The organism is Pseudomonas sp. MF09150 (genome assembly GCF_059862355.1).
Window position 1 is genome coordinate 398,827 of record NZ_JCBCUS010000005.1, and the last position, 110,715, is coordinate 509,541.

General features: G+C 62.3%; 113 protein-coding genes and 1 pseudogene (2 of these 114 cut by a window edge). 47 read left to right on the forward strand and 67 right to left on the reverse strand.

What is annotated here, in order from left to right:
* From AC19YX_RS20745 to AC19YX_RS20770, 6 genes are all read right to left on the reverse strand, one after another.
* Positions 1 to 394: the start of a TonB-dependent siderophore receptor gene (locus AC19YX_RS20745; protein WP_500606895.1), read on the reverse strand. 2,042 nt of this gene lie to the left of the window's left edge; the window shows 394 of its 2,436 coding nt (coding positions 1-394); the start codon lies at positions 392 to 394; the stop codon falls past the left edge of the window.
* Between the two features lie 167 nt (positions 395 to 561).
* A complete protein-coding gene (locus tag AC19YX_RS20750) occupies positions 562 to 1,551 on the reverse strand; it encodes a FecR family protein (RefSeq protein WP_500606896.1) in 990 nt (329 codons plus the stop codon).
* A complete protein-coding gene (locus AC19YX_RS20755; RefSeq protein WP_078469893.1) occupies positions 1,548 to 2,126 on the reverse strand; it encodes an RNA polymerase sigma factor in 579 nt (192 codons plus the stop codon). The genes AC19YX_RS20750 and AC19YX_RS20755 overlap by 4 nt, the downstream gene beginning before the upstream one ends.
* A 12-nt stretch (positions 2,127 to 2,138) precedes the next feature.
* Positions 2,139 to 2,465, reverse strand: coding sequence for a DUF3325 domain-containing protein (locus AC19YX_RS20760; RefSeq protein ID WP_078469892.1), 327 nt, complete (start codon positions 2,463 to 2,465; stop codon positions 2,139 to 2,141).
* Positions 2,466 to 4,040 (reverse strand): PepSY-associated TM helix domain-containing protein, encoded by a 1,575-nt coding sequence (locus tag AC19YX_RS20765; protein WP_500606897.1) that lies wholly within the window; start codon positions 4,038 to 4,040, stop codon positions 2,466 to 2,468.
* Positions 4,037 to 4,342: a DUF3649 domain-containing protein gene (locus AC19YX_RS20770; protein WP_078469890.1), complete on the reverse strand. Its 306-nt coding sequence runs from the start codon at positions 4,340 to 4,342 to the stop codon at positions 4,037 to 4,039. Before AC19YX_RS20770 ends, AC19YX_RS20765 begins: the two co-directional genes overlap by 4 nt.
* A gap of 217 nt (positions 4,343 to 4,559) precedes the next feature.
* Here AC19YX_RS20770 and AC19YX_RS20775 point away from each other — a divergent pair, with 217 nt between their 5' ends.
* From AC19YX_RS20775 to fecA, 3 genes are all read left to right on the forward strand, one after another.
* Positions 4,560 to 5,048 (forward strand): sigma-70 family RNA polymerase sigma factor, encoded by a 489-nt coding sequence (locus AC19YX_RS20775; protein ID WP_500606898.1) that lies wholly within the window; start codon positions 4,560 to 4,562, stop codon positions 5,046 to 5,048.
* Between the two features lie 22 nt (positions 5,049 to 5,070).
* Positions 5,071 to 6,036, forward strand: a complete 966-nt coding sequence (locus AC19YX_RS20780) for a FecR domain-containing protein (RefSeq protein WP_500606899.1) — start codon at positions 5,071 to 5,073, stop codon at positions 6,034 to 6,036.
* Positions 6,037 to 6,162: 126 nt separating this feature from the next.
* A complete protein-coding gene (fecA, locus tag AC19YX_RS20785) occupies positions 6,163 to 8,520 on the forward strand; it encodes a TonB-dependent Fe(3+) dicitrate receptor FecA (protein WP_500606900.1) in 2,358 nt (785 codons plus the stop codon).
* A gap of 84 nt (positions 8,521 to 8,604) precedes the next feature.
* Here the strand turns inward: fecA and AC19YX_RS20790 are convergent, their stop codons facing one another.
* Positions 8,605 to 9,012: an HPF/RaiA family ribosome-associated protein gene (locus tag AC19YX_RS20790; RefSeq protein WP_201129520.1), complete on the reverse strand. Its 408-nt coding sequence runs from the start codon at positions 9,010 to 9,012 to the stop codon at positions 8,605 to 8,607.
* Between the two features lie 212 nt (positions 9,013 to 9,224).
* Positions 9,225 to 10,172 carry a LysR substrate-binding domain-containing protein gene (locus AC19YX_RS20795; protein WP_020298363.1) on the reverse strand — a complete coding sequence of 316 codons (948 nt, stop codon included), beginning with the start codon at positions 10,170 to 10,172 and terminating at the stop codon, positions 9,225 to 9,227.
* Between the two features lie 135 nt (positions 10,173 to 10,307).
* Here AC19YX_RS20795 and AC19YX_RS20800 point away from each other — a divergent pair, with 135 nt between their 5' ends.
* The 3 genes from AC19YX_RS20800 (at position 10,308) to AC19YX_RS20810 (ending at position 13,598) form a co-directional block, all read left to right on the forward strand.
* Positions 10,308 to 11,684 (forward strand): L-serine ammonia-lyase, encoded by a 1,377-nt coding sequence (locus AC19YX_RS20800; RefSeq protein WP_500606901.1) that lies wholly within the window; start codon positions 10,308 to 10,310, stop codon positions 11,682 to 11,684.
* Between the two features lie 63 nt (positions 11,685 to 11,747).
* On the forward strand, positions 11,748 to 13,061 hold the full coding sequence (locus tag AC19YX_RS20805) for a serine/threonine transporter (RefSeq protein WP_078469883.1): 1,314 nt from the start codon (positions 11,748 to 11,750) through the stop codon (positions 13,059 to 13,061).
* Positions 13,062 to 13,280: 219 nt separating this feature from the next.
* Positions 13,281 to 13,598: a DUF3509 domain-containing protein gene (locus AC19YX_RS20810; protein WP_020298360.1), complete on the forward strand. Its 318-nt coding sequence runs from the start codon at positions 13,281 to 13,283 to the stop codon at positions 13,596 to 13,598.
* Here AC19YX_RS20810 and AC19YX_RS20815 read toward each other — a convergent pair.
* A complete protein-coding gene (locus AC19YX_RS20815; protein WP_020298359.1) occupies positions 13,595 to 14,095 on the reverse strand; it encodes a phosphate-starvation-inducible protein PsiE in 501 nt (166 codons plus the stop codon). The two genes, AC19YX_RS20810 and AC19YX_RS20815, sit on opposite strands and share 4 nt — an antisense overlap.
* 295 nt (positions 14,096 to 14,390) lie before the next feature.
* Between AC19YX_RS20815 and AC19YX_RS20820 the strand changes: the two are divergent.
* Positions 14,391 to 14,645 (forward strand): annotated as a pseudogene (locus AC19YX_RS20820) (YebG family protein); the annotation flags it as partial.
* Between the two features lie 176 nt (positions 14,646 to 14,821).
* On the opposite strand, the gene AC19YX_RS20825 reads toward AC19YX_RS20820, so the two are convergent.
* The 3 genes from AC19YX_RS20825 to AC19YX_RS20835 all read right to left on the reverse strand — a co-directional run bounded on the left by AC19YX_RS20825 (position 14,822) and on the right by AC19YX_RS20835 (position 16,628).
* Positions 14,822 to 15,247, reverse strand: coding sequence for a hypothetical protein (locus AC19YX_RS20825; protein ID WP_500606902.1), 426 nt, complete (start codon positions 15,245 to 15,247; stop codon positions 14,822 to 14,824).
* A complete protein-coding gene (locus AC19YX_RS20830) occupies positions 15,244 to 15,498 on the reverse strand; it encodes a hypothetical protein (protein WP_201129510.1) in 255 nt (84 codons plus the stop codon). The genes AC19YX_RS20825 and AC19YX_RS20830 overlap by 4 nt, the downstream gene beginning before the upstream one ends.
* Positions 15,499 to 15,602: 104 nt before the next feature.
* On the reverse strand, positions 15,603 to 16,628 hold the full coding sequence (locus AC19YX_RS20835) for a Leu/Phe/Val dehydrogenase (RefSeq protein WP_500606903.1): 1,026 nt from the start codon (positions 16,626 to 16,628) through the stop codon (positions 15,603 to 15,605).
* A 184-nt stretch (positions 16,629 to 16,812) separates the two neighbouring features.
* Here AC19YX_RS20835 and AC19YX_RS20840 point away from each other — a divergent pair, with 184 nt between their 5' ends.
* Positions 16,813 to 17,616 carry a SirB1 family protein gene (locus tag AC19YX_RS20840; protein WP_078469879.1) on the forward strand — a complete coding sequence of 268 codons (804 nt, stop codon included), beginning with the start codon at positions 16,813 to 16,815 and terminating at the stop codon, positions 17,614 to 17,616.
* Positions 17,617 to 17,717: 101 nt separating this feature from the next.
* On the forward strand, positions 17,718 to 18,539 hold the full coding sequence (locus AC19YX_RS20845) for a class I SAM-dependent methyltransferase (RefSeq protein WP_421548025.1): 822 nt from the start codon (positions 17,718 to 17,720) through the stop codon (positions 18,537 to 18,539).
* Between the two features lie 12 nt (positions 18,540 to 18,551).
* Here the strand turns inward: AC19YX_RS20845 and AC19YX_RS20850 are convergent, their stop codons facing one another.
* The 4 genes from AC19YX_RS20850 to hmgA all read right to left on the reverse strand — a co-directional run bounded on the left by AC19YX_RS20850 (position 18,552) and on the right by hmgA (position 23,317).
* Positions 18,552 to 19,910 carry an MFS transporter gene (locus AC19YX_RS20850; RefSeq protein WP_500606904.1) on the reverse strand — a complete coding sequence of 453 codons (1,359 nt, stop codon included), beginning with the start codon at positions 19,908 to 19,910 and terminating at the stop codon, positions 18,552 to 18,554.
* Between the two features lie 143 nt (positions 19,911 to 20,053).
* The gene (gene maiA / locus AC19YX_RS20855; protein ID WP_078469876.1) at positions 20,054 to 20,692 is read right to left on the reverse strand and encodes a maleylacetoacetate isomerase; all 639 of its coding nucleotides are present in this window, start codon (positions 20,690 to 20,692) and stop codon (positions 20,054 to 20,056) included.
* A gap of 12 nt (positions 20,693 to 20,704) precedes the next feature.
* Positions 20,705 to 22,009, reverse strand: a complete 1,305-nt coding sequence (gene fahA / locus AC19YX_RS20860; RefSeq protein ID WP_500606905.1) for a fumarylacetoacetase — start codon at positions 22,007 to 22,009, stop codon at positions 20,705 to 20,707.
* 3 nt (positions 22,010 to 22,012) lie between these two features.
* A complete protein-coding gene (hmgA, locus tag AC19YX_RS20865; RefSeq protein ID WP_500606906.1) occupies positions 22,013 to 23,317 on the reverse strand; it encodes a homogentisate 1,2-dioxygenase in 1,305 nt (434 codons plus the stop codon).
* A 165-nt stretch (positions 23,318 to 23,482) separates the two neighbouring features.
* Here hmgA and AC19YX_RS20870 point away from each other — a divergent pair, with 165 nt between their 5' ends.
* On the forward strand, positions 23,483 to 24,274 hold the full coding sequence (locus AC19YX_RS20870) for an IclR family transcriptional regulator (protein WP_201129498.1): 792 nt from the start codon (positions 23,483 to 23,485) through the stop codon (positions 24,272 to 24,274).
* Between the two features lie 42 nt (positions 24,275 to 24,316).
* Here AC19YX_RS20870 and AC19YX_RS20875 read toward each other — a convergent pair whose 3' ends face one another.
* The 9 genes from AC19YX_RS20875 to AC19YX_RS20915 all read right to left on the reverse strand — a co-directional run bounded on the left by AC19YX_RS20875 (position 24,317) and on the right by AC19YX_RS20915 (position 35,137).
* Positions 24,317 to 26,866 (reverse strand): LuxR C-terminal-related transcriptional regulator, encoded by a 2,550-nt coding sequence (locus AC19YX_RS20875; protein ID WP_500606907.1) that lies wholly within the window; start codon positions 26,864 to 26,866, stop codon positions 24,317 to 24,319.
* A 150-nt stretch (positions 26,867 to 27,016) separates the two neighbouring features.
* Positions 27,017 to 28,384, reverse strand: coding sequence for a DUF1329 domain-containing protein (locus AC19YX_RS20880; protein ID WP_201129494.1), 1,368 nt, complete (start codon positions 28,382 to 28,384; stop codon positions 27,017 to 27,019).
* A gap of 23 nt (positions 28,385 to 28,407) precedes the next feature.
* Positions 28,408 to 30,207 carry a DUF1302 domain-containing protein gene (locus tag AC19YX_RS20885; RefSeq protein WP_201129492.1) on the reverse strand — a complete coding sequence of 600 codons (1,800 nt, stop codon included), beginning with the start codon at positions 30,205 to 30,207 and terminating at the stop codon, positions 28,408 to 28,410.
* A gap of 498 nt (positions 30,208 to 30,705) precedes the next feature.
* Entirely contained in the window at positions 30,706 to 31,059 is a 354-nt protein-coding gene (locus AC19YX_RS20890; protein ID WP_421548030.1) for a hypothetical protein, read from the reverse strand.
* A 117-nt stretch (positions 31,060 to 31,176) separates the two neighbouring features.
* Positions 31,177 to 32,088 carry an SDR family oxidoreductase gene (locus AC19YX_RS20895; RefSeq protein WP_500606908.1) on the reverse strand — a complete coding sequence of 304 codons (912 nt, stop codon included), beginning with the start codon at positions 32,086 to 32,088 and terminating at the stop codon, positions 31,177 to 31,179.
* Positions 32,089 to 32,241: 153 nt separating this feature from the next.
* On the reverse strand, positions 32,242 to 33,144 hold the full coding sequence (locus AC19YX_RS20900) for an alpha/beta fold hydrolase (RefSeq protein ID WP_078469869.1): 903 nt from the start codon (positions 33,142 to 33,144) through the stop codon (positions 32,242 to 32,244).
* Positions 33,144 to 33,926 (reverse strand): class II aldolase/adducin family protein, encoded by a 783-nt coding sequence (locus tag AC19YX_RS20905; protein ID WP_500606909.1) that lies wholly within the window; start codon positions 33,924 to 33,926, stop codon positions 33,144 to 33,146. Before AC19YX_RS20905 ends, AC19YX_RS20900 begins: the two co-directional genes overlap by 1 nt.
* A 148-nt stretch (positions 33,927 to 34,074) precedes the next feature.
* On the reverse strand, positions 34,075 to 34,761 hold the full coding sequence (locus AC19YX_RS20910; protein WP_078469867.1) for an LrgB family protein: 687 nt from the start codon (positions 34,759 to 34,761) through the stop codon (positions 34,075 to 34,077).
* Positions 34,751 to 35,137, reverse strand: coding sequence for a CidA/LrgA family protein (locus tag AC19YX_RS20915; protein WP_078469866.1), 387 nt, complete (start codon positions 35,135 to 35,137; stop codon positions 34,751 to 34,753). Before AC19YX_RS20915 ends, AC19YX_RS20910 begins: the two co-directional genes overlap by 11 nt.
* A 97-nt stretch (positions 35,138 to 35,234) precedes the next feature.
* Between AC19YX_RS20915 and AC19YX_RS20920 the strand changes: the two genes are divergently transcribed.
* Positions 35,235 to 36,131 (forward strand): LysR family transcriptional regulator, encoded by an 897-nt coding sequence (locus AC19YX_RS20920; RefSeq protein WP_201129490.1) that lies wholly within the window; start codon positions 35,235 to 35,237, stop codon positions 36,129 to 36,131.
* On the opposite strand, the gene AC19YX_RS20925 is transcribed toward AC19YX_RS20920, so the two are convergent.
* Positions 36,112 to 36,567 (reverse strand): flavodoxin, encoded by a 456-nt coding sequence (locus AC19YX_RS20925; protein ID WP_078469864.1) that lies wholly within the window; start codon positions 36,565 to 36,567, stop codon positions 36,112 to 36,114. The two genes, AC19YX_RS20920 and AC19YX_RS20925, sit on opposite strands and share 20 nt — an antisense overlap.
* Positions 36,568 to 36,709: 142 nt before the next feature.
* On the opposite strand from AC19YX_RS20925, the gene AC19YX_RS20930 reads away from it, so the two are divergent.
* Together AC19YX_RS20930 and AC19YX_RS20935 are read left to right on the forward strand one after the other, a co-directional pair.
* Positions 36,710 to 37,183: a PAS domain-containing protein gene (locus tag AC19YX_RS20930; protein WP_078469863.1), complete on the forward strand. Its 474-nt coding sequence runs from the start codon at positions 36,710 to 36,712 to the stop codon at positions 37,181 to 37,183.
* Positions 37,184 to 37,240: 57 nt separating this feature from the next.
* Positions 37,241 to 37,846 carry a hypothetical protein gene (locus AC19YX_RS20935; RefSeq protein ID WP_078469862.1) on the forward strand — a complete coding sequence of 202 codons (606 nt, stop codon included), beginning with the start codon at positions 37,241 to 37,243 and terminating at the stop codon, positions 37,844 to 37,846.
* 16 nt (positions 37,847 to 37,862) lie between these two features.
* Here AC19YX_RS20935 and AC19YX_RS20940 read toward each other — a convergent pair whose 3' ends face one another.
* Positions 37,863 to 38,822 (reverse strand): MerR family transcriptional regulator, encoded by a 960-nt coding sequence (locus tag AC19YX_RS20940; protein ID WP_201132105.1) that lies wholly within the window; start codon positions 38,820 to 38,822, stop codon positions 37,863 to 37,865.
* Positions 38,823 to 39,040: 218 nt separating this feature from the next.
* Here AC19YX_RS20940 and AC19YX_RS20945 point away from each other — a divergent pair, with 218 nt between their 5' ends.
* The 6 genes from AC19YX_RS20945 to AC19YX_RS20970 all read left to right on the forward strand — a co-directional run bounded on the left by AC19YX_RS20945 (position 39,041) and on the right by AC19YX_RS20970 (position 42,077).
* On the forward strand, positions 39,041 to 39,610 hold the full coding sequence (locus AC19YX_RS20945; RefSeq protein ID WP_078469861.1) for an antibiotic biosynthesis monooxygenase: 570 nt from the start codon (positions 39,041 to 39,043) through the stop codon (positions 39,608 to 39,610).
* An 82-nt stretch (positions 39,611 to 39,692) separates the two neighbouring features.
* On the forward strand, positions 39,693 to 40,403 hold the full coding sequence (gene folM / locus AC19YX_RS20950) for a dihydromonapterin reductase (protein WP_201129487.1): 711 nt from the start codon (positions 39,693 to 39,695) through the stop codon (positions 40,401 to 40,403).
* A gap of 21 nt (positions 40,404 to 40,424) precedes the next feature.
* Complete coding sequence (folE, locus tag AC19YX_RS20955) at positions 40,425 to 40,985, forward strand: GTP cyclohydrolase I FolE (protein ID WP_078469859.1); 561 nt, start codon at positions 40,425 to 40,427, stop codon at positions 40,983 to 40,985.
* Positions 40,986 to 40,987: 2 nt separating this feature from the next.
* The gene (folX, locus tag AC19YX_RS20960; protein WP_020297174.1) at positions 40,988 to 41,359 is read left to right on the forward strand and encodes a dihydroneopterin triphosphate 2'-epimerase; all 372 of its coding nucleotides are present in this window, start codon (positions 40,988 to 40,990) and stop codon (positions 41,357 to 41,359) included.
* An 87-nt stretch (positions 41,360 to 41,446) separates the two neighbouring features.
* Complete coding sequence (locus AC19YX_RS20965; protein WP_020297173.1) at positions 41,447 to 41,743, forward strand: DUF1244 domain-containing protein; 297 nt, start codon at positions 41,447 to 41,449, stop codon at positions 41,741 to 41,743.
* The gene (locus AC19YX_RS20970) at positions 41,736 to 42,077 is read left to right on the forward strand and encodes a HopJ type III effector protein (protein ID WP_078469858.1); all 342 of its coding nucleotides are present in this window, start codon (positions 41,736 to 41,738) and stop codon (positions 42,075 to 42,077) included. The genes AC19YX_RS20965 and AC19YX_RS20970 overlap by 8 nt, the downstream gene beginning before the upstream one ends.
* A 68-nt stretch (positions 42,078 to 42,145) precedes the next feature.
* Here the strand turns inward: AC19YX_RS20970 and trxB are convergent, their stop codons facing one another.
* Positions 42,146 to 43,108 carry a thioredoxin-disulfide reductase gene (gene trxB / locus AC19YX_RS20975; RefSeq protein WP_078469857.1) on the reverse strand — a complete coding sequence of 321 codons (963 nt, stop codon included), beginning with the start codon at positions 43,106 to 43,108 and terminating at the stop codon, positions 42,146 to 42,148.
* Between the two features lie 312 nt (positions 43,109 to 43,420).
* Between trxB and cysZ the strand changes: the two genes are divergently transcribed.
* From cysZ to AC19YX_RS20990, 3 genes are all read left to right on the forward strand, one after another.
* Positions 43,421 to 44,170: a sulfate transporter CysZ gene (gene cysZ / locus AC19YX_RS20980; protein ID WP_500606910.1), complete on the forward strand. Its 750-nt coding sequence runs from the start codon at positions 43,421 to 43,423 to the stop codon at positions 44,168 to 44,170.
* A gap of 72 nt (positions 44,171 to 44,242) precedes the next feature.
* Entirely contained in the window at positions 44,243 to 45,109 is an 867-nt protein-coding gene (locus AC19YX_RS20985) for a DUF6602 domain-containing protein (RefSeq protein ID WP_500606911.1), read from the forward strand.
* 68 nt (positions 45,110 to 45,177) lie between these two features.
* Positions 45,178 to 46,377, forward strand: a complete 1,200-nt coding sequence (locus AC19YX_RS20990; RefSeq protein ID WP_500606912.1) for a glycosyltransferase family 4 protein — start codon at positions 45,178 to 45,180, stop codon at positions 46,375 to 46,377.
* A gap of 45 nt (positions 46,378 to 46,422) precedes the next feature.
* Here the strand turns inward: AC19YX_RS20990 and AC19YX_RS20995 are convergent, their stop codons facing one another.
* From AC19YX_RS20995 to AC19YX_RS21005, 3 genes are all read right to left on the reverse strand, one after another.
* The gene (locus AC19YX_RS20995; protein WP_201129483.1) at positions 46,423 to 47,526 is read right to left on the reverse strand and encodes an NADH:flavin oxidoreductase; all 1,104 of its coding nucleotides are present in this window, start codon (positions 47,524 to 47,526) and stop codon (positions 46,423 to 46,425) included.
* A 218-nt stretch (positions 47,527 to 47,744) separates the two neighbouring features.
* Positions 47,745 to 48,227: a glutathione peroxidase gene (locus AC19YX_RS21000; protein WP_078469853.1), complete on the reverse strand. Its 483-nt coding sequence runs from the start codon at positions 48,225 to 48,227 to the stop codon at positions 47,745 to 47,747.
* Positions 48,228 to 48,362: 135 nt separating this feature from the next.
* Positions 48,363 to 48,848 (reverse strand): FKBP-type peptidyl-prolyl cis-trans isomerase, encoded by a 486-nt coding sequence (locus AC19YX_RS21005; RefSeq protein ID WP_020297166.1) that lies wholly within the window; start codon positions 48,846 to 48,848, stop codon positions 48,363 to 48,365.
* A 53-nt stretch (positions 48,849 to 48,901) separates the two neighbouring features.
* On the opposite strand from AC19YX_RS21005, the gene AC19YX_RS21010 reads away from it, so the two are divergent.
* From AC19YX_RS21010 to yihG, 3 genes are all read left to right on the forward strand, one after another.
* A complete protein-coding gene (locus tag AC19YX_RS21010) occupies positions 48,902 to 49,156 on the forward strand; it encodes a DUF3565 domain-containing protein (RefSeq protein ID WP_421548033.1) in 255 nt (84 codons plus the stop codon).
* A 61-nt stretch (positions 49,157 to 49,217) separates the two neighbouring features.
* Positions 49,218 to 51,317 (forward strand): phosphate acetyltransferase, encoded by a 2,100-nt coding sequence (pta, locus tag AC19YX_RS21015; RefSeq protein ID WP_078469851.1) that lies wholly within the window; start codon positions 49,218 to 49,220, stop codon positions 51,315 to 51,317.
* Entirely contained in the window at positions 51,318 to 52,223 is a 906-nt protein-coding gene (gene yihG / locus AC19YX_RS21020) for a 1-acylglycerol-3-phosphate O-acyltransferase, YihG family (protein WP_078469850.1), read from the forward strand. It begins immediately after the preceding gene.
* Between the two features lie 90 nt (positions 52,224 to 52,313).
* On the opposite strand, the gene cysN is transcribed toward yihG, so the two are convergent.
* From cysN to AC19YX_RS21035, 3 genes are all read right to left on the reverse strand, one after another.
* Entirely contained in the window at positions 52,314 to 54,212 is a 1,899-nt protein-coding gene (cysN, locus tag AC19YX_RS21025) for a sulfate adenylyltransferase subunit CysN (RefSeq protein ID WP_500606913.1), read from the reverse strand.
* Between the two features lie 9 nt (positions 54,213 to 54,221).
* Complete coding sequence (gene cysD / locus AC19YX_RS21030) at positions 54,222 to 55,139, reverse strand: sulfate adenylyltransferase subunit CysD (protein ID WP_020297160.1); 918 nt, start codon at positions 55,137 to 55,139, stop codon at positions 54,222 to 54,224.
* A 159-nt stretch (positions 55,140 to 55,298) separates the two neighbouring features.
* The gene (locus AC19YX_RS21035; protein ID WP_078469849.1) at positions 55,299 to 56,057 is read right to left on the reverse strand and encodes a Nif3-like dinuclear metal center hexameric protein; all 759 of its coding nucleotides are present in this window, start codon (positions 56,055 to 56,057) and stop codon (positions 55,299 to 55,301) included.
* 102 nt (positions 56,058 to 56,159) lie between these two features.
* On the opposite strand from AC19YX_RS21035, the gene algW reads away from it, so the two are divergent.
* The 3 genes from algW (at position 56,160) to AC19YX_RS21050 (ending at position 60,247) form a co-directional block, all read left to right on the forward strand.
* Positions 56,160 to 57,314 carry a Do family serine endopeptidase AlgW gene (algW, locus tag AC19YX_RS21040; protein ID WP_020297158.1) on the forward strand — a complete coding sequence of 385 codons (1,155 nt, stop codon included), beginning with the start codon at positions 56,160 to 56,162 and terminating at the stop codon, positions 57,312 to 57,314.
* Between the two features lie 86 nt (positions 57,315 to 57,400).
* Positions 57,401 to 59,506 carry a TonB-dependent siderophore receptor gene (locus AC19YX_RS21045; protein ID WP_500606914.1) on the forward strand — a complete coding sequence of 702 codons (2,106 nt, stop codon included), beginning with the start codon at positions 57,401 to 57,403 and terminating at the stop codon, positions 59,504 to 59,506.
* Positions 59,507 to 59,518: 12 nt separating this feature from the next.
* Positions 59,519 to 60,247 (forward strand): DUF4198 domain-containing protein, encoded by a 729-nt coding sequence (locus tag AC19YX_RS21050; protein WP_201129471.1) that lies wholly within the window; start codon positions 59,519 to 59,521, stop codon positions 60,245 to 60,247.
* A 57-nt stretch (positions 60,248 to 60,304) separates the two neighbouring features.
* On the opposite strand, the gene hisC is transcribed toward AC19YX_RS21050, so the two are convergent.
* The 10 genes from hisC to AC19YX_RS21100 form a co-directional block, all read right to left on the reverse strand.
* The gene (hisC, locus tag AC19YX_RS21055) at positions 60,305 to 61,357 is read right to left on the reverse strand and encodes a histidinol-phosphate transaminase (RefSeq protein ID WP_500606915.1); all 1,053 of its coding nucleotides are present in this window, start codon (positions 61,355 to 61,357) and stop codon (positions 60,305 to 60,307) included.
* Between the two features lie 2 nt (positions 61,358 to 61,359).
* Positions 61,360 to 62,688, reverse strand: coding sequence for a histidinol dehydrogenase (gene hisD / locus AC19YX_RS21060; protein ID WP_020297154.1), 1,329 nt, complete (start codon positions 62,686 to 62,688; stop codon positions 61,360 to 61,362).
* A gap of 125 nt (positions 62,689 to 62,813) precedes the next feature.
* A complete protein-coding gene (gene hisG / locus AC19YX_RS21065) occupies positions 62,814 to 63,449 on the reverse strand; it encodes an ATP phosphoribosyltransferase (protein ID WP_007901570.1) in 636 nt (211 codons plus the stop codon).
* Positions 63,450 to 63,660: 211 nt separating this feature from the next.
* Positions 63,661 to 64,926: a UDP-N-acetylglucosamine 1-carboxyvinyltransferase gene (gene murA, locus AC19YX_RS21070; protein WP_020297153.1), complete on the reverse strand. Its 1,266-nt coding sequence runs from the start codon at positions 64,924 to 64,926 to the stop codon at positions 63,661 to 63,663.
* 22 nt (positions 64,927 to 64,948) lie between these two features.
* Positions 64,949 to 65,200: a BolA family protein gene (locus tag AC19YX_RS21075; protein ID WP_020297152.1), complete on the reverse strand. Its 252-nt coding sequence runs from the start codon at positions 65,198 to 65,200 to the stop codon at positions 64,949 to 64,951.
* Positions 65,201 to 65,315: 115 nt separating this feature from the next.
* Positions 65,316 to 65,621, reverse strand: a complete 306-nt coding sequence (locus AC19YX_RS21080) for an STAS domain-containing protein (protein WP_421548036.1) — start codon at positions 65,619 to 65,621, stop codon at positions 65,316 to 65,318.
* Positions 65,618 to 66,271, reverse strand: coding sequence for an MlaC/ttg2D family ABC transporter substrate-binding protein (locus AC19YX_RS21085; protein WP_500606916.1), 654 nt, complete (start codon positions 66,269 to 66,271; stop codon positions 65,618 to 65,620). Before AC19YX_RS21085 ends, AC19YX_RS21080 begins: the two co-directional genes overlap by 4 nt.
* Before the next feature lie 11 nt (positions 66,272 to 66,282).
* Positions 66,283 to 66,750 carry an outer membrane lipid asymmetry maintenance protein MlaD gene (gene mlaD / locus AC19YX_RS21090; protein ID WP_020297149.1) on the reverse strand — a complete coding sequence of 156 codons (468 nt, stop codon included), beginning with the start codon at positions 66,748 to 66,750 and terminating at the stop codon, positions 66,283 to 66,285.
* Positions 66,750 to 67,547: a lipid asymmetry maintenance ABC transporter permease subunit MlaE gene (gene mlaE / locus AC19YX_RS21095; protein ID WP_020297148.1), complete on the reverse strand. Its 798-nt coding sequence runs from the start codon at positions 67,545 to 67,547 to the stop codon at positions 66,750 to 66,752. Before mlaE ends, mlaD begins: the two co-directional genes overlap by 1 nt.
* Complete coding sequence (locus AC19YX_RS21100; RefSeq protein ID WP_020297147.1) at positions 67,547 to 68,356, reverse strand: ATP-binding cassette domain-containing protein; 810 nt, start codon at positions 68,354 to 68,356, stop codon at positions 67,547 to 67,549. The genes mlaE and AC19YX_RS21100 overlap by 1 nt, the downstream gene beginning before the upstream one ends.
* Positions 68,357 to 68,623: 267 nt before the next feature.
* On the opposite strand from AC19YX_RS21100, the gene AC19YX_RS21105 reads away from it, so the two are divergent.
* From AC19YX_RS21105 to AC19YX_RS21150, 10 genes are all read left to right on the forward strand, one after another.
* Positions 68,624 to 69,598, forward strand: a complete 975-nt coding sequence (locus AC19YX_RS21105; RefSeq protein ID WP_500606917.1) for a KpsF/GutQ family sugar-phosphate isomerase — start codon at positions 68,624 to 68,626, stop codon at positions 69,596 to 69,598.
* Complete coding sequence (locus tag AC19YX_RS21110) at positions 69,598 to 70,122, forward strand: KdsC family phosphatase (protein WP_020297145.1); 525 nt, start codon at positions 69,598 to 69,600, stop codon at positions 70,120 to 70,122. Before AC19YX_RS21105 ends, AC19YX_RS21110 begins: the two co-directional genes overlap by 1 nt.
* 8 nt (positions 70,123 to 70,130) lie before the next feature.
* Entirely contained in the window at positions 70,131 to 70,703 is a 573-nt protein-coding gene (lptC, locus tag AC19YX_RS21115; RefSeq protein ID WP_078469844.1) for an LPS export ABC transporter periplasmic protein LptC, read from the forward strand.
* Positions 70,690 to 71,235, forward strand: a complete 546-nt coding sequence (gene lptA, locus AC19YX_RS21120; RefSeq protein WP_043229373.1) for a lipopolysaccharide transport periplasmic protein LptA — start codon at positions 70,690 to 70,692, stop codon at positions 71,233 to 71,235. The genes lptC and lptA overlap by 14 nt, the downstream gene beginning before the upstream one ends.
* Positions 71,235 to 71,960, forward strand: a complete 726-nt coding sequence (gene lptB / locus AC19YX_RS21125) for an LPS export ABC transporter ATP-binding protein (RefSeq protein WP_078469843.1) — start codon at positions 71,235 to 71,237, stop codon at positions 71,958 to 71,960. Before lptA ends, lptB begins: the two co-directional genes overlap by 1 nt.
* A 182-nt stretch (positions 71,961 to 72,142) precedes the next feature.
* Positions 72,143 to 73,636 (forward strand): RNA polymerase factor sigma-54, encoded by a 1,494-nt coding sequence (locus AC19YX_RS21130; RefSeq protein ID WP_020297141.1) that lies wholly within the window; start codon positions 72,143 to 72,145, stop codon positions 73,634 to 73,636.
* A 79-nt stretch (positions 73,637 to 73,715) separates the two neighbouring features.
* Positions 73,716 to 74,021, forward strand: a complete 306-nt coding sequence (gene hpf, locus AC19YX_RS21135) for a ribosome hibernation-promoting factor, HPF/YfiA family (protein ID WP_016966642.1) — start codon at positions 73,716 to 73,718, stop codon at positions 74,019 to 74,021.
* 12 nt (positions 74,022 to 74,033) lie between these two features.
* Positions 74,034 to 74,498 carry a PTS IIA-like nitrogen regulatory protein PtsN gene (gene ptsN, locus AC19YX_RS21140; RefSeq protein ID WP_020297140.1) on the forward strand — a complete coding sequence of 155 codons (465 nt, stop codon included), beginning with the start codon at positions 74,034 to 74,036 and terminating at the stop codon, positions 74,496 to 74,498.
* Positions 74,499 to 74,500: 2 nt separating this feature from the next.
* The gene (gene rapZ / locus AC19YX_RS21145) at positions 74,501 to 75,358 is read left to right on the forward strand and encodes an RNase adapter RapZ (protein ID WP_020297139.1); all 858 of its coding nucleotides are present in this window, start codon (positions 74,501 to 74,503) and stop codon (positions 75,356 to 75,358) included.
* Between the two features lie 16 nt (positions 75,359 to 75,374).
* Positions 75,375 to 75,647, forward strand: a complete 273-nt coding sequence (locus tag AC19YX_RS21150; protein WP_201129467.1) for an HPr family phosphocarrier protein — start codon at positions 75,375 to 75,377, stop codon at positions 75,645 to 75,647.
* A 64-nt stretch (positions 75,648 to 75,711) separates the two neighbouring features.
* On the opposite strand, the gene AC19YX_RS21155 is transcribed toward AC19YX_RS21150, so the two are convergent.
* The 6 genes from AC19YX_RS21155 to pmbA all read right to left on the reverse strand — a co-directional run bounded on the left by AC19YX_RS21155 (position 75,712) and on the right by pmbA (position 81,045).
* Positions 75,712 to 76,605 carry a ZIP family metal transporter gene (locus AC19YX_RS21155; RefSeq protein ID WP_500606918.1) on the reverse strand — a complete coding sequence of 298 codons (894 nt, stop codon included), beginning with the start codon at positions 76,603 to 76,605 and terminating at the stop codon, positions 75,712 to 75,714.
* A 31-nt stretch (positions 76,606 to 76,636) separates the two neighbouring features.
* The gene (locus tag AC19YX_RS21160) at positions 76,637 to 77,248 is read right to left on the reverse strand and encodes a superoxide dismutase (protein WP_020297136.1); all 612 of its coding nucleotides are present in this window, start codon (positions 77,246 to 77,248) and stop codon (positions 76,637 to 76,639) included.
* Position 77,249: 1 nt separating this feature from the next.
* On the reverse strand, positions 77,250 to 77,699 hold the full coding sequence (locus AC19YX_RS21165; RefSeq protein WP_500606919.1) for a DUF2753 family protein: 450 nt from the start codon (positions 77,697 to 77,699) through the stop codon (positions 77,250 to 77,252).
* 30 nt (positions 77,700 to 77,729) lie between these two features.
* Positions 77,730 to 79,106 carry a class II fumarate hydratase gene (locus tag AC19YX_RS21170; RefSeq protein ID WP_500606920.1) on the reverse strand — a complete coding sequence of 459 codons (1,377 nt, stop codon included), beginning with the start codon at positions 79,104 to 79,106 and terminating at the stop codon, positions 77,730 to 77,732.
* Complete coding sequence (locus tag AC19YX_RS21175) at positions 79,099 to 79,494, reverse strand: hypothetical protein (RefSeq protein WP_020297133.1); 396 nt, start codon at positions 79,492 to 79,494, stop codon at positions 79,099 to 79,101. The genes AC19YX_RS21170 and AC19YX_RS21175 overlap by 8 nt, the downstream gene beginning before the upstream one ends.
* Positions 79,495 to 79,698: 204 nt before the next feature.
* Entirely contained in the window at positions 79,699 to 81,045 is a 1,347-nt protein-coding gene (pmbA, locus tag AC19YX_RS21180; RefSeq protein WP_500606921.1) for a metalloprotease PmbA, read from the reverse strand.
* 108 nt (positions 81,046 to 81,153) lie between these two features.
* Between pmbA and yjgA the strand changes: the two genes are divergently transcribed.
* Complete coding sequence (yjgA, locus tag AC19YX_RS21185; protein WP_020297131.1) at positions 81,154 to 81,675, forward strand: ribosome biogenesis factor YjgA; 522 nt, start codon at positions 81,154 to 81,156, stop codon at positions 81,673 to 81,675.
* Between the two features lie 63 nt (positions 81,676 to 81,738).
* Here yjgA and tldD read toward each other — a convergent pair whose 3' ends face one another.
* The 8 genes from tldD to mreB all read right to left on the reverse strand — a co-directional run bounded on the left by tldD (position 81,739) and on the right by mreB (position 92,871).
* Entirely contained in the window at positions 81,739 to 83,181 is a 1,443-nt protein-coding gene (tldD, locus tag AC19YX_RS21190; protein WP_020297130.1) for a metalloprotease TldD, read from the reverse strand.
* A gap of 26 nt (positions 83,182 to 83,207) precedes the next feature.
* Positions 83,208 to 84,047: a carbon-nitrogen hydrolase family protein gene (locus AC19YX_RS21195; protein WP_078469838.1), complete on the reverse strand. Its 840-nt coding sequence runs from the start codon at positions 84,045 to 84,047 to the stop codon at positions 83,208 to 83,210.
* A 58-nt stretch (positions 84,048 to 84,105) separates the two neighbouring features.
* Entirely contained in the window at positions 84,106 to 87,909 is a 3,804-nt protein-coding gene (locus tag AC19YX_RS21200) for a YhdP family protein (protein WP_500606922.1), read from the reverse strand.
* A 75-nt stretch (positions 87,910 to 87,984) separates the two neighbouring features.
* Entirely contained in the window at positions 87,985 to 89,442 is a 1,458-nt protein-coding gene (gene rng / locus AC19YX_RS21205; protein ID WP_020297127.1) for a ribonuclease G, read from the reverse strand.
* 58 nt (positions 89,443 to 89,500) lie between these two features.
* Positions 89,501 to 90,106 carry a Maf family protein gene (locus tag AC19YX_RS21210; protein ID WP_201129459.1) on the reverse strand — a complete coding sequence of 202 codons (606 nt, stop codon included), beginning with the start codon at positions 90,104 to 90,106 and terminating at the stop codon, positions 89,501 to 89,503.
* A gap of 43 nt (positions 90,107 to 90,149) precedes the next feature.
* On the reverse strand, positions 90,150 to 90,632 hold the full coding sequence (gene mreD / locus AC19YX_RS21215) for a rod shape-determining protein MreD (RefSeq protein WP_020297125.1): 483 nt from the start codon (positions 90,630 to 90,632) through the stop codon (positions 90,150 to 90,152).
* On the reverse strand, positions 90,632 to 91,690 hold the full coding sequence (mreC, locus tag AC19YX_RS21220) for a rod shape-determining protein MreC (RefSeq protein ID WP_500606948.1): 1,059 nt from the start codon (positions 91,688 to 91,690) through the stop codon (positions 90,632 to 90,634). The genes mreD and mreC overlap by 1 nt, the downstream gene beginning before the upstream one ends.
* A 143-nt stretch (positions 91,691 to 91,833) precedes the next feature.
* Positions 91,834 to 92,871, reverse strand: coding sequence for a rod shape-determining protein MreB (gene mreB / locus AC19YX_RS21225; protein ID WP_002555108.1), 1,038 nt, complete (start codon positions 92,869 to 92,871; stop codon positions 91,834 to 91,836).
* 210 nt (positions 92,872 to 93,081) lie between these two features.
* Here mreB and gatC point away from each other — a divergent pair, with 210 nt between their 5' ends.
* From gatC to AC19YX_RS21255, 6 genes are all read left to right on the forward strand, one after another.
* Positions 93,082 to 93,369, forward strand: coding sequence for an Asp-tRNA(Asn)/Glu-tRNA(Gln) amidotransferase subunit GatC (gene gatC / locus AC19YX_RS21230; RefSeq protein ID WP_020297123.1), 288 nt, complete (start codon positions 93,082 to 93,084; stop codon positions 93,367 to 93,369).
* 16 nt (positions 93,370 to 93,385) lie between these two features.
* Entirely contained in the window at positions 93,386 to 94,837 is a 1,452-nt protein-coding gene (gatA, locus tag AC19YX_RS21235; protein ID WP_421548042.1) for an Asp-tRNA(Asn)/Glu-tRNA(Gln) amidotransferase subunit GatA, read from the forward strand.
* 10 nt (positions 94,838 to 94,847) lie between these two features.
* A complete protein-coding gene (gatB, locus tag AC19YX_RS21240) occupies positions 94,848 to 96,293 on the forward strand; it encodes an Asp-tRNA(Asn)/Glu-tRNA(Gln) amidotransferase subunit GatB (protein WP_500606923.1) in 1,446 nt (481 codons plus the stop codon).
* A gap of 99 nt (positions 96,294 to 96,392) precedes the next feature.
* Positions 96,393 to 96,767: a septal ring lytic transglycosylase RlpA family protein gene (locus tag AC19YX_RS21245; protein WP_500606924.1), complete on the forward strand. Its 375-nt coding sequence runs from the start codon at positions 96,393 to 96,395 to the stop codon at positions 96,765 to 96,767.
* 50 nt (positions 96,768 to 96,817) lie between these two features.
* Positions 96,818 to 97,903, forward strand: a complete 1,086-nt coding sequence (locus AC19YX_RS21250; protein ID WP_078469831.1) for a calcium/sodium antiporter — start codon at positions 96,818 to 96,820, stop codon at positions 97,901 to 97,903.
* The gene (locus tag AC19YX_RS21255) at positions 97,900 to 98,280 is read left to right on the forward strand and encodes a carboxymuconolactone decarboxylase family protein (protein ID WP_078469830.1); all 381 of its coding nucleotides are present in this window, start codon (positions 97,900 to 97,902) and stop codon (positions 98,278 to 98,280) included. Before AC19YX_RS21250 ends, AC19YX_RS21255 begins: the two co-directional genes overlap by 4 nt.
* Positions 98,281 to 98,328: 48 nt before the next feature.
* Here AC19YX_RS21255 and AC19YX_RS21260 read toward each other — a convergent pair whose 3' ends face one another.
* The 7 genes from AC19YX_RS21260 to kdgD form a co-directional block, all read right to left on the reverse strand.
* Positions 98,329 to 99,270, reverse strand: coding sequence for an AEC family transporter (locus tag AC19YX_RS21260; protein ID WP_078469829.1), 942 nt, complete (start codon positions 99,268 to 99,270; stop codon positions 98,329 to 98,331).
* A gap of 112 nt (positions 99,271 to 99,382) precedes the next feature.
* On the reverse strand, positions 99,383 to 100,660 hold the full coding sequence (locus AC19YX_RS21265) for an MFS transporter (protein WP_020297116.1): 1,278 nt from the start codon (positions 100,658 to 100,660) through the stop codon (positions 99,383 to 99,385).
* 21 nt (positions 100,661 to 100,681) lie between these two features.
* Entirely contained in the window at positions 100,682 to 101,827 is a 1,146-nt protein-coding gene (locus tag AC19YX_RS21270; RefSeq protein ID WP_238596134.1) for a mandelate racemase/muconate lactonizing enzyme family protein, read from the reverse strand.
* Between the two features lie 82 nt (positions 101,828 to 101,909).
* On the reverse strand, positions 101,910 to 103,463 hold the full coding sequence (gene garD / locus AC19YX_RS21275) for a galactarate dehydratase (protein ID WP_078469828.1): 1,554 nt from the start codon (positions 103,461 to 103,463) through the stop codon (positions 101,910 to 101,912).
* Positions 103,464 to 103,475: 12 nt separating this feature from the next.
* Positions 103,476 to 104,840 (reverse strand): MFS transporter, encoded by a 1,365-nt coding sequence (locus AC19YX_RS21280; RefSeq protein ID WP_078469827.1) that lies wholly within the window; start codon positions 104,838 to 104,840, stop codon positions 103,476 to 103,478.
* A gap of 86 nt (positions 104,841 to 104,926) precedes the next feature.
* Positions 104,927 to 106,372: an aldehyde dehydrogenase family protein gene (locus AC19YX_RS21285; protein WP_500606925.1), complete on the reverse strand. Its 1,446-nt coding sequence runs from the start codon at positions 106,370 to 106,372 to the stop codon at positions 104,927 to 104,929.
* A 66-nt stretch (positions 106,373 to 106,438) separates the two neighbouring features.
* The gene (gene kdgD, locus AC19YX_RS21290; RefSeq protein ID WP_020297111.1) at positions 106,439 to 107,350 is read right to left on the reverse strand and encodes a 5-dehydro-4-deoxyglucarate dehydratase; all 912 of its coding nucleotides are present in this window, start codon (positions 107,348 to 107,350) and stop codon (positions 106,439 to 106,441) included.
* 233 nt (positions 107,351 to 107,583) lie between these two features.
* Between kdgD and AC19YX_RS21295 the strand changes: the two genes are divergently transcribed.
* Positions 107,584 to 109,224, forward strand: coding sequence for a phospholipase (locus AC19YX_RS21295; RefSeq protein ID WP_500606926.1), 1,641 nt, complete (start codon positions 107,584 to 107,586; stop codon positions 109,222 to 109,224).
* A 13-nt stretch (positions 109,225 to 109,237) separates the two neighbouring features.
* Positions 109,238 to 109,429 carry a hypothetical protein gene (locus AC19YX_RS21300; RefSeq protein ID WP_500606927.1) on the forward strand — a complete coding sequence of 64 codons (192 nt, stop codon included), beginning with the start codon at positions 109,238 to 109,240 and terminating at the stop codon, positions 109,427 to 109,429.
* Between the two features lie 113 nt (positions 109,430 to 109,542).
* Here AC19YX_RS21300 and AC19YX_RS21305 read toward each other — a convergent pair whose 3' ends face one another.
* Both AC19YX_RS21305 and AC19YX_RS21310 read right to left on the reverse strand, forming a co-directional pair.
* Entirely contained in the window at positions 109,543 to 110,292 is a 750-nt protein-coding gene (locus tag AC19YX_RS21305) for a FadR/GntR family transcriptional regulator (protein ID WP_078469823.1), read from the reverse strand.
* Positions 110,293 to 110,450: 158 nt separating this feature from the next.
* Positions 110,451 to 110,715, reverse strand: partial view of an ABC transporter ATP-binding protein/permease gene (locus AC19YX_RS21310; RefSeq protein WP_201129446.1) — the 3' end only. Its footprint extends 1,463 nt past the window's final position; only the last 265 of its 1,728 coding nucleotides appear in the window; the start codon falls outside the window, past its right edge; its stop codon occupies positions 110,451 to 110,453.

Sequence of the window (110,715 nt, forward strand, 5' to 3'; positions counted from 1 at the left end):
CCCCCAGGTTCAGCGCACCGGCGGTAGGCTGCGGTTCCAGGGCCAGGGTGTGGGCGTCGGTGCGACGGAAGCTCAGCCCGGAATTGCCCAGCAGGCGCTGCATGGCCTGCTCGGCGCTCAATGAACCGCTGACGGCCGGGGCCTGGAGGCCATAGGGGGCCTCATCGGTGTACACCACGCTGATCCCGGTGACCCGGCTGAAATCGCTCAGGGCCTGGGGCAGCGGCTTGGCGGCGATGGCGAAATTGAACACTGCACTGTGTTGCGCGCTGCCGGCATCGGCCGCCAGGGCCACGCTCAACGGCAGCATGGCCAAGCCCGAAACCGCCAGCGCCGACGCGCCGAACCACCCTTTAACCGAACCGCTTGCCGCCATGTGTGCCCTGGACTTCATGCTCGAGACCTGTGTGTAGAACCGCTACGGATGCGAATGACTCGCACTTTCAAGCACTACACGAATGCCGCCCGGGTTTACCTCAGCAAAAAAATGAAAATATTTTCGAGCCGGTGCGTTTGGGCTACTGAACGCCCTTCATCTACCTGACACCCAACGACCCGGCATCAGCGCAGGATAATCACGCGGCCCAGCAGTTGATGCTGTTGAAAGCCAAGCACGCCTTGCAGGGAGTCGAGCACCGCCTGCGGGTCCTGGCTGGGGAAGTTGCCGCTGACTCGGCGGGCGCCCAGTTCATCGTTGAGCAGCAGGATCCGTCCCGGGTAGTAGCGCCCCAGGTCCTTGATCACCTCGGCCAGGGGTTGCTTGTAGAAGTTCAGCCAACCCTGGCGCCAGGCCAGGTGCGCCTCACTGTCGACACCATGCAGCGCCTGGCTGACGCCATCGGCATACGCCAACTGCTGGCCCGCGCCCAGCACCTCCTGGTTCGCGCCCTGTTGCGGGGTCACGCCCACGCGTCCGGAGAGCACGGTCACCTGGGCCCCGGCCGGTTGCAGCCGCACTTCGAACTGGGTGCCCAGCACCTGCACCCGGCCGCTGTCGGCCTCGACCACAAACGGCTGGCCGGTGTGGGTCACGCTGAAAAAACCGGCCCCCCGGCGCAGTTGCACATGGCGCTCGCCCTGGGTGAAGTCCACGGCAATCGCGCTGTCGGCATCCAGGGTCACCTGGGACTGATCGGCCAGGGTCACGGTGCGCACCTGCCCCGGGGCCGAGACATAGTCGGCACCAAAATCGTCGACCCAGCGCTGTGGCTGCCAGCCGCCCCCCATGCTGATCGTCAGCAGCAAACAGGCGGCCATCGCCAACCCGGCAGCCCAACGGCGCCGCGAACGGCCCTGGGCCCGATCCATCTCCCGCAAGTAACCCTGCAGGGCAAATTCATCTTCCCGAGCCAGGGTCCGCGCCGGCACTTCGCTGAGTTCCCACAGCACCTGGGCCTGGGCATAGGCTTCGATATGCGCCGGATCAGCCTGCAGCCATTGGCTGAATGTGGCCTGATCGCCACTGCTGGGCTGGTCATGCAACAGGCTGAGCCAGGCCAGGGCAGCCTGCTCCTGGGCCGGCGTCGGGGTGACGCGAGCAATACTGTTCACGGTGCTTTCCCTGGCGTTCGCGTGGTCGAGGGTTCCCGCAGGCTGGCCTTGCAGGCTTCGAGGGCGCGCATCATATGTTTTTCCACGGCGCTTTGGGACAAACCCATGGCCTTGGCGATTTGTGCGTACTTGCGGCCATGGATGCGGTTGAGCAAAAAGATCTGCCGCGTACGCTCCGGCAGGCTGCGCAGCGCCGCCTCGACATGGCGCAGATCATTGCCCGCCTCCAGCGCTGCTTGCGGCTCGGCGCTGTAGTGATCCTGCTGCTCCGGCAGCCAGCTTTCATTGACCCGGACCCGCGCGCCCTCGCTGCGCAAATGGTCGATAGCAATGTTGCCGGCGCACCGCAGCAGGTAGGTGCTGAGCTCTTCGACCTGCACCAGCGGCCGGCGCCAGAAGCGCAGGAACAAATCCTGCACCAGGTCGGCCGCCGTCGCCCGGCAGCCTACGCGACGGCTGACCAAGGCCTCCATCTGCGGGCGCTGGGACAAAAACACCTGCAGAAAATGCGCACGACTGCCCGAGGCTTCCGGGCGGTCGGGGTCAGGGTGTTCCGGAGGGGGACTGATGATCATCGGCCGGTCCGCTTAAAGCTGCGCAACAGCGGCGAGCGGGCTGGCCAGCAAGCCCAGGGCAGCCAGCCACAAGGCCAGGCGCGGGCGATAGGGCAACAGCAGCACCAGCAGCAAGGCACTGAGCATCAACACTGCGCACCACTGCACCAACCCCAGGCCCCAACCGGCAGCGGCCACCGCCGCCCACAACGAAAGCCCCAGTAGTGACCAGCCGCCCAGCCTCAAACCCTGGCGGCGCCCTGCCGAGGCCTTGCGCCCCAGCAGATCGCTGTGATGACGATCCATCGACAGGCACAAAGCGGCAAACCCGGCGTAGCACAGCAGCACGGCGAGCAGCATTCAGTTCACCTCGTTCTTGAGCGTCAGCGGCCGTGGCCGTTCGGCTCGCGGCTGTGGGCTGGGCTTGGAGTGGGACGAGCGCTGCATTTTCCAGGCGGCCCAGGCCAGGAATACACCGCTGCCCAGGCAGGTCAGGTCGAATCCGGCGAGCATCCAGTCACTGCCGGCCAGGCCGGCGGGTGCGGTCAACAGGTCGAGCAGCGGCACCGCGGCGAACAGCAGCGCGGCCAGGCCCAATTGCTCGACCCAGGCCCGCCGCCCACGGCGCACGGCGGCATGCACCAGGCTCAAGCCCCAGACCATGAAGAAGCTATTGACCTCCCAGTCCGCCCGTTCGGCAAAACCTGCCGGCAACAGGCGATTGGCCCAGAAAAACGCCGCGACCGCCAACACCAGGCCCGACATGCTGGCGATATTCAGCACCTCCACCAGCCGCAGCTCAAACGGCATGACCCCACTCTTGGCGTGCTTCAGCTGGCGCTTGCCGAGCCAGATCACCAGCCCGGTGCCGATCATCGCCGTACCGGCCAGACCGCAGATAAAGTACAGCCAGCGCAACACCGGCCCGGCAAACACCCCCATGTGCAGCCCATAGAAACTGCCGGCGATGGCCGTCGGCAACGACTGTTCGGGGGATACCCTGAGCAGTTCGCCGGTCACGCCGTTGAACGAGATCACGCTGCCAAAGTCGTGCACCACCTGATCGGCACTGTGGCGGAACACGTTCACCGACGCGTTTTCGTCCCCGGGATTGTTCACCGCGATCCGCCCAATGTGCCCGCCCGACCACTGCTGCCGCGCCTGCTCCACCATCGGCCCCATAGGCATCAGCACCCCCGGTTTGCCCGAGGCCGGCGCATTGTTGGTGCCTGGAAACGCCTCATTGAAAAACGCCCGGGTGTCACCGTTATAAGCCGTGAGAATGCTGGCCGGCATGACCATGGTCATAAAGATCACCAGGCTGCTGTAGGTGATCATCAGGTGAAACGGCAACACCAGGACACCCACCGCGTTATGCCCGTCGAGCCATGAGCGCTGGCCCTTGCGCGGGCGGAAGGTGAAGAAGTCCTTGAAGATTTTCTTGTGGGTGATGATCCCGCTGATCAAGGCGACGAACATCACCATCGCGGCGCTGGTCGCCAGCCAGCGACCCCAGGGGTGGGGCATTTGCAGCTGGAAGTGGAAGCGGTAGAAAAACTCGCCGCCCCGGGTATCCCGGGCCTGGATTTCGCTGCCGGTGGCCGGATCGAGGAGTTTTTCCGTGAAGGCGCCGCGCTCGCCGGGCTTGACCGGGCCCTGCCACATCACCGACAGCGCCGGTTCACGGGCATCCGGCAGGTTGATGAACCAGCGCCCGGCGCCATTGGCATGTTGCTGCAGGTAGCCCTGGGCCAGGGCCAGGCTGCTGTCGGTGCTGACTGCCCGGGCCGGGACTTCCGGTTGCATCCAGTGGCTGATTTCCGCCTTGAAATACGACAGGGTCCCGGTGAAGAAAATCGCAAACAGCAGCCAGCCAAACACCAACCCGCTCCAGGTGTGCAGCCAGGCCATGGACTGACGAAAACCCTCTTTCATGGGCGCGCCATCCAGTAGGCCAGGCCGGCGATCAGCGCCAGCACCAGGCAGGCGCCCGCGACCCCGGCCCAGGCCCGCCAGGCGCTGCGACAGGCGAAACACCAGAGTACCGCCAGCAGGTAGAACACAAACGAGGCCGTCATCCCGCTGACCGTCGCATCGATCCTGGGCATGGGTAACAGCAAGGTCAGGCAGACACTGCCCAACGCCGCCAGCAGGTAACCGCCGAGCACCGCCGCCAGCACCCGCGAGGCCACGGCCAGGCGATAGGAAACGGGAGTCGCGCCAACTTTGCTTTTCATGTTCCGCCCTGGAAACGTTAAAAAACCTGCACCGCACAGCACCGGGGGCAAGCTTAAAGAGCGGCAATATTAATGATAAATATTCTCATACGCAAAAAGTGCCGATAAACCGATGCCTTGCCGTCGGTCCGCACTGATTGCCGAATGCCATATCCCGCCCCTACAATGCGAACAATTCTTGTTCTCTTAAGCATCCGTATGCTGCCGGAGCGTTCGCTTGGCCCACGCCTCAACCCTCGAAGTGCTCTATCTCGCGCATCACAACTGGCTCAACGGCTGGTTGCGGCGCCGCCTTGGCTGCCCCCACAACGCCGCCGACCTGGCACAAGACACCTTCATGCGGGTGCTGACAGCCCGCGAAACACCGCAGATCAACGAACCCCGGGCGTTCCTCACCACCATCGCCAAGCGCGTGTTGTGCAACCACTACCGGCGCCAGGACCTGGAACGCGCCTACTACGAAACCCTGGCGCAGATGCCGGAGCTGGTGGCGCCCTCCGAGGAAGACCGGGCGATCATCCTGCAAACCCTGGTTGAACTTGACGAGTTGCTCGACGGCTTGCCACGTCCGGTCAAGCGCGCCTTTCTGCTGGCCCAGGTCGACGGCCTGAGCTACGGCGAAATTGCCCAGGCGCTGGGCATTTCCATCGCCACAGTCAAACGTCACTTGAACAAGGCCGCCCTGCGCTGCTATTTCGCCCTGTGAATCACTCAATGCCCTCCCCCTTATGAACAACCCTTTCAATGGTGCGCCGGGCTTCTCGACCCAGGTCGCCGAGCAGGCCGTGCACTGGCTGATCGAAATCCAGAGCGGGGCCCTCAGTCCGCGCCAGCAGCAGGCCTGGCAGCAATGGCACGATGCCCACAGCGAACATCAGCGGGCTTGGGAGCATATTCAGCGGGTCAACCAGCGGCTGCGGGGCATGGGTTCGCCCCTGGCCCATGCCGCGCTCAATGCGCCAAAGTCCTCCAGCCGGCGCCAGGCTCTGAAGCTGCTACTGATTCTTGGAGCCGGTTCTGCCGCGGCCTGGGGCCTGCGCGAGCACAACCCGCTGCCGCCGCTGCTGGCCGACTACCGCAGCCCGCTGGGCCAGCGGCGCAAGCTGACCCTGGACGATGGCAGCCTGCTGCAACTCAATACCAACAGCGCGGTGGACCTGCACTTCGACGGCCAGCAGCGGCTGATCCGCCTGCTCGAAGGCGAAATCATGCTCAGCAGCGCCGACGACAACCGCCCGCTGCGGGTGCAGACCGCCGAAGGCCTGGTGCAGGCCGAGGGCGCGCGCCTGAACCTGCGCCAGTTCAAACAGCGCAGCCACTTGGTGGTGTTCAGCGGTCGGGTCAGCCTGAGCCCGAACGCCTTCAACAGTGCCCCCCTGCTGGTGCCGCCGGCGCGGCAACTGAGCTTCAGCGCCCAGGCCTGGGACACCCCGACGGCGCTGGACGCCAACAGCGGGGCCTGGAGCGAAGGGATGCTGGTGGCGGCCCATATGCGCCTGGCGGATTTTCTCGATGAACTGGGCCGTTATCGACGTGGCCAGGTCAACTGCGATCCCAGGGTCGCCGACCTGCTGCTCTCGGGCAGTTATCCACTGGACGACAGCGAACGGATCCTCGAGCTGCTGGAAATCAGCCTGCCGGTCAAAGTGCGCCGCTTCACCCGCTATTGGGTCACGGTCCAGGCCCGCGCTTGAGGCCGCGGCGACACGTCGATGGTTAACGACGCATATTTTTTTGCTGGCGGGTGAGCCGTTTTGCACAGATCGAGTGACAGACAAGGAAAGCCACCTTGATTCCCCCCCTTCTCTGGACAGTCAGCCATGCCCCAGCACACCCCTCGCCTTACCCCACTAGCCCGCACGCTGCGCAACTGGATGCTGGGCGCCAGCCTGAGTTTCGGCGCCCTGCCCATGGCCCATGCGGACGCCGCCCAGGCCAAGGCTTATCACATTGCCCCCGCGTCCCTGGAAAGTGCGCTCAACCAGTTCGGCCGTGAAGCCGGGGTGCTGATTTCCTTTGGCTCGCAGGTCACCAACGGCGTGCAGAGCCCCGGCCTGGACGGCCACTACAGCACCGAACAAGGCTTGAAGCTGCTGCTCGAAGGCACCGGCCTGCAAGCCCGGGCCGAAGGCAACAACGCCTACAGCCTGCAACCGCTGAGCAACGACAACACCCCGGCGCCCCTGGAGCTGGGGACGTCGAGCGTGGTCGGGGACTGGCTGGGCGATGCGGCGCAGAGCAACGTGTTCGAGCATCCCGGCGCTCGGGACGTGATCCGCCGTGAAGAATTCGAACGCCAGGGCGCGACCCAGGCCCGGGATGTGCTCAACCGCATTCCCGGGGTCAACGCACCGGAAAACAACGGCACCGGCAGCCACGACATGGCGCTGAACTTCGGTATCCGTGGGCTCAATCCGCGCCTGGCATCGCGCTCGACGGTGTTGATGGATGGGATCCCGGTACCGTTCGCACCCTATGGCCAGCCGCAGCTGTCGTTCGCTCCCATCAGCATGGGCAACATGGACGCCGTGGACGTGGTGCGCGGCGGCGGCGCGGTGCGCTACGGGCCGCAGAACGTCGGCGGGATCGTCAACTTCGTGACCCGGGCGATTCCCGATGAACCGACGCTCAAGGGCGGGGTGCAGACCGAGACCAGTCCGTCGTCCAGCCATGACGGCTTCAAGACCACCGGCAACCTGCTGGCCGGCGGCACCGCCGACAATGGCCTGGGCGGCGCGCTGCTGTACTCCGGCACCCGCGGCGGCGACTGGCGCGAACACAGCGACACGCAGATCGACGACCTGATTTTCAAGGGCAAGTATCAACTCGACGAGGCCAACAGCTTCAACGCCATGGCTCAGTACTACGAGGGCCAGGCCGATATGCCAGGCGGCTTGAGCACTGCGGCGTACAAGGCTGACCCGTATCAGTCGACCCGGCCGTTCGACAAATTCTGGGGCCGGCGCACGATGTTCAATGTCGGCTACCGCTACCAGGAAGATCGCCGGGAATTCACCGTCAACAGCTTCTTCACCAAGACCCTGCGCAGCGGTTATCTGGATCAGCGCACCGTTATTTCACTGTCGCCACGCGAGTACTGGGTGCGCGGGCTGGAAAGCCGTTTCGCCCAAGGTTTCGACCTCGGCCCCACCAGCCACGAACTGGGCCTGGGCTACCGCTACATCAACGAAGCGGGCCACGAACAGCGCTTCATCACACCGATTGCCGCCCAGCAGTTGCCCACCACGGCTGATGCCAGGGACCGCAACACCCGGGGCAGCACCGAAGCCCATGCGATTTTCCTCGACGATCGCATCGATATCGGCAAATGGACCATCACCCCTGGCATTCGCTACGAGATGATCGAGTCGGAGCAGACCGACAAGCGCCTCAATGCCCAGTACAAGGGCGACTACAACACCGCGTTGCCGGCATTGAACGTGCTCTATCACCTCAACGACAGCTGGAACCTGTACGCCAACACCGAAGGTTCATTCGGCAGCGTGCAATACAGCCAGATGCGCAACCGCGTCGACAAAGGCGCGATCAAGCCGGAAAAAGCCCGAACCTGGGAATTGGGCACCCGCTATGAGAACGGCGGCCTGCGCGCCGAAGTCGGGGCGTTCCTGATCAATTTCGACAACCAATATGAAAGCAACCAGACCAACGACACCGTGATCGCCCGCGGTGAAACCCGCCATCAGGGGATCGAGAGCAGCATTAACTATGCCCTCGACGGCCTGAGCCCGGCCCTGACCGGCTTCGACCTGTACGCGACCTATGCCTATGTCGACGCCACCATCCGCGAGGACGGGCCGAACAAGGGCAATCGCGTACCGTTTTCATCCCGGCATAAAGGCACCCTGGGCCTGGGCTACACCCAAGGTGCATGGAAGCTCAACCTCGACAGCAGTTACCAGAGCAGCCAATTCGCCGACAACGCCAATACCTCGGAGGAAAACGCGATGGGCAACGTCGGCAATATCCCGGGCTACATGCTGTTCAGCAGTCGCGCAGCCTACGATTTCGGCCCGCGGCTGTCTGACCTGAACGTGGCGGTGGGGGTGAAAAACATCCTCAACCACCAGTACTTCACCCGCTCCTTCGACGACAACAACATGGGCAAATACGTCGGCGAACCACGCACCCTGTACGTGCAGACTTCGGTCGCCTTCTGATCGCCGACAACCTGTGCCATTCTTGCCCACAAAACAAAACGGGCCTGCAAATGCAGGCCCGTTGGTGGGGGACTTTCTCAGGCGTCAGCTATTGAGTGCAGCCTGTTCGTTTTCCAGAAATTCTTCTTCAAGCAGTGCGTCGGCCTCGCCGCTATCGGCTGTAGGCGTGGCGGCAGCGCGTTTGCTGCGCAACTTGCCGAACATGTGCTCCAGGGCGCTTTCGAGCTTGATGGCAGCTCCGTCGATCGCCTGCTCCAGTGTGTCGGCCTTGTGCGTCACAGAAATCGGTTGATGGCCTTTTGGCCGCGCCTCCAGTTGGCAGCGCAAATCGTGGGGACCGGGCTTGTCGCCGTTCTCGTCCCGCAGGTGAACCACAACCCGGGTCAAATCTTCTTCGTAGCGTTCCAGGGTGCTCTCAACAGTATTTTTTACCCACTCCTCCAGACGGATGCTGCTTTGAATATGGTTATCGCTATGGACTTGGATTTGCATAGTTCTTCCCTTATTTCAGCTAGCTCGCGAGAGACCCGGTAACACCTTGCGGTGTCGTTTTCGTTGCCTCTTGTTTACTAGAGTTGGGCAGAGCGGCGAACAATTCAACCCCCAAAAAAAGATAAATATTCATTCGCAAATAAACCCGGACAAGCAGCAAAAGCGCTGTTAATGTCGGGAGTTGGGTCGCCCTCGTACTCTGTCATCTTTGCTCATAATTGCCCCTCGCCCAGCGGGTGCATGCCGCGAAAAATCTCCGCTTCCTCCACCAGCCAGTCATGCACCGCACGCACGCCTGGGTGGCTCAGCGCACCCGGTGCATACATCAATACATAACGTTTGTGGTTGGGCACGGCGAGGCCGAACGGCACGATCAAGGTGCCACGCTCCAGCTCATCGTTGAGCAAGGTTCGCCGGGCGATGGCCACGCCCATCCCGGCAATGGCCGCCTCGATCGTCAGGTGATTGCGGTTGAAGGTGTGCCCACGCCGCACGTCCGCGCCTTCGAAACCGATGGCATTCAGGTAGAACTCCCACTCCGCATACTCATAGCTGCCACGCCAGGCGGTGATGTCGTGCAGCAACGGAAAGTGCACCAGGTCCGCCGGCCCATGCAGCGGCGGACGCCCACGCAGCAGGCTCGGGGCACAGACCGGAAAGATCTGCTCGTCCAGCAGGGCTGTGGATAACAACCCCGGGTAACTGCCGTCGTTGAGGTCGATGGCCAGGTCAAAGTCGCCCTCGTGCAGGGCCACGCTGCTGTCTTCCGCCACCAGCCGCAACTGGATATCCGGAAAACGCTGCTGCAAGCGCGGCAAGCGCGGTGTCAGCCATTTGCCGAGAAAAGACGGGATCGAACGCAAGCGCAGGATTCCGCTGATCATCCCCGCATCCAACCGCCGCAGTTCGGCGTCGATGCTGCCGTAGGCCTCGTTCACCGTGACCGCCAGGCGCTGGCCTTCGGCGCTCAACTCCACGCCACGGGCACGGCGATGAAACAGGCGAAAGCCCAGGCGCTCCTCCAACTGCCGGATCTGCTGGCTGACCGCCCCGGGGGTGATATGCAACTCCTCCGCGCAGCGGGTGAACGACAAGTGCCGTGCGGCACAGGAAAACACATGCAGCCAGACGTAAGTCTGGGCATGAAACTGACGGCTCATCGTTTAGTCCTGCTAAAGGCTGTCTTAGGAAGTTTCGTTGGTCAGTGCTGACCGAGGCAGGCAGTATCGCCGACATTGCGCTCGGCCTACAAAAAATGGCAGCGATTCCTCCTCCATTGCTTGTAAGGCTTTAGCATGGCTATCAGTGTTTTCGATCTCTTCAAAGTCGGCATCGGCCCTTCCAGCTCCCACACCGTGGGCCCGATGCGCGCCGCCGCGACCTTCGCCCAATCGCTGTTCGACCAGGGCCTGCACGCCCAGGTACAACGGGTCGAAATCCGCCTGTACGGCTCGCTTTCCGCCACCGGTGTCGGTCACGCCACCGACCGTGCCAGCGTCATGGGGCTGATGGGCGAATGGCCCGACAGCATCGACCCAAGCAGCATCGGCCCACGCATCCAGCACCTGCGCGAATCAGGCGAACTCAGCCTGGGCGGCCGCTCCACCATCGCCTTCGACTGGCACCGTGACTTACTGCTGCTCGACGAAAGCCTGCCCTACCACCCGAACGCCATGGCCCTGACCGCCTTTGATGCCAACGGCCTGCTGTGGGAGCAGACCTACTACTCGGTCGGTGGCGGATTTATCGTCGAAGCCGCCGAAGTCGCCGCCGGCACCGCCGCGGGCCACAGCGTCGAACTGCCTTACGACTTCAACAGCGCCGCCCAGTTGCTGGCGCTGTGCAAGCAGCACGGCCTGAGCGTTGGCGAGCTGATGATGGCCAACGAACGGGCCTGGCGCAGCGAGGCCGAGATCCGCAGCGGCCTGCTGCATATCTGGTCGGTGATGCGCGAGTGTGTCGAGCAGGGCCTGCGCCACGAAGGCACCCTGCCCGGCGGCCTAGACGTGCCACGGCGCGCGGCCAAATTGCACCGCAGCCTGCTGGAAATCGGCAAGCCGAATGTCATCAGCTCAACCTTGTCGGCCATGGAGTGGGTCAACCTGTTCGCCCTCGCGGTGAACGAGGAAAACGCCGCCGGCGGGCGCATGGTCACCGCCCCGACCAACGGCGCTGCAGGGATCATTCCGGCGGTGCTGCATTACTACATGAAGTTCAACGCCGACGCCTGCGAGGACGACGTCATCAACTTTTTCCTCGGCGCGGCGGCGGTGGGCATCCTCTGCAAGAAAAACGCCTCGATCTCCGGCGCCGAAGTCGGCTGCCAGGGTGAGGTTGGCTCCGCCTGCGCCATGGCCGCCGCCGGCCTGGCACAGATCCTCGGCGCGACCCCGGAGCAGCTGGAAAACGCCGCCGAAATCGGCCTGGAGCACAACCTCGGCCTGACCTGCGACCCGGTCGGCGGCCTGGTACAGGTGCCCTGCATCGAGCGCAACGCAATCGCCGCGGTCAAGGCGATCAACGCCACGCAAATGGCCCTGCGCGGGGATGGCAAACACTTTATTTCCCTGGACCGGGTGATCCGCACCATGCGCGATACCGGCGCCGATATGCATGACAAATACAAAGAAACTTCACGGGGCGGCCTGGCCGTGAGTTGGGTCGAATGCTGAGGAACATGGCCTGACTGTCCGCCCCACGTGAGCCCGAGCAAAAATAATAACGAGGCGATACCGATGACCGATGCACGAACACCTGCTGCCGAAAATCCCGCTGCACCACCCGTTTCCACGGCGACCACCCGCGACACCACCACCCGCAAGGGCTGGAGCAAGCACGACACCACCTGGATGCTCGGCCTGTACGGCACCGCCATCGGTGCCGGCACCCTGTTTTTGCCGATCAACGCCGGCGTCGGCGGCTTCTGGCCGCTGATCGTGCTGGCATTGCTGGCGTTTCCGATGACCTTCTTTGCCCATCGCGGGCTGACCCGTTTCGTGCTCTCGGGGCGCTCCGGTGACATCACTGAAGTGGTGGAGGAACACTTCGGAGTAGGCGCGGGCAAGCTGATCACCCTGCTGTATTTCTTCGCCATCTTCCCGATTCTGTTGATGTACAGCGTGGCGCTGACCAACACCCTCACCAACTTCCTGGAACACCAGCTGCACATTGCCCCGCCGCCCCGGGCGGTTCTGTCCCTGGCACTGATCCTCGGCCTGATGGCCATCGTGCGATGCGGCCAGGGCGTGATCGTCAAAGCCATGAGCGTGCTGGTCTATCCCTTCGTCGCCGCCTTGCTGCTGCTGGCGCTGAGCCTGATCCCGAACTGGAACGGCGCCTTCCTCGCCTCGGCCAGCGAAAGCATGCCGCTGTCGCTGTTCTTCAAGACCCTGTGGCTGGCGATCCCGGTGATGGTGTTTTCCTTCAACCACTCGCCGATCATTTCCGCGTTCGCGGTCGATCAGAAGCGTCAGTACGGTGCCCAGGCCGAACCCAGAAGCAGCGCGATCCTGGCCATGTCCCACGCGATGATGGTGCTGACGGTGATGTTCTTCTGCTTCAGCTGCGTATTGGCCCTGTCACCGGCCGACCTGGTGGCGGCCAAGGCGCAGAACATCTCGATCCTGTCGTACCTGGCCAATCACTTCCAGACCCCGGTCATCGCCTACGCCGCGCCCCTGATCGCCCTGGTGGCAATCACCAAGTCCTTCCTCGGCCACTACCTGGGTGCCAGCGAAGGCTTCCAGGGCCTGATCGTGAAAAGCCTGCGCAGCCGTGGCCGGGTGATTTCCGCGAGCTGGCTGGAGCGCCTGACTGCGCTGTTCATGATCGTCACCTGCTGGGCTGTGGCCACCCTCAACCCGAGCATCCTGCGCCTGATCGAAACCATGGGCGGTCCGGTGATCGCCTGCCTGTTGTTCCTGATGCCGATGTACGCGATCCGGCGCGTGCCTTCACTGCGCCAGTATTCAGGCCGGCTGTCGAATGTGTTCGTGGTGCTGATCGGCCTGATCGCACTGTCAGCGATCATTTATTCGGTCGTGCCCTGAAACGGGCGTCGATAAAAAAAGCGGACCTCATGGTCCGCTTTTTTATGCCTGCGTTTACTGGGTTTCGTGGTTAGCGGCATGCCCCTTGCTTTGTCAGCCCTTGAGGAATACGGACGTTATCAAACCTCAGCGAACGGCCTGCCAGTGGTCTGGTATCGCGAACTAATCTCGATCACTGCCGGTCAATGACTGCACGATCCAATCAAGCGGTGACGCATCATGGATAACCCATTTCAACTGATTACCGACACCTTCACCCCGGAGTACCAGGTCAACCTGAGCATCCAGGGCCTGGACGGCAGCATCATGCTGACCCTGTCCAAGGCCGGGCGGGTGGTGGCCAAGCGCATGATCAGCGCCCATCAGCGTAATGATCCGCAACGCCTCAAGCGTCTGGTGCAAAGCATCCAGTTCGGCATCGCCATCGAGCAAGGCCACAGCGCCATGGCGATCCTTGAAGCCATGACCAACAGCGACAGCCTGAAGCTGCCGCCACCGGCCGGCAGCGGCCCTTCACCCTTGGGCATGGTGGTTTAAAGTTCGCCCTTCTCCACTTCCGGATGCTCGCTGGAGCCCGCACCGAGCTTGCGCTGCGGGTTCTCGATCTTCACCGAAGGGAACTGCGAGGAGGCGTAGCGCACCACCAGGATCGCGAAGGCCAGCAGCAGGATCCCGCCGCACAGGTAAATGATCCCCACGTCCGGCGGATTGTGGTGCGAGACGTTGGAGATCAGCAGCCGAGTCAGGGCCGTGATCGCCACGTAGATCAGGAAGCGCACCGGCATGTGGTTGGTCTTGAAGTAGATCCCGACCATGGCGCCCAGCTCGAGATAGATGAACAGCAGCAGAATGTCGTCGATCTTGATGTGACCCGCCTCGATCATCTGCAAAAACTCCATCACCGCGGCCCAGGCGGTCACGGCACCGATGGCGAACAGCGCCAGGTAATGGAACGACTCGACAAACAGATTGCCCAGGGACTCGGCCAGTTGATGAACGTTCTGCCGCAGGTTCTCGGCCCAATTGATTTTCACGATGGTTTTTCCTTAGGTCGCTTCGACCGGATGATGCGGGTTGGACGTGACGGTTGTTCTGCATGCAGAAAAAAGGCCAGAGGCCCGTCAGTAAGATGATGGCGGCGTGACATGAGGCACGTTCAACCTTTTATCGAACCCGAGCCGACCACGGATTTGTCCCGCGACAAAACAAAAATCCCGGCTACATTAAAAAGCCACTATCCAAGGGACAGAGATTCGCCTATCCTCTGACCTGTATATAAATACAGTAGTCGCAAAAGACCAATTATCGTGAAGGCATGTGAGGTGGTAAATGGCCGTCGAAGTGGTATACCGCAGCAGCCGAGATCTGGAGCGCTTGTTCATGGATAAAGCCGAAGCTGATCGTCATGACAAAATGCTCGAACTGGCTGAATTGCTCGCCGAAGTGCTGCAAAAAGCCGTGCCGTCGCTGAGCGAGCAGCAAGTGGAAGAAGCCGGGATCTACATGGCGAAAAACCGCGATGTGTTCGCCAAGGCATTCAAGAGCCAGCCGGACGCCCTGTCCGAGTTGCTCAGCGCTCCCGCTCCCGTAGTGGAGACTGTCGAAGCGGAGCAGCCCGCTGAAGTCGAGGCGCCGACCAAACCGGCGAAAGCGGCCAAGGCTGCGAAATAAGCGTCACCCGAATTGAATAAGCCCTGTGCCCCTGGCACAGGGCTTTTTTCATGCATGGGGCAGAGCCACGGCCTTTTTGCAGCGGTCCATCAGGCTGAGATCGTCTCTTTCATACCAGGTACATCGATCCCATTGCGACGCAGCATGGACCTGATGTTTCGCACAAAGCTGGCAGGCACGTCCGTTGAGTCTCCATACAGATCGACAATTCCGACTTCGACCGCGCTATCGACAATGCTGGAGAACGCCTCGATATCTTGAGACGACATCAAGGCGACAAGCTCCTGCGGCAAATCATCGCCCCGACCATTCAATGCCAGTAACGCCCCCGCCCTCTCCCACGCCAGTAGATGATCGTGTTCCGGATAGGCATTGAGGTGTTTCAGCAAGTCATCGATGGACGGGTGAGCCAGGCCCTTGCCCGTGCAGTAGGCCGCCAGGCACCCGGCAGCATAGAGCTGCAAGTCCCTGACAGAGCAACCGGCCAACGCCCGATCCGTATCTGCTTCTGTCATTGCGCGACGTCCCACACCCTGCACCCTGCCGAACAGTACCCGGATGCTATATCCATGGCTTCCAGGATGCGGTCTTCAACGTCTTCAGGCGCTGCAAGCCTGATGAATTGCAGATGGTTGTACACCGCCTGCGCTGTAAAGCCCTTGTCCCGGTACTGCACCAGAACAACACGTATTGCCTCAATGTCCGCGCCGCCGCGCAATCGATACGCCAACTGCTGATCCAGCCCAGTGTCCAGTGCTTCAAGCATCGTCGAATACATTCCGTGTCAGTTGAGCAGTCGGGGGTTGGGCTCACGCCTGCAACCGTTGTGGGCGCTGATGTTACAGCGAGCACGCGCAACGGTTAAGACGCCTATGCCTGGCGATACAACGCCCGCTCCGCCAACTCATCCGCCACCCGTGCCGGGGAGCGCTTTTCGGCTTGGGCGTGGGCGAAGACTTCGGTCAACCGCGAGCTGATTTTCGAGAGATGGGCGGTGATGGTCGACAACTCTTCACCGCGGTGCTTGAGCGAGACATAGATCAGCCCACCGGCATTGATCACGTAGTCCGGTGCGTAGAGGATGCCGCGGCGCTCCAGTTGATCTGCAACCTGCAGGTTGGTCAGCTGGTTGTTGGCCGATCCCGCCACCGCCGAACAGCGCAATTGCGCCACGCTGTGGCTGGTGAGCACGGCGCCCAGGCCGCACGGCGCGAGGATGTCGCATGGGGTGCTGAGCAGTGCATCGTTGGCAATCGGATGGGCGCCCAGTTGCTCCATGGCCAGTTGCACCTTGCCCGGGTCGATGTCACTGACCAGCAACTCGGCCCCGGCGGCGTGCAACTGCTCGGCGAGGGCGAAGCCGACATTGCCCAGGCCCTGGATCGCCACGCGCAGGCCTTCCAGGTTGTCGCTGCCCAGGCGCGCCATGGCCGTGCTGCGAATCCCGGCGAACACGCCAAGAGCGGCATAGGGCGAGGGGTCGCCGGCGGCACTGGTACTGGTGACGTGCTGGGTCTGTTGCGCGATGCAATCCATGTCGGCCACCGAGGTCCCGCTGTCGATGGCGGTGATGTAGCGCCCGTCGAGCTGCTCGATACAGCGACCGAAGGCTTCGAACAGTGCGGCGCGACTTTCCACATGCGGCGGACGAATGATCACCGCCTTGCCGCCGCCCTGGGACAGCCCGGCCAGTGCGGCCTTGTAGCTCATGCCCTGGGCCAGGCGCGCAGCATCTGCCACGGCACTTTCATCGTCGGGGTAGGCAAGGTAACGACAGCCGCCCAGGGCGGGGCCCAGGCGGCTGCAATGAATGGCAATCACCGCCTTCAATCCGGTGACCGGATCAACGCTCAGGTGCAGCGATTCAAGGCGAGTGCTTTGCATGAGAGCGAACATCGTCGGGCTCCCCGAATCACTTCTTGTAGTCGCCAGTATAGGCTTGCGCCTGGAATTTGCTGGAGCGCTCGGGAATAAGCCCAAGGGCTATGCGGGCTTTAGGAAATAACCTGCTACGGCGTGTGTGCAGTACTGGACGAACGAGCGTCAGCGGGCTAAAACGGGGCATCCGTCGGAGATCGAGATGAACCCGCGCCAAGCTTTTTTCGCCTGCCTGCACCGCTCCCCGCCCGCACTGTTCGAAGCGGCGCTGTGGATTGCCGCCGAGCACGACACCACTGTCGCCCCCGAAGAACTGCTGCACGACTTCAAGGATTTGCAGCAGCGGATCAGCTCGGGCTTGCCCATGTTGCCGGTCAGCGAGCTGGGCCAGCCGTTGTTGCGGCGCATGAACGACCTGGGCTTCCAGCAGGACGAAGCCACACCGCTGCGCGCCCAGGCGGCCTTGCTGGACAAGGTCTTGCAACGTCGGCGCGGGCAGCCCCTGGCCCTCGGGCTGATTGCCCTGGAGCTGGCGCGGCGCCTGGAAATCCCCCTGGTGGGGGTCAACTTCCCCGGGCATTTCCTGTTGCGCGTGCCCGGCGCCGACCACCTGCTGGACCCGTGTGGCGGCCGACGCCTGTACCCCGCCGACTGCCGTGAACTGCTGCAACGCCAGTACGGCAACAACATCAAGCTCGTCGCCGAACACATGCTCACCGCGCAGCCGGTGCAGATTCTCCAGCGCCTGTCGCGCAACCTGCGCCAGTTGCACTTGGCCAACGATGATAACCTCGGCGCCCTGATCGATGCCGAGCGGGTGCTGGAACTGGGCAACGCCAGCGCCGCCGACTACCTGGCCCGCGCCAGTCTCTACCAGCGCCTGGACTGCCCGAACGCCGAACGCTTCGACCTGGAGCACGCCCTACTGCTCAGCGAGGACCCGATCCAGCGCCTGCGCCTGACCGAACGCCTGGGCCACTTGCCGCCCAATACCATCGTGCATTGAGCCTGCCGCTGCTCCCGCCTGGCATCGCCCGCCGCCACCCGCCCGAACCTGCCAGCATTTGAGCGATCACGCTCCTGGCCCTGACTCATGGATGACCCTTGATGCACGCACTGTCCGATACCGAGCTGTTCCTGCAGGATTTTCACCAGCGCCGCCCCGGCACCACCAGCGTCGCCTTCGCTCCCCTGAACATTGCCGGACGCGGCTCTTCCTACGCGGTACTGGCCTCGACCGTGAAATGCACAGCGCTGGCGCAGACGGTGCTGGATATCGCCTGTGGCGATGGTTACCTGCTGCAACTGCTGGCCGAACAGGACCCGGAGCTGGCGCTGATCGGCGTCGACATGAGCCACAGCGAACTCGCAGCCGCGCGCCAGCGCCTGGGGACGCGCGGACAACTGCTGCACGAACGCGCCCAGGCCCTGTCACTGCCTGCGGCCAGCGTCGACGTGGCGCTGTCGCACCTGGCCTTGATGTTGATGGATGACCTGCAACAGGTACTCGACGAGACTCACCGGGTGCTGCGCCCGGGCGGACAATTCGCGGCGATTGTCGGCCGGGGGTTTCTCCTGGGGGAAATCGGCGAGCTCTACCTGCAGGCCTTTCGCAGCGTGGCCCGGGAGCACGCCCTGCCTGCCTTGCCCATGGGCGATCCGCGCACCCGTTCGGAAGCGGGCTGGCGCGAGCTGCTCGGCGCCCGCTTCAGTGGCATCGAGTTCGACGAGCTGGACGTGGAGTGGGCCCCACACTTCGACGAACTCTGGACCGCGCTCAACGACACCTATGACCTGGATCGGCTATCAGCCGCCGGCCAGGCGTTGTTGAAGCAACGCCTGGAAACCTCGGTCACTGCGCTGCAACGCGCAGATGGCACAATCGCCACCGGCTGGGGCCTGCGCCTGATCCGCGCGACAGCGGCCTGACCTGCCCTGCAATCAACGGGTCGCGGCCTGGGGCTGGTCCGCTGGCGTCGGCGAAACGTCCAGCGGCGAACGCACCTGGATAATCAGCAGCGCCGCGATCACTGCCGGAATCGCGCAGAAGAAGAAAATCTGCTGCACCGGCACATGCATCGCCAGCAGCATGCTGCCGAACAGCGGCCCGAGAATCGAGCCGAAGCGACCGACGCCCAGGGCCCAGCCGGTGCCCGTGGCCCGCACATGGGCCGGGTAGAAGTTACTGGCGAAGGCGTTGAGGGTCAGTTGCCCGCCGATGATGCAAAACCCGGCGGCGAACACAAAAGCCACCAGATAACGCGGGCTGTCGTGGTTGAGGCCCAGCAGAATGGTGCAGACCGCAGCCGCAGCCAGGACGCCCGAGAGCAGGCGCACCTTGCGCTTCAGACGGTCGGCGAACCAGGCCATGCAGATGGCGCCGAGGGTGCCGGCGAACAGGAACATCGATGTCACCAGGTTCGCCTGATTGAGGCCCAGCCCGCTTTCCAGCAACAGCGAAGGCAACCAGCTGATCATGAAATACAGCAGGATCAGGCTGACGAAAAACGTCGACCAGATCAGCAGGGTCGGCCGCGCATAGCCGTGGCGGAACAGTTCGATCACCGTCAGTTGGCTGCCCTGCTCCTGCGCGTTCTGCTCGGCCGATGCGGCCGGTGGCGTCCACTCGGGCAGCATTCGCGCACTGACTTTACGCAGGCGCGCATAGGGCGGCGCGTCACGCAGCAGGCGTGGCAGGGATTCGGGCAGGCACCAGGCGAGAAACGGAAACAGCAGCAAGGGCGTGACGCCGCCGGCCAGGAACACCGCCTCCCAGCCGAAGCGATCAATAAACCCGGCCGCGACAAAACCACCCGCCGCACCACCAAAGGAAAACCCGCAGGCGGCCAAGGTCACCATCAGGGTGCGCAGGCGCGGCGGCGAATAATCGGACATCAGCGCCATGGCACTGGGCATCGCCCCTCCCATGCCGATGCCGCAGATAAAGCGCGCAGCCATCAGGGTGTTCAGGGAGTTGGCGAAGATCATCAACACCGTGAGGCTGGCGTAGATCAGTACGCAGCAGAGCAGAATCCGCCGCACACCAAAACGGTCCGCCAAGGGCGTCACGGCCAGCGAGCCCAGGGTCAGGCCCAACAGGTTGGCGCTGAACACCGGGCCGAAGGCGGCTTTTTCCAGGCCCCAGTCCCGGGCCAGGGCCGGCACCACGTACCCCAGAACCTGAGCGTCATAGCCGTCGGTGACCAACAGCAACGCCAATAGCAGCAAGAGTAACCACTGATAACGCGACACCGGACGGGCGTCGAGCGCCGCCCGAAAGCTGGCAATCTGATTGTGCATCGCAAGGTACCTGTTCTGTTTTTATCGTTATGTACAGCAGGGTTGCAGGTGGGGATGGAGCAGGCTCCGTTGCGGAGCCCTCGAAACCTTGAGTGACCCAGAGGTCTGCCGCCCCCAGGTCTGGCTGGGGACGTGCAGGCGCCTCAGGCCGGGGTGTCGGGCTGGTTGGCGGGGTGCGCCGCGCGGAATGCCGGGTGCTCTGCGGCCAGCGCCGCAACCCGGAGAATCCGTGGGTAGGCTGCCAGCGACACCTTGAAGCGCTCGGCCGCATACAACTGTGGAATCAGGAACACATCGGCCAGCCCCGGCTGCTCGCCAAAGCAATAGCCGTGATCGCCGATCAGTTGCTCCACGGCCGCCAGGCCCTGGCTGATCCAGTGCTCGATCCACACCTGCAACTGCGCTTCCTCGTGGCCCCATTCACGCAACAGGTTCTGGGTGCTGGAGTTGTGCAGCGGGTGGATGTCGCAGGCGATCATCGCCGCCACCGCACGCTCATGGGCACGGGTTGCCAGCTCCCGGGACAGCAGCGGCACCTGTGGATAACGTTCGTCGAGGTATTCGACGATCGCCAGTGACTGGACCAGCACCTCACCGTCATCGGTGCGCAGCGCCGGCACCCGCCCCTGGGGGTTGATCGCCAGGTACTGCGGCTGACGGTTGGCGCCGCCCTTGGGCACCAGCAAATTGACCGGGATGGCCTGGAAGTCCAGGCCCTTGAGCCCCAGGGCAATGCGCACCCGGTACGACGCCGTCGAACGGTAGTAGGTATAGAGCTCCATGGCGCACACCTCTTAGCGGGCCGGCAGGACGGTGCCCCGGCATTCGCCGAAGCCGATGGAGGCGAAACCTTCACGCCGGCAACGCCCGCGCAGGATGATTTCGTCGCCATCTTCGAGGAACTTGCGCACCTCGCCGCTGGGCAACTCGATGGGCTTTTTGCCGCCCTCGGTGATTTCCAGCAGGCTGCCGAACTGGCCGTTTTCCGGGCCGGACAACGTGCCCGAACCGAACAGGTCGCCGGCCTGCAACTGGCAGCCGTTGACGCTGTGGTGCGCGACCATCTGCGCCACGGTCCAGTACATGTACCCGGTGTTGCTCAAGGTCAGGCGGTGGGCCGGCAGGCCCTGCTCGCGCATGGCGGCGGTGGTCAGCAGCACCTCGAGTTCGATATCGAAGCCACCCGCAGCCTGGTCCCGGGAATCGAGCAGGTACGGCAGCGGCTGTGGATCACCCTCGGGGCGCGCGGGTTGAGCGCGACGGAATGGCTCCAGGGCTTCGGCCGTCACCACCCAGGGCGAGATGCTGGTGATAAAGCTTTTCGACAGGAACGGGCCCAGGGGCTGGTATTCCCAGGCCTGGATATCCCGCGCCGACCAGTCGTTGAGCAGGCAGAAGCCGGCGATATGCTCGGCGGCATCGGCGATGGCAATGCAGTCCCCCATCGGGTTGCCCTGGCCAATCCAGATTCCCAGTTCCAGCTCGTAGTCGAGCCGCGCGCACGGGCCGAAATTCGGCTCGGTCTGGCCGGCAGGCAGGGTCTGGCCCTTGGGCCGGCGAACCTCGGCGCCCGAGGGGCGGATGGTCGACGCGCGCCCGTGGTAGCCGATGGGCACGTATTTGTAGTTGGGCAGCAGCGGGTTGTCGGGGCGGAACAGCTTGCCGACGTTTTGCGCGTGTTCGATACCGACATAAAAGTCGGTGTAGTCGTTGATCTTCGCCGGCAGGTGCATCTGGCAGTCGGCCGCCAGGGGCAACAGCTTGGCGCCCTGGGCCTGGATCTTGCCATGCAGGGTGCTGCCTTCGCCCAGCAGTTCCAGCAGGCGTTCGCGCAGGGCCACCCGTGGGCCACGCCCCAGCTCGAAGAAGGCATTCAACTGCCCGCCACGTGCGGCCTCGACGGCGCTGCGGGCGGCGCCTTCAAGCAGGCCCGCCTCCAGCGCGGCGTCCAGATCGAATATGTGCTCGCCGATTGCCACGCCAAAGCGCGGTGCCGAACCGTTGCGACTGAAAACGCCCAGGGGCAGGTTCTGCAAAGGGAAATCGGCATGCCCGTTGGCGGAGGCAACCCAACTGCGGGTGATGGTTGGCTGGCTCATGGGTTATCTCCGATTGGGGGTGAAGGTGGCGGGCAGCGAGGCCCAGCAAGCGTCGTAATTGTTCTGCAACTGCGGGCACTCCAGGGCGAACTGGCTCGGGCGCAGCACTTGGCTGGTCTCGAACATGAAGGCCATGGTGTTGTCGATCTTGGCCGGTTGCAGTTCGACATTGATCGCCTTGGTGCAGGTTTCGCCGTCCGGGCCGTGGGCGCTCATGCAGCTGTGCAGGGACGCGCCGCCGGGCAGGAAACCTTCGGCCTTGGCATCGTAGGCGCCCTGGATCAGGCCCATGAATTCGTTCATCAGGTTGCGGTGGAACCACGGCGGACGGAAGGTGTTTTCGGCCACCATCCAGCGCGGCGGGAAGATCACGAAATCGAGGTTGGCCAGGCCGTGCACGCTGGTGGGCGAGGTCAGCACGGTGAAGATCGATGGGTCCGGGTGGTCGAAACTCACGGTGCCGATGGTGTTGAAACGGCGCAGGTCATATTTGTACGGCACGTTGTTGCCGTGCCAGGCCACCACGTTCAGCGGCGAGTGGTCGAGTTCGCAGCCCCAGAGTTCGCCGAGGAACTTCTGCACCAGAGGGGTGGGCTGCTTGAGGTCTTCGTAATGGGCGACCGGGGTCAGGAAATCCCGCGGGTTGGCCAGGCCATTGCTGCCGATGGGGCCCAGGTCCGGCAGGCGCAGCGGCGCGCCGTGGTTCTCGGCGACATAGCCACGCGCCTCGGGGTCCAGCAGTTCGACACGAAACTTCAGGCCGCGGGGCAACACGGCGATTTCCAGCGGCCCAAGCTCCAACACGCCGAGCTCCGTGGCGATGCGCAGGCGACCCTGCTCGGGCACCAGCAGCAGCTCGCCATCGGCACTGAAGAACACCCGCTCCATGGAGCGGTTGGCGCGGTAGTGATAGACGCTGATGCCGGCGGGTTTCTGTGCCGGTGCGTTGGCCGCCATGCTCACCAGACCGTCGATGAAATCGGTCGGCTCGGCAGGCATATCCAGTGGGTTCCAGCGCAGCCGATTGGGCGTCACCTCACCCAGCGGACCGCCCGCCATCTGACGCGCCAACTTGGCAAAGGCCGGGTGATTGGCCGAGGGCTGGATGCGGTACATCCAGGTCCGTCGCGCTTCGCTGCGGACCATGGTGAAGGCGGTTCCGGAAAAGAGTTCGGTGTACAAGCCGTAAGGGGCTTTTTGCGGGGAGTTCTGGCCGACGGGCAACGCGCCTGGCAATGCTTCGCTGGCGAATTCGTTGCCGAAGCCCGACTGATAGGCCAGGCCGGACGGCGTGGAATCGAGGTTCATGGAGCCTCCTGTGAATGGAGTGGGCAGCGATGCCCTGCTCCATTGCTGGAAGTCTCGGCACGCGGCGTTATTTTTATCGTAATCCAATTACGCATAACGTAATTTGATTGGTATTGACCGTCAAGCTATAAAGACGCCCATTCGTCTCGGGATCACACCGCCTCCATGGAAAAGCCGCGCAGCACCAGCGACAGCAACGGTAAACAGAAAGTCCGCTCGGCCGAGGTCGGCACCGACATTCTCAAGGCCCTGGCGCAGTTGGCACCGTCCACTTCGCTGTCGCGCCTGGCCGAACACGTGCAGATGCCGGCAAGCAAGGTCCACCGCTACCTGCAAGCCTTGATCGCCAGCGGTTTTGCCGAACAGAACAGCACCACCAACCACTACGGACTGGGCCGCGAAGCCCTGCGCGTGGGGCTGGCGGCGTTGAGCAGCATGGATGTACTGAAGGTCGCCGCCCTGCCCCTGGCGGAACTGCGCGACGAACTGAATGAAACCTGCTTCCTCGCGGTCTGGGGCAATCAGGGCGCGACCGTGGTTCATATCGAACCGGCGGTGCGTGCGGTGACGGTGGTGACGCAGCTGGGCTCGGTGCTGCCCTTGCTCAGTTCATCCACCGGCCTGGTGTTTGGCGCCTATTTGCCCAACCGGGAAAGCGTCGACCTGCGCCAGCAGGAACTTCAGGCCGGCAGTCCCCATGCCCTGGCGGACGAGCAGGTGTACGCCGAGGTCTGCGAGCAGATCCGCCATCGCGGCCTGCACCATGTGCATGGGCTGTTGATGCCGGGGGTCGACGCCCTGTCGGCGCCGGTGTTCGACGCCATGGGCAAGATCGCCGCCGTGCTGACGGTGGTCGGGCCGACCTCGCTGTTCCACGCCGACGAAGACGGCCCCGCCGCCCGCCGCCTGCTGGCCGCAAGCCAGGCCGTCAGTTGGCGCATGGGTTATCAACCCTGAACGTCGCCGCTGACTATCGGCAGCGGCTACCGGTGAGGCCATTCAATTCATCAGGCCCAGTGCCTTGGCCTTGGCCACGGCCTGGGTGCGTCGCTCTACCCCGAGTTTGCTGTGGATCCGGCGCGCATGGGTTTTCACGGTGTGCAGGGAGATGAATAGCTGTTCGGCAATCTGCTGGTTGGAGCTGCCGAGGGCGATCAGTTGCAGCACTTCCAGCTCACGCAGGCTCAGAGGATTGTCGCTGGCCAGGGGCTGGTCGGCGTCGGGCAACGGCACTTCGCGGACCAGCAGCATATCCGGCTGACGCAAGCGCAATTCGTGCAGCGCCTGGGGCAGTTGGCAACGGGCGGCCAGGGCCATGCCGGCCTGCAGCGCCTGCCCGGACAACTCAACGTCCCCCAGCAGGTAGGCGGTTTCGGCGAGGGCCAGTTGCAGTTCGGCCTGTAAACCCAGCATGCCCTGCTGTCGGGCCTGCTCCAGCAAACGCTGCAGCGTGGCCAGCGGCGCCTCGGCTTGCCCCAGGTGAACCTGGGCCAGCACCAGCAGGTATTCGATCCGCGGGATCAGTTCGATCGTGGCGGGTGGCGCCTGTACCGCGCCTGCGCCCTGATAGTGGCGCAGCACCCGGCTCAAGGCTTCATGAGCAAGCTCCGGACGCCCTTGCTGCAACCAGAAATGGCTGCTGATCTGCAACAGCACCCCGCGGTACACCGTGTCCGGGATCTGCCGCTGCTGCATCAGCCGCTCGGCGTCGCGCAGCAGGACAAAGGCCTGGGCGTAGTCACCGCGATTCCCCGCCAGCAGCGCTTGCCCGAGAAACCCGTACAACGCCCGCTTGTCCTGGCTGCGCAGGCACTGCTCAAGCCCCGCCTGAAAGTACTCCGCCGCCTGCGGCTCATTGCCCTGGCGCAAGGCCAGGCGCCCGCGACGCAAGGCAATCCGCCCCAAAAGCGGCGTCGCCCGCCGGGTTTGCCGACGCAGCAACTCATCCAGCCGCGCCAGCAGGCTCTCGGCCCTGTGGGGGGCGCCGCGCTGTTCCAGCAGTTGCGCGTGATCCAACTCCAGCAGGCCTTCGAACAGCAGCGAATTCTGCGCCCGCGCCAGGCACAGCGCTTCACGGTTGATTGCCTGGGCCACATCCAGTTCGCCCCTGAGCAGGGCCTGCTGGGTCAGGCCCGACAGGCACAACAGGCGCGCCGGCCAGGCACTGGGCGACAGCTCATCCAGGGCCTGGAGAAAGTGTTCGCGCGCAGGCTCCATGCAACCTTGCAGATGCAACAGGCAGCCGCGCTGCGTTTGCCAGCGGGCGATCAATTGCCGTTGCAGGCTGGCACTGGGTTGCGGGGTGAAACGGGCCATCTGCGCGACACAGGCTTCGGCCTGATCGAAGCGCCCGGCAAACAGCAAAGCGGCCGTCAGCAGCCCGACCAATTGCGGGCTGCCCAGCATCAACTCTTCACCCTGCTGCTCGTACAGGCGCAGCAGCAACACCACGTTCTGCTGTTCGAACAGGTGCTCGAAGCTGAAGTGCTGCAACAGGCTGACGGCGACCTCGTACTCCTGGGCCAGCAGCGCCTGCTCGAACGCCGTCTGCCAGTCCTCCTGCGCGATAAACCACTGGCAGGCGCGCCGGTGCCAGGTACGGCCGGCCGGACAATCCTCATCCTGCATCAGCCGCGCCAGGGGCGGGAACACTTGCAACCAGTCGGCCGAGGCGTCCCAGGGCTCGATAAAGCAACCCAACTCCTGCAGATCACGCAAATACTGCGCGCCCTCGCCGGCGCCGAACAAATGCTCACACAGCGCCGCGTTGAAGCGCGGCAGATGAGCCAGCACCTGCCAGGCTTCGGCCAGCTCGGCCGACAACAGGCTGAACAGCTCGTGCTCCAGGTATTCACGCAGGGTGTTGGGCCGCCCCTGCTTGCAGGGCTGCGCTGCCAACTCGCTGCCTTCGAGCAGGGCAATGCGCACCCCGGCGCACCAACCGGCGCTGCGTTGCAGGATCCGGCTGGCGGTTTGAGCGCACATCGGTTGCGGCAGTTGTTGCAGCAACTGCTCGATATCCGCCTGGCTGAAGGCCAGTTGCGCGCCATCGCACTCGTACAGCTCATCGTCGAGCAGCAGCCGTGGCCAGTTGCACTGGGGCCGGCGCCGGGCCCCCAACCACCAGGTCAGGGCCGGGCTGCTGACCGCCAGCAACCGATCGAGCAACCCGTCGAGGCCGGCGCAGCCAACACGGCAATAGTCATCGATAAACAGCCAGGTCGGGGTTTGCAGACGCGCCAGATACGCCAGCAACGACAGTTCGTCGCGGGCCTGCAGGCCCAGGGCCTCGGCCAACAGGCCGGCAAAATCGGCGGCGCCCTGCTCGGCTCCCGCCATCGGTAACCAGCACACGTGCACCTGGGGCGGCGCCTGCAACAGGCACTCGGCAAGCAGTGCGGTCTTGCCACTGCCGGCCGGGGCACAGAGCAATCTGACCCGCGCCTGAGAGGCCAGCAACGGGCTGCTCAGACGACTGCGACACAGGTGATGGGAGGACAAGCGGGGCATGAGACCAGGACGGTCCAGACGGTGAGTCATGGCGGTCATCGCAACGTGCCTTTTTTATAGTTTTAGCCAGCGTGGCATCACCCTAGCCCTCAACTCCCCACTTGTTGAGAAGTATTCAGCAGGCTGATCAGGGCCCATAAAAAAGGCGACCCAACGGTCGCCTTCTGCCCATCCGGTAACGCCTGGGCGTCAACGCACCCCCGACGCCCGCAGCGCTGCCGGGGTGTAGTCGGCGGCCTTGGCGGCGAAGCCGAATTCGAAGCTGTGCTTCTCTTCGTTCTTCATGCCCAGGGCGATGTAGCGCCCGGCGATGATGTCGTACAGGGTCTCGACCGTGTAGGCCGGCACCTGGTGATCGTAATAGAACTGCGCATGCCCCTCGGCCACCCGCCACAGTTGGCCGCGACCGTCGTAATGGTCGACCAGCGCCACCTGCCAGCTGTCCTCGTCGAGGTACATATGGCGCTTGGCGTAGATATGCCGTTCGTTGGGCTTGACCGTGCCGACCACCTCCCATACCCGGTGCAGCTCATAGCGGGTCAGGTCCTGGTTGATATGCCCGGCCTTGATGATGTCGTCGTACTTGAGGCTTGGCGAATCCAGCTTGTAGCTGTTGTAGGGGATGTACATCTCCTTCTTGCCCACCAGCTTCCAGTCGTAGCGATCCGGCGCGCCGGAGAACATGTCGAAGTTGTCCGAGGTGCGCAGCCCGTCGGAGGCCGTACCCGGCCCGTCATAGGCCACTTGCGGGGCACGCCGCACCCGACGTTGGCCAGCGTTGTAGATCCAGGCCGAGCGCGGTTCCTTGACCTGGTCCAGGGTCTCGTGCACCAGCAGCACGTTACCGGCCAGCCGCGCCGGGGCCGTCACCGACTGCTTGAAGAAGGTCAGCACGTTGGCGCCTTTTTCCGGGTCCAGGTCGGGAATCTGCTGCGGCACTGCCACTTCTTCCTCGAAGCGGATCGGCGTGTAGCTGCCGTTGGTCTGCGGGGTGGCCTGGGTGATGATGCGTTTGAGGTTGCCGCCGTGGTAACGGGTGATGTGGTTCCACAGCACCTCGACGCCGTTCTTGGGAATCGGAAAGGCGTAGTAACGGTTGCCGGTGAAATTGGCCAGGCCGTTGCCCTCATTGATCGTGGTCACATTCAGCGCGCTGCGCTTGGCTGACTCGTAGATATCCGGCGGCAGGCCCACGGTGCGATGGCTCGGGTAGACCGGGATCTTGTAGGTTTCCGGGTAGCGCTTGAACATCGCCACCTGACCGTCCGACAGCTTGTCCTTGTACTTGTCGACCGTGGCCGCAGTGATCACGAACAGCGGTTTTTCATTGGCGAACGGGTCGGCGAGAAAGCCCTTGCTGTCCACCGCCCCGGCGTTTTTCGGGATACCGCCGGTCCAGGCCGGAATCGAGCCGTCGGCATTACCGGCCTTCTCCGCTCCCAGCGGGGTCAGGCTGGTGCCGAGTTTGTCGGCTTCCTGCGGCGTGACGGCCGCCATCACGTTGGCTGCCAGCAGGCTCAAGGCCAGGGCCCCGCATTGCAAAATCATCTTGCGCATAAAGTTGTCCTTCTCATGCTTGATCAGAAGTTCACGCCGAAGCTCAACGCGAGGAAGTCGCGGTCGGTGAGGGTGTTGTAGTCACCGCCAAAAAAATCGGTGTAGCTGAGGCTGGCGGTATAGGTGTTGCGATAATCGGCATCGACCCCGAGGCTGACGGCCTTGGCGCCTTCGTTGAACAGGCCGTTGGGGCCGTAGCCCTTGACGTCGTGGGACCACGACAGGTTGGGCTTGAGGTTGATCCCGGCGATCACGTTGCTGTAATCGAGAATCGCCCGCGCGCGATAACCCCAGGACGTGGCAGTCACGAAACCGTCGGTGTCGCCGTTGAACCCGTACTGGCCGTAGACCGAATCGCGCCCGTAGCGCAGCTTGGTTTTCGACTCCAGGCCGCCGACCCGCACAATGGCGGCCTCACCCACCAGGGTCAGGCGATCGGCGCCTATCACGTTGTCGAAAAACTGGGTCATGCTGCTTTGCAGCTGGGTGATTTCCTTGCGCCGGTAACCGGTGTTGTCGGCACCGAAGGTGGTCTGGATCGGCGATGCCGCACCACCGGCAATCGGGTTGAGCAGGGCCAGGGTCACGTCATTGGTATTGATTTGCACCGGTGCGTTGGGCCGGTAGCTGATTTCCCCGCTCCAGGCGGTGCCGGTGGGCAAGGTGGTGGAGAAGCTCGCGCCGTACAGGCGAATGTCTTCCGGGTACTCCAGGTAATACTGGCCGCGCCCGAGCATCACGCTTTGCACCAGGCCCGCGCCCGCGCCGGGGACCGTGGGCGCGGCGGCGGCGCCGGCGGCACCAATGGCGGCCAGGGTCGTCGGGCTGACATTGGCCGTGGTGGTGCTGACCACCGGGCCCCGCGAGTGATAGTTCATGAAGTACAGGCCGTACTCGGTGTCATCGCCGAGCCAGCGCAGGGCCGCGCCCCATTGCCCGGAGTCACGGGCATCACGGTCGCCGCCACGGGGCAGGATCACCCCCTCACGGGTGACCTGGAAGCCCTGGCCAAACGCAGCCGCCACCGGTTGCAAACCCGCCACCCCCGGGCTGCCGACGGTGTAGCCGGTGGTGCAGCCGTCCGCCACCACATCGTTGCCGAAGAAGGTGCCGCAGTTGTCGACCACGGTCTGGTCCCACTCCAGCTGGTAAAACCCTTCGACCGTCAGCTGGTTGGTCAGGCCCTGGGACGCAAACAGCATATTGACCGGGACCAGCCCTTCCTTGATCTCGGCCCCCGGCCGGCGGAATGCCGAAACGTCCACCGGGTTGATGCTGTTGATCGAGTTGCCGATAAAGGTGCTCTCGCCCCAGCTGACCACCTGCTTGCCGGCGCGCACGGTGCCCGGCAGGTCGGCAATGGAATAGTTGTGGTAGACAAAGGCATCGAGGATCTGCGCCCCGGACGACTTGGCGCCCTCCTTGCGGTTGTGGTCGCTGATGGGCTTGAACTCGCGGTCTTCGTCCTTGAGTTCGAAGTCGTACCAGTACTTGCCGCGCACGAACACGCCGCTGTCGCCGTACTTGAGCTCCAGGTCATGCAGGCCCTTGAAGATTTTCGAGAAGGTCTCGCCCTTCTTGAAGTTCAGGCGTCCGTCATCACCGGTGGACGACTGGGCGGTGCCGCCATTGACGGTCCCCACGTAATCCTTGTCGGCATTGCGCATGCCCCAGCTGGCGCCGACGGACAGCGATGAATCGAAGTGCCCTTCGATCTCGCCGATATTGAACGCGACCGCTTGCGCCTGACCGCAGCAGCCCATGGCCACCGCGACGGCCAGGGCCTGCGGCGTGAAGATGGCGCGCATTGTTGTTTTTGTCATGCGTCTTCCCCGGTGAGTGACAGAAGGCCTCACCCTACTGCCGCCACAGGGGAGCGATAAGCGCACCAAGGAGGTATTCGTATTGTCGCTCGAAAGGATGACAGCACCCACCGCACGGGGCTTTGCACGGCGTATCCACGGGCTGGATGGCGCCCCATCAGGAACATGGATTGCGCCATCACGGGGCGCGGTCGGCCCGTCTGCACCACTGTTGCTCAGGCTGTAACAGTCCTTGTCCTGATTCGCTATTTTTCCCCGCCGAGACACCCCTTACTATGGCCTCGCTCTCAAGGCAAAGCGCCTTCTGAAGCCCCTTCAACGTGTGAGTTCGGCACGTTTGAATCGACAGTTTTCAACGAGTTTGAAGCTCAGTTTCAGACCGTTACCCCGGGTTCACTGACGTTGATTTGTAGCTCCTTGATCTAACGTCTGACTTCGGCCGCTGCTCTTGCAGCGGCCTTTTTTATGCGCGCAATAAAAGGGCGAACACGGGTCGAGTCAAACGGCGTCGTCGCCGTCGTAATGAAACTTGTGCAGCAGACGATGCGCCACCGGGGTCAGCATCAGGCCGATGGCGGCGGCGAAGACGATGTTGGCGTAGAGCCCGTAGCTGGCGAGAAACAGCTTGCCGCCGGGGGTCAGCGGCATGTTGGCGGGGCCAATTCCGCCGAGCATCATGGCGGCGTTGATCAGGGCGTCATGGATCGACATGCCCTCTTCGAAATACAAATGGCCGCCGATGCCCAGGCCAATCGAGAACCCGATCAAGGCCATCACCATCAGGGCGTGAAGCAGCAACCGACGCAAAAACAACAGGCGGGATAACACAGGCTGATCTTTTGACTCGTACATAAACACCACTCCTTGTGCATTCAATGCTCGACGAGCATAGAGACGAATGCCTCAGGAGTACAACCGCCGGCCGGGCACCGCCCCATGGGCGAGGCCGGGCGCGGGCGGCGCGGTGCATCAGATCGCGTACTTTTGCAGATTCTGCATCATCTCCTTCAGCGCCTCGATGTTGTCCTGGGGGTGGGCTGCGCCTTCGAAATCGCAGATCTGCTGCCAGTGGGCCGCCACATCTTCAGGCGAAAAACCGACCCGCGGATCGAAGCCGGCCCCCAGGCTGCGCTCCCAGCGCACCTTGCCGATCCAGCCGCCGCCGACCTCGAACAACCCCGAGGTCTCCTGGCAGTTTTCGCTGGCCAGGTACACCACCAGCGGGCTGACCAGCTCCGGCTTGAGCTGCTCGAAGACTTGCGGCGGAATCAGGCCCTCGGTCATGCGTGTACCGCCAGTGGGCGCGATGGCATTGACCAGGATGTTGTTCTTGCGGCCTTCAATGGCCAGGGTCCGGGTCAGGCCGTAGAGCCCCAGCTTGGCCATGCCGTAGTTGGACTGGCCGAAGTTGCCATAGATGCCCGAGGTGGACGCGGTGAAAATCACCCGCCCGTAAGCCTGCTCGCGCAAATGGGGCCAGGCGGCGCGGGTCACCTTGTAGGCGCCCTCGACGTGCACGCGGTACACCAGGTCCCAGTCGGCGTCCTCCATTTTGTGGAAGGTCTTGTCGCGCAGGATGCCGGCGTTGTTCACCACCACATCGACCCGGCCGAACACATCCAGGGCGTTCTGCACGATCTTGTCGCCATCGGTCACCGAGTCATGGTTGGCTTCGGCAATCCCGCCGGTTTCGCGAATCTGCGCCACGACGCGGTCCGCCGCCGAAGCATTGGCCCCCTCGCCCTGGGCCGAACCGCCGAGGTCGTTGACCAGCACTTTCGCCCCGTGCCTGGCGAACAGCAGCGCATGGGCCTGGCCCAGGCCGCCGCCGGCCCCGGTGACGATCACGACTTTATCTTCGAAGCGCACAGACTCACTCATACCGAACTCCAGCAGGACCCATGGACAATGGGCACGAGTGTCCGGCAGCCAGGCGGTGCCCACAACAAACCCGGCCAGGGCTGAATGGTGGGCAATAAGGCTGGGGGATGATTGGCCGAAATACCCCAGGCGCCAGGCCCGGGGCACCAGGGTTCAGGAACAGGCAAACTGGCGCGGCGGCAGCACCAGGTTCTCGCGAAAGGCCAGGTAGTGCTTGAGCACCTGCACCGGGGCCTCGGTCTGCGGGTAATGGCCGATCTCGGGCAGCAGCACGGTGTCCGGGTCGGGAATCAGTCGACGATAGAGCTCCAGCATGTGCGCCCCGGAGACCGGATCGAAGCCGCCGTCAATCAGCCGCAGGGGCACTTCACCGCGCTGCATGGCCCTGACCCAGCGGTCGCGCTGCACCCGCCGCTCGGGGATGTAGCCGATCAGCTTGTGCAGGATCCGGGGCCCCTGATTGCTTTGCACCAGGCTCCAGAAATCATCCAGGGCGCTTTCGCTGGGCCACGTGTGCGGCCCGAAAATCTGGGTCAAGCTCTTGACCAGCGCATCGCGACTGAACGCCCGGCCGATCATCCAGCCCACGGGGCTGAGCAGCAGCTTCTGCATCAGCACCGGGCGATGGGTTTCGGGAAACAGGCCGCCGTTGAGGAACACGCAACTGGCGATATTGGCCCGGGTTTCGTAGTGCCGGGCCAGCAGCTCCTGGGCTACGCTGTCGCCGTAGTCGTGGGCCAGCAGGTGCACCGGCGCCGTGATCTTCAGGTGTTGCAACAGCGCCAGCTGCAGGTCGGCCTGTTCCAGCAGGCTGTATTCATGGTCCAGCGGCTTGTCCGAGTCGCCAAAACCCAGCATGTCGCAGGCGATCACCCGATAGCGTTGGGCCAGGGGTTGCCACAGGTAATGCCAATCCCAGCTGGCCGTAGGAAACCCGTGGATCAAAAGCAGCGGCTCTCCCTGGCCTGCCGTCCAGTAACGAATGGTCTGACCGCGAAACACGAAGCTATGCCCGCGTTTGCGCCAGACGCACAGAGGGATCTCGGCCAGTGGCATTAGAGTTTGTAACCCGGGTCTTGTTTATCGAGTTTGCGCAGCAGCGCCGGCCAGGCCAGCAGGCCGCCCATGCCCTGAGCGCTTTTGGTGACCCCGGCGATCATCGCCTTGGCCCCCGCGAGAATCTGCGGCTCGATGGCAATCAGCTCCGCGCCGCCGTTCTGCGCCAGCACCTGGATATCGCAGGCGCGCTGGAAGGTGAACATCATCAGGAAGGTGTCGGCGATGGTGCCGCCACAGGTCAGCAGGCCGTGGTTATGCAGCATCAGAAAGTTGTTTTCGCCCAGGTCCGCCTGCAACCGCGCCTTCTCCTCAGGGTTCAGCGCCACCCCTTCATAGGCGTGATAGGCCAGGCTCGACAACACAAACAGCGACTGCTGGCTGATGGGCAGTACGCCCTGCTTCTGCGCCGAGACCGCGACGCCCGCCGCGGTGTGGGTGTGCAGCACACACACCACGTCGTGACGCACTTCGTGCACCGCGCTGTGGATGGTGTAACCGGCCGGGTTGATCTCGTAGGGGCTGTCCATCAGCTTGTTGCCGGCCTGATCGACCTTCACCAGGCTGGAGGCGGTGATCTCGTGAAACATCAAGCCGAAGGGGTTGATCAGGAAATCTTCGGTGCCGGGCACCTTGGCTGAAATGTGGGTGAAGATCAGGTCATCCCAACCATGCATCGCCACCAGCCGATAGCAGGCAGCCAGGTCGACGCGGGTCTGCCATTCGGCGGCGCTGACCTGGTCTTTCACACTCTGGGACGTTTGAACGGTGGCTAGACTCACGGCAAGCTCCTCGATGGGATGTTCTTATTATTGTGTGAACGTGGAAGCAGTCTAGTCAGGCACCCGGCTTCAGGTAGTTGCATTGGCAGCCAGCTTACTGGCCGAGCGAGTCAGTGTTCGTTTTGGTACCAATCGGTACAAATCGGCGTCAAAGCAACGACGCCAATAAGGGTGCGGCGAACAGGTTGAGCAAGCCGGTCAGGACCATCACCAGCCCCGCCACAGAGCCTTCCTCGCCCCCTACCTCATGGGCCCGGCTGACACCGGCGCCATGGGCACCGACGCCAAACAATGCGCCACGGGCCAGGGCGCTGCGCAGGGGTAACCAGCGCAGCAGCACACCCCCGAGCATCGCCCCGAACACCCCGGTGAACATCACGAACACCGCCGTCAGTTCCGGCACCCCACCCAGGTCCCGGGCCAGGGGCATGGCAAAGGGCGTGGTGATCGAACGCGGCACCAGCGACAGGGTCACCGAACTGTCCAGGGCCAGGGCATGGGCCAGGCCGTAAGAGCTGGCAATCGAGGCCGCGCTGCCCGCCAGCATGCCCAGCAGTAGTGCCGACCAGTGGCGTATCAACAGCTGCCGCTGCTGCCAGATCGGCACGGCGAACGCCACCGTCACCGGTCCCAGCACCAGCATCAGCCAATGGGTGTTGGCGGAATACTCGGCATAAGCGGTGTGCAACGGCACGGCGATCGCCAGCAACAACACCGGCACCAGGATTAGCGGCGACAACAGGTAGCGCCCGGTGCGCTTGTACAGCCAGCGACTGAACAGGTAGGCGCCCAGGGTCAGCGCCAGCCAGAACATCGGCATCAGCTCAAGCTTCATGGCGCATCCTCCAACGGCACACCCACTCGACGGTAAAGGCCGTGACCAACATCACCATCAAGGTGCTGACCGCGATCACCAGCAGGATCCGCCAGCCGTCATCGCGCAGCAGGCCGCCATAGTCGAGCAGGCTCATCAGTGCCGGAATGAAAAACAGCAGCATCTCGGCCATCAGTAGGCCAGCGCCCAGTTGCAGCGCCGCCGGCTTGACCCAGCCCAGGGCAAAGCACAGCAGCAACAAGGCCAGGCCGATGACGCCACCGGGTATCGGCCACGCCAGCCACAGGGCCAACTGGCAGCCCAGCAGATAAATACCCAGCAATACCGCCAATTCGCCGAGCAGGCGCCCCAGGTGTTTCAACAGTGCAGCGTTCATGGAATTCGGTCCTCGCAGGCCTGTATTTTAGGCAAGCACCTGCCATCACCGAAGCGAATTGTTAGACTGGAAGCCATTCCAATATGGAATCAATACCATGGACTTCAAACAACTGCGCAGCTTCGTCGAAGTGATTCATCAGGGTGGCTTCACCCAGGCCGCCAAGACCTTGCACATCAGCCAATCGGCGGTCAGCAAGCAGATCGCCCAGCTGGAACAGAGCCTGGGCACGCCGCTGCTGGATCGTCTCGGCTCCCATATCCACCTGACGGCGGCCGGCACCGTGGTGCTGCAACGGGCCGAAGGCATGCTGCGCCTGCGCAACGAGTTGCTCAGCGAACTGGATGACTTGAGCCAGCTGGCACGGGGCGAATTGCGCCTGGGCTTGCCGCTGCTGGGCAGCGATGCGCTGTTCGCCAGCCTGTTTGCCGAATACCGGCGGCGCTACCCGAACATCAACGTGCAGTTGCTCGAAGGCGGCAGCCTGAACATCGAGCAGGCCGTGCTCAATGGAGAACTGGAGATCGGCGGCAGCCTCACGCCCAAGGACCCGCTGTTTGCCTATCAGCCGTTCTGCGACGAACCGCTGGACGCGCTGCTGCCGGCCGATCACCCACTGGCGATGAATGCCCAGGTACGCCTGGAAGAGTTGGCCGATACGCCGTTTCTGCTCTATCAGCGCAGCTTCGTGCTTAACGACCGCCTGCTGCAGGCCTGCCAGCAAGTGGGCTTTACCCCGCGCGAAGGGGGGCGCAGCGGCCAGGCCGACTTTCTCGCTGCACTGGTGGTGGCCGGCCAGGGCGTGGTGTTGCTGCCCAGCGTCGTGGCCCGTGGCCTGGTGCGCCCGGGCCTGGTGCGCCTGACGTTGCAGGCGCCCGACTATCTACGCTGGGACATCGCCTTTATCTGGCGTCAGGGGGCGTACCTGTCCAAGGCCGCCCAGGCCTGGCTGGCGCTGCTGCGCGAGCGCTCGGTCAACCGCGCAGTACGTTGACCAGCTCGGCCAGCCAGGGCTCGGCGTCGGTTTCCGGGGTCACGCTTTCGCTGGCGTCCAGGCGCAGCATCTCCAGCACTTCGCGCACCCCAAGCTCGGCGAACAGCTCACGCAGTTGTTCCCCGCCGCCGCAATAGGTATCGCCGTAGCAGGCGTCGCCCAGGCCGATCACCGCGCCGGGCAGACCACGCCAGGCGGCCGGCAATTGATCACGGATCGCCGAATACAAAGGTTGCAGGTTGTCCGGCAACTCGCCCATGCCGGTGGTCGAAGTCACGGCAAGAAATGCCTCGGGCGCGAAGGCCTGGACGTCCGCCAGGGTCGCACGCGGGTTGTGCCAGGCCTCGAAACCTGCGGCGTTGAGCAGCTTGGCGGCGTGCCGGGCGACTTCTTCAGCGGTGCCGTACACCGAGCCGGAAAGGATGGCGACTTTCATCAATCTGATCCTGTAACTGAGTAAAAGCCTGGGATATTACCAGCTGAACGGTACAATCCGATCCTTTAGCACTCATGGCCAGTGGACAGCTTGCCGGCATGTCTTAGAATGCCGGCACTGCCGATAAATGCGGACACCTGTAATGATCAACGCCCACCTGCTGCAACTGGTGATCAACGCCTCCAATGACGGGATTGTGGTCGCCGAACAGGAAGGCGAAGACAACATCGTTATTTACGTCAACCCGGCGTTCGAGAAGCTGACCGGCTACAGCGCCGATGAAGTGCTGTATCAGGACTGCCGCTTCCTGCAGTCCGGAGACCGTGACCAGCCCGGGCTGGAGGCGATCCGCCAAGCCCTGGGCCAGGGCCGGCCATGTCGCCAGGTGCTGCGCAACTACCGCAAGGACGGCAGCCATTTCTGGAATGAGCTGTCGATTACCCCGGTGTTCAATGAACACGATCAACTGACCTATTTCATTGGCGTGCAGAAAGATGTGACGGTGCAGGTCAAGGCGCAACAACGCCTGGCCCAGGTCGAAGGCCAGTTGGCTGAAGTCCAGGCTGAGCTGGCGGCGTTGAAAGCGACGAATGGCACCAACGGGCTGAAGATTTAATGTTCTTATTCATCGAATCCGCAGTGATTTCGTAACCTTTCCCTTCCGAGCAGCATCATGCAGCGTGACGCCCTCCTGACCCAGGATGAACTGGACTTCATTCAGACCATGCAGCACAACCCGCAACTCAACACGCGGGATGCGACGTCCAGCCTGCTGGTCAATGGCGGAGCACAGATCCGCGACCTGCTCACGCACCTGGCAGCCAATGAACAGGTGACGATCCAGGCCCATTTCGACAACCAGCAAATGACCTTCCCCCTGCAATTGGTGGAGGATGAATTTCATGCGCTGCATTTGCGTCTGGGCGTGCCCAGCATCTTTGAAGACGGGCCCATGGTCCGGCCGTGGCGCCTGAACCTGGAGCAGCCGGTGGCGCTGCAGAATGTGCGCGGCCAGCCCGGCGCGCTCTGGGTGCGTGAGGTTTCGTTCAAGGGTGTGTTGCTGGAAGTGCGCGGTCGCAGCAAGCCGCCTCGGCAGTTTGCCTTGTGGTTCAGCCCCTCAGGCTATGAACGCATCGCCCTGCGCGGCACCTTCGAACGCCAGACCGCCAAGGGCTGCTATGCCTATCGCCTGAACCAGTCCGACAAGGATCAGACCGAGCGCCTGCGCCAATACATCCTGCAACAGCACCGCCTGACCCACCCCGACCTGCATATTTGAACCCGTCGCGGGCGCCTCAGGTGTCCAGCTTGCCGCCGAGAAACTGCCGCAAGCGCTGCGGCATCAAGCGTCCGTCATTGCCCAGGCAGCCCACCGCCGACGCCTGCAGGCTTTCCTGGGCCAGCTCTGCGGTATCACCCGCCAGCAGCACCGGGCAATTGAGGGTCATGGCCAGGCGGACCAGGCGGCGTGGCAACTCGGTGGTCGGCGCCCGGCTGGAGAACAGCACCAGCGCCGCCGGTTGGATTTTTTCACAGACCAGGGTCAACTCGTCGAAGGGCACGCCCAGGCCCAACACGCTGACGCCAATCTCGTCGTTGCCCAGTATCAGCGCCGCCACCAGCAACTCCAGCTCGTGGCAGTGCTCGCCGAGGGCCGTCAACAGCACCCGACGCGTCTGGCTGCCGCGTTGCAGCAGCAGGCGCTGGGTCATGCGCGAACGCAGAAACCCATCCAGAAACAGCCACTCGCTGGTGTGGCCGAAGGGCTCCTGATGCTGTAACAGCTGCTTCCAGAACGGCATCAGGATGTCCTGGAACACCACCGGCAGCGCATAACTGGAAAAAATCTGCCCATAAAGCCGCTCCAACTGGGCCTCGTCAAAAGCGCTCACCGCTACTTTCAGCTGGCTGCACCACTGCTTGTACTCGCCGGCCAGGCTGGTGTCCGCCAACACGCTGGGCAGGGACTGGGCAGCCTGGGTCTTGGCCAGGATCTTGCCGACCTTGCTCACCGCGACCCCGCGTTCGATCCAACTGAGGATTTCACGCACTGTCTCGACATCGGCCGTGGAATACAGGCGGTGCCCACTTTCGGTGCGTGTCGGCTGGATCAGGCCATAGCGCCGCTCCCATGCCCGCAAGGTGACCGGGTTGATACCGGTACGCCGCGAGACTTCACGAATCGGAAACAGGTCCTCCTGCGCGACTGCGCTGGCGGGCTGGTGAGCACGGGCAAGTTCAGTAGTAACGGGCATCTGGGCAGAAACACCGATCAACAAAGTGGCGGCCATTCTACTCCCCCTGAGTGCTTGCGCCTCAATAAACAGAAAATCGACCGCTGACGCTGGCGTATTTGACGCAATCAGGAATAATCCTTGCTTGTTTTTGTGAAGAGCCAGGCGCGCCCACCACCCCGGGCCGTATCTGGTGTTTGCCTTACCCAGGCAACGCATTGGTTTTACGGAGATACATAATGTCTACCTCACCCGTCACCCTCATGGTTGCGCGTCGCGTCGCCAATGGTCGCTATCAGGACCTGATCGCCTGGCTGCGCGAAGGCGAACAACTGGCCACCGACTTCCCCGGCTACCTGGGCTCCGGCGTGCTCGCCCCGCCGCCCGACGATGACGAATTCCAGATCATCTTCCGTTTCGCCGACGAACAGACCCTGCATGCCTGGGAGCACTCCGCTTCGCGTACGGCCTGGCTGGGCCGTGGCGGCGACCTGTTCGCGCACCCGTCGGAACATCGAGTCAGCGGCATCGATGGCTGGTTCGGCGCCATCGGCCAGCGTCCGCCACGCTGGAAGCAGGCAGTGGCCATCTGGCTGGCGTTCTTTCCGGTGTCCCTGCTGTTCAATTTCGTCCTCGGCCCGCTGCTTGCCGACCTGGGGCTGTTGAGCCGGGTATTCGTCAGCACCCTGGCCCTGACGCCACTGATGGTTTATCTGTTTATTCCGCTGTCGACCCACCTGCTGTCCGGCTGGCTCAACAGCAGCGCGCCGCGTCCGCTGCCTGCCGCAGCCTCGACCCAGAACCCTTGAGCACCGGCGGCCGCCGAGCGGTCGCCTGCATTGCCCGGCCGTCGCTGGTATAGTTTTGCTCCACCCGCGACGCGAGCCGTTCATGAATGCTTCCCCTGCCCCGATCCTGATCACTGGCGCCAGCCAGCGAGTCGGCTTGCATTGCGCACGGCGGCTGCTGGAAGACGGCCATCCGGTGATCGTCACCTACCGCACCGAACGCCCGGGGGTCGACGTCCTGCGCAACCAGGGCGCGACCGTGCTGTTTGCCGACCTGTCCGACGAAGCCGGCATCCTCGCCTTCATCAACCAGCTGAAAACCCACACCGACCGCCTGCGCGCCATCGTGCACAACGCCTCCGAGTGGCTGGCAGAAAGCGCCGGCGACGAGGCCGAGGCCTTCACCCGGATGTTCGGCGTGCACATGCTGGCGCCCTACCTGATCAACCTGCATTGCGCCGAGCTGCTGCAGCGCTCGACGGTTGCAGACATCGTGCACATCAGCGATGACGTGACGCGCAAGGGCAGCAGCAAGCACATTGCTTACTGCGCCAGCAAAGCCGGGCTGGAAAGCCTGACCCTGTCGTTCGCGGCCAAGTACGCGCCGCAGATCAAGGTCAACGGCATCGCCCCGGCCCTGTTATTGTTCAACCCCGACGACGACGCGGCGTACCGCGCCAAAGCCCTGGCCAAGTCCGCACTGGGCATCGAGCCCGGCAGTGAAGTGATCTACCAGAGCCTGCGCTACCTGCTGGACAACCCTTACGTCACCGGCACGACCCTGACCGTCAACGGCGGACGGCATGTCAAATAAGCCTTCCTTCGAGGATGTTGTATGACTTTATCCCTGCCCCAGCACTACCGCGAAATACTCAAGGGCATCGGCGAAAACCCGGACCGTGAGGGCTTGCTGGACACCCCCAAGCGCGCGGCCAAGGCCATGCAGTATCTGTGTCATGGCTATGCCCAGTCGGTGGACGAGATCGTCAACGGCGCCCTGTTCGCCTCCGACAGCGATGAAATGGTGATCGTCGCCGATATCGAGCTGTATTCCCTGTGTGAGCATCACCTGCTGCCCTTCATCGGCAAGGCCCATGTCGCTTACATTCCGACCGGCAAGGTGCTGGGGCTGTCGAAAATCGCGCGGATCGTCGACATGTTTGCCCGACGCCTGCAGATCCAGGAAAATCTCACCCGGGAAATCGCCGACGCCGTGCAACAGGTGACCCAGGCTGCCGGCGTCGCGGTGGTGATCGAAGCCAAGCACATGTGCATGATGATGCGCGGCGTCGAGAAACAGAATTCGACCATGCACACCTCGGTGATGCTCGGCGCGTTTCGCGAATCGAGCACCACGCGCCAGGAATTCCTGCAATTGATTGGACGGAGCAAGTAGCAATGCCACAACTTCAGCCAGGAATGGCACGCATCCGGGTCAAGGACCTGTGCCTGCGGACCTTTATCGGCATCAATGAGGAAGAGATCCTCAACAAGCAGGATGTGTTGATCAACCTGACCATCCTCTATGCCGCTCAGGACGCCGTGCGCGATAACGATATCGACCACGCCCTGAACTACCGCACCATCACCAAGGCGATCATCGCCCACGTGGAGGGCAACCGTTTCGCCCTGCTTGAGCGCCTGACCCAGGAATTGCTGGACCTGGTCATGGCCAACGAATCGGTGCTCTATGCCGAGGTCGAAGTCGACAAGCCGCACGCCCTGCGCTTTGCCGAATCGGTGTCCATAACCTTGGCGGCAAGCCGCTAGCCGCAAGCGGCACGTTCAAAACGGACCGGCTTCAACGTGCAGCTTGCCGCTTGAAGCTTTCCCCCACTTCTTCTGCCAGTGAATCCCATGACTTCCCAAGAACGCCTGGAACTTGAAGCCGCCGCCTTTCGCCGCCTGGTTGCCCACCTGGACAGCCGCAAGGACGTGCAGAACATCGACCTGATGAACCTCGCCGGCTTCTGCCGCAATTGCCTCTCCAAGTGGTACAAGGCCGAGGCTGATGAACGTCAGATCGAGCTCAGCCTCGATGACGCCCGTGAAGTGGTGTATGGCATGCCCTACGCCGAGTACAAAGCCAAATACCAGAAAGAAGCCAGCGCCGAGCAGCAAGCGGCGTTTGCCAAAGGAAAACAGCATGACTGACCTGAACACCCTGCGCACCAGCCTCAACAGCGGCGAACACGCCTTTGCCGACACCCTGGGCTTTATCGCTGCGCATTACGACTATCAGCCCCAGGCCTTCGACAATGGAGGCCTGGAAAGCAGCGCCGGGCAGAATGAAGGTTCGTGCAAGACCCTGGGCCTGGCGTTGCTTGAAGGTTTGAGCGATGAAGAGGCCCTGCTGGCCTTCGGTGAGCATTACCGTGCAGTGCTGGCCACCCCTGAAGGCAGCGATCACGGCAATATCCGCGCGCTGATCGCCCACGGCCTGGCCGGGGTCAAATTCGCCAGCGCGCCGCTGGCGCGCAAAGCCTGACCCGTAACGGCGACCGTTGAATCGTCCATAAAAAACCGGCTTGCGCCGGTTTTTTTATGGCAACGGCCTTAGAACGAAGCGTTCTGCAGGCCGTCCAGGTAACGCTCGGTATCCAGGGCCGCCATGCAGCCGGCGCCGGCCGAGGTGATCGCCTGACGGTACACGTGGTCAGCCACGTCGCCGGCCGCGAAGATACCTTCAACGCTGGTGGCAGTGGCGTTGCCGTCACGGCCGCCTTGCACCACCAGGTAGCCATCCTTGAGTGTCAGCTGACCTTCGAACAACGAGGTGTTCGGGGTGTGGCCGATGGCGATGAACACGCCGTCGACTTTCAGCTCATCGAAGCTGCCGTCGTTGTTCTTCAGGCGCGCACCGGTCACGCCCATGTTGTCGCCCAGCACCTCGTCGAGGTTGGCGTTGAGCTTGAGGATGATCTTGCCCTCGGCAACCCGGGCGTTGAGCTTGTCGATCAGGATCTTCTCGGCGCGGAAGGTTTCGCGACGGTGGATCAGGGTCACGGTGCTGGCGATGTTGGCCAGGTACAGGGCCTCTTCAACCGCGGTGTTGCCACCGCCGACCACAGCCACCGGCTTGTTGCGGTAGAAAAAACCGTCGCAGGTGGCGCAAGCGGAAACGCCCTTGCCCATGAACGCTTCTTCCGACGGCAGGCCCAGGTAACGGGCGCTGGCGCCAGTGGCGATGATCAGCGCGTCGCAGGTGTAGGTGGCGCTGTCGCCGGTCAGGCTGTAAGGCTTGGAAGCGAAGTCGACGGCATTGATGTGGTCGAAAACGATTTCAGTCTCGAAACGCTCGGCGTGCTCTTTCATCCGTTCCATCAGCGCCGGGCCGGTCAGGCCGTGGACGTCGCCCGGCCAGTTGTCGACTTCGGTGGTGGTGGTCAGCTGGCCGCCGGCCTGCATGCCGGTGATCAGCAGCGGCTTCAGGTTGGCACGGGCAGCGTAGACCGCGGCGCTGTAACCGGCAGGGCCGGAACCCAGAATAATCACACGCGAATGACGTACATCAGACATGACTCACTCCTATCAACCGGGCCGGATAACCGGGCGCGGAACGCCGGATGACCGGCTGGAATAAAAAAGGACCGCGAAAGCACTTGGGGAAGGCTTGGGCTCGCAAGTCCGAAAAATAATGGGTGAAGCGTATAGAGGGGGCGAAGATTAAGGAAATACGGATTAACAATCCAGCTCATAGGCGGTCTCTATCCGGTGCCTGCGTATTTGACGGTGCCTTTGTTACAGCTGATGTCGACCTGATCACCCCGCTTTCGCCCGCCTGGCAAAGCCGGTAAGGTCGGCGCGTTTCCACACTGCTCGGAGCTCCATATGCCCGCCCCTGTTCTGTCCGGCCCGCAATACCTGCGCGAAGGCCTGAAGCTGGTCCTAAGCCCCGGCCTGCGTTTGTTCGTCCTGCTGCCCCTAATGATCAATCTGGTGCTGCTCGTCGGATTGATCTACCTGGCCGGCCATTACTTCAGCATCTGGGTCGATGGCCTGATGCCGTCGCTGCCGGACTGGCTGAGTTTTCTCAGTTATGTCATCTGGCCATTGTTTGTGGTGCTGGTGGCGCTGATGGTGTTTTTCAGCTTCACCATGCTCGCCAACATCATTGCCGCACCGTTCAACGGCTTTCTGGCCGAGAAGGTCGAAGTGGTGGTGCGCGGCACCGATGACTTCCCGCCCTTCAGTTGGGGGGAACTGATCGCCATGGTGCCGCGCACCTTGTCCCGGGAAATGCGCAAACTGGGTTATTTCCTGCCGCGGGCCCTGGGCCTGTTCATCCTTTCGTTCATCCCCGTGGTCAACCTGATCGCCGCCCCGCTGTGGCTGATCTTCGGCATCTGGATGATGGCCATCCAGTACATCGACTACCCGGCGGACAACCACAAGCTGGGCTGGAACGAAATGCTCGCCTGGCTGCGGCAGAAGCGCTGGCAGAGCATGAGCTTCGGCGGCATCGTCTACCTGGCGCTGCTGATCCCGTTCGTCAATATCCTGATGATGCCGGCGGCAGTGGCCGGGGCCACGTTGTTCTGGGTCCGCGAGCGCGGCGACAAGGAATGTACTCGAGAGTAAGCCCCACAACAGTTCTAAATCACAACAACTAACGTCTGAGAGTGGATGAGTATGGCAACGTGGACCCCATCAATGGAAGATGTATTCGGTATCTTATCGGATAAAATGCAGTCCTACTTTGAGCGAACTAAAAAATCAGTCGAGAGACCTGATGAAAAGGGCGCACCACGAGAAGAAATCGTTCTTGAGTTTTTCAAAGACTTCATGCCAAGCAGTATTGGCGTAGAAAAAGGTTATGCTATTAACCTAAATGGAGATCACTCCCGAGAGTGCGATATTATTTTCTACAGAAAAAACACCTCTCCAATCTTTAAAATATCACCCACGAGCAATTTATATATAATACCAATAGAGGATATATATGGCGCCATCGAAGTAAAATCCTCTTTAACTCAAACTCAAATCAAAAACTGCTTACTCAAAAAAAACTCTCTTAAGAGTTGTTTCGAACGCCGAAATGTTGACGAAGAGGAACACTACGATCTGCCACAACGTGAAGATATCTTTGAAGAATCTATTAGCGAGCCATTTTTTGCTGTATTTTGTTATAGCATTCAACACTCTGGCAAAGACCGTATAAAAGACTTTTATATCCATCTTCACGACCAAAGTAGATTTGACGCCGTATATTGCTTGGACGAAGCTTCATACGTACTTAAAAATGATTTAACAATATCCCGCCATAACTCCCTCAACAGAGGAATAACCAATGACGCAAGTGCCTCAAGCAGCTCAACATTAGACGAGATAGTTTCTCGAGCATGCATGATTGACTTTTATGCAAGATCTTACTCAGACTACATAATTGACAATGTAAAAAATGGCGAACTTTTGATGTTTATGTATGCATACATAAATGACTACATCGAATCAGCAAACCTGCAAAAATACTCCACTTCAGACTATATAGCTCTCTGGAAAAACAAACAAAAATCGTGAAAAGGCTGAATTATTTACCACTACTCACTTCAGTCATGATTTTATAATAAAAATATCACAATGAAGACATGGCCTCAGCCGACACTGAGGTCATGACGACAGCTCTGCATATCACCCTCATCACCGAAACCTTCCCTCCGGAAATCAATGGCGTGGCCAATACCCTGGGCCGCCTGTGTGATGGTTTGCGCGCGCGCGGGCATCAGGTCGATCTGATCCGCCCACGCCAGGGCTGCGACCAGAGCCGCCTCAGCGACGATGGCCTGCTGCTCTGCCGCGGCTGGCCGCTGCCGGGTTACCCTGGGCTGCAATGGGGCCAGTCGTCGATGCACAAGCTGTTGCGGCGCTGGAAACGCCAGCGCCCGGACGTGCTGTACATCGCCACCGAAGGTCCCTTGGGTTTATCGGCCCTGCGCGCCGCACGGCGCCTGGGGATCAGCGTGGTCAGCGGCTTTCACACCAACTTTCAGCAATACTCCAGCCAATACGGCCTGAGCTTGCTGACACGGCTATTGACCCATTACCTGCGCTGGTTTCACAACCGCTCCAAGTTGACCCTGGTGCCCAGCGCCAGCCAGCGCCTGGAACTGGAGCGTCGCCATTTCGAACGCCTGGAGTTGCTGTCCCGAGGCGTCGACAGCCAACTGTTCCACCCGAGCAAGCGCCTCAACGACCTGCGTGAAAGCTGGGGCCTGGGCAATGACGAGCTCGCGGTGATTCATGTCGGGCGCCTGGCCCCGGAAAAAAACCTCGGCCTGCTCAGGCGCTGCTTCGACAGTTTGAAGACGACTTATCCACAACGGCGGATGAAATTGATCGTGGTCGGCGACGGCCCACAACGGGCGGCCCTGGAAAAGGAGTTGCCCGAAGCCATTTTCTGCGGCGCCCAGCGCGGTGAAGCCCTGGCCAGCCACTATGCGTCCGGCGACCTGTTTCTATTCCCCAGCCTCACTGAAACCTTCGGCAACGTGGTGCTGGAGGCCCTGGCCTCGGGGCTGGGCGTGGTGGCCTACGACCAGGCGGCAGCGGCGGCCCATATCCGTCACGGCTATAACGGGGTGCTGGCGATGCCGGGCGATGAAGGGGCATTTTGCGATGCGGCCAATTGGCTGCTGGAGGAGGCCGAGAGCCTGCGCCGGGTGCGGCTCAACGCCCGACAACACGCCAGCCGCCAGGGATGGCCGGCAATTATTGAGCAGTTTGAAAGCCAGCTGCGTGGGGCCTGCCTTGAGGAACCGGTGGTGGTGAAGGGGTCGACCCTGACGTGAAGCCTCACCGGCCGGCCTTGCGCAGGCCGGTGATCAGCGCGGCGCCTAGACCAGCGTGGTCAAGGCCTCGCGGCTGAACGGCAGGATGTCCTGTTCACGTCCTTCGCGGACTTTTTGCGCCCAATCCGGGTCGACCAGCAAAGCGCGGCCCACGGCGACCAGGTCGAATTCGTCGTTGTTCAGGCGCTCCAGCAGCTTCTCCAGACTGGCCGGCTGCGCGATCTTGTCGGTGTTGACCATGAATTGCAGGAACTCGCCATCCAGGCCCACGCTGCCCACGGTGATGGTCGGCTTGCCGGTGAGCTTGCGAGTCCAGCCGGCCAGGTTCAGTGGCGAGCCGTCGAACTCCGGCTCCCAGAAGCGCCGCGTCGAGCAGTGAAAGATATCCACACCCGCGTCCGCCAACGGTTGCAGGAACTCACCCAGGGCCTCCGGGGTTTGTACCAGGCGAGCGCTGTAGTCCTGCTGCTTCCATTGCGAAAAACGCAGAATGATCGGGAAGCCCGGCCCCACTGCGGCCCGCACGGCTTGAATCAACTCAATGGCAAACCGCGAGCGCTTGGCCAGGCTGCCACCGTATTCGTCGGTACGCTGGTTGCTGCCCTCCCAGAAAAACTGGTCCACCAGGTAACCGTGGGCGCCGTGGATCTCTACGCCGTCCATGCCGATGCTCTGGGCATCCTTGGCGGCCTGGGCGAAGGCTGCGATCACCTCCTGGATATCCTGGTGAGTCATGCCGTGGACCACGACCTGGCCGTCCTTGAGTTTTTCCGTCGGGCCATAACCCGGCACGCTGGCATCCGGCTCGGTGCCGATGCGCCGTACGCTGCCCACATGCCACAGCTGCGGGACGATTTTTCCGCCTTCGGCGTGCACCGCGTCCACGACTTTCTTCCAGCCGGCCAGCGCCGCTTCACCGTAGAAGTGCGGCACGTTGGGGTAACCGTTGGAAGCCTTGTGGTCGACCGTGGTGCCTTCGGTGATGATCAGGCCCACACCGGCCGCCGCACGGCGCCGGTAGTACTCGATGACTTTCGAGTTCGGCACGCCGCCCGGGGAGAACGAACGGGTCATGGGCGCCATCACCACGCGGGTCGGCAGCTCCAGGGAGCCGAGCTGAAACGGTTTGAACAGGGCTTGAGCAGACATGCGGCACTCCATGGATAAGCGGATTCAATTCGGCGGGCAGCCGTTGGCCAGAGCCAGGCAGCGGCGAGCTTATGATGGGGATAATATTCTTCGATCAAAGCCCCGCACAGCACTATTGATCAGGGTGATTAAGGTGCAAAAGTGCGAGAGGGGATCGACACACGACGTGTCGTTGCAAGGCAGGAAACCAGCCGGGCAGCGAGGCCCGGCAGTGTCTATCAGCTCAAGGCTTTTTCAATCGCCTGAATCACGGTGGGGTCATCCGGTGCGGTGCGCGGCGAGAAACGCGCCAGGACGCGGCCGTCCTTGCCCAGCAGGAACTTCTCGAAATTCCAGGTGATATCTCCCGGAAACTCAGCCCCCTCACCCGCCAGCAGACGGTACAGCTGATGACGTTCCGGACCGTTCACCTCCAGCTTGCTGCTCAGTGGAAAGGTCACGCCATAGTTGAGACTGCAGAACTCCTGGATTTCCTGCTCGGTGCCTGGTTCCTGGCCGGCAAACTGATTGCACGGCAGGCCCAGCACGCTGAAACCCTGGTCTTTGTATTGCTGGTAGAGGTTTTCCAGCGCCGCATACTGTGGTGTCAGACCACACTTGGAGGCGACGTTGACCACCAGCACGACGTGCCCCTTGAAGGGCGCGAGCGGTAGCTCCTGACCATCCAGGGCTTTCAATTTAAGGTCGTGAAAAGCACTCATGACGAACTCCAGATTCCCGTGTTCTTGCAGAAAAACAGCACCCGACAGTCACACTCACTCGCCGGCAACAACCGTCGCGGACTAAAAAGGCGCCCTCGGGCGCCTCTCCAGTCAACTTGAGCTTAGCGCAGAAAATCAGTGGTGATGACCACCTTCGCCATGGACGTGACCATGGGCGATTTCTTCCTGGCTGGCGTCACGGATGTCGACGATTTTCACCTGGAAGTTCAAACGCTGGCCGGCCAACGGGTGGTTGCCGTCAACGGTCACATCGTCGCCGTCCAGATCACGGATGGTCACGATCTGCATCTGGCCGTCCGGAGCGGAAGCGTGGAACTGCATGCCCACTTCCAGCTCGTCTACGCCTTCGAACATGCTGCGGCTCAGGGTGCTGACCAGTTCGGCAGCGTATTCGCCGTAGGCATCTTCAGGTTCTACGGCAACGGTCAGTTCATCACCGACTTTCTTGCCTTCCAGGGCTTTTTCCAGGCCTGGAATGATGTTGCCTGCACCTTGCAGGTAGACCAGCGGCGCGCCGCCGGCTGAGCTGTCGATGACCTCACCAGCGTCGTTGGTCAGGGTATAGTCGATGGAGACAGCCTTGTTGGCGGCGATCAGCATGGGGGCGAGACCTTTTGCATAAGAATGAAGAACGGACAAGTCTAAACAAGGATTTGCCCGAAAGCGAACAGAACCCGGACGGACGGGCTCGAACGAAGCCGCCGACGGTCACTGGTTTTCATCAGGACGAAGAGCAGCACTGGGTCGCCGAGCTTTCCTGCGGCCACACCCAGCATCTGCGCCACCAGCCACCCTGGCAATCACGGGCCTGGGTCACCGACGCCGCGCAACGGCAGAAAAAAATAGGCCAACCCTTTGCCTGCGGCTGGTGTGCTCAGGGCCTGGATAACGATAACCTTAGCGTCTGACTATCAGGTAGGCGGCCAGACATAGACCGCCACCTTTGCCATGCACCCTTCGAGAACCCGCATGCAAACTTTTTTTATCGCACCCACCGATTTTGGTGTGGGTCTGACCTCCATCAGCCTCGGGCTGGTGCGTACGCTGGAACGGGCCGGGCTCAAAGTCGGCTTTTTCAAACCCATTGCCCAGCCCCATCCGGGCGACACCGGCCCCGAGCGCTCCACCGAACTGATAGCCCGCACCCACGGCCTCAAGCCCCCGCAACCCCTGGGCCTGGCCCATGTCGAGCGCATGCTGGGCGACGGCCAGCTGGATGAGCTGCTCGAAGAAATCATCACCCTCTACCAGGAAGCGGCCGTCGGCAAAGACGTGCTGATCGTCGAAGGCATGGTGCCGACCCGCAGCGCCAGCTATGCGGCTCGGGTCAACCTGCACCTGGCGAAAAGCCTGGATGCCGAGGTGATCCTGGTCTCCGCCCCGGAAAACGAAGTGCTCACCGAGCTCTCCGGGCGTGTCGAGTTGCAGGCCCAACTGTTTGGCGGCCCGCGCGACCCGAAAGTGCTGGGGGTGATCCTCAACAAGGTGCGTACCGACGAAAGCATGGAGGCCTTCGCCGCCCGCCTGAAGGAACACTCGCCGCTCTTGCGCAGCGGTGATTTCCGCCTGCTGGGCTGCATTCCGTTCCAACCGGAGCTGAACGCCCCGCGCACCCGTGACGTGGCCGACCTGATGGGCGCCCAGGTACTCAACGCCGGCGACTATGAAACCCGGCGCATGACCAAAATCATCATTTGCGCGCGCACCATGCGCAACACCGTGGAACTGCTCAAGCCCGGCGTGCTGGTGGTGACTCCCGGCGATCGCGACGACATCATCCTCGCGGTGAGCCTGGCCGCCATCAACGGCGTCCCCCTGGCCGGCCTGCTGCTGACCAGCGATACCCTGCCCGACCCACGGATCATGGAGCTGTGCCGCGGCGCCCTCAACGCTGGCCTGCCGGTGCTGTCGGTGAGTTCCGGCTCCTACGACACCGCCAATCAGCTCAACGGGCTGAACAAGGAAATCCCCATCGACGACCGCGAGCGCGCGGAAATCATCACCGACTTCGTCGCCAGCCACCTCGACGCCCGCTGGCTGCACCAACGCTGCGGCACCCCACGGGAAATGCGCCTGTCCCCGGCGGTGTTCCGCTATCAGTTGATCCAGCGTGCCCAGGAAGCCAACAAGCGCATCGTCCTGCCTGAAGGCAGCGAACCCCTGACCGTGCAGGCGGCGGCCATCTGCCAGGCCCGTGGCATTGCGCGTTGCGTGTTGCTGGCCAAGCCGGAAGATGTCCAAGCCGTGGCCCGTGCCCACGGCATCGAACTGCCCGAAGGCCTGGAGATTCTCGACCCGGACCTGATTCGCGAACGCTACGTCGAGCCGATGGTGGCCCTGCGCAAGAGCAAAAGCCTCAACGCACCGATGGCCGAACAGCAACTGGAAGACCCGGTGGTCATCGGCACCATGATGCTGGCCCTGGATGAAGTCGATGGCCTGGTGTCCGGGGTCATTCACTCCACTGCCAACACCATTCGCCCGGCGCTGCAACTGATCAAGACCGCCCCGGGCTGCACCCTGGTGTCCTCGGTGTTCTTCATGCTGTTCCCCGAGCAGGTTCTGGTCTACGGCGACTGCGTGATGAATCCGCACCCAAGCGCCAGCGAACTGGCCGAGATCGCCCTGCAAAGCGCCGACTCGGCGGCGGCCTTCGGGATCACCCCACGGGTGGCGATGATCAGCTACTCCAGCGGCGACTCGGCCAGCGGTGAGGAAGTGGAAAAAGTCCGCGAAGCCACCCTGCTCGCCCACGAAGCCCAAAGCACCCTGCTGATCGACGGACCGCTGCAATACGATGCCGCGGCCAACGAAGCGGTTGCCCATCAACTGGCGCCCAACAGCCAGGTGGCGGGCAAGGCCACGGTGTTTGTGTTCCCCGACCTGAACACCGGCAACACCACCCACAAGGCGGTGCAGCGCAGTGCCGACTGCGTCAGCCTGGGGCCGATGCTGCAAGGCCTGCGCAAACCGGTAAACGACCTGCCCCGTGGGGCGCAGGTGGACGACATCGTCTACACCATCGCCCTGACCGCGATTCAAGCCGCCAACCGACCTGTGGATATCTAAATGCTGGAATTCCTGCCTGCCGCCGTGCGCGGGGTGATCGCGTCGTTGTTACTGGCGTTGAACACCATCCTGCTGTGCTCGTTCCTGTTCTGCGTGGCGATCTTCAAGCTGCTGCCGTTCGCCCTCACCCAGCGCTTCACCGATTGGCTGATGAGCCATACCCACGAAGCCTGGATCAGCAACAACAATGCCTGGATGAAACTCATCTGCCGCACCCGCTGGCACCTCAGCGGGCTTGAGGGCCTGGACTACCAGCACTCCTACCTGGTCACCAGCAACCACCAGAGCTGGGTCGACATCATGGTCCTGCAATACGTGCTCAACCGGCGCATCCGCCCGCTGAAGTTCTTTCTCAAGCAGGAACTGATCTGGGTCCCGGTCATTGGCCTGGCCTGGTGGGCCCTGGGTTTCCCGTTCATGAAGCGCTACACCAAGGCCTACCTGGAAAAGCACCCGGAGAAAAAAGGCCAGGATCTGGAAACCACGCGCAAGACCTGTGCGAAGTTTCGCAACAATCCGGTGGGAATGTTCAATTTTGCCGAGGGCACGCGCTTTACCGAGGGCAAACACGCACAGCAGCAATCGCCCTTCCGCTACTTGCTCAAGCCCAAGGCCGGCGGCATCGCCTTTGTGCTGGATGCCATGGGCGAACAACTGAAGTCGATCGTCAACGTCACCATCCACTATCCCGGCGGTCGTCCGGGTTACTGGGACCTGCTGTGCGGCAGGGTGAAAGAGGTGGTCGTGCATTTCGAAGAACTGCCGATCCCGCCCCAGTTCATTGGCAAGAACTACGAACAGGACGCCGAGTACCGCCAGCAATTCCAGAGCTGGATCAACCAGCTGTGGCTGGACAAGGATGCGTTGCTGGAAAAAATGCACCGCCAATACCCGGCCAGTCACTAATCACCTGCCCACAAAAAAGCCCGCAGTCGAGTGATCGGCTGCGGGCTTTTTCTTGCCGCTTCAAGCGTGAAGCTCGTAGCGGCTACTGCTTCAAATCGCGCCGCGCTGGCGCAACAGATCCAGCACCTGCTTGACGCTTTCTTCCAGCGACAGTGCCTGGGTGTCGATTACCAGGTCGGCATTCAACGGCACATCGTACGGGAAGGACTCACCCGGGATGTTGTCGCCACCGGCAGCGTACAGACCTTGTGGGTCACGCTCGGCACACACCGCTGGCGAAGCCTGTACGTAGATGGTCAGCAAACGCTCCTTGCCGATCAGCGCCTTGGCCTGCTCACGCCCTTCGGCGTCCGGAGCGACAAAGGCGGCCAGGGTCAGCAGGCCGGCTTCGTTGAACTGACGGGCAACGTGCGCCGCACGACGCCAGTTCTCGGTACGCCCGGCACGGTCCTGCGGCAAGCCCTTGTTCAGGTCATGACGCAGGTTCTGGCCATCCAGGACAAACACCGCACGGCCCATGTCGAACAGCTTGCGTTCAACCGCATAGGCCAGGGTGCTCTTGCCGGCGCCCGACAGGCCGCTGAACAGCACGGTGGCCGGCTGCTGGCCAAAGCGCTGGGCGCGTTCTTCGGTCGCTACATGGGCCAGCTTGCCATGGTGCGTGGCGCTGCCATGGGCCAGCGGCTGGGCGACAATCATGCCGGCGCCCACAGTGCCGTTGGTCAAGCGGTCGATGATGATAAAGGCGCCAGTGGTGCGGTTGCTTTCGTAGCCGTCGAGGGCGATCGGCGCGTCGAGGCTGATCTTGACCTTGCCGATCTCGTTCAGCTGCAAGGCACTGGCCGGGCCTTCTTCCAGGGTGTTGACGTCGACCTTGTTGACGATGCTGGCAATCGAGCCCGGCACGTAACTGGTGGCGCGCTTGATGTCGTACTTCTTGCCCGGCAGCATCGGCTCTTCAGCCATCCACACCAGCATGGCTTCAAAGCTGTCGGTCACCGGCGGCACGTTGTCGGCGTGTACCAGCAGGTCGCCACGGGAGATATCGATTTCGTCTTCCATGGTCAGCGTCACCGCCTGACCCGGACCTGCATGCTCCAGCTCACCTTCGAAGGTGACGATGGACTTGACCCGGCTGCTCTTGCCCGACGGCAGCACGACGATCTCGTCGCCCTTGTGCACAATGCCGCTGGCCAGGGTGCCGGCAAAACCACGGAAGTTCAGGTTCGGACGATTCACGTACTGCACCGGGAAGCGCAGGTCGGTGAAGTTGCGATCGCCGGCCACTTCCACGGTTTCGAGGATTTCCATCAGCGACTGGCCGGTGTACCACGGCGAAAGCTCGGACTTGTTCACCACGTTGTCGCCCTTGAGGGCCGACATCGGCACGAAATGCATGCTGGTGGGCTGCATCTTCAGGCCTTCGGCGAACTTCAGGTAGTCGGCCTTGATCGACTCGAACACACCTTGGTCAAAGCCCTTGAGGTCCATCTTGTTGATGGCCACAACGATGTGCTTGATGCCCAGCAACGAGGCGATGAAGCTGTGGCGGCGGGTCTGGGTCTGCACGCCGTAGCGAGCATCCACCAGGATGATCGCCAGGTCGCAGGTGGACGCGCCGGTCGCCATGTTGCGGGTGTACTGCTCATGGCCGGGGGTGTCGGCAATGATGAATTTGCGCTTGGCGGTGGAGAAATAACGGTAAGCGACATCAATGGTGATGCCCTGCTCACGCTCGGCCTGCAGGCCGTCGACCAGCAACGCCAGGTCGATGTCGTCACCGGTGGTACCGACTTTCTTCGAGTCGCGGGTAATGGCTTCCAGGTGATCTTCGTAGATCATCTTGGAGTCGTGCAGCAAGCGCCCGATCAGCGTGCTCTTGCCGTCGTCGACGTTACCGCAGGTCAGAAAGCGCAGCAGCTCTTTACGTTCGTGCTGGCCCAGGTAAGCGAGGATGTCCTCGCTGATCAAATCAGATTGATGCGACATGACAGCCCCTTAGAAATAACCTTGACGTTTTTTGTCTTCCATCGAGCCTGCGCCATCGTGGTCGATGACCCGGCCCTGGCGCTCGGAAGTTCGCGTCAGGAGCATTTCCTGGATGATGTCCGTCAGGCTTTCGGCCTCGGACTCCACCGCGCCCGTCAACGGGTAGCAGCCAAGGGTACGGAAACGTACTTTCTTTTTGACGATACGGGCTTTGTCTTCATCGGACAGGTGTTCGAGGATCCGCTCGTCGTCAATCATGATCAGGGTGCCGTTCTTCTCGATCACTTCGCGTTCGGCGGCGAAGTACAGCGGCACGATCGGAATGCCTTCGAGGTAGATGTACTGCCAGATATCCAGCTCGGTCCAGTTCGACAACGGGAACACGCGGATCGATTCGCCCTTGTTGACCTTGCCGTTGTAGACGTTCCACAACTCGGGGCGCTGGTTCTTCGGGTCCCAGCGGTGCTTGCTGTCGCGGAACGAGTACACGCGCTCTTTGGCACGGGATTTCTCTTCATCGCGACGGGCACCACCGAAGGCGGCATCGAAGCCGTACTTGTCGAGGGCCTGTTTCAGGCCTTCGGTCTTCATGATGTCGGTGTGCTTGGCACTGCCGTGGGTGAAAGGGTTGATGCCCTGCGCCACACCGTCCGGGTTGACGTGGGTGATCAGGTCCAGGCCCAGTTCCTCGACCATCTTGTCGCGGAACCTGTACATCTCCTGGAATTTCCACTGGGTGTCGACGTGCATCACCGGGAACGGCAGTTTGCCGGGGAAGAACGCCTTGCGGGCCAGATGCAACATCACGGCGGAGTCTTTACCGATGGAGTACAGCATCACCGGGTTATCGAACTCGGCGGCCACCTCGCGGATGATGTGGATGCTTTCCGCCTCCAGCTGTTTCAGATGCGTCAGTTTGTCGACCATGGCTACTCACGAAAGCTTTCTTATGGACGGCCATCGGGCCGTGTTCGAGCGGGGCATGCTAGCACAGCGTCATCTTCTAATCAGGCCGCCAGATAGAACGAAACGATATATGAATATATCGCCTCGTTAGGGCTCGACCGAGCCTTTCACCGCCGAGGATCAGATCGGATTCGGGCAGTCGATAAACAGATGCTCCAGGGCAAAACGCCGCGCCAGGTAGTCGCCCAGTGCCTGTACCCCGTAGCGTTCAGTGGCATGGTGGCCGGCGGCGATAAAGCTGATGTCGTTTTCCCGGGCGCTGTGGAAGGTCTGCTCCGAGGCTTCGCCGCTCAGGTACAGGTCGACCCCGGCCAGCACCGCCTGGTCGATGTAACCCTGGCCACCACCGGTGCACCAGCCCACGCGGCGGATCATCTCGCTGCCTTCGATCAGCAACGGCTCGCGGCCCATGGCTTCCTGCACGCGGCGGGCAAAGTCGCGGGCCGTCATCGGCTCGTTCAAGGAGCCCACCAGACCGACGACTTTCGGGTTTTCCGGGTCCAGCGGGCCTTCGACGGTGATGTCCAGCTGCCGCGCCAGTTGCACGTTGTTGCCGACCTCCGGGTGCAGGTCCAGCGGCAGGTGATAGGCCAGCAAGCTGATGTCGTGCTTGAGCAGGGTTTTCAACCTACGCTGCTTCATACCGGTGATGCAGGGGTTCTCGCCTTTCCAGAAATAACCATGGTGCACCAGCACCAGGTCAGCCTTGGCCTCGACCGCGGCGTCGAGCAGCGCCTGGCTTGCGGTGACCCCGCTGACAATGCGCATCACCTGCGGCCGGCCTTCGACCTGCAGGCCGTTGGGGCAATAATCGGCGATCCGCGAACTGCCCAGATATCGGTCCGCTTCTTCTACCAGGGTGCTCAGGGCAACGGCCATAAAAGACTCCTAAATATCCCGTTCAGAGGCGCGCGTGGCCTCGTATAATGCGCGACATTATGGGCCGTGTGCGGTCCTTCGTAACCACCCAGGACTTGCTCAATGCTCAAGGCTCTGCGTTTTTTTGGCTGGCCGCTGCTGGCCGGCGTGCTTATCGCGCTGCTGATTATCCAGCGTTACCCGCAATGGGTCGGGCTGCCCAGCCTGGACGTCAACCTGCAGCAGGCGCCGCAGACCACCAGCACCCAGCAAGGCCCGGTGTCCTATGCCGATGCAGTGGTCATCGCCGCACCGGCGGTGGTCAACCTCTACACCACCAAGGTGATCAACAAAACCGCCCATCCGCTATTTGAAGACCCGCAGTTCCGGCGCTTCTTCGGCGACAACCTGCCCAAGCAGCAGCGCATGGAGTCGAGCCTGGGTTCGGGGGTGATCATGAGCCCGGAAGGCTATCTGCTGACCAACAACCATGTAACCACCGGCGCCGAGCAGATTGTGGTGGCACTCAAGGATGGTCGCGAAACCCTGGCCCACGTCATCGGCAGCGATCCGGAAACCGACCTCGCGGTGCTCAAGATCGACCTGAAGAACCTGCCATCGATCACCATCGGCCGCTCGGAAAATATCCGCGTCGGCGACGTCGCGCTGGCCATCGGCAACCCGTTCGGGGTCGGCCAGACGGTGACCATGGGCATCATCAGCGCCACCGGACGCAACCAGTTGGGCCTGAACAACTACGAAGACTTCATCCAGACCGACGCCGCCATCAACCCGGGCAACTCCGGCGGCGCCCTGGTGGACGCCAACGGCAACCTGACCGGCATCAACACCGCAATCTTCTCCAAGTCTGGCGGCTCCCAGGGCATCGGCTTTGCCATCCCGATCAAACTGGCCATGGAGGTGATGAAGTCGATCATCGAGCACGGCCAGGTAATTCGTGGCTGGCTGGGGATCGAGGTGCAGCCATTGACTCAGGAGCTGGCGGAATCCTTTGGCCTGTCCGGACGCCCGGGGATCGTGGTCGCGGGGATCTTCCGCGATGGCCCGGCGCAGAAAGCCGGCATGCAGTTGGGTGACGTCATCCTGAGCATCGATGGCGAGCCGGCAGGCGACGGTCGACGCTCGATGAACCAGGTGGCGCGGATCAAACCCAGCGACAAGGTCAGCATCCTGGTGATGCGCAATGGCAAGGAGCTCAAACTCACCGCCGAAATCGGCCTGCGCCCACCGCCAGCACCGGTTAAAGAACAAGAGTAAGTGCCGACCGGGGGCGACCCCGGTTAAAAGCATGCATTCTCATTGGTCATGTTATATTGTTTCAATATCGCTATTGGAACGATGCCATGACGTCTCGCAAAATCGTCTCCCTGGCAGGCCTGACCCTGGGCCTGCTGGGGGATCCTGTCTTCGCCGAAGATCCGCAAACCGTTGAACTGGACGCCATCAGCGTCACCTCTGAATTTCCCTCGGCCAGCGAACCGCACAAAGGTTATCGCGCCACCTATTCCAGCGGCGCGACCAAGACCGACACCGCGCTCCGCGACATCCCGCAATCCATCAGCGTCATCCCCGCCAGCGTGCTCACGGACCTGGGCAGCAACCATGTCGAGCGCGCCCTGGAATTCGCCGGCGGGGTTTCCAAGCAGAACAACTTCGGCGGCCTGACCCTCTACGAATACAGCGTGCGCGGCTTCACCACTTCAGAGTTCTACAAGGACGGTTTCAGCGCCAACCGCGGTTATCCCAGCACCCCGGACGCGGCCAATATCGAGCGCATTGAAGTGCTCAAGGGCCCTGCCGCCAGCCTTTACGGGCGTGGCGACCCAGGGGGCACGGTGAATATCGTGACCAAGAAACCCCAGCCCGAGGCCTTCGCCACCCTGCAGACCAGCGCCGGCAGTTGGGACCGCTATCGCACCGCCCTCGACCTCAATACCCCGCTCGACGAGCAAGGCAAACTGCTGTCGCGGGTCAATCTGGCGGTGGAGGACAATCACAGCTTTCGCGATCACGTCGACAGCAAGCGGGTTTTCGTCGCGCCCTCCTTCAGCTGGCAACTGGACCCGGACACCCGCCTGACCCTGGAAAGCGAGTTGGTTCGCCACAGCTCCACCTTCGATCGGGGCATCGTCGCCCCCAATAATCGCTGGAGTGGCGTTTCGCGCTCGACCTTTCTTGGCGAACCCAACGACGGCGACATCGACAACCACAACAACCTGCTGCAAGCGGCCCTTGAGCATCAGCTCAATGACGCCTGGTCATTGCGCCTGGCCAGCCACTACAAGCAAGGCCAGCTATGGGGCTTTGCCTCGGAAAGCCGCCCGCTGAACCCCAACGGCCACAGCGTCAATCGCCGCTATCGCGAGCGCGACACCTCGTGGCACGACAGCATCAGCCAGCTGGAACTGCGCGGCCGTTACGACCTTGGCAGCTGGCAGCATGAGCTGCTGATCGGCAGCGAGTACGAGGACTACCGCAAGAACGAGCGCATCACCACCCGCGCCGGCGGCGGCTACGCCATCGATATCTACCACCCGGTCTACGGCCAGACGAAACCGGCGGGCCTACCCTCCGGCACCGATTTCTTCGAGCATGTGCGCAGCCAGGCGCTGAACCTGCAGGATCAGATCATCTTCAGCGAACGCCTACGTGGCCTGATCGGCGTACGTTTCGAGCATTTCGAGCAGGCCATCGATAACCATGTCAGCGGCAAGACCAGCCGCCAGACCCACGACGCCTTGACCCAACGAGTCGGCCTGCTCTACCAGCTGACCCCGCAACTGGGCCTGTTTGCCAACGCCTCGACCTCCTTCAAGCCGAACAATGGCCTGGACGCGGCCGGCAAGTCGTTCACCCCCGAAGAAGGTGTCGGCTATGAGGCCGGACTCAAGAGCGAACTGTTCGACGAGCGCCTGAGCGCCACTCTCGCCGCGTTCCACATCGAAAAGAAAAACGTCCTGGCGCTGGACCCAGGCACCGACTCCAGCCGCGCCATGGGCGGGGCCCGCAGCCAGGGTGTCGACCTGCAACTGAGCGGGCAACTGACGGACGCGGTACGGGTGATCGGCGCCCTGGCCTACATCGATGCCGAGGTCACCAAGGGCGACCAGGCGATTCCCGCCGGCAGCCGGATCCTGGGCGTGGCCAAGCGCAGCGGCAGCCTGCTGGGGGTGTATGAATTCCAGAATGGCTGGCTGCGCGGCTCCGACGCAGGCGCGGCCTTCACCTACGTCGGTGACCGCTCGGGTGAAGCCGGAGGCAACTTCGAGTTGCCGGCGTACCACACGGTCGACCTGCTGGCGCACTACAAGGCCAGCGACGAACTGACCCTGGGCCTGAACCTGAACAACCTGTTCGACGAAAAATACTACGAGCGCTCCTACAGCAACTACTGGGTCAACCCCGGCGAGCCGCGCAATTTCACCGTCAGCCTGACACTCAACCTGTAAAAGGAATTCGCCATGCACCCCCTCCCCTCACGCGCCCTCTGCGGACTGCTCGGCTTGCTGTTCGTTGCCCAGGCCTCGGCCCACGGTCTGTGGACCGAACAACGACGCGGCAATATTGAGGTCGTCTACGGCCACGGCGCCGAAGACAACGCCTTCAACGCGCAAAAAATCAGTGGCGCCTGGGCCTTTGATGGCAGCGGCAAAATGATCCCGGTGACGGTCCAGCGCCTGCCCGACCACGGACGCCTGTCGCCACTGAAGCCGCCGGCAATCATGGCAGTGGCGCTGGATAACGGCATGTGGTCGCAGACCGCGGACCAGAAGTGGGTCAACCAGGGACGCCGCACAGTGCCCGGCGCGGTGGCATCGACCCAGACCTTCAAGTACAGCTTGGCGATTTACCAACCCGGGGCCAAGTTGCCCCAGTTGCAGCAGATCAAGCTATTGATCCGCCCCGAAGTCGACCCACTGACTGTCGGCCCGGGCAACGCCCTGCCGGTTAGGGTGCTGCTCGACGGCAAGCCCGTGGCCGGGGTCAAGCTGATAGGTGACTATCGCAACGCGCCCAACACCTTGAGCAGCGAAACCGATGCCGAAGGCCGGGCCCGAGTGATTGTGCGCAATGAGGGGTTGAACGTGATTGCGGCGCAGGTGGAAGTCCCGGTGAAAGACAACCCGGATGTGGCGTCACGCGGGTTGTTCAGTTCCCTGACCTTCCTCGGCGAACCCCATCACGAATAAGCCTGCAGCCCGCATCAGCCGCCATTGCGGCGGCTGATGCCTCAGGCCGGCAGCGCTCTACAGCTCGCCCAGGCCGTCGATCAGCGCCTGGTTCTGCTCCGGGGTGCCGATGGTGATACGCAGGAACTGCGCAATGCGTTCCTGTTTGAAGTGACGCACGATCACCCCCTGCTCACGCAGCTTGGCCGCAAGGCCGGCGGCGTCGTGCTGCGGGTGACGGGCAAAGATGAAGTTGGCCGCCGACGGCAGGACTTCAAAGCCCTTGGCCTGCAACTGCGCCACCACGTGCCCGCGACTGTCGATCACCTGCTTGCAGGTCTGCTCGAAGTACTCACGATCCTCGAATGCCGCGGCGGCGCCGACAATCGCCAGGCGATCCAGCGGGTAGGAGTTGAAGCTGTTCTTGATCCGCTCCAGAGCCTCGATCAGGTCCGGATGGCCCACCGCCAGACCGACCCGCAGGCCCGCCAGGGAACGAGACTTGGACAGGGTCTGGGTCACCAGCAGGTTCGGGTAACGATCCACCAGGCTGATCGCGGTCTGGCCGCCAAAGTCGATATAGGCCTCATCCACCACCACCACTGAGTCCGGGCTGGCCTTGAGGATCTGCTCGATCGCCTCCAGCGCCAACAGGCAACCGGTGGGCGCGTTGGGGTTGGGGAAGATGATCCCGCCATTGGCCCGGGCGTAGTCTGCCACGCGGATCTGGAATTGCTCATCCAGCGCCACCGCTTCGAACGGGATGCCATACAGCCCGCAATACACCGGGTAGAAGCTGTAGCTGATATCGGGAAACAGCAGCGGCTGCTCGTGTTGGAACAGACCGTGGAAGATATGTGCCAGCACTTCGTCGGAACCATTGCCAAGGAACACCTGGCTGGCCTGCACCCCGTAATACTCGGCGACGGCGTGCTTGAGCAGGTCGCTATTGGGGTCCGGGTACAGGCGCAGGTTGTCGTTCAGCTCGGCGCGCATCGCCGCCAGCGCCTTGGGCGATGGGCCGTAGGGGTTTTCGTTGGTGTTGAGTTTGACCAGCTTGGCCAGTTTCGGCTGTTCGCCCGGCACATAAGGCACCAGATCCTTGACGAACGGACTCCAGAATTTGCTCATGCTCATTGCCCCTGCTCTTGATCGTCGACGATGCGGTACTCGGCGCTGCGGGCGTGGGCGGTCAGCGACTCGCCACGGGCCAGCACGGAAGCGGTCTTGCCCAGTTCGGAAGCCCCCTGCTCGGAGCAGAAGATGATCGACGAACGTTTCTGGAAGTCATAAACCCCCAGCGGCGATGAGAAGCGCGCGGTGCCGGAGGTCGGCAACACGTGGTTCGGGCCCGCGCAATAGTCGCCCAGGGCCTCCGAGGTGTGGCGTCCCATGAAGATCGCGCCAGCGTGGCGAATCTGCGGCAGCCAGGCTTGCGGGTCAGCCACCGACAGCTCCAGGTGTTCCGGGGCAATGCGGTTGGCGACGTCGATCGCCTGCTGCATGTCGCGCACCTTGATCAGGGCGCCACGGCCGTTGATCGAGGTGTTGATGATTTCGGCGCGCTCCATGGTCGGCAGCAGCTTGGCGATGCTCGCCGCCACGCGGTCGAGGAACTCGGCATCCGGGCTGACCAGGATCGCCTGGGCGTCCTCATCGTGCTCGGCCTGGGAGAACAGGTCCATGGCGATCCAGTCCGGATCGGTCTGGCCATCGCACACCACCAGGATCTCCGACGGGCCGGCGATCATGTCGATCCCCACCTGGCCAAAGACGTGGCGCTTGGCGGTGGCGACATAGATGTTGCCCGGCCCCACCACCTTGTCCACCCGAGGCACGCTTTCAGTGCCGTAGGCCAGGGCGGCTACCGCCTGGGCGCCACCGATGGTGAAGACCCGGTCGACCCCGGCGATGCAGGCCGCGGCCAGCACCAGCTCATTGAGCTCGCCACGCGGGGTGGGCACCACCATCACCACTTCGGCGACACCGGCGACCTTGGCCGGAATCGCGTTCATCAGCACCGAAGACGGATAGGACGCCTTGCCGCCCGGCACATAGAGCCCGGCACGGTCCAGCGGGGTGACTTTCTGGCCCAGCACCGTGCCGTCGGCCTCGGTGTAGGTCCAGGAATCCTGTTTCTGTTTTTCGTGGTAGCTGCGCACCCGAGCCGCAGCCTTTTCCAGGGCTTCGCGCTGGGCCACGGTGATGCGGGTCAAGGCCAGTTCCAGGCGCTCGCGCGGCAGGATCAGGTCGGCCATGGACGCCACTTGCAGGCCATCGAACTTCTCGGTGAACTCCACCAGCGCCGCATCGCCACGCTCGCGCACGGCCTTGATGATATCCAGCACCCGCTGATTGACCGAGTCGTCAGACACACTTTCCCAGCTCAGCAGATGATCCAGATGATGCGCGAAATCCGGGTCAGCAGCGTTGAGTCGGCGAATTGCAGTCGGTGCGGTCATAGCGAGAGCCTCATAGGAATGGCAAAAACTCAGGCGCCCGAAGCTACCATTCGATCCGCTTGGGCACCTGAGAATTCTGGCTATGAGGCGGATAGACGGGCGCAACTCAAGGTTGCGCGGGTAAATCAGCCGCGGTGTCGCGACTCCACTGCTTTGCGCAGGGTGTCGATCAACGCCTGGATACGGGCGTGTTGCATTTTCATCGATGCCTTGTTGACGATCAGCCGGGAGCTGATGTCAGCAATGAAATCCTGGGGTTCCAGGCCATTGGCACGCAAGGTGTTGCCGGTGTCGACCACGTCGATGATCTTGTCGGCCAAGCCAATCAGCGGCGCCAGCTCCATGGAGCCGTAGAGCTTGATGATGTCGACCTGGCGGCCCTGCTCGGCGTAGTAACGCTTGGCAACGTTGACGAACTTGGTCGCCACCCGCAGCCGGCCCTTGGGCTCGACATCGCCGACCCGGCCCGCGGTCATCAGCTTGCACAGGGCGATACGCAGGTCCAGGGGCTCATACAGGCCCTGGCCGCCGTATTCCATCAACACATCTTTACCGGCCACGCCCAGGTCTGCAGCACCATGCTCGACGTAAGTCGGCACGTCGGTGGCACGCACGATCAGCAGGCGCACATCGGCCTGGGTCGTGGGGATGATCAGCTTGCGGCTCTTGTCCGGATTCTCGGTCGGCACGATACCCGCTTCAGCCAGAAGCGGCAGGGTGTCGTCCAGAATGCGGCCCTTGGACAGTGCGATGGTCAACATGGGAAACGTCAGTCCTTATCAGGCTACTGATGCCCGGTCGCAAACGGCGCCGGACACGCATCGAGGCCATTACAGCCTCGATGAAGCAAATCAGTTAACAGCAAACTGTGGCGAGGGAGCTTGCTCCCGCTGGGTCGCAAAGCGGCCCCAACAGCGGGACTGCTGCGCAGTCCAACGGGAGCAAGCTCCCTCGCCACAATTGCAGCAGAAACTAGCCCGGTACGCGGCGGATCTTGGCGCCGAGCATCTGCAGTTTCTCTTCGATGCACTCGTAACCACGGTCGATGTGGTAGATGCGGTCGATCAGGGTGTCGCCTTCGGCGATCAGGGCCGAAATCACCAGGCTGGCCGAAGCACGCAGGTCGGTGGCCATGACAGGCGCGCCCTTGAGCTTCTCGGTGCCGGTGACGATGGCCGTGTTGCCTTCGACCTGGATCTTGGCGCCCATGCGGTGCAGTTCGTAAACGTGCATGAAGCGGTTTTCGAAGATAGTCTCGATCACCGCGCCAGTGCCTTCGGCAATCGCGTTGAGGGAGATGAACTGCGCCTGCATGTCGGTCGGGAACGCCGGGTACGGAGCGGTGCGCACGTTCACGGCTTTCGGCCGCTTGCCGTGCATGTTCAGTTCGATCCAGTCTTCGCCGCAGGTGATTTCAGCACCGGCTTCGCGCAGTTTTTCCAGCACGGCTTCGAGGATGGTCGGATCGGTGTCCTTGACCTTGACGCGGCCGCCGGTAACGGCTGCAGCCACCAGGTAGGTGCCGGTCTCGATACGGTCCGGCATCACCTTGTAGGTGGCCGGGTGCAGACGCTCGACGCCATCGATGGTGATGGTGTCGGTGCCGGCGCCGCTGATCTTGGCGCCCATGGCGATCAGGAAGTTCGCCAGGTCGATGACTTCAGGTTCGCGAGCGGCGTTTTGCAGCACACTGCGGCCTTTGGCCAGAGCGGCCGCCATCATGATGTTTTCGGTACCGGTCACGCTGACGGTGTCGAAGAAGAAGTGTGCACCGCGCAGGCCGCCCTCAGGGGCCTTGGCCTTGATGTAGCCACCTTCGACGTCAATCACCGCGCCCATGGCTTCCAGGCCACGGATGTGCAGGTCGACCGGACGCGAACCGATGGCGCAACCGCCAGGCAGGGCCACTTCGGCTTCGCCGAAACGGGCAACCATCGGGCCCAGTACCAGGATCGAGGCACGCATGGTTTTCACCAGCTCGTACGGTGCGATCAGGGTCTTGATGGTGCGCGGGTCGATTTCGACGCTGAGCTTCTCGTCGATCACCGGTTCGATGCCCATGCGACCGAACAGCTCGATCATGGTGGTGATGTCGTGCAAGTGCGGCAGGTTGGCCACAGTCACCGGGCCATCGCACAGCAGGGTAGCAGCCAGAATCGGCAGGGCGGAGTTCTTCGCCCCGGAGATGCGGATTTCGCCATCAAGACGAACACCGCCGGTAATAATCAATTTATCCATAAGAATCTCGACGCCCTTGGGCTCAGGTGCGCTCGGCCCAGGCCGCGCTGCTGAAAAATTTCATAGTGACCGCGTGGATGCTGCCATCGGCGATCCATGGGTTCAAATGGGCATAGATGCTCTGCTGACGCTTGACCGGGCTCAAAGCCACCAGTTCGTCACTAATCACGTTCAGCTGAAAGTTGCAGCCTTCGCCCTCAACTTCTACCTGTACTGATAAAAGAGTCTCGGACAGCTTTCCCTCAAGAAAGCTCTTCACTTCGGTGGCCTGCATGCTCAACCTCAATCGGCGCCCTGTGCGCGCGGGTCGCACATCATACAAAAAAGCCCCGCGCCTGCGAACCCCGCATAGCAGGACTCTGACGGGGGGCTTCTATAAAGGTGGGTTATTACGGATGGGTCAGGATTTCGGTGAGGCCGGAGACCTGGGCAATTTCACGCATGTCTTCGGGCAATCCACGAACGCTGACGGCCTTGCCAGCCGCCAGCCCATCACGCATGAACGCCAGCAGCAGCGCCAGACCGACGCTGCTGGACTTGGTCACCGCCGAGCAATCGAGCACCAATGTGGCTTCCTGGCTGGCCTTGATCAGCGACTGGCCCTGCTTGCGCAGGCCCGGGCCGCTGCGGTAATCCAGCACTCCGCTAAGCAGCAATTCGCCAGCATTCCCCTGGCGGACGGCCGACTCGCTCATTGCGCGGCCTTCTGCGCGGCGTCTTCGGTCACTTCCTTGGCCTTGGCCACTTCACCGGCCCAACCGTTGATGGTTTTGTCCAGGTCGTTGCCATTGCGCTGCATGGCATCAGCGAACTGATCACGGAACAGCTTGCCGATATTGATGCCGTTGATGATCACGTTGCGCACTTTCCACTCACCGTCGATTTTCTCAAGGGTGTAGGACACAGGGTAGATCGAGCCGTTGTTGCCCTTGACCTGCATGTCGACGCTGGTGCGGGTACCGCTTTCATCCTTGGCCGGAGATACGGTGATGCCCTGGTTGTTGTACTCGAGCAACGCATTGCCATAGAACTGCATCAGGCTGCGCTTGAAGTTTTCCTGGAAGCGCGCCATCTGCTCCGGGGTGGCCTTGCGCGAGTACTTCACGGTCATGATGCTGCGCGAAATGCCATCGGCATCCACCACCGGGCCAACGATGCCGTTGAGCGCCTGGTAGAACTCGCTTGGGCTCTGCTTGTACTTCTCTTTGTTGGCCGCCAGATCGGCGAGCAACCGGGTAGTGGTGTCCTGAACCAGTTCATGCGCGGAAGGCGCAGCCACGGCGTTAGCCATCAACGGCAGTGCCGCGAGTAATACCAACAGGCCACGTCGCAAGGTAGAGATCATGGAAAAACTCCTCATTTGGCGTCTTTGCTAACGGTATTGAGCAGGAATTTACCGATCAGGTCCTCAAGTACCAGCGACGACTGGGTGTCATGGATGGTCCCGCCATCCTTGAGCAAGGCTTCTTCCCCACCGACGCTGATACCGATGTATTTCTCACCCAACAGGCCAGCCGTGAGAATAGATGCAGTGGAGTCAGTCGGCAGGTTATCTACGCGCTTTTCCACTTGCAGCGTCACACGACCGGTGAAACTGTCGCGATCCAGATCGATAGCCGTGACCTTGCCGATGGTCACACCGGCCATGGTCACTTTGGCTCTGACAGTCAAACCGGCGATATTGTCGAAATAGGCATAAAGTTTATAAGTATCGGTGGCTGCGCTCGGGGACAGGCCACTGACCCGCAGCGCCAGCAACAGCAAAGCCAGGATGCCAGCCAGCAAGAAAAGGCCGACACCGATTTCCAGGGTGCGGTTTTGCATCAGAAATCTCCAAACATCAAGGCGGTCAGAATAAAGTCCAGGCCGAGTACAGCCAATGAGGCATACACCACGGTCTTGGTAGTGGCACGACTGATCCCTTCTGAAGTGGGCTCACAGTCATAACCTTGGAATACGGCGATCCATGTCACGACGAACGCAAAGACAATGCTTTTAATAACACCATTGAGCACGTCACCGCTGAACGTCACGCTATTTTGCATGTTCGACCAGTAGGAACCCTCATAGACTCCCAACCAATCGACGGCCACCCACGAACCACCCCAGATCCCGACCACACTGAAAATGATCGCCAGCAACGGCAGGGAAATGAAGCCGGCCCACAAACGCGGGGCGACGATGTATTTGAGCGGGTCCACGCCAATCATTTCCAGGCTTGACAGCTGCTCGGTGGATTTCATGTTGCCGATTTCCGCCGTCAGCGCCGATCCGGCACGTCCGGCGAACAGCAGCGCAGTCACCACCGGCCCCAGTTCGCGCAACAGCGTCAGGGCGACCATCTGCCCTACTGCCTGCTCCGACCCGTAGCTGGACAGGATATTGAAGCCTTGCAGCGCCAACACCATGCCGATGAATACCCCGGAGACCACAATGATCACCAGCGACATCACGCCTACGGCATGCAGTTGCTTGATCAACAGGCCAAAACTGCCGCCGATGCCGCCGCGCCCCAGCAGGGCGTGAAACAGAAACAGCGTGGAACGCCCTAGCACCGAAACCACATCGATGCCCGAACGACCGAAGAGGCGAACCCTCTCCACTAAAGATATCTTGCGCATCAGCGCTTCCCCAGAAGATCTGCGCGGTAGTCCGGCGCTGGAAAGTGAAAGGGTACCGGACCGTCGGGGTCGCCTTTCATGAACTGGCGGATGCGCGGATTATCGGACCCCATCAGCTCATCGGGCGTGCCCTGCCCCAATACTTGGCCATCGCCGACCACGTAGATGTAATCGGCAATGCTCGCGGTTTCTGCAAGATCGTGTGACACAACGATGCTGGTAATGCCCAGCGCGTCGTTGAGCAGGCGAATCAGGCGCACCAGAACCCCCATGGCAATCGGGTCCTGGCCCACGAACGGCTCGTCATACATGAGGATCTGCGGGTCCAGGGCGATCGCCCGGGCCAATGCCACGCGACGCTTCATGCCGCCGGACAGCTCATCGGGCATCAATTCGATGGCGCCACGCAGTCCGACCGCCTGCAGCTTGAGCAGGACGATGTCGCGGATCATTTCATCCGGCAGCTGGGTATGGACCCGCAGCGGGAATGCAACGTTCTCGAACACGTCCAAGTCGGTAAAAAGCGCGCCACTCTGGAACAGCACGCCCATTTGCTTGCGTGCGTCGAACAGGTCGCTGCGTGAGAGCTCCGGCAGATTCTGGCCGTTGACCCACACTTCACCGGCGCTGGGGCGTAATTGCGCGCCCATCAGGCGCAGCAGGGTGGTCTTTCCGCAACCGGAAGGCCCCATGATCCCGGTGACCTTGCCCCGTGGAATACGAATATCCACGTTATTGAAGATGCTGCGCGTACCGCGCTTGAAGGACAGCCCCTTCAGCTCGACCGCGTAGGCGTTATCGGCACTCATCTAAACTCCTTGCGATGCAGCCTATCACTCGGGCGCTAGGCTCCCTGCCGGGAGTTGATTCACCCGGGGCAGGCCGAACTGGCGGCGAACTATATCATTGCTGATACGGAGCCCCCAAGGCCGAAGCCTCGGCTATTCAGCCACACGACAGGCAAAAAACCAGGCCTTTCCTTAGTTACCCCCAAGAAAGGCTGACGAACTTGCGTGAGGGAATTGATCATTACCGCTATAATCGCCGCCTTTTCATCAGGCTATACGATTTCTGACATGAGCCAATCCAGCGACCTGATTCAATCGGCACAACGCACCATCCGCCTCGAAGTTGAAGCAGTAGAAGCCCTGCTGCCCCTTATCGACGCTGATTTCGTACGCGCTTGCGAGATGATTCTGGCCAGCAAAGGCCGCGTAGTCGTGGTCGGCATGGGCAAATCCGGGCATATCGGCAACAAGATTGCCGCGACCCTGGCCAGCACCGGCACCACGGCGTTTTTTGTCCACCCGGCCGAAGCCAGCCACGGCGACATGGGCATGATTACCCGGGACGACGTGATCCTGGCCCTGTCCAATTCGGGCTCGACCAATGAAATCGTGACCCTGTTGCCGCTGATCAAGCGCCTGGGCATCCAGCTCATCAGCCTCACCGGCAACCCGGACTCACCGCTGGCCAAGGCCGCCGAGGTCAATCTCAACGTCCACGTTGAACACGAAGCCTGCCCGCTGAACCTGGCGCCGACCTCGTCCACCACTGCCGCCCTGGTCATGGGCGACGCCCTGGCCGTGGCACTGCTGGAAGCCCGCGGCTTTACCGCCGAAGACTTCGCGTTTTCCCATCCGGGCGGTGCCCTGGGTCGTCGCCTGCTGCTAAAAGTCGAGAACGTGATGCATGCCGGCAGCGAACTGCCCCTGGTGCAACGCGGCACCCTGCTCAAGGACGCGCTCATGGAAATGACCCGCAAGGGCCTAGGCATGACCGCGATCATCGAGACCGATGGGCGCCTGGCCGGGATCTTCACGGACGGTGACCTGCGCCGCACCCTGGATCGCACCATCGATATCCATCATGCGACCATCGATGAAGTCATGACCCTTCATGGCAAGACCGCTCGTGCCGATATGCTGGCAGCCGAAGCGCTGAAAATCATGGAAGACCATCGAATCAACGCACTGGTAGTGGTGGACAAGGAGGACCGACCTATCGGCGCCTTCAACCTGTCCGACCTGCTGCGTGCCGGAGTAATGTGATGAGTGCCGACCTGCTGCAACGTGGCAAAAACATCAAGCTGGCGATTTTTGACGTCGACGGCGTACTGACCGACGGTCGCCTGTACTTCCTCGAAGACGGCAGCGAGTTCAAGACCTTCAACACCCTCGACGGCCAGGGCATCAAGATGCTGATGGCCGCTGGCGTGCAGACCGCAATCATCAGCGGACGCAAGACCCCGGTGGTCGAGCGCCGGGCCAAGAACCTGGGAATTCCCCATCTGTACCAAGGCCGCGAAGACAAGCTGGTGGTACTCGACGAGCTACTTGGCCAACTCGGCCTAAGCTATGACCAGGTCGCCTACCTCGGTGACGATCTGCCGGACTTGCCGGTAATCCGCCGCGTCGGCCTGGGCATGGCCGTGGCCAATGCTGCAAGTTTCGTCCGCGAACACGCCCACGGCATCACCCAGGCCCGTGGCGGCGAAGGTGCCGCGCGCGAATTTTGCGAGCTGATCCTGCGCGCCCAAGGCAGCCTTGAAGCGGCCAACGCCGCCTACTTATAGAGCCTTTTATGCTGAGCAAAAAGATTCGCAACATTCTGCTGTTCGGGGTCCTTGCCGCGTTGTTCGCGGCAGTCGGCTATTGGAATATCAGTCCGGAACGCTTCCTCGACAAGCCAGTGGCACAGGTCGACGAGAGCGCCATCGACTATTACGCGGTCAACGCCCGCAGCGTGCAGTACCTGCCGGACGGCAAAATGCAGTACGAGATGACGTCCGACAAGGTCGAGCACCTGAAGGCCACCGAAGTCACCCTGCTGACCAAGCCGGACCTGCAGATGTACCGCGGCACCACCTTCCCCTGGCATGTCCAGAGCGAACGCGGCGAGGTCAATCCGGACGGCACTGAAGTCGAGCTGATCGATTCGGTACGGGTCGCACGCACCGATGAGAAAAATCGCACGGTACTGATTACCACTACCCGCATGACAGTATTCCCGCAGAAGCAATATGCGCAGACCGAGCAAGCCGTTAGAATCGACGGCGCCGGGGGCGTGACTACGGCCAAGGGAATGAAAGCGTATTTGAAAGACGGCAGGATGAACCTGCTATCGAACGTAAGAGGACAGTATGAGGCTCGTTAAAACCCTCCCTATTTTGCTCAGTCTGGGCGCAGCACTGGGAAGCGTGAGCGCCTGGGCTCTGCCGAACGATAGCCAACAACCTATCCGTATTCAGGCCGATGACGCGCAACTCGATGACCGCCAGGGCATCGCCACCTACAAGGGCGATGTGATCATCACCCAGGGCTCGATGAAGATCACCGGCAATACCGTGACCATCACCCGCACCGCGTCCGGTGAAATCGACGTGGTGACCTCGGTGGGCAACCTGGCGTATTTCGAGCAGTTGCAGAAAGCCACCGACCCCAAACCGGTACAGGCCTACGCCGTGACCATTCAGTACCACGCTGCGCAAAACCGCATCGTACTGATCGACAAGGCCAAGGTGATCAACGACGGCAACACCACCGAAGGCGAGAAAATCGTCTACGACACCGTCAAGCAGGTCGCCAACGCCGGTCGCGCCAATGGCAGCTCGGTCACCGCGCCACGTCCGCGGATCGATATGGTCATCCAGCCGAAAAAGAAAACTGACGAGCAAAAGGCCCAGTAATGGCAACTCTGAAAGCTCAGCATCTGGCCAAGAGCTACAAGAGCCGTCAGGTCGTGCGTGACGTCAGCCTGTCCATCGACAGCGGTCAGATCGTCGGCCTGCTCGGCCCCAACGGCGCCGGCAAGACCACCTGCTTCTACATGATCGTCGGCCTGGTCCAGGCCGATCAGGGCCGTGTGCTGATCGACGACCTCGACGTCAGCCACCAGCCCATGCACGGCCGCGCCCGTGCCGGCATCGGCTACCTGCCCCAGGAAGCGTCGATCTTTCGCAAGCTGTCGGTCGCCGACAACATCATGGCCATCCTCGAGACCCGCAAGGAGCTCGACAAGGCCGGCCGCCGCAAGGAACTGGAAAGCCTGCTCCAGGAGTTCCACATCCACCACATTCGCGACAACCTCGGCATGAGCCTGTCCGGTGGTGAACGCCGCCGGGTGGAAATCGCCCGCGCCCTGGCCACATCGCCGAAATTCATCCTGCTCGACGAACCTTTCGCCGGCGTGGACCCGATCTCGGTCGGCGACATCAAGCAGATCATCCATCACCTCAAGGCCAAGGGCATTGGTGTACTGATCACCGACCACAATGTCCGGGAAACCCTCGATATCTGCGAAACCGCCTACATCGTCAGCGACGGTCAGCTGATCGCCGAGGGCACGCCCGAAACCATCCTGGCCAACGAATTGGTCAAGGAAGTGTATCTGGGCCATGAGTTCCGCCTGTAAGCACTGAGGTGTTTGGCTAGTCGCCAGAGCGCCACCTTCAATAAATCCCTACAAATTTTATTGTTACCGCGCTCTAGGCAAACACTTCAGTTTCAGGCATATAATTTGCTTATGTTTGGCGCTCACGCGCCCTGTAGTGGATGGCGCATGTGCGCCGGCGAATAAGGTGTTAAGCCCCTGCCATGAAACCATCGCTAGTCCTGAGAATGGGCCAGCAGCTGACGATGACACCGCAGCTGCAACAGGCCATCCGCCTGCTCCAATTGTCGACCCTGGACCTGCAACAGGAAATCCAGGAGGCCTTGGAGTCCAATCCGATGCTCGAACGCCAGGAAGAAGGCGACGACTTCGACAACACCGACCCTCTGGCCGACAACGCCGAGCAAAAACCCAACACCGACATCCAGGAACCCTCCTACCAGGAAACCGCCCCCACGGTGGACAACCTCGAGGACGGCGAGTGGAACGAGCGCATTCCCAACGAATTGCCGGTGGATACCGCCTGGGAAGACGTTTACCAGACCAGCGCCAGCAGCCTGCCCAGCAACGATGACGACGAGTGGGACTTCACCACCCGCACCTCGGCCGGCGAAAGCCTGCAGAGCCACCTGCTGTGGCAACTGAACCTGGCGCCGATGTCCGACACCGACCGCCTGATTGCCGTAACCCTGATCGACTGCATCAATAACCAGGGCTACCTGGACGAAACCCTCGAGGAAATCCTCGAAGCCTTCGATCCGGAGCTGGACATCGAGCTGGACGAGATCGAAGCCGTCCTGCACCGCATCCAGCAATTCGAGCCGGCCGGCATCGGCGCACGCACCCTGGGTGAGTGCCTGTTGCTGCAACTGCGCCAGCTGCCAGCCAAGACGCCTTGGCTGAGCGAGGCACAACGCCTGGTCAGCGACTACATCGACCTGCTGGGCAGCCGCGACTACAGCCAACTGATGCGCCGCATGAAGCTCAAGGAAGACGAGCTGCGCCAGGTCATCGAACTGGTACAGAGTCTGAACCCGCGTCCCGGCTCGCAGATCGAGTCTGCCGAGGCCGAGTACGTGGTCCCTGACGTGATCGTACGCAAGGACAACGAGCGCTGGCTGGTCGAGCTGAACCAGGAATCAGTACCGCGCCTGCGGGTCAACCCGCAGTACGCAGGCTTCGTGCGCCGTGCCGACAGCAGCGCCGACAACACTTTCATGCGCAATCAGCTGCAAGAGGCCCGCTGGTTCATCAAGAGCCTGCAAAGCCGCAACGAAACCCTGATGAAAGTCGCGACCCAGATCGTCGAGCATCAGCGCGGCTTCCTCGAGTACGGCGACGAAGCGATGAAGCCTTTGGTCCTGCACGACATCGCCGAAGCGGTGGGCATGCACGAATCGACGATTTCCCGGGTGACCACGCAAAAATTCATGCATACCCCACGGGGTATTTATGAACTGAAATACTTTTTCTCCAGCCACGTAAGTACCTCCGAAGGCGGTGAATGCTCGTCCACGGCGATTCGCGCGATCATCAAAAAACTGGTGGCCGCGGAAAATCAGAAAAAGCCGTTGAGTGACAGCAAGATCGCTGGTTTACTGGAGGCACAAGGCATTCAGGTAGCCCGTCGTACCGTCGCCAAGTACCGCGAATCCCTTGGGATCGCGCCTTCCAGCGAACGGAAGCGGTTGATGTAACCGCCGGGCTCGCCACAGCGTTCCAGTGGCAGGCAACCCAGCCTGCCGCTTTATGCACTGGCAACGAAGGAGAAGCTGTATGCAAGTCAACATCAGTGGACACCAACTGGAAGTGACCGAGCCCCTGCGCGCCTACATCGGCGAAAAACTCGACCGACTGGAGCGGCACTTTGACAAGATTACCAATGTGCAGGTAACGATGGCTGTCGAGAAACTGAAGCAGAAAATCGAAGCCACCCTGCACATCCACGGTGGGGAGGTTGTCGCCAATGCAGAACATGACGATATGTATGCCGCGATCGACCTGCTCACGGATAAGCTGGACCGCCAACTGAAAAAGCATAAGGAAAAGCAACTCCACCTTCTCCAAGGCACGGGTCGCTAACACTCCCCTCCCATGATCCGACTTGAAAGTATCCTGACCCCCGGCCGTTCCCTCGTGAACGTGCCGGGCGGCAGTAAAAAACGCGCCCTCGAACAAATTGCCAACCTGATCAGCCGTGAAGTGCCGGATCTGGAGATGCAGGATGTCTTCGAGAGCCTGATTGCCCGTGAAAAACTCGGTTCCACCGGTTTTGGCAACGGCATCGCCATTCCCCATTGCCGCCTCAAAGGCTGCGAGTCGCCCATCAGTGCGTTGATGCACCTGGACGCTCCCATCGATTTCGACGCCATCGACGGCGCTCCGGTCGACCTGCTGTTCGTACTGCTGGTCCCCGAAGCTGCCACCGATGCGCACCTGGAACTGCTGCGGCAGATCGCCAGCATGCTTGATCGCAAGGAAGTGCGTGACAGGCTGCGCAGCGCCGACAGCAACCAAGCCCTGTATCAGGTAGTCCTGGACGAGCAGAACGGTCAGTAACCATGCGCTTGATCATTGTCAGCGGCCGCTCCGGCTCCGGTAAAAGTACCGCCCTCGCTGTCCTGGAGGATAACGGCTACTACTGCATCGACAACTTGCCGGCAGGCCTGCTGCCGGAGTTGGCCGAGCGTGCGTTGATCCACACCGAGCTGGCGCAACCGCTGGTGGCGGTATCGATCGATGCGCGCAACCTGCCAAGCCACTTGTCACGCTTCCCCGAGCTGTTGGAAGAAGTGCGCAGCCGGCACATCCAGTGCGATGTGCTGTACCTGGACGCCGACGAGGAGACCCTGCTCAAGCGGTTCTCGGAAACCCGTCGCCGCCACCCGCTGAGCAGCGCCAATCGCTCCCTGGCCGAGGCGATTCAGGACGAAACCCAACTCCTGGGCCCGATCGTCGACCTGGCCGACCTGACCATCAACACCACTAATCTGAACCTGTATCAGCTGCGCGACACCATCAAGTTGCGCCTGCTGAACCAGCCGGAGCCGGGCACCGCGTTTTTGGTGGAGTCCTTTGGCTTCAAGCGGGGCATGCCGGTGGATGCCGACCTGGTGTTCGACGTGCGCTGCCTGCCCAACCCCTACTGGAAGCCCGAATTGCGCGACCAGTCAGGACTGGACCAGCCTGTAGCCGATTATCTGGCCGCACAGCCCGATGTCGAAGACATGTTCCAGGACATCTCCAGCTACCTGCTCAAATGGTTGCCACGCTTTGCCGCCAGCAACCGCGCTTACGTCACTATTGCCATTGGCTGCACGGGCGGGCATCACCGCTCGGTCTACCTGACCGAACGCCTGGGCCAGGTCCTGCAACAATCCCTGAAGAACGTCCAGGTTCGCCACCGCGACCTTAGCTGAAAGGACCACCACCGCGATGCCTGCTCTGGAAATTGAAATCATCAACAAACTGGGCTTGCATGCCCGGGCTTCTGCAAAATTTGTCGGTGTGGCCGGCCAGTTTCCGTGCCAGATCAGGGCGGGCAGGACTCCCGAGTCCATGGTCGACGGTAAAAGCATCATGGCAATGATGATGTTGGCGGCAGGCAAAGGCACCCGCATTCATCTGAAAACCGAAGGCGAGCAAGAGCAGGAAGCGCTGGATGCGCTGGTGGCATTGATCAACAATTATTTCGACGAAGGCGAGTAAGCAACGCCCTCGGCGCGTCGACTGTCCAGCCGACGCGCACCAGGCCAGGCCTCTATTTAGCTCGTCAGGCCAGCGCCGTATCCATCACCATCATCAGACAGAAACCGATGCAAAGCCCCAGGCTCGCAAGCTTCTCGTGACCATGACGCCGCGACTCGGGAATCACTTCGTGGGTCACCACCAGCAACATGGCGCCTGCGGCCAGCGCCAGGCCCAGGGGCAACAGGATCTCGGCCAGGCTCACCAGCCAGGCGCAGAGCAAGGCAAACACCGGTTCGACCAGGCCTGAGGCCGCGCCAATCAGGAATGCCTTGACCCGCGACATCCCGGCCCCCGCCAACACCAGCGCGATGACCAGGCCCTCCGGCACATCCTGCAATGCGATGCCCATGGCCAGGCTGTCGGCGTCGGGCATGCCGCCACCGGCAGACACCCCCACCGCCATGCCTTCCGGGATGTTGTGGGCGATGATCGCGAACACAAACAGCCAGATACGCGGAGGAATCACCGGATGCCCCGGTGTGCCAACCAGCATTTCCGGGCTGGCCCCCGAGACCTTGCGGTCCACCAGAAACAGGCCGAAGGCACCGAGCATGATGCCCAGGCTGATCAGTCCGCTGGAGCCCCAGGGCGACAGGCCAAGGCTCGTGGCGGCGGCAATTCCCGGCACAATCAGGGAAAACGCCGTCGCCGCAAGCATCACCCCGGCACCGAAACCCAGCAGCGTGTCGTTGAGCGCCTGGGGCATCTTGCGAATGACCAGCACCGGGACCGCCCCCAGTGCTGTGCCCAGGGCACAGAGCGCCCCGCCTTCCAGGGCCCGCAACAGTTTCGGCTCCAGATCCAGCCAGCTCAGGCCCTTGGCCACCAGCAATGCGGTACCCGCCAACAGCAACAACGAACCAAACGCATAACGAAACATTCGTACGCTGCTGATCGCCAGTGTTTCAGTGCCCATAGTCGGCCTTAGATCTTTTTATGGTGAGGGTTCAAACCAGCGCGGCCTGGTAGCGCTGAGCGACTTCCGGCCAATGGACGACGTTGTAGAACGCGTTGATGTATTCCGGGCGACGGTTCTGGTAGCGCAGGTAGTAGGCGTGCTCCCACACGTCCAGGCCGAGGATCGGCGTATTGCCGTTCATCAGCGGGCTGTCCTGGTTACCGCTGCTTTCCACCACCAGGGTCTTTTGCGGCGTCACGCTGAGCCAGGCCCAGCCGCTGCCAAAGCGGGTCAGTGCGGCTTTGGTGAAGGCTTCCTTGAAACTCTCGAAGCCCCCCAACTGCTCGTCGATTGCACGCCCCAGGTCGCCCTCCGGCTTGCCACCGCCATTGGGCGCCATGACTGCCCAGAACAACGAGTGGTTGGCATGTCCACCGCCCTGGTTGATCACCGCGGCACGCAGTTTTTCCGGCAACTGCTGAACGCTGGCCACCAGCTTTTCTACCGACCAGTCGGCCCACTCGGTGCCTTCGACAGCCGCGTTGAGGTTGTTGATGTAGGTCTGGTGGTGCTTGGTGTAGTGGATTTCCATGGTCTGCGCATCGATATGCGGTTCCAGGGCGTCATAGGCGTAGGGCAAGGCAGGCAAGGTAAAAGACATATCAATGTACTCCGTAATAAGGGCCGTTCGAGGTCGCGGGGCCGGAGGCCAGTTGCGCGACATTGCTCTCCAGCAAGCGATGGGTACGCGGGTATTCGCCGTGCTCGCTGATGAAATTGAGCAGCTCGACATAGGTCTTGCTGCTCTGGCGCAATGCCGCCTCGCGCAAGGCCGGGGCCAGGCGCGCATCCTGCATGGTCTGCAACAGCCGCTGATGGATGGCGCACAGGTACTCCGCGCTCTCCTCCGGCTGGTTCAGGCGCAGATGCAGATCCGCCAGGTTGTGATGGGAAATGACGCAGGCCGCCACCGCTTCGTCGGCATTCGACCAACGCTCGAACAACACCTGGGCCAGGGCCAGCGCCTGCAGGTAATACTCGCGAGCGTCCACCAGATTGCCTTGGGTGAAGAAGCGATTGGCCCTTTCGATCGTGCGTTTCCAGTGCTCCATGGTGAGCCTCCAAAGCAGTGACGGGGGGAGTTAAACGCCGCCCGCGGTGAGCTTTTCCGGATCCAGCAGAACTTCCAGTTGGCTGCGCGACAGGTCGGTGTGTTCAAGCGCCACGTCGATGACCGGGCGCCCTTGCTTGTAAGCGGTCTTGGCGATCTCGGCGGCCTTCTGGTAACCGATGATCGGGTTCAGCGCGGTGACCAGGATCGGGTTGCGCGCCAACGCTTCTTTGATTTTGGCTTCGTTGACCTTGAAGCTGGCGATGGCCTTGTCCGCCAGCAGGCGGCTGGCATTGGCCATCAACTCGATGCTGCTCAGCAGGTTTTGCGCAATGATCGGCAGCATCACGTTCAATTCGAAGTTGCCCGACTGGCCGGCGACGGTAATCACCGAGTCGTTGCCGATCACCTGTGCCGCAACCATGGCCGTGGCTTCAGGAATCACCGGATTGACCTTGCCCGGCATGATCGAACTGCCCGGCTGCAAGGCTTCCAGCTCGATCTCACCGAGGCCGGCCAGGGGCCCCGAGTTCATCCAGCGCAGGTCGTTGGCAATTTTCATCAGGGACACGGCAACCGCCTTGAGCTGACCGGAAACCGCAACGGCGGTGTCCTGGGAGCCGATCAGGGCGAACAGGTTTTTACCCGGAGTGAATTGCACCTGGGTCAGCTTGCTCAGTTGCTGGCTGAAGCGCGCGGCAAATTGCGGGTGAGCGTTGATCCCGGTGCCCACCGCAGTGCCGCCCTGGGCCAGGGCTTGCAGGCTTGGCAGCAAGTCCTGCAGGTGGCCGATATTGGCCTTGAGTTGCTGCGCCCAACCTTCCAGGACCTGGCTCATGCGCACCGGCATGGCGTCCATCAGGTGGGTGCGACCAGTCTTGATGAACGGGTGCACCTCCACGGCCTTGCGTTCGATGACCTGCACCAGGTGCAGCAGCGCCGGCAGCAACTGCTCATGCAGGGTCAGTGCCGCGCTGACATGGATGGTGGTGGGGATGATGTCGTTGCTGCTCTGCCCGCAGTTCACGTGGTCATTGGGGTTGACCGGCTCACCCAGCAGGCGGCTGGCCAGCGTCGCGATCACTTCGTTGGCGTTCATGTTGGAGCTGGTGCCGGAGCCGGTCTGGAAGATATCCACCGGGAAATGCTGCATGTAGTCGCCTTCCAGCAAGCCCTGGGCGGCGTCGACGATAGCCTTGCCCTGGGCTGAGCTGATTTGCTCGAGCTCGACGTTGGCCCGGGCCGCCGCGGCCTTGGCCAGGATCAGGGCGCGAATGAACTGCGCCGGCATGCGTTGGTGGCTGATCGGAAAGTTATCCACCGCGCGCTGGGTCTGGGCGCCATACAGCGCCTGCTCCGGGACCTGCAACTCGCCCATGCTGTCGCGTTCGATACGGGTATTACTCATCGGGAAATCCTTGCACCAGTTCATTCAGAGGGATGGAAGGCTGCAGCGAGCAGGTCGCCAACTGCCAGGCATAGCTTTGCCAGCGTTTGAGCCGGCATTTGCACAGGGACAGGCGCTCCAGGTCGCGCAACGGCCGCCAGGCCTGGTCCATGCACTGGCTGCGCCAATGCCAGGGCAGGGCCGTATCGGCGGCGGTGTCGAGCAGGAGCCGCAAAGAAGTTTCGGCCACGGTCCAGGGCGAGGTAGCCGTGCAACAGGCCAGATAGCGCCCTTCGGCCAGGTAATGCTCGATCAGACGCGGCTCGTCCGGATCGAGGGCGCAACGGATCTGGCGACTCATCCAGCGCCAGCTTTCGAGGTAAGGCTGCTCGTGCAAGGCAGAACTCATGACCTGGGCTCATTCAATAATGAGATTTATTATTAAATGATATTGAGAATCAAAACAAGCGCGGCCGTCTCGGCCATTGCAGAATCCGCCGCGACGGGTTGCAGCCACATGCCGGAATTCACAGCGCAGATCACCGGTAAATCCCGAGCAAAAAAAACGCGCCATCCCGCAAAGGAAGGCGCGTTTAGGTGACAACAGGAGCGTTTAGCTGCCGGCGACGGTCATGCGTTCGATCAGTACCGAGCCGGTGCGGATGTTGCTACGCAGCTCCAGATCGTTACCTACGGCGACGATCTGCTTGAACATGTCACGCATATTGCCGGCAATGGTCACTTCCTGGACTGCGAACTGGATCTCGCCGTTCTCGACCCAGAACCCGGCCGCGCCGCGGGAGTAATCGCCAGTGACCATATTCAGGCCGTGTCCCATCAGCTCGGTCACCAACAGTCCGCGCCCCATGCGCCGCAGCAGTGCCGCCTGGTCTTCATCGCCATGGGTGATGAACAGGTTGTGCACGCCGCCGGCGTTGGCGGTGCTGGGCAGGCCGAGTTTGCGACCGGAATAGGTGCCGAGGATGTAGGACACCAGCTCGCCGTCCTGAACGAACGGCTTGGCATAGGTGGCCAGGCCGTCGCCGTCGAACGCCGAGCTGCCCATGGCGCGCATCAGGTGCGGCCGCTCATCGATGGTCAGCCACTGCGGGAACAACTGCTGGCCCAGGGCGCCTTCGAGGAACGACGATTTGCGGTACAGATTGCCCCCTGAAATCGCCCCCAGGAAACTGCCGAACAGGCCGCCGGCCAGCTCCGCGGAGAACAGCACCGGCACTTCACAGGTCGGGACCGGGCGCGCGCCCAGGCGGCTCGCGGCCCGTTGTGCAGCGCGCTGACCGATGCTGACCGGGTCAGCCAGCAATTCGCCCTGGCGGCTCACGTCGTACCAATAGTCGCGCTGCATCTGGCCATCGGCTTCAGCGATCATCACGCAGCTCAGGCTATGACGAGTCGAGGCGTAACCGCCGACAAACCCATGGCTGTTGCCATACACGCGGCAGCCTTGATGGGTGCTCAAGGTGGTGCCATCGGCATTCTTGATCCGGCTATCGGCAGCAAAGGCCGCCGCTTCGCAGGTCAGGGCCTGTTCAATGGCTTGTTCGGGAGTGATGTCCCAAGCGTGGAACAGGTCGAAATCCTGCAGATTGGTGGCCATCAAGGACGCATCGGCCAGGCCCGAGGCCTCGTCTTCCGAGGTGTGCTTGGCGATGGCCAACGCGGCGGCCACGGTTTCGCGGATCGCATCCGGGCCACTGGCCGAGGTGCTGGCCGAGCCTTTGCGCTGCCCCACATAGAGGGTGATGCCAAAGCCCTGGTCGCGGTTGAACTCCACGGTCTCGACTTCGCGCTGGCGCACCGAGGTCGACAGGCCCTGCTCCAGGGACACCGCCACTTCACAGGCACTGGCGCCCTGGCGCTTGGCTTCGGCAATGATCTGCTCGACTTGTTCCTGCAGTGCCGGCAAAGCTTGTGGGCCGACGCTTTCTGCTGCACTCATGGTGTTCTCCACTCAAATTCTGCTTTCGGTTAAGGCCTTCGAGCGACCGGGCCGGACAAGCGGCCCCCGACTGGTTATCATGGCGGCGTTTCTTTGCGGACTGCCACCATGGTTGATTCTTACGACGACTCCCTCGATGGGGAGAAAAGCAAATCCCAGGTCAAACGCGAGCTGCATGCTCTGGTTGACCTCGGCGAGCGCCTTACAACACTCAAGCCTGACTTGCTGGCAAAACTGCCTTTGACCGACGCCATGCGCCGGGCCCTGGCCGATGCGCCCAAGCACACCGCGAATATCGCGCGTAAACGGCACCTCATGTTCATCGGCAAGCTGATGCGCGATCAGGACACTGCCGCCATTCTGGTCTTGCTCGATCAACTCGATGCCTCCACCCGGCAGTACAACGAACGCTTCCACGGCCTGGAACGCTGGCGCGATCGCTTGATCGCAGGCGATGACGGCGTGCTGGAGAAGTTTGTCATCGACTACCCCGAGGCTGATCGCCAGCAATTGCGCTCCCTGATCCGTCAGGCCCAGCACGAACTGGCGCATAACAAGCCACCGGCGTCGAGCCGTAAAATCTTCAAGTACATCCGCGAGCTGGACGAGACTCAACGCGGTCTGCGCTGAAGCCTTGACCAGGTGGGTTGCCTTGCAGCCCACCCGCAGCTCGCAGGTTTTCAAGCGTCGCTATCAGGACCCCGTGCCACCCACGGTGATCGCGTCGATTTTCAAGGTTGGCTGACCGACACCTACCGGTACCGACTGCCCATCCTTGCCACAGGTCCCTACCCCGCTGTCCAGTGACAGGTCATTACCGACCATCGACACCTTGCTCATGGCTTCCGGGCCATTGCCGATCAGGGTCGCGCCTTTGACCGGCGCGGTGATCTTGCCGTCTTCGATCAGGTACGCCTCGCTGGTGGAGAACACAAACTTGCCGCTGGTGATATCCACCTGGCCGCCCCCCAAATTGGCGCAGTAGATGCCGCGTTTGACCGAGGCGATGATTTCTTCTGGGTCGCTTTCGCCAGCCAGCATGTAGGTGTTGGTCATGCGTGGCATCGGCAGGTGCGCGTAAGACTCACGGCGACCGTTGCCGGTGCGGGCCACGCCCATCAACCGGGCATTGAGTTTGTCTTGCATGTAGCCCTTGAGGACGCCGTTTTCGATCAGGGTCGTGCACTCGGTCGGCGTGCCTTCGTCATCCACGGTCAGCGAGCCGCGACGCCCAGCCAGGGTGCCGTCGTCGACGATGGTGCAAAGCTTGGAGGCAACCATTTCACCCATGCGCCCGCTGTAGGCCGAACTGCCCTTGCGGTTGAAGTCGCCTTCCAGGCCGTGGCCGACCGCTTCGTGCAGCAGCACCCCCGACCAGCCTGAACCCAGAACCACCGGCAAGGTGCCGGCCGGAGCCGGGATGGCTTCCAGGTTGACCAGGGCCTGACGCAGTGCTTCACGGGCGTAGCCCATGGCACGGTCTTCGGCGAGGAAGTAACGGTAATCGGTACGCCCACCACCGCCGTGGCCGCCGCGCTCGCGACGGCCGTTCTGCTCGACGATCACGCTGACATTGAAGCGCACCAGCGGGCGCACATCCGCCGCCAGGCTGCCATCGGTGGACGCAACGAGAATGCGTTCCCAGACCCCGGCCATGCTCACGCTGACCTGTTGGATCCGTGGGTCCAGGGCCCGGGTCGCCACATCGATGCGCTTGAGCAGCTCGACCTTTTCGGCGCGGCTGATGACTTCCAGGGGGTTGTCCGGCGCGTACAACTGGGCCACGTCCTGGGTGCTGAACGCCTGCACGCTGCCGTTTTGTCCGGCCCGGGAAATCGAACGCGCGGCGCGGGCGGCCAGGCCCAGGGCTTCCAGGGTGATGGCATTGCTGTAGGCAAAGCCGGTTTTTTCACCGGACTGCGCCCGCACGCCAACGCCCTGGTCGAGATTGAAGCTGCCTTCCTTGACGATGCCGTCTTCCAGGGACCAGGACTCGGAGATCTGACCCTGGAAATACAGGTCTGCCGCATCGATGCCCGGGCCGGCCAGATCGCCAAGCACGCCTTGCAGGCTTTCGATGGTCACGCCGCCGGGGGCTAAAAGGTGTTCACTGACTGAGGACAACAACCCGCTCATATGCTTTGGCCTTAAATTCGTCGTTCTTATGCAAGTCGCTGCGCGCCTTGCGAGAAAAAGCGCCGGTGACTGGCCACCGGCATCCGCGCCCGTATGGACGCCTGTTCGCTGCTATCGCGTTCGGCCAGCAGCACGGCCTCGCCTTGATCCTGCTGTGCCAGCACCCGTCCCCAAGGGTCGACGATGGCGGCATGGCCATGGGTCTCCCGAGGCCCCGGATGAGTACCACCCTGGGCGGCCGCCAGCAGGTAGCACTGGGTTTCGATGGCCCGGGCCCGTATCAGCACCTCCCAATGCGCGGCCCCGGTGACTGCGGTAAAGGCCGACGGCGCGGTGATCAGCTCGGCCCCGGCCGCACGCAGTTCGCTGTACAGCTCGGGGAAACGCAGGTCGTAACACACCGACAGGCCTACACGACCGACCGGGGTATCGGCCACCACCACTCGCTCTCCATGAGCATAGTCATCCGACTCGCGGTAACGCCCACGATTGTCGGCCACGTCGACATCAAACAGGTGCAGCTTGTCGTAGCGCGCCACCGTCTCACCGTGCTCATTCACCAGCAGCGAGCAGGCATTGGCCTTGCCCTGCGGCTGATCCACCGGCGGCAGGGGCAACGTGCCGGCGACTATCCATAACTTGAGGTCGCAAGCGGTCTGTTTCAACCAGGGCAGGATCGGGCCTTCGCCCAAGGCTTCGGCGCGCCCAATGGCTGCGGCGTCGCGGCGGCCCATGGCGGCGAAGTTTTCCGGCAGCACCGCCAGCTTTGCGCCACCGGCGGCGGCTTGTTCGAGCAGGCGGCGAGCCGCCTGCAGATTGGCCAGCACATCGCTCTGGCTGACCATTTGAATCACCGCAAGAGACATGGCGCACTCCGAATGGGGGATGCGGCCATGCTACTCCATGGGCCTGGGCCGTGGTTTCTCAAAAGGGCTTGTCGAAGGTGATTTTCGGCTCTTTCCATGGCCCCTTGACGTTGTATTTGACACTGGCAAAGCGCGCCACACGGTCACCGATCAGCTTGTCGATCAGAAACAGCGCACCACCGATCGCCGGCGCCCCGACGATCAGCGCCGCAATCGGCAGGTTGTTGGTCACCGGCAAGGTCACCAGCAGCTTGGCATCCACCTGGTCAGCCACCATGTCCAGGGTGCCATTGAGCTCCAGGTTGCTCGAAGGTCCGGCCAGGGTGATGGGTTCGCGGGTCACGTAGACACCATTGCTCGCCACCAGCAAACCCTTCACCCGGTCGTAGCTCAAGCCCTTGCCGAACAGGTCGGAGAAGTCCAGGCGCAAGCGCCGGCCGATGGAGTTGAAGTTGAGCAGGCCAAATACCCGCAGCGCCTGCGCGCCCCCTTCGACTTCCACGAACTGGCCCTTGCGCAAGGTCGCGTCGAGGGTGCCGGAGAAGCGCTTGAGGCCGACCCAGGCCGGCGAACCCGGCCAGCGACCGTCGACATCCAGATGGAAATCCTCACTGGTCACCGTCGGTGCAAAGCCCCAGCCCTTGAGCACGTCTGCCAGGTTCTTGCCCCCCAGGCGCCCCTTGAACCAGCTGTTGCTGGCACCGGCCTGGCCTTCCCAGCCGCCGTCACCCTGCAACACCATGCCCTTGAGGCCCAGGTCCAGGCTGTTGAAGGCCATGCCCTTGGGCGTTGGCCGAACCTTGAGCGCCCATGCGCCGATCAGGTCGGGCCCCTGGAACAACTGAGCGATGGAAATATCCAGCGCCGGGACTTGCTTGGGGTCGACCGAGGCCAGCGGGTCCGGGGCGTTTTCGTCGGCCTGCGCCGTCGGGTCCGCCGCCGGCAGCCGCACATACTGCATGTTGATCGCCATCGGGGCGGACTTGGCATCGGGAATCCCGACATTGCCCTTGGCCTGCTGGCTGTCGATCTGCAAGGCCCAGGCCGCCGGTTTGCGCTGCAACTGCAGGCTGACCTGATCCAGGGTGGTACCGAATGCACTGAGCTTGCCGACCTTGAACTCTGCTCCGCTCAGCAGTTGCTTGGCGCTGCCGCCAGGGTCCTGTCCGGCGTAACGATCGACCAGGGCCTTCCACGGTTCCACGTCCAGCTCGGACAACACCCCGCGAATCCGCAGGCCTTTGGCGACCGGCAGGATCGCCTCGCCACTGCCCAGGAACAGCTCGCCACGACCGGCGGCGAAATTGCTGCCAGGCGCGGCAAAGGTAAAGTCGGCCAGCTCGCCGTATTTGAACCAGTAACGCCGTTCGGCGCCTTGCAAGGTCATGCGGAACACGCTGTCGCGGCCCATGCTGGCAGGCATGCCGAAGGGTGCCGGCAGATCCACCGCCAGACCTTTGAGGCTGGAACTGACCATCATCTGGCTGTCGGCGCCATCCAGGGTCAATTGCAGTTGATAGGGCACTTCACCGGACACCGGCAACGGCTGGCCGACCTTCAGCCAGTCGGTGAGTTTTTTGACCGCGACCTGACCTTTGGCGACCACCCGTGTACTGAGCTTGCCGCCCTTGCCGTCCGCGAATATCTGCGCCGTCACCGGACGCTCGAACGCCTGGGCACTGATGTCCTGGCCGCTCAGGCCCTTGCTGCTGTCAAAGCGGAAGTCGCCCTTGAGTTGGGTCAGCTCCAGCTCCGGCTCACTGAGTTTCAAGCGGGATTTATCGGTCTTGAAGTCCACCAGGATCTTCGGCTCGTCACCCTTGGCCAGGGGAATATCCAGCTTCAGCTTGCCCTTGAGGTCGCCCTCGCCTTGCCAGCCGGCAAAGGTCGAACCGGTACCGATCGGTGCGTCCTGGAGAATTTTCAGGCCGTCGCCCAGCCCACCGGCAAACTCGCCATCGAGGTACATATGGCTGATCTGCCCGCTGGGCACATGGGGGATGTTGACGTAGACATCACGTACCTGGGTGTCGAGCAACTGCCCCTTGCTGGCCAGGATGCGCACACCGCTGTCTTCGATAAACACATCGCCACTGACTTTGCCGACATGGGGCCAGCCCGGCTGGAACGCCAGTTCGGCGTCATGCACCTTGAAGAACAGGCTGATACTGCGGGCGGTATCCAGGGCGCCGTGATTCAGCGAGCCCTGGTACTGGAAGAAGCCTTCGTCGACCGCGCCCTTGAGGATCGCGGTCCGCAACCACTCGTCCAGCGCCGGGCTCAACACCTGCGGCAGGTACTTGGCGGTGTAGCGCCCATCCCCCTCCAGCAGGCCGACCCGCAGGTCCATGTAGTCTTCCTGGGTGTGGTCGAAATGCAGGCGGATCAGGAAGTCGCCGGCGATCTTGCCCTCCTCGCCCAGCACCTTGAGGTACGGCGCAACCAGGGTAAAACCTTGTTTGTCGAGCTTCCAGGTCAGCCGGGCATTGGCCTGAATGTACTGCCAGGGCTTGGCGAAGATGGGATAGAGATGCAGGGAAAAATCCTTGCTGTCCATGCGCAGCTCGCCCTGGCCCAGGTCGCCGCTGATGCTGCCGCTCACGTTACGCGCCGCCGGTGCCCCGTAGTAGGCATCGAACCCGACCCGTTCCAGGTTGGCGGCAAAGCTCAGGCGTTGATCGCCGGTTTCTTGCGGACGGTAGTCGAGCAGCACATTGCGCATGACACCCGTGACCTTCAGCGCATCGACCGCCTTGGCCACCCCTTCCGGCAACGGCGCCAGGGCATCGATGAGCGGGGTCAGTGGGGTCAGGTCCAGGCGATCGGCCTGCAGGTGCCACAGCTCCTGCACCTGCTCCGCCGCATGGGTCTGTTGCAACTGGATGCGCGACTGCCAGCGCGTCTCGCCCAGGTTCAGGGCCAGGGAATCGAGCAGTACGCTGAAACCTTTATCACTGCGCTGGAAGTAGGCATTGAGCGCCAGGTTTTTCAGGGTCACCGGCTTGCGTTCGGCGTAGGCGCCGCTGACCTGAGGAGCATTGAGGCGCACCACGGCACTTTGCACGGTTCCCTCGCCCCAGCTCAGCCAGAACTCGCCGCCCGCCTTGAGCTCGGACAGCTTCCACTGTTGGCTCAAGCGGGCCGGCAACCAGCGCGCCCAGTCACTTTGCGGCAGGCTCAAGTAGGCATCGGCCTGCCCATCGCGCCACTGGCTAGCCCGGATCCGGGTTTGCAGGTTGAGCGCCACCGGCTGGCCGTCAGGCAGGGTCAGGCGCGCCTCCAGGCGTTGACGGCTGGCGCCGGTCCTCAGCTCAAGGCCGACATAGGTCAGGCTGATCGGCCCATGATCGAGCGGCTGCAGGGTCACCTGGCTGTCGAGCACCGACAGCCGGGCGACCATTTGCATGCGATTGAGCAGTTGCTCGGGGTCCAGCGGCTGGTCCTGCTGCATCGGCAAGCCTTCCAGCTGCCAACGGCCGTCGGAGTTTTCCTTGAGATTCAGGTTCAGGCCGTTGAGCTCGAGGCGGCCGATGCGCACCTCCCACGCCAGCAGGCTGGCCAGCACGTCCGGCGCGACCCGCACCTGGTCCAGGCGCAAGGCATTGGCACTTTCGCCAACCATCACGTCACGGGCCACCAGCACCGGTGACATACCGTTCCAGCTGCCTTCCAGGGCGCCGATGTGCACGGGCAGGCCCAGCGCCTGCTGCGCCTTGTCCTCGACTTCGGCACGGTATTCGGCGACCAGCGGGGTCAGCTCGCGGCCGAGACTGACGTACAGCGCAGTCAGCACCAGCAGCACCGCGCAAAGCCCAAGCCCCCAGCGAATCAGTGCGGCGAACAGGCGGATCAACCGCTCCATGTCAGTGGGCTCCCAAGGCAATAGTCATGCAAAAAGCTGAAGCCAGCCGTTGCCAATAAGTTGAAACACGCGGACTCAGAGCAGCACCACGTCGTATTGTTCCTGGGAATACATGGTTTCGACCTGAAAACGAATGGTCCGACCGATAAACCCCTCGAGCTCGGCCACGTTGCCCGACTCCTCGTCGAGCAAGCGATCCACCACTTTCTGGTTGGCCAGTACTCGATAACCTTCAGCCTGATAGGCCCGCGCCTCGCGCAGGATCTCGCGGAAAATCTCGTAACAGACGGTTTCCGGAGTCTTCAACTTGCCCCGGCCCTGGCAACTGCTGCAGGGCTCGCACAGGACCTGCTCCAGGCTTTCGCGAGTGCGCTTGCGCGTCATCTGCACCAGACCCAACTCGGTGATGCCGATGATGTTGGTCTTGGCGTGGTCCCGCTCCAGCTGTTTCTCCAGGGTCCGCAATACTTGACGCTGGTGTTCTTCATCTTCCATGTCGATGAAGTCGATGATGATGATCCCGCCCAGGTTGCGCAGGCGCAGCTGGCGTGCAATGGCGGTCGCGGCTTCAAGGTTAGTCTTGAAGATGGTTTCTTCAAGGTTGCGATGGCCGACGAAAGCCCCGGTGTTGACGTCGATGGTGGTCATGGCCTCGGCCGGATCGACCACCAGATAGCCGCCGGACTTGAGCGGCACCTTGCGCTCCAGGGCTTTCTGGATTTCGTCTTCGACCCCGTACAGATCGAAGATCGGCCGTTCCCCCGGGTAGTGCTCCAGGCGGTCGGCGATTTCCGGCATCAGCTCGGCCACGAACTGCGTGGTCTTCTGGAAGGTTTCCCGGGAGTCGATGCGGATCTTCTCGATCTTCGGGCTGACCAGGTCGCGCAAGGTACGCAGCGCCAGGCCCAGGTCTTCATAGATCACGCTCGGCGCGCCGATGGTCTTGATCTGGGTTGCGATCTGATCCCACAACCGGCGCAGGTAGCGGATGTCCATCATGATTTCGTCAGCACCCGCGCCTTCGGCAGCGGTGCGCAGGATAAACCCGCCGGCTTCCTTGATGCCTTCCTGGGCCACGCAGTCGCTGACTACCTTTTTCAGGCGCTCGCGCTCGGCTTCGTCTTCGATCTTCAGGGAAATACCGACATGGGCCGTGCGCGGCATATACACCAGGTAGCGCGACGGGATCGAGAGCTGGGTGGTCAGGCGTGCGCCCTTGGAACCGATGGGGTCCTTGGTGACTTGCACCACCAGGCTCTGCCCTTCGTGCACCAGGGCGCTAATGCTTTCGACCGTCGAGCCTTCGCGCAGAGAGATTTCCGAGGCGTGGATAAACGCCGCGCGATCCAGGCCGATGTCGACAAAGGCGGCCTGCATGCCCGGCAATACCCGGACTACCTTGCCTTTATAGATGTTGCCGACGATGCCGCGGCGCTGGGTGCGCTCGACATGCACTTCTTGCAGAACACCGTTTTCGACCACCGCCACGCGCGACTCCATCGGCGTGATGTTGATCAGAATCTCTTCACTCATGGCAGGGTCTCGTTCAGGCATGTTCACTATAGATGGCCGCATCAGTCAGGTACGGCGCTTAGCGCACTGTAAGGTTTTGCCAACAGGGTATGCCGAAATGGCCCAGCAGTTCCGCGGTTTCGCAAACAGGCAGGCCCACCACGGCGGAATAACTGCCATTGAGCCCGGCGACAAACACCGCCGCAAGCCCCTGGATCGCATAGCCGCCGGCTTTGTCCTGGGGCTCGCCACTGTGCCAGTAGGCCGTGGCTTCATCGCGGCCAATCTCCCGGAAACGCACCAGGCTGCGCACTACCCGTGACTCACAGCGCTGGCCATCGAGCAGGGCAATGGCGGTCAGTACTTCATGTTCACGCCCCGACAGGGCCAGGAGCATGGATTGCGCATCGGCCTGATCCAGGGGCTTGCCAAGAATCCGCCCATCGAGCACCACCGCCGTGTCGGCCCCCAGCACGCAGGCCGGCGCCTGGGATTCGCTGCTGGTGATCAGGCCGCGCCCGGCCTCGGCCTTGCCCCGCGCCAGGCGCTCGACATAGGCCGCTGGGGCTTCATTGGGCAGAGGGGTTTCGTCGATATCCGCGCTGATGGCGGTAAAGGGCACGCCGATCTGCGTGAGCAATTCACGGCGACGCGGCGAGCCAGAGGCGAGGTAAAGCGGATTCATCAAGACATCTCCCTGTCGAGGTGCGGGTCAATGCCTGACCGAATTAATTGATTTTGAAGCGTCGGCGCAACCCGCGAAGACCGAAGCTGACCCACGGCCAGAGCAAGGCGCTGATCAAGGCCGGCAGCAAAACGGCGAGGGTTTCGCGATTGCCGGTCAGGGCGCTGAGCCACAGCTGGAGCAACTGCGCGAGCCCGAAGATCACCAGCACCACCAGGCTTTGCTGCCACATCGGGAACATCCGCACCCGTTGCTGCAACGACAGCACCAGGAAGGTGATCAGGGTCAGGATCAGCGCGTTGTGCCCGAGGAAGGTTCCATCGAGCACGTCCTGAGCAATCCCCAGGCACCAGGCAGTGACCATCCCCACCCGCTGCGGCAGCTCCAGGGCCCAGAAGGCCAGCAGCAACGCCATAAACAACGGACGCAGGATTTCAAAATGCGGAAACGGCACGATGCCAAGCAGCAACGCGATAAAGAAGGTCAGCCAGATGATCCAGCCATTCTGGGATTGCGCACTGGCCATTATTCTCGCGCCCGGGTGGTGGTTGCAGGTGGTTTGGCGGCAGCCGGCCTGGCCGGCGCTGCATGGGCAGACGGTTTGGCAGGTGCCGCGGCAGCCGGGGTTGCTGCGGCAGGCGCAACCGCTGGGGCTGTCGCCGGTGCCGGCGTTACGGCGGGTTTGACCGGGGCGTCACCGACGCCGCCAGGCTGATGCAGGGCCTCTTCGGCCTTGGCCGCGTCATTGGCACGTTCTTCAGGGGTACGGCTGTCACTGAACACCAGCAGCAGGTAACGACTGCGGTTGAGGGCGGCGGTCGGGACCGCACGGACAATGGCAAACGGCTGGCCGGAGTCATGAATGACTTCCTTGACCGTGGCCACCGGGTAGCCCGCCGGGAAACGCTGGCCCAGGCCGGAGCTGACCAGCAGGTCGCCCTCCTTGATGTCGGCGGTATCGGCCACGTGGCGCAGTTCCAGGCGCTCCGGGTTGCCGGTGCCGCTGGCGATGGCACGCAGGCCGTTGCGATTGACCTGCACCGGAATACTGTGGGTGGTGTCGGTCAGCAACAGCACGCGAGAGGTGTAGGGCATCAACTCGACCACCTGCCCCATCAGTCCACGGGCATCGAGCACCGGCTGACCAAGGACCACACCGTCGCGCTCACCTTTATTGATGATGATGCGATGGGTGAACGGGTTGGGATCGATGCCGATCAATTCGGCCACTTCGACCTTCTCATTGACCAGCGCCGAGGAGTTGAGCAACTCGCGCAGCCGAACGTTCTGCTCGGTCAGGGCGGCAAGCTTCTGCATACGCCCCTGCAACAGCAGGTTTTCGGTCTTGAGTTTTTCGTTGTCAGCAGCAAGCTCGGTACGGCTGCCCAGCTGGCTGGACACGAACTGCCAGAACCGATCAGGCAGATCGGTGACCGTATACGCTTCCATCAGCACATACATCTGGCTGCGCACAGGCTTGAGCAGGGTAAAGCGGGCATCGACCACCATCAGCGCGACCGATAACACGACCAGCACCAACAAGCGTACGCCCAGTGAGGGGCCCTTGGCGAAAAGCGGTTTAATAAGCCGCTCCTCCCAGGCAAATGTTCTCGTTATTCATACGGCATCAAACCGGCCTGGATGCAGATTGACAGAAGATAAACGCCAACAGGCAGCACTGCAAAGTGCTACCTGCGAGCGGAACAGCATAGATGCATCCGGCGAAGTTATTCGCTGGAGAGCAGGTCCATGGTGTGCTTGTCCATCATTTCCAATGCACGGCCACCGCCGCGAGCAACACAGGTCAGCGGGTCTTCGGCAACAATCACCGGCAGGCCGGTTTCCTGGGCCAGCAGCTTGTCGAGGTCACGCAACAGAGCGCCACCACCGGTCAGCACCAGGCCACGCTCGGCGATATCCGAAGCCAGTTCCGGAGGCGATTGCTCCAGGGCGCTCTTCACTGCCTGAACGATGGTGGCCAGGGACTCTTGCAGAGCTTCCAGCACTTCATTGGAGTTCAGGGTGAATGCGCGTGGTACGCCTTCGGCCAGGTTGCGGCCGCGAACGTCGACTTCACGGACTTCGCCGCCCGGGTAGGCTGTACCGATTTCCTGCTTGATGCGCTCGGCGGTGGATTCGCCGATCAGGCTGCCGTAGTTGCGACGCACGTAAGTGATGATGGCTTCGTCGAAACGGTCGCCGCCCACACGAACGGATTCGGCGTAAACCACACCGTTCAGGGAGATCAGCGCGATTTCAGTGGTACCGCCACCGATATCCACGACCATCGAACCGCGGGCTTCTTCAACCGGCAAGCCGGCACCGATCGCAGCAGCCATCGGCTCTTCGATCAGGAACACTTCACGGGCACCGGCGCCAAGGGCCGACTCACGGATGGCACGACGCTCAACCTGGGTGGACTTGCATGGAACGCAGATCAGCACACGAGGGCTAGGCTGCAGAAAGCTGTTTTCGTGAACCTTGTTGATAAAGTATTGCAGCATCTTTTCGCAGACACTGAAGTCGGCGATAACGCCATCTTTCATCGGACGAATGGCAGCAATGTTGCCCGGTGTACGGCCCAGCATGCGCTTGGCCTCGGTGCCGACGGCAACGACACTTTTCTGATTACCGTGGGTCCGAATGGCCACAACCGATGGTTCATTCAGGACGATACCGCGCTCGCGCACGTAAATAAGGGTGTTGGCAGTGCCCAGGTCAATGGAAAGATCGCTGGAAAACATGCCACGCAGTTTCTTGAACATGGGAAAGGGACCCTAGGCAACGCGTGGGTAAAAAAGTGCGGCAAACTCTAACAACGACAGGGATTTTGGGCAAGGCGCCAATATGTTAAATTGGCCGCTTTTCTGTGCACCAACCCCCACAATCGCGGCCTTATGACCGTAGAAATGCGGTAGTGTTCCGACAATCTAACACACGGACGACCTCCGTTCTGTTTTCCACTGGAGAATCCCATGGCGCTTGAACGCTCCGACGTGGAAAAAATCGCTCATCTGGCCTGTCTGGGCCTCAATGAAGCCGATCTTCCACACATCACCTCCGCCCTGAACAGCATTCTCGGGCTGGTGGATGAAATGCAGGCAGTCGATACCGACGGTATCGAACCCCTGGCCCACCCACTGGAAGCCAGCCAGCGCCTGCGCGCAGACGTTGTGACCGAGTCCAATCACCGCGAGGCTTATCAGTCCATCGCGCCAGCGGTCGAAAACGGCCTGTATCTGGTTCCGAAAGTCATCGACTAAAGGGAAAGAGCCTGCAATGCATCACATGACTCTGGCCGAGATCGCCCGCGGACTCGCCGATAAAAAGTTTTCTTCCGTAGAGCTGACCACGACCCTGCTGGCGCGCATCGCCCAGCTCGATCCGCAGCTCAACAGCTTCATCAGCCTCACCCAGGACCTGGCTCTGAGCCAGGCCAAGGCCGCCGACGCACGTCGCGCCAACGGTGAGAACGGCGCCCTGCTTGGCGCGCCGATCGCCCACAAAGACCTGTTCTGCACCCAGGGCATCCGCACCAGCTGCGGCTCGAAGATGCTCGACAACTTCAAGGCCCCCTACGACGCCACCGTGGTCGCCAAACTGGCCGCCGCCGGCACCGTGACCCTGGGCAAAACCAACATGGACGAATTCGCCATGGGTTCGGGCAACGAGTCGAGCTTCTACGGCCCGGCCAAAAACCCGTGGAACCTGGAATGCGTGCCGGGCGGCTCGTCCGGCGGTTCGGCTGCAGCAGTTGCCGCGCGCCTGCTGCCTGCCGCCACCGGCACCGATACCGGCGGCTCGATCCGCCAGCCCGCTGCGCTGACCAACCTCACCGGGCTGAAACCGACCTACGGTCGCGTTTCGCGCTGGGGCATGATTGCCTACGCCTCCAGCCTCGATCAGGGCGGCCCGTTGGCGCGCACCGCCGAAGACTGCGCGATCCTGCTGCAAGGCATGGCCGGCTTCGACCCTAACGACTCCACCAGCATCGACGAACCGGTCCCGGACTACAGCGCCAGCCTCAACGGCTCGCTGCAGGGCCTGCGCATCGGCGTGCCCAAGGAATATTTCAGCGCCGGCCTCGACCCGCGCATCGCCGAGCTGATCCACACCAGCGTCAAGGAGCTGGAAAAGCTCGGCGCGGTGATCAAGGAAATCAGCCTGCCGAACATGCAGCACGCGATTCCCGCCTACTACGTGATCGCCCCGGCAGAGGCCTCCTCCAACCTCTCGCGTTTCGACGGCGTGCGCTTCGGCTACCGCTGCGAAAACCCGACCAAGCTTGAAGACCTGTACAAACGCTCCCGCGGCGAAGGCTTCGGCACCGAAGTTCAACGCCGGATCATGGTCGGCGCCTACGCCCTGTCTGCCGGTTACTACGACGCCTACTACTTGAAGGCGCAGAAAATCCGCCGCCTGATCAAGAACGACTTCATGGCTGCCTTTAATGAAGTCGACATCATCCTCGGCCCGACCACGCCCAACCCGGCCTGGAAAATCGGCGCCAAGAGCAGCGACCCGGTCGCTGCGTACCTGGAAGACGTCTACACCATCACCGCCAACCTTGCCGGCCTGCCGGGCTTGTCCATGCCCGCCGGTTTCGTCGACGGCCTGCCAGTCGGCGTGCAGTTGCTCGCTCCTTATTTCCAGGAAGGTCGCCTGTTGAACGTTGCCCACCAGTATCAGCTCAACACTGACTGGCACACCCGCACCCCAACCGGCTTCTGAGGAGACACACATGCAATGGGAAGTCGTGATCGGGCTGGAGATTCATACCCAGCTCACCACTCAATCGAAGATTTTCTCCGGTAGCTCCACCGCCTTCGGTGCCGAGCCCAACACCCAGGCCAGCCTGGTCGACCTGGGCATGCCCGGCGTGCTGCCAGTGCTGAACCAGGAAGCGGTACGCATGGCGGTGATGTTCGGTCTGGCGGTCGACGCCGAGATCGGCCAGCACAACGTGTTCGCGCGTAAAAACTACTTCTACCCGGACCTGCCCAAGGGCTACCAGATCAGCCAGATGGAATTGCCGATCGTGGGCAAGGGCTTCCTGGATATTCCGCTGGAAGACGGCACGGTCAAACGCGTGGGCATCACCCGCGCGCACCTGGAAGAAGACGCCGGCAAAAGCCTGCATGAAGAGTTCAACGGTGCCACCGGCATCGACCTGAACCGTGCCGGCACGCCGTTGCTGGAAATCGTTTCCGAGCCGGACATGCGCAACGCCAAGGAAGCCGTGGCCTACGTCAAGTCGATCCACGCCCTGGTGCGCTACCTGGGCATCTGCGACGGCAACATGGCCGAAGGCTCCCTGCGTTGCGACTGCAACGTGTCGATCCGGCCCAAGGGCCAGGTCGAATTCGGCACCCGCTGCGAGATCAAGAACGTCAACTCGTTCCGCTTCATCGAGAAGGCGATCAACAGCGAAGTCCGCCGCCAGATCGAACTGATCGAAGACGGTGGCAAGGTCATCCAGCAAACCCGCCTGTATGACCCGAACAAGGACGAAACCCGTCCGATGCGCAGCAAGGAAGAAGCCAACGACTACCGTTACTTCCCCGATCCGGACCTGCTGCCGGTGGTGATCGAAGACTCGTTCCTCGATGCCGTGCGCGCCACCCTGCCGGAACTGCCACCGCAAAAACGCGAGCGCTTCCAGGAGCAGTTCGGCCTGTCGGTCTATGATGCCAGCGTGCTGGCGTCGAGCCGTGAGCAGGCGGACTACTTCGAGAAGGTGGTGAAGATTGCCGGTGACGCCAAACTGGCCGCCAACTGGGTCATGGTCGAGTTGGGCAGCCTGTTGAACAAGCAGGGCCTGGAAATCGACGAGGCTCCGGTCTCGGCCGAGCAACTGGGCGGCATGCTGTTGCGGATCAAGGACAACACTATCTCCGGCAAGATTGCCAAGACCGTGTTCGAAGCCATGGCCAACGGCGAAGGCAGTGCTGACGAAATCATCGACAAGCGCGGCCTCAAGCAAGTCACCGACAGCGGCGCCATCTCTGCCGTGCTCGACGAAATGCTCGCGGCCAACGCCGAGCAGGTCGAGCAGTACCGCGCCGCCGATGAAGCCAAGCGCGGCAAGATGTTCGGCTTCTTCGTCGGCCAGGCCATGAAAGCCTCCAAAGGCAAGGCCAACCCGCAACAGGTCAACGAGCTGCTGAAAAACAAGCTTGAAGGCTGATAGCGGTTTATCGAGCGTGTGCCTGACCCCGGTCATGGCACACGCCCCTGTGGCGACGGAGCCTGCTCCCTCGCCACATTTATTATGCGAGCCCGGTTTATGAAGCGTCTGCTTGGTGCCTGTGCCCTGCTCTCCCTGCTTGCCGGCTGCGCCACCAGCCATATCATCGACCCACGCGGTTATGACGAAACCGGCACCGCCTCCTATTACGGTGCTCGCCACCATGGCAAGCGTACCGCCAGTGGCGAGCCCTTCGACCAGCACGGCCTGAGCGCCGCCCATCGCGAGCTGCCCTTCGGCACTCGGGTGCAAGTCACCAATCTGAGCAACGACAAGACCGTGGTGGTGCGCATCAACGACCGCGGGCCCCACACCCGTGGCCGCCTGATCGACCTGTCCCGCGCCGCGGCCGAGCAACTGGGCATGCTGCGCAGCGGCACCGCGCGGGTGCGCGTGCAAGCCCTCAGCGACTGACCGACGGAGCCCTGACCATTTTCGGATTAGCCGATTTACCCCTGCTCAGCCTGGTGCAGCTTGTCAGCGGCCTGATCCTGCTGGTGGCCGGCGCCGAGCTGCTGGTGCGTGCCGCCGTGCGCCTTGCGGCGCGCCTGCATGTGCGGCCACTGATCATCGGCCTGACCATCGTCGCCTTGGGCAGCAGCGCCCCGCAGATGGCGGTCAGCCTGCAGGCGACCCTGGCTGAAAACACCGATATCGCCGTGGGCAGCGTGATCGGCAGCAGCATCTTCAACATCCTGGTCACCCTAGGTCTGTCGGCCCTGATCATCCCGCTGCGGGTCTCGCGGCAACTGGTGCGCCTGGATATCCCGCTGATGATCGGCGCCAGCCTGCTGGTGTTCGTCCTGGCCTACAACGAAGAACTGACCCCGGTCGATGGCCTGATCCTGCTGGCCGCCCTGCTGCTGTACCTGGGCCTGCTGCTGCGCCAGTCGCGCCACAGCGCCCGCCCCCAGGCCGGCGCCGACCACACCGGCCAAGGCCTGCACCCTGCCAGCAGCAACCCACCCTGGGTCAGCAGCCTGCTGTCGATGCTGCTGGGCCTGGGCCTGCTCGCCTTCGCCGGGCACCTGCTGTTGCAGGCGGCGGTGGAAGTGGCCTCCGACCTGGGTTTGTCCGAGCGCATCATCGGCCTGACCGTGATTGCGGTCGGCACCTCGCTGCCGGCGCTGGCCACCTCGCTGATCGCCGCCTTGCGCGGGCAGCGGGATATCGCCGTAGGCAACGTCATCGGCAGCAACCTGTTCAACCTGCTGGGGGTCTTGGGGTTCACCGCCCTGGTGGCACCGATGCCACTGTCGGTCTCGCCCAACGCCCTGGATTTCGACTTGCCGGTGATGCTGGGTGTCGCCGTGCTGTGCCTGCCGGTGTTCTATTCCGGTTACCGGGTGACCCGGGCCGAGGGCTTGCTGTTTCTGGGCTTGTACCTGGCCTATGGGCTGCACGTGGTGTCCTTCACCACAGGCATGCCCCTGGCCGGCAAGCTGGAAAACCTGATGCTGTTTTTCGTCCTGCCGGCGCTGGTGGCCTTTTTGCTATTCAGCTCGCTGCGTGCCTGGCGCCGCCAACACAAGAAAGGAGAAGCACAATGACCGACCCAAAGAAGCCCGGTGTTGAAGTGCGGCGCCAAGTCATGGGCGATGAGTTCGTCGATCGCGCCCTGGGCAACGCCACCGACTTCACCCAACCGCTGCAGGACTTCGTCAATGAACACGCCTGGGGCAGCGTCTGGAACCGCGAGGGCTTGCCGCTCAAGACCCGCAGCCTGATCACCCTGGCCGCGTTGACCGCGCTCAAGTGCCCGCAGGAGCTCAAGGGCCATGTGCGTGGCGCATTGAACAACGGTTGCAGCGTCGAAGAGATTCGCGAGGCACTGCTGCATTGCGCGGTGTATGCCGGAGTGCCGGCGGCCATCGATGCCTTCCGTGCAGCGCAGGAAGTGATCGATACCTATCAGAAGCCCGACTGAGGCCTCGCCGGACTCGGCAATGGGCTGGCGATCAGTCCGTTGCCGGCGTCAGATCCAGCCGCCCCACTGCAACAGGAAAATCCCGATATTGGTGGTCACGGCCGCCATCAGCGTGGTGATGACAATGATCGCCGCCGCCAATTCATGGTTGCCATTGGCAGCGCGCGCCATGACAAAACTGGCGGCCGCCGTGGGGCTGCCGAAGTACAGAAACAGAATCCCCAGCTCCGCCCCGCGAAAGCCGCACAACCAGGCGCCCAAGGTCGCCAGCACCGGCAACCCGACCATTTTCACCAGGCTCGAGCTCAGCGCCAGGTCGCCACTTTTGCGCAAGGCTTCCAGCGACAAGGTGCCGCCGATGCAGATCAGGGCCAGGGGCAGCGTCATCTGCGCCAGGTTCTGGCCGGAGCTTTCGAGCCAGCCCGGCAAGCTGATCTGCCAATAAGCAAAGGGCGCCGCCAGCAGCACGCTGATGATCAGCGGGTTGCTGACCACGCTTTTGCAGATGCTCCACGGATCGGACTTGATCACCGGGCTGTAGACCGCCAGGACAATGGTCGACAGCGTGTTGTAGAACAGAATCACCAGCGCCGCGAGCACCGCCCCCAGGGAGATCCCGTACGCGCCATACATGCTCGCCGCCAGGGCCAGGCCGATCACGCCGTTGTTGCCGCGAAACGCGCCCTGGGTATAGATGCCCCGGTCTTCCCGCGGGCAGCGCCAGATCGCCCAGCCCCAGGCACCGATAAAACTGAGCAGGGTGGCCACGGCGAAGTAGATCAGCAGCCCGGGCTTGAGCGCCGAATGCAGGTCGGCATGGAGGATGCCCAGAAACAACAACGCCGGCATGGTGACGTTGAACACCAGGGCCGACGCGGTATGAATGAAATTGTCGTTGATCCAGCCCACGCGCTTGAGCAGTACGCCAAGAAACAACATCGCAAACACGGGGGCGGTGATGCTCAGTGTTTGAAGAAAAATAGCCAGCATGCGGGGTGAACCTTGAGCCCGTGGTCAGGGCGCCAATGATAAGCCAGTTTCCCGGCCCGGTCTCAGGCCCGGCGCCACCACCGGACCAAAACCCTTCACCCCGGCAGGTGGATCAGGCCATTTGCGCAACACCCGCCTCGGGTTGCCGGGAACGCACCGCCAACACGACCACCACCATGCCCACCGCCGAGACCGCTGCGGCCAGGAAGAACGCCGAGTTGTAGCCCCCACCGTACTGGATCAGCAGGCCGGTCAGGGACGGTGCGGCGATACCCGCCAGGTTCGCCAGCAAATGCACGAAGCCACCGGTGCCGCCCACGCGGTTCTTCGGCACGATGTCCTGGATCAGCGCCCAGCAAATCTGCGGGGTCATGAACAGAAACACGCTGGACACGGTGATGCAGGCCACCGCCATCCCCAGGGACGCGACCTGGGTGGTCAGCAGCACACAGACCGCCGCCACGCCCAGGCCCAGGGTCAGCACGATCTTGCGCGCCAGGATCACATTCCCCAGGCGCCGGCCCAGGCCATCGGCGAAAAAGCCGCCGCCAAGAAAGCCCACCGCCGCGCCCAGCCACGGGATCACGCCGATGATGCTCATGCTCTTGATGTCCAGGTGCTGGTAATCCATCAGGTAGCTGGGCAGCCAGGTGAGGAAGAAATACAGCACGTAGTTGAAGCAGAAAAACGCCATGGCCACGGCCAGTACCGGCACCGAAAAGATGTAATGGGTCAGGCTGCGACCCTCTTCGACGCTCTCGACAATGATGTTGGCGCGGCTCTGGCGAATCAGCTCGCGCTCGGCCTCGGACACTCGCGGATGCTGCTCGGGGGTGTCCTTGAAGAACTTCAGCCACGCCAGCAGCCAAAGGCCCCCCAGCACCGCGATCACCACGAAGGAAATCCGCCAGCCGAAATTCAACGCCACCAGGCCGACAATCGGCCCCGCCAGCGCCGCGCCCAGGGGCTGGCCGCAGTTGGTGAAACCGATCGCGCGGCCAGCCTCCTCACGGGGGAACCAGTTGGTGATCGCCTTGTTGGTGGTGGTGCCCATCGGGCCTTCGCCCATGCCGAAAAAGATCCGACAGATCAGCAACTGCACATACCCGGTGATCAGCGCCGTAAGGCCGCAAAACACCGACCAGCCGCCCGCGGCCCAGGCGAACACGCGCTTGGGCCCGAATTTATCCGCCGCATAGCCGCCGATAAAACAGAAGGCGCAGTAGCCGATAAAGAAGCTGCTGAAGATAAAGCCCATTTGCGCGTCATTGATGTTCAGCTCGCCCTTGAGCAGCGGCGCCACCACCGACAACGCAGCGCGGTCAAGGTAGTTGAGCATCCCGGCGAAGAACAGCAGGCCGGCGATTTTCCAGCGGTATTTACCTAACATTTTTGTCGACCCTTATTGTTGTCAGGACAGCACTACAGATTCCACGGTGTAAGCGCCGAGCACCTCGGCGTCAGGCGCGAAGCCCAGCCCCGGCTGCTGTGGCAGGCTCATCTGCGGGGTGAACGCGAGCTGCGGGTACAGCAGGCGCTCGAATTCGATAAAGGGCACCTCAAGGCTGATATCCGCCGGCAGCAGGCTGCACAGATGCGCCACCGCCAACAGCCCGGGACCGAAGTAGAAGCAATGGGGCACGACCTTGACCTGGTAGCGCCGGGCCAGCTCGAAGACCTGGACCATGGCGCTGATACCGCCGATCTTGGCCACGCTCGGTTGGGCGATATCCAGCGCACCCTGCTCGAACATCGCCCGCAGGCCCTGGACCCCGGCGGCGTTTTCCCCGGCAGCGATGGGCACGCCGTGGCTGCGCACCTGGGCCAGGCCATGGGCGTCATCCGGCGGCCAGACCGGCTCTTCGAGCCAGGCCAATTGCAGCGGGCGCAGTTGTCCGGCCATGTCGCTGGCCTGGCTCACGCTCCAGGGGCAATTGACGTCGACCATCAGCTCGCCCTCCTCCACCGGCAACGCCTCACGGGCAGCAGCGATGGCGGCGTAGGTGGTTTCGTGGAGCTTGATCTTGCGAAATCCCTGGCCGCGCGCACGGCGTACCTGGCGCGCCACTTCCTCGGGGTCGTTGCCGTAGCTGACCAGGCTCGCGTACAGCTCCAGGGGCCGGTCTCGGCCGCCGAGCAGCTTGTATAGCGGCTGGCCAGCGCGCTGTGCAGCCAGGTCCCAGAGCGCGATGTCCATTGCCGACAAGGCGTAGGTCACCGGTCCGCTGCTGCCAAAGCCATGCAGGGCGCGCCTGGCGGCTTCCAGGGTGTCCTGGAAATTCGCCACGTCGCTGCCGAGAAACTGCGGCGCCACCAGGTCGGTCAGGGCCTTGTAGGTCACCGGGTTGCTGCCGTGGCCGAAGGCTTCACCCCAGCCCACCAGGCCACTGTCGGTGCTGACCTTGAGCATCAGGCTTTCCATGCGCCGATGGCGGGTCGAGGCGGCGTTGAAGGCGTCGTCGTCCTGGACCGGCCCGCTGTTACTGCGCTGGGTCGCGCCGGTGCTGAAGGGAATACTCAGCCGAATGACTTCGATGCTGGCGATTTTCACTGCCATGCACTCCTGCTTTTATTGTTGTGGGTGACAAGAACCGGGGTCGCGGCGGGTATCCGGCACCCGCCGCGACAGGCCATCGGCCTCAGGTAATAGGTGCGGGGTTGAACAAGGTGATGTCGTTGTGCAGCTTGTGCTGCTCGGCCCAGGTCTGCTTCTTTCCACTGGCCACGTCCAGGTAGAAGTGGAACAGCTCCCAGCCCAGCTCTTCAATACTGGCGCGGCCGGTGGCGATGCGCCCGGCGTCGATATCGATCAGGTCAGGCCAGCGCTGGGCCAGCTCGGTGCGGGTCGAGACCTTGACCACTGGCGCCATCGCCAAGCCATAGGGCGTACCGCGTCCGGTGGTGAACACGTGCAGGTTCATCCCGGCAGCCAGCTGCAAGGTGCCGCAGACAAAATCGCTGGCCGGCGTCGCGCAAAAGATCAGGCCCTTGCGGCTGAAACGCTCGCCCGGGCCCAGCACGCCATTGATCGCGCTGCTGCCGGATTTGACGATGGAGCCCAGGGATTTTTCAACGATGTTCGACAGACCGCCCTTCTTGTTGCCCGGCGTGGTGTTGGCGCTGCGATCCGCCTCGCCCTTGGCCAGGTAGCGGTCGTACCAGTCCATCTCGCGTACCAGCTCGCGGGCCACGGTTTCGGTCTCGGCGCGCGAGGTCAACAGGTAGATGGCATCTCGTACTTCGGTGACTTCGGAAAACATCACCGTTGCCCCCGCTCGCAGCAGCAGGTCCGAGGCATAGCCCAGGGCCGGGTTGGCGGTGATCCCGGAAAACGCGTCACTGCCGCCGCACTGCATGCCCAGGATCAGCTCGGAAGCAGGCACGGTTTCCCGACGCCGCTGGTCGAGCTTCTTCAGGCGCGTTTCGGCCAGCTCCATGATCTGCTCGATCATCTCGGTGAAGCCGTGGCTGGAGTCCTGCAGGCGATACAGCCAGGGCTCGCTGAGGTCCACCGAACTGTCGTTTTCATGCATCACCTGGCCGGCCTGCAACTTCTCGCAGCCCAGGCTGATGACCAGCGCTTCGCCCCCCAGGTTGGGGTTGCGCGCCAGGTTGCGCACGGTGCGGATCGGGATATAGGCATCGGTGGCGGTAATGGCGACGCCGCAGCCGTAGCTGTGGGTCAGGGCCACCACATCATCGACATGGGGGTACTTGGGCAGCAGCTCTTCGCGGATGCGCTTGACCGCGTGGTCCAGGACCCCGGTCACGCACTGCACGGTGGTGGTGATTCCCAGGATATTGCGCGTGCCGACCGTGCCGTCGGCATTGCGATAACCCTCGAAGGTGAACCCTTCCAGCGCAGCCTGGGCCGGCGGCACCTCGGTGGACAGCGGCAGGCTGTCCAGGGGCGGCGCGGTTGGCATGCGCAGTTGGTCTTCCTTGACCCAACTGCCGCGGGGGATTGGCTGCAAGGCATAACCGATGGTCTGGCCATAGCGAATCACCTGGCCGCCTTCGGGGATATCCACCAGCGTCACCTTGTGGCTCTGCGGCACAAAATCCACGGTCACCAGGCCATCGGCAAACTCGGTGCCGGCCGGCACGCCCTGGTCGTTGACCACAATCACAACGTTGTCCAGCTCGTGCAGGCGGATGTAGCGCGGCGAGTCTGAATGTTCAATCAACTGCATGACGCCGCCCCTTCAGGAATGTGCGTGGGAAAGTTTGCTCAACTCGGGGCCGTCGCTTGGCGGCTCCTTGAGCACCACTCGTTTGATCGGGCCAACGATCACCAGGTAGCTGAACACCGCCACCAGCGCGTTGCAGCCGACAAACACCAGGGCCCACTTGAACGAACCGGTGGAACTGATGATGTAGCCAATCACGATCGGCGTGGTGATCGAGGCGATATTGCCGAACATATTGAACAGTCCGCCACTCAGGCCGGCGATCTGTTTTGGCGAGGTGTCCGACACCACTGCCCAGCCCAGGGCGCCCACGCCCTTGCCGAAGAACGCCAGGGCCATGAAGCCGACCACCATCCATTCGATGTCCACGTAGTTGCAGGCCACGATGCTGCTGGACACCAGCAGCCCGGCAATGATCGGCGCCTTGCGCGCGAACGTCAGCGAGTGCCCCTTGCGCAGCAGGTAATCGGAGATCACCCCACCCAGCACGCCTCCGATAAAGCCGCAGATGGCCGGCAGGGAAGCGATGAAACCCGCCTTGAGAATCGTCATGCCGCGCTCCTGCACCAGGTACACCGGGAACCAGGTCAGGAAGAAGTAGGTGATGCCGTTGATGCAGTACTGGCCCAGGTACACCCCAAGCATCATGCGGTTGGTCAGCAACTGGCGCACGTAGTCCCATTTCGGGCCATCGGTGCGTTTGCCTGCGACCTTGTCCTGGTCCATGTCGACCATGCCGCCGTTGTCGGCGATGTGCTTGAACTCGGCCTCGTTGATCATCGGGTGCTGGCGCGGGCTGTGGATAATTTTCAGCCAGATCAGCGAAAACACGATGCCGATCCCGCCCATCACGATAAACACGTGCTGCCAGCCAAAGCGGTAGACGATCCAGCCCATCAACGGCGCGAACAGCACCGTGGCGAAATACTGCGCCGAGTTGAAGATCGCCGACGCCGTACCGCGTTCGGCGGTGGGAAACCAGGCGGCAACGATCCGCGCATTGCCGGGGAAGGATGGCGCCTCGGCCAGGCCCACCAGGAAGCGCAGCATGAACAGCGCCACCACCGCAGTGGAAACCCCGAACTCACCGACATAGCCTTGCAGCACGGTGAACAGCGACCAGGTAAAAATGCTCAGGGCATAGACTTTTTTCGAGCCGAAACGATCGAGCAGCCAGCCACCGGGAATTTGCCCGGCCACATAGGCCCAACCGAATGCAGAGAAGATGTAGCCCAGGGTGACGGCGTCGATACCCAGGTCTTTTTGCAGGCTGGAACCCGCGATGGCGATAGTGGCACGGTCGGCGTAATTGATCGTGGTCACCAGGAACAGCATAAGCAGGATCAAATAGCGGACGTGAGTCGGCTTGGTCGCTTGCATTTGGATGTACTCCCACTATTTATTTTTATGCGGGTAATCACGTTGTGCTGCAGGCGCCGACAAAGCGGCCCCTGCAGATCCAGCCTTTACGATCCGATGTAAGCCGTCTTGACCACGGTGTAGAACTCCTGCGCGTAGCGACCCTGCTCGCGGGAACCGTAGGACGAACCTTTGCGACCACCGAACGGCACGTGGTAGTCGACGCCGGCGGTCGGCAGGTTGACCATCACCATCCCCGCCTGGGAGTGGCGCTTGAAGTGATTGGCATACTTCAGCGAGGTGGTGGCGATGCCTGCCGACAAACCGAATTCGGTGTCGTTGGCCATGGCCAGCGCCGCCTCGTAGTCGGCGACACGCACCACGTTGGCCACCGGGCCGAAGATCTCTTCGCGGCTGATGCGCATCGAGGCCTCGCTGTCGGCAAACAGAGTCGGGGCCAGGAAGTAGCCTTCGGTGTCGCAGGTCACCAGCGAGCCACCACTGACCAGGCGTGCACCTTCGGACTGGCCGATATCGATGTACTTCAGGTCCTGCTCCAGTTGCGACTGGGACACCACTGGGCCGATATCGGTGCCGGCTTTCAGGGCATGGCCGACCTTGATCGACTGCATGCGCTCGGCCATCGCAGCAACGAACTTATCGTGAATGCCCTCGGTGACAATCAGCCGGCTCGACGCCGTGCAACGCTGGCCAGTGGAATAGAACGCGCTCTGCACCGCCAGCTCCACCGCCTGCTTGAGGTCGGCGTCGTCGAGGATGATCTGCGGGTTCTTGCCGCCCATCTCCAGCTGCACCTTGGCCTGGCGCGCCACGCAGTTGACGGCGATCTGCCGCCCTACGCCCACCGAGCCGGTAAAGCTGATGCCGTCGACTTTCGGGCTGTTGACGATGGCGTCGCCCACCAGGCGGCCGCTGCCCATCACCAGGTTGAACACGCCAGCCGGGAAGCCGGCGCGGGAAATGATTTCCGCCAGGGCCCAGGCGCAACCCGGCACCAGGTCGGCAGGCTTGAGCACCACGCAGTTGCCGTAGGCCAGGGCCGGGGCGATCTTCCAGGCCGGGATCGCGATCGGGAAGTTCCACGGCGTGATCAGGCCCACCACACCCAGGGCTTCGCGGGTCACTTCGACGTTGACGCCCGGGCGCACCGAGGGCAGGTAATCGCCCGACAGGCGCAGGCACTCACCGGCGAAGAACTTGAAAATGTTACCGGCACGCGCCACTTCACCGATGGCTTCGGGCAGGGTCTTGCCCTCTTCCCGGGCCAGCAGGGTGCCGAGCTCCTCACGGCGGGCGAGGATCTCGCTGCCGACTTTGTCCAGCGCGTCGCTGCGCGCCTGGATGCCCGAGGTCGACCAGGCCGGGAACGCCGCACGCGCTGCGTCGATGGCGGCATGCACCTGGGCCAGGTCGGCCTTGGCGTACTCGCCGATCACCTCGGACAGGTCCGACGGGTTGATATTGGTGGAGTAGTCGGCGCCGGCAACCCATTGGCCACCGATGTAGTTATCGAATCGTTTTGCCTCTGCCACGAAGTCACTCCTCACACAAAATTCTGTACGTAAAAGGCCGCTGATTACTCAGCGGCCCCGGATCAATTACTGCGCACCCTGAGCGTCGATCAACGCCGCCAGTGCTTCGTATTCTTCCGGCAGCAGATCGGTCAGCGGGGCCCGTACCGGGCCTGCGTCGTGACCGACGATTTTCGCCCCGGCCTTGACGATGCTCACTGCGTAACCGGCTTTGCGGTTACGGATATCCAGGTAAGGCAGGAAGAAGTCATCGATGATCTTGCCGACCGTAGCGTGATCATCACGGGCAATGGCGTGGTAGAAATCCATCGCGGTTTTCGGGATGAAGTTGAACACCGCCGAGGAGTAAACCGGCACGCCCAGGGCCTTGTAGGCCGCGGCATAGACTTCAGCGGTCGGCAGGCCGCCGAGGTAGCTGAAGCGATCGCCCAGACGACGGCGGATCGACACCATCAACTCGATGTCGCCCAGGCCGTCCTTGTAGCCGATCAGGTTCGGGCAACGCTCGGCCAGGCGCTCCAGCAGCGGCGCGTTGAGGCGGCAGACGTTGCGGTTGTAGACCACGACGCCGATTTTTACCGATTTGCACACGGCCTCAACGTGGGCCGCAACCCCGTCCTGGCTGGCTTCGGTCAGGTAGTGCGGCAGCAACAGCAGGCCCTTGGCCCCCAGGCGCTCGGCCTCTTGGGCGTATTCGATGGCCTGGCGGGTCGAACCGCCAACACCGGCAAGAATCGGCACGCTGGTGGCGCAGGTATCGACCGCAGTCTTGATGACTTCCGAATACTCACTGGCTGCCAGGGAGAAGAACTCGCCAGTGCCGCCCGCGGCGAACAGCGCCGAGGCGCCGTAAGGGGCGAGCCATTCGAGACGCTTGATGTAGCCCGCGCGATGGAAGTCGCCCTGAGCATTGAAGTCGGTGACCGGGAAAGACAACAGGCCATGGGAGAGGATGGACTTCAGTTCTTGTGGATTCATTATTCGAACACCCTGGGAAACATTGTGATGGAAAAGACCTCAGGCTTGGCTGAAGTTGTAGGTCATCGTACAACTAAAAATATAATCGTCAACTGCATTTCGTCGTTACAAAGAAAATTGATCGGCTCGCCTGCGGCTCCTTGACGAGCCAATGATTTCATCTAAGCTCGATTTAACTGTATATCCATACAGTTAAATAGTGACCTGAACGATGACATATCAAGGAGCTAGAAATGTCAGCACTCTCAACCCCCCTGCCGCAACAAGCATCGCTTGCCGGCAAAATCGCGGCCGATCTCGACCAGCTGTTCAGCGAACAGGGCCTGGCCATCAACGGCGATGGCGACAGCCTGCTGCTGCGCGTCGCCCCTCACCACAGCCGCAAACATTCGCCTCCCAGGCCGCCGGGCACACCACCGGAAAACCCGCTGAAACCCAAGCCCCAGTTGCGTTTCGAAGGTGGCGAGCACACCGCTATCGGCGACAACACCTGGTTGCGCTTCGCCGCGGATGCCCCGCCGATTGCTGCCTCCCAGGTCGAATTGCACCTGCCCAATGGCCTGGCACTGACCTATGGCCAGGTGGTGGCGCTGGGCGGTGACTTCTACGGCATCCCCGACCGACCGATCAGCGAAGGCGCTTCGGCGGTGGAGCGCGTGCAGCGTTTCAGCGCGGCCTTCAACTCCCTGGCGGTCCTGCCGGCGTCGAAAGACGAAGCGCGGCAGATCCTCGCGGTGATGCAGAAGGAAATCGCCGCCACTCACCAGGCGATCCGCGATGGCAAGCAGCCCCATGAGGCGTATGACGCCCTTGGAGATACGTTGTCTGAAGAGTGGAACCGGATTACCGGCGGTGGCAGCGTGGTCTCGCCGATGCTGCCCCTGGGGCGCTACCTGAAGTTGGCGGCGAACAACGCTGACCACTTTGGCGAGTGGGCAAAGCTTGCCTACATCGCCGGGCACAGCGCGGCACTGGAGCAGGCGCGATTGGCTCATGGCAGCGCCGACACCCAACCGTTGGAGCTGGCCTATGCGATGAACGCCTTTGCCGATCACTACCTCACCGACCTGTTCTCCGCAGGCCACCTGCGGGTGCCGCGCAAACAACTGGCGGCGGTGGTCACCCCCAGTGACCTGGGTTCGCTGATTACCCGCTTCATGCACGACGAAGACAGCAAGTTCGGCCTCAATGTCCGCAACGCCCGAGGCGAGCAATGGCACGCCTATGGCGACAAGCGTTACTTCGACACCGTCGACCAGCGCAATCGCCAGCAGGTGCAACGGGCCGTGCAGAGCTCGGCCGATGAAATCTTCGCCTGCTACCAGAGTGGCAACCCGGCGGCGCCTGCCAGCTTCGCCGCGCTGCAAGGGCTGCCGGACCTGCAAGCGGTCTCCAGCCCTGGTGCCAACTTCTCGCCCCTGTTCGTGACCCAGGGCGACAAGGTGCTGCGCCGCAGCGACGTCAATAACCTCAACGACAGCAAGACCGTCGACAACTGGTGGGGCTGGAGCACCTATCTGCTGCTGACCCACTACACACCCAACAAACCCGCCGGCTACCTCGAAGCGCCAACGGCAGCGCCGACCATCCTGGCCGACGGCTGGCAAAACCAGACGCCGAGCGAACCCAACTGGCTACCGGGCAATGCCGTGCGTTACGCCATCAGCGAAAGCCAGGGGCTCAGCGAGTCGTACACCGGCCCCTGGTCGGCCTATGCCCAACTCAGTGACCGTTTCCAGCCAACCCTGGGCATTGCCGCAGCCTCAGGCAGCAGCCTGACACGCAACGTTTACCGGCAATTTCTTGGGGGTTCGCCCGAGCTGATCGCCAGTATCGACGCCAGTTCCACCACCTTTATCGACCGCATTGCCTGACAAGGACCTCACCATGAGTATCAACCTGACACTGCAACTGGCCTCCGGCCAATCTCTCCAGGGCGCGCCCCTGGAACTGCTGTCCAACGGCGTAGCGATTGCCCGCGCGCAGGTGGCCGCCGACGGCAAAGTGACGTTCGACACCCCAGCCCACGAGGGCCAACTGGCCGTGAGGGTCGACCGCTCGATTCTGCAAAGCGCTTGATCCGCTGAAAAGCATCGCGGGCAAGGCCGCCCCCTACAACCGGTAGGGGGCGAGCTTGCCCGCGATGTCATTGCGCCCGAAGCTTGATCAGCGGCGCCTGCTGGAGAAACGGCCTAGCCGCGCTGCGCTTCTGCCTCCTCGTGGGCATGACGCAGGCGTTCGCGGCTGTTGGTCAGGTGCAAACGCATCGCCGCACGGGCTGCATCCGAATCCTGGCGGGCGATGGCCTCATAAATCTCTTCATGCTCGCGGCTCAGGCGCCCCATGTAGTGCTTCTGGTCATCGTGGGCCAGGCGCGCCGAGTTGAGCCGGGTCCGCGGAATGATGCTGGTACCCAGGTGGGTCATGATGTCGGTGAAATAGCGGTTGCCGGTGGACAGCGCGATTTGCAGGTGAAACTGGAAGTCAGAGGCGACAGCATCGCTGTCATGGGCTGCGCTTTCATTCAACGCATCCAGTGCCGCGCGCATGGCGGCCAGTTGCTCATCGCTGCGACGCAGTGCGGCGAGCCCTGCCGACTCCACTTCCAGGCTGATGCGCAGCTCGAGGATCGCCAGCACGTCACGCAGGGTGACCACGGTGGCCGGGTCGATTCGAAAACCGCTGGGGCTTGGGGTGTCCAGAACAAAGGTACCGATACCGTGGCGGGTTTCCACCTGCCCCGCCGCCTGCAAGCGGGAGATCGCCTCGCGGACCACGGTCCGGCTGACGCCGTGGGCTTCCATGATCGCCGACTCGGTCGGCAACTTGTCACCGCGCTTGAGCAGCCCATCACGGATCTGTTCGGACAGCACCGTGACCAGCTCCTGCGCCAGGCTACGGCGCTTGCGGGGTAGGCGGGGCGCGGTGTTGAGGTTTTCCATGGTGGGCATCTTTTTAGGCAACTGAGAACGCATCATAGCTCAGCTTAGTTGTACGATCACCGTCCAGCGTAAACCCTGTCTTATTCGACAGGAAAAAGGACAGCCGTTGAGGTCAAGCACGCCGGCCAGCACCTGGGTGCCGACCGGCGCAGGCGATGCTAGGCCAGCACCGACTGTTCGATCAGTTGTCCGTGCTCGATCCGGATGTGCCGAGGATGGAAGCGCTTGAGGCTGCTGCGGTGACCAACGCTGACAATGCTCAAGCCTGGCAGTTGATCAATCAGCGCCTGGTAGAGCGTCGCCTCGTCTTCTTCGTCCATGGCGGATGTGGCTTCGTCCATGTACAGCCAGGTCGGCGCATAGAGCAATGCACGGGCAAAGGCCAGGCGCTGCTGCTCGCCGGGAGACAACATGCGCTGCCAG

Excerpts from the sequence above, each read along its gene's own strand:
- AC19YX_RS20755 (WP_078469893.1), bottom strand. The coding sequence starts at position 2,126 with ATGATCATCAGTCCCCCTCCGGAACACCCTGACCCCGACCGCCCGGAA.
- AC19YX_RS20760 (WP_078469892.1), bottom strand. The coding sequence starts at position 2,465 with ATGCTGCTCGCCGTGCTGCTGTGCTACGCCGGGTTTGCCGCTTTGTGC.
- AC19YX_RS20765 (WP_500606897.1), bottom strand. The coding sequence starts at position 4,040 with ATGAAAGAGGGTTTTCGTCAGTCCATGGCCTGGCTGCACACCTGGAGC.
- AC19YX_RS20770 (WP_078469890.1), bottom strand. The coding sequence starts at position 4,342 with ATGAAAAGCAAAGTTGGCGCGACTCCCGTTTCCTATCGCCTGGCCGTG.
- AC19YX_RS20780 (WP_500606899.1), top strand. The coding sequence starts at position 5,071 with ATGAACAACCCTTTCAATGGTGCGCCGGGCTTCTCGACCCAGGTCGCC.
- fecA (WP_500606900.1), top strand. The coding sequence starts at position 6,163 with ATGCCCCAGCACACCCCTCGCCTTACCCCACTAGCCCGCACGCTGCGC.
- AC19YX_RS20790 (WP_201129520.1), bottom strand. The coding sequence starts at position 9,012 with ATGCAAATCCAAGTCCATAGCGATAACCATATTCAAAGCAGCATCCGT.
- AC19YX_RS20795 (WP_020298363.1), bottom strand. The coding sequence starts at position 10,172 with ATGAGCCGTCAGTTTCATGCCCAGACTTACGTCTGGCTGCATGTGTTT.
- AC19YX_RS20800 (WP_500606901.1), top strand. The coding sequence starts at position 10,308 with ATGGCTATCAGTGTTTTCGATCTCTTCAAAGTCGGCATCGGCCCTTCC.
- AC19YX_RS20805 (WP_078469883.1), top strand. The coding sequence starts at position 11,748 with ATGACCGATGCACGAACACCTGCTGCCGAAAATCCCGCTGCACCACCC.
- AC19YX_RS20810 (WP_020298360.1), top strand. The coding sequence starts at position 13,281 with ATGGATAACCCATTTCAACTGATTACCGACACCTTCACCCCGGAGTAC.
- AC19YX_RS20825 (WP_500606902.1), bottom strand. The coding sequence starts at position 15,247 with ATGACAGAAGCAGATACGGATCGGGCGTTGGCCGGTTGCTCTGTCAGG.
- AC19YX_RS20830 (WP_201129510.1), bottom strand. The coding sequence starts at position 15,498 with ATGCTTGAAGCACTGGACACTGGGCTGGATCAGCAGTTGGCGTATCGA.
- AC19YX_RS20835 (WP_500606903.1), bottom strand. The coding sequence starts at position 16,628 with ATGTTCGCTCTCATGCAAAGCACTCGCCTTGAATCGCTGCACCTGAGC.
- AC19YX_RS20840 (WP_078469879.1), top strand. The coding sequence starts at position 16,813 with ATGAACCCGCGCCAAGCTTTTTTCGCCTGCCTGCACCGCTCCCCGCCC.
- AC19YX_RS20845 (WP_421548025.1), top strand. The coding sequence starts at position 17,718 with ATGCACGCACTGTCCGATACCGAGCTGTTCCTGCAGGATTTTCACCAG.
- AC19YX_RS20850 (WP_500606904.1), bottom strand. The coding sequence starts at position 19,910 with ATGCACAATCAGATTGCCAGCTTTCGGGCGGCGCTCGACGCCCGTCCG.
- maiA (WP_078469876.1), bottom strand. The coding sequence starts at position 20,692 with ATGGAGCTCTATACCTACTACCGTTCGACGGCGTCGTACCGGGTGCGC.
- fahA (WP_500606905.1), bottom strand. The coding sequence starts at position 22,009 with ATGAGCCAGCCAACCATCACCCGCAGTTGGGTTGCCTCCGCCAACGGG.
- hmgA (WP_500606906.1), bottom strand. The coding sequence starts at position 23,317 with ATGAACCTCGATTCCACGCCGTCCGGCCTGGCCTATCAGTCGGGCTTC.
- AC19YX_RS20870 (WP_201129498.1), top strand. The coding sequence starts at position 23,483 with ATGGAAAAGCCGCGCAGCACCAGCGACAGCAACGGTAAACAGAAAGTC.
- AC19YX_RS20875 (WP_500606907.1), bottom strand. The coding sequence starts at position 26,866 with ATGACCGCCATGACTCACCGTCTGGACCGTCCTGGTCTCATGCCCCGC.
- AC19YX_RS20880 (WP_201129494.1), bottom strand. The coding sequence starts at position 28,384 with ATGCGCAAGATGATTTTGCAATGCGGGGCCCTGGCCTTGAGCCTGCTG.
- AC19YX_RS20885 (WP_201129492.1), bottom strand. The coding sequence starts at position 30,207 with ATGACAAAAACAACAATGCGCGCCATCTTCACGCCGCAGGCCCTGGCC.
- AC19YX_RS20890 (WP_421548030.1), bottom strand. The coding sequence starts at position 31,059 with ATGTACGAGTCAAAAGATCAGCCTGTGTTATCCCGCCTGTTGTTTTTG.
- AC19YX_RS20895 (WP_500606908.1), bottom strand. The coding sequence starts at position 32,088 with ATGAGTGAGTCTGTGCGCTTCGAAGATAAAGTCGTGATCGTCACCGGG.
- AC19YX_RS20900 (WP_078469869.1), bottom strand. The coding sequence starts at position 33,144 with ATGCCACTGGCCGAGATCCCTCTGTGCGTCTGGCGCAAACGCGGGCAT.
- AC19YX_RS20910 (WP_078469867.1), bottom strand. The coding sequence starts at position 34,761 with ATGAAGCTTGAGCTGATGCCGATGTTCTGGCTGGCGCTGACCCTGGGC.
- AC19YX_RS20915 (WP_078469866.1), bottom strand. The coding sequence starts at position 35,137 with ATGAACGCTGCACTGTTGAAACACCTGGGGCGCCTGCTCGGCGAATTG.
- AC19YX_RS20920 (WP_201129490.1), top strand. The coding sequence starts at position 35,235 with ATGGACTTCAAACAACTGCGCAGCTTCGTCGAAGTGATTCATCAGGGT.
- AC19YX_RS20925 (WP_078469864.1), bottom strand. The coding sequence starts at position 36,567 with ATGAAAGTCGCCATCCTTTCCGGCTCGGTGTACGGCACCGCTGAAGAA.
- AC19YX_RS20930 (WP_078469863.1), top strand. The coding sequence starts at position 36,710 with ATGATCAACGCCCACCTGCTGCAACTGGTGATCAACGCCTCCAATGAC.
- AC19YX_RS20935 (WP_078469862.1), top strand. The coding sequence starts at position 37,241 with ATGCAGCGTGACGCCCTCCTGACCCAGGATGAACTGGACTTCATTCAG.
- AC19YX_RS20940 (WP_201132105.1), bottom strand. The coding sequence starts at position 38,822 with ATGCCCGTTACTACTGAACTTGCCCGTGCTCACCAGCCCGCCAGCGCA.
- AC19YX_RS20945 (WP_078469861.1), top strand. The coding sequence starts at position 39,041 with ATGTCTACCTCACCCGTCACCCTCATGGTTGCGCGTCGCGTCGCCAAT.
- folM (WP_201129487.1), top strand. The coding sequence starts at position 39,693 with ATGAATGCTTCCCCTGCCCCGATCCTGATCACTGGCGCCAGCCAGCGA.
- folE (WP_078469859.1), top strand. The coding sequence starts at position 40,425 with ATGACTTTATCCCTGCCCCAGCACTACCGCGAAATACTCAAGGGCATC.
- folX (WP_020297174.1), top strand. The coding sequence starts at position 40,988 with ATGCCACAACTTCAGCCAGGAATGGCACGCATCCGGGTCAAGGACCTG.
- AC19YX_RS20965 (WP_020297173.1), top strand. The coding sequence starts at position 41,447 with ATGACTTCCCAAGAACGCCTGGAACTTGAAGCCGCCGCCTTTCGCCGC.
- AC19YX_RS20970 (WP_078469858.1), top strand. The coding sequence starts at position 41,736 with ATGACTGACCTGAACACCCTGCGCACCAGCCTCAACAGCGGCGAACAC.
- trxB (WP_078469857.1), bottom strand. The coding sequence starts at position 43,108 with ATGTCTGATGTACGTCATTCGCGTGTGATTATTCTGGGTTCCGGCCCT.
- cysZ (WP_500606910.1), top strand. The coding sequence starts at position 43,421 with ATGCCCGCCCCTGTTCTGTCCGGCCCGCAATACCTGCGCGAAGGCCTG.
- AC19YX_RS20985 (WP_500606911.1), top strand. The coding sequence starts at position 44,243 with ATGGAAGATGTATTCGGTATCTTATCGGATAAAATGCAGTCCTACTTT.
- AC19YX_RS20990 (WP_500606912.1), top strand. The coding sequence starts at position 45,178 with ATGGCCTCAGCCGACACTGAGGTCATGACGACAGCTCTGCATATCACC.
- AC19YX_RS20995 (WP_201129483.1), bottom strand. The coding sequence starts at position 47,526 with ATGTCTGCTCAAGCCCTGTTCAAACCGTTTCAGCTCGGCTCCCTGGAG.
- AC19YX_RS21000 (WP_078469853.1), bottom strand. The coding sequence starts at position 48,227 with ATGAGTGCTTTTCACGACCTTAAATTGAAAGCCCTGGATGGTCAGGAG.
- AC19YX_RS21005 (WP_020297166.1), bottom strand. The coding sequence starts at position 48,848 with ATGCTGATCGCCGCCAACAAGGCTGTCTCCATCGACTATACCCTGACC.
- pta (WP_078469851.1), top strand. The coding sequence starts at position 49,218 with ATGCAAACTTTTTTTATCGCACCCACCGATTTTGGTGTGGGTCTGACC.
- yihG (WP_078469850.1), top strand. The coding sequence starts at position 51,318 with ATGCTGGAATTCCTGCCTGCCGCCGTGCGCGGGGTGATCGCGTCGTTG.
- cysN (WP_500606913.1), bottom strand. The coding sequence starts at position 54,212 with ATGTCGCATCAATCTGATTTGATCAGCGAGGACATCCTCGCTTACCTG.
- cysD (WP_020297160.1), bottom strand. The coding sequence starts at position 55,139 with ATGGTCGACAAACTGACGCATCTGAAACAGCTGGAGGCGGAAAGCATC.
- AC19YX_RS21035 (WP_078469849.1), bottom strand. The coding sequence starts at position 56,057 with ATGGCCGTTGCCCTGAGCACCCTGGTAGAAGAAGCGGACCGATATCTG.
- algW (WP_020297158.1), top strand. The coding sequence starts at position 56,160 with ATGCTCAAGGCTCTGCGTTTTTTTGGCTGGCCGCTGCTGGCCGGCGTG.
- AC19YX_RS21045 (WP_500606914.1), top strand. The coding sequence starts at position 57,401 with ATGACGTCTCGCAAAATCGTCTCCCTGGCAGGCCTGACCCTGGGCCTG.
- AC19YX_RS21050 (WP_201129471.1), top strand. The coding sequence starts at position 59,519 with ATGCACCCCCTCCCCTCACGCGCCCTCTGCGGACTGCTCGGCTTGCTG.
- hisC (WP_500606915.1), bottom strand. The coding sequence starts at position 61,357 with ATGAGCAAATTCTGGAGTCCGTTCGTCAAGGATCTGGTGCCTTATGTG.
- hisD (WP_020297154.1), bottom strand. The coding sequence starts at position 62,688 with ATGACCGCACCGACTGCAATTCGCCGACTCAACGCTGCTGACCCGGAT.
- hisG (WP_007901570.1), bottom strand. The coding sequence starts at position 63,449 with ATGTTGACCATCGCACTGTCCAAGGGCCGCATTCTGGACGACACCCTG.
- murA (WP_020297153.1), bottom strand. The coding sequence starts at position 64,926 with ATGGATAAATTGATTATTACCGGCGGTGTTCGTCTTGATGGCGAAATC.
- AC19YX_RS21075 (WP_020297152.1), bottom strand. The coding sequence starts at position 65,200 with ATGCAGGCCACCGAAGTGAAGAGCTTTCTTGAGGGAAAGCTGTCCGAG.
- AC19YX_RS21080 (WP_421548036.1), bottom strand. The coding sequence starts at position 65,621 with ATGAGCGAGTCGGCCGTCCGCCAGGGGAATGCTGGCGAATTGCTGCTT.
- AC19YX_RS21085 (WP_500606916.1), bottom strand. The coding sequence starts at position 66,271 with ATGATCTCTACCTTGCGACGTGGCCTGTTGGTATTACTCGCGGCACTG.
- mlaD (WP_020297149.1), bottom strand. The coding sequence starts at position 66,750 with ATGCAAAACCGCACCCTGGAAATCGGTGTCGGCCTTTTCTTGCTGGCT.
- mlaE (WP_020297148.1), bottom strand. The coding sequence starts at position 67,547 with ATGCGCAAGATATCTTTAGTGGAGAGGGTTCGCCTCTTCGGTCGTTCG.
- AC19YX_RS21100 (WP_020297147.1), bottom strand. The coding sequence starts at position 68,356 with ATGAGTGCCGATAACGCCTACGCGGTCGAGCTGAAGGGGCTGTCCTTC.
- AC19YX_RS21105 (WP_500606917.1), top strand. The coding sequence starts at position 68,624 with ATGAGCCAATCCAGCGACCTGATTCAATCGGCACAACGCACCATCCGC.
- AC19YX_RS21110 (WP_020297145.1), top strand. The coding sequence starts at position 69,598 with ATGAGTGCCGACCTGCTGCAACGTGGCAAAAACATCAAGCTGGCGATT.
- lptC (WP_078469844.1), top strand. The coding sequence starts at position 70,131 with ATGCTGAGCAAAAAGATTCGCAACATTCTGCTGTTCGGGGTCCTTGCC.
- lptA (WP_043229373.1), top strand. The coding sequence starts at position 70,690 with ATGAGGCTCGTTAAAACCCTCCCTATTTTGCTCAGTCTGGGCGCAGCA.
- lptB (WP_078469843.1), top strand. The coding sequence starts at position 71,235 with ATGGCAACTCTGAAAGCTCAGCATCTGGCCAAGAGCTACAAGAGCCGT.
- AC19YX_RS21130 (WP_020297141.1), top strand. The coding sequence starts at position 72,143 with ATGAAACCATCGCTAGTCCTGAGAATGGGCCAGCAGCTGACGATGACA.
- hpf (WP_016966642.1), top strand. The coding sequence starts at position 73,716 with ATGCAAGTCAACATCAGTGGACACCAACTGGAAGTGACCGAGCCCCTG.
- ptsN (WP_020297140.1), top strand. The coding sequence starts at position 74,034 with ATGATCCGACTTGAAAGTATCCTGACCCCCGGCCGTTCCCTCGTGAAC.
- rapZ (WP_020297139.1), top strand. The coding sequence starts at position 74,501 with ATGCGCTTGATCATTGTCAGCGGCCGCTCCGGCTCCGGTAAAAGTACC.
- AC19YX_RS21150 (WP_201129467.1), top strand. The coding sequence starts at position 75,375 with ATGCCTGCTCTGGAAATTGAAATCATCAACAAACTGGGCTTGCATGCC.
- AC19YX_RS21155 (WP_500606918.1), bottom strand. The coding sequence starts at position 76,605 with ATGGGCACTGAAACACTGGCGATCAGCAGCGTACGAATGTTTCGTTAT.
- AC19YX_RS21160 (WP_020297136.1), bottom strand. The coding sequence starts at position 77,248 with ATGTCTTTTACCTTGCCTGCCTTGCCCTACGCCTATGACGCCCTGGAA.
- AC19YX_RS21165 (WP_500606919.1), bottom strand. The coding sequence starts at position 77,699 with ATGGAGCACTGGAAACGCACGATCGAAAGGGCCAATCGCTTCTTCACC.
- AC19YX_RS21170 (WP_500606920.1), bottom strand. The coding sequence starts at position 79,106 with ATGAGTAATACCCGTATCGAACGCGACAGCATGGGCGAGTTGCAGGTC.
- AC19YX_RS21175 (WP_020297133.1), bottom strand. The coding sequence starts at position 79,494 with ATGAGTTCTGCCTTGCACGAGCAGCCTTACCTCGAAAGCTGGCGCTGG.
- pmbA (WP_500606921.1), bottom strand. The coding sequence starts at position 81,045 with ATGAGTGCAGCAGAAAGCGTCGGCCCACAAGCTTTGCCGGCACTGCAG.
- yjgA (WP_020297131.1), top strand. The coding sequence starts at position 81,154 with ATGGTTGATTCTTACGACGACTCCCTCGATGGGGAGAAAAGCAAATCC.
- tldD (WP_020297130.1), bottom strand. The coding sequence starts at position 83,181 with ATGAGCGGGTTGTTGTCCTCAGTCAGTGAACACCTTTTAGCCCCCGGC.
- AC19YX_RS21195 (WP_078469838.1), bottom strand. The coding sequence starts at position 84,047 with ATGTCTCTTGCGGTGATTCAAATGGTCAGCCAGAGCGATGTGCTGGCC.
- AC19YX_RS21200 (WP_500606922.1), bottom strand. The coding sequence starts at position 87,909 with ATGGAGCGGTTGATCCGCCTGTTCGCCGCACTGATTCGCTGGGGGCTT.
- rng (WP_020297127.1), bottom strand. The coding sequence starts at position 89,442 with ATGAGTGAAGAGATTCTGATCAACATCACGCCGATGGAGTCGCGCGTG.
- AC19YX_RS21210 (WP_201129459.1), bottom strand. The coding sequence starts at position 90,106 with ATGAATCCGCTTTACCTCGCCTCTGGCTCGCCGCGTCGCCGTGAATTG.
- mreD (WP_020297125.1), bottom strand. The coding sequence starts at position 90,632 with ATGGCCAGTGCGCAATCCCAGAATGGCTGGATCATCTGGCTGACCTTC.
- mreB (WP_002555108.1), bottom strand. The coding sequence starts at position 92,871 with ATGTTCAAGAAACTGCGTGGCATGTTTTCCAGCGATCTTTCCATTGAC.
- gatC (WP_020297123.1), top strand. The coding sequence starts at position 93,082 with ATGGCGCTTGAACGCTCCGACGTGGAAAAAATCGCTCATCTGGCCTGT.
- gatA (WP_421548042.1), top strand. The coding sequence starts at position 93,386 with ATGCATCACATGACTCTGGCCGAGATCGCCCGCGGACTCGCCGATAAA.
- gatB (WP_500606923.1), top strand. The coding sequence starts at position 94,848 with ATGCAATGGGAAGTCGTGATCGGGCTGGAGATTCATACCCAGCTCACC.
- AC19YX_RS21245 (WP_500606924.1), top strand. The coding sequence starts at position 96,393 with ATGAAGCGTCTGCTTGGTGCCTGTGCCCTGCTCTCCCTGCTTGCCGGC.
- AC19YX_RS21255 (WP_078469830.1), top strand. The coding sequence starts at position 97,900 with ATGACCGACCCAAAGAAGCCCGGTGTTGAAGTGCGGCGCCAAGTCATG.
- AC19YX_RS21260 (WP_078469829.1), bottom strand. The coding sequence starts at position 99,270 with ATGCTGGCTATTTTTCTTCAAACACTGAGCATCACCGCCCCCGTGTTT.
- AC19YX_RS21265 (WP_020297116.1), bottom strand. The coding sequence starts at position 100,660 with ATGTTAGGTAAATACCGCTGGAAAATCGCCGGCCTGCTGTTCTTCGCC.
- AC19YX_RS21270 (WP_238596134.1), bottom strand. The coding sequence starts at position 101,827 with ATGGCAGTGAAAATCGCCAGCATCGAAGTCATTCGGCTGAGTATTCCC.
- garD (WP_078469828.1), bottom strand. The coding sequence starts at position 103,463 with ATGCAGTTGATTGAACATTCAGACTCGCCGCGCTACATCCGCCTGCAC.
- AC19YX_RS21280 (WP_078469827.1), bottom strand. The coding sequence starts at position 104,840 with ATGCAAGCGACCAAGCCGACTCACGTCCGCTATTTGATCCTGCTTATG.
- kdgD (WP_020297111.1), bottom strand. The coding sequence starts at position 107,350 with ATGAATCCACAAGAACTGAAGTCCATCCTCTCCCATGGCCTGTTGTCT.
- AC19YX_RS21295 (WP_500606926.1), top strand. The coding sequence starts at position 107,584 with ATGTCAGCACTCTCAACCCCCCTGCCGCAACAAGCATCGCTTGCCGGC.
- AC19YX_RS21300 (WP_500606927.1), top strand. The coding sequence starts at position 109,238 with ATGAGTATCAACCTGACACTGCAACTGGCCTCCGGCCAATCTCTCCAG.
- AC19YX_RS21305 (WP_078469823.1), bottom strand. The coding sequence starts at position 110,292 with ATGGAAAACCTCAACACCGCGCCCCGCCTACCCCGCAAGCGCCGTAGC.